This window comes from Lelliottia sp. RWM.1 (assembly GCF_016859735.1).
Taxonomy (GTDB): domain Bacteria; phylum Pseudomonadota; class Gammaproteobacteria; order Enterobacterales; family Enterobacteriaceae; genus Enterobacter.
In genome coordinates, this window is the sequence record NZ_WLVC01000008.1 from 1 (window position 1) to 115,343 (window position 115,343).

Sequence of the window (115,343 nt, forward strand, 5' to 3'; positions counted from 1 at the left end):
TGGTGGAGCTAAGCGGGATCGAACCGCTGACCTCTTGCATGCCATGCAAGCGCTCTCCCAGCTGAGCTATAGCCCCACAATCACTTTACATACCACTCTCTGTTGGGTTCAGAGTTTGGTGGAGCTAAGCGGGATCGAACCGCTGACCTCTTGCATGCCATGCAAGCGCTCTCCCAGCTGAGCTATAGCCCCATCGTAAAGCTGTCATGTTGACGGGCGGCATAATATGAATTCCACCGCTACGTGTCAACGGCAAATTCGAACACTCTCTTTCAATTGCCGAAAAATCAGGCAAATAAAACACTTTGCGAGGCTGCTCGCAGCCAGGAGTTAAGCCTGTCACGTTTTCACGTAAAACGGTGCTATAAAATGAACCACTAATTAACCCTACGGATATTCAGGTAATTGAATGATCAAGGAACGAATGACGCCAGAAGAGCTCTCTCTGCTCACTGGCTATAGCCGCCAGACCATCAATAAATGGGTACGCAAAGAGGGTTGGGTAACATCGCCAAAACCTGGAGTACAGGGAGGCAAAGCACGCCTGGTTCATGTGAATGAAAAAGTCAGAGAATTTATTCACAGCGCTCGCAAGGTATCAGATGCACCAGACATACCAGAAAGCACCTGCCATGGCAGCTCACTTCATACTTTACTCCAGACGCTGGCGAATGAAATGACGCCGGATGAGCAAAAACAGCTGACATCTCTGATAGTGCGGGAAGGGATAACCGGATTGTTGCAACGTTTAGGGATTCGCGACCAGAATTGATATGAATAGATTACGCAGCAAAATGACCACGGAAGAACTGGCTGATTGCCTGGGTGTTGTCAAACAAACCGTTAATCGATGGATACGGCAAAAAGGATGGAAAACAGAAGGTATTAATGGTGTCAAAGGTGGACGAGCACGATTAATCCACATTGATGCGCGTGTTCGTGAGCATATAATTAATCTACCGGCCATTCGCAGTCGTCAGGCTGTCTATCATCAGATTGCAGAAACGCCAAATCGGTATGGAGATGCCAAACCTGTAAACGTACTACGTCAGATTACCGACGCTCTGGAGAACATGACCCCGGTAGAGCAAGAACGGCTTGCCATTTTACTGGCACGAGAGGGGATCCAGGGATTTTTATCCCGTTTAGGGATTGCTGAAACTACAGTATAAAAAACGGCAGGTTACCCTGCCGTTTTTTTATCAGCTTATTGCTGTTGGCTTTCGCGCTCAGCAATAAAGTTCAGTGCTTTATTAATACGCTCAATGCTGCGGGATTTTCCAATAGCATGCACGGTGACATCAAGGGCTGGTGATTGACCAGCGCCTGTCACCGCGACGCGCAGAGGCATACCAACCTTGCCCATCCCAACTTCCAGTTCATCTGCTGTTGCCTGAATTGCCTGGTGAACATTTTCAGCAGTCCAGTCTGCCACTCCCGCAATTTTGTCGCGCACCACTTCCAGCGGTTGACGTGCGACTGGACGCAGATGTTTCTTCGCCGCGTCGGCATCAAATTCATCAAACTCTTCATAGAAATAGCGACAGCTTTCTGCAATCTCTTTCAGCGTTTTGCAACGTTCACCAAGCAGTTTCACCAGATCAGCCAGTTGCGGACCATTGCGGGTATCGATATTTGCCTGCTCAATATGCCATTGCAGGTACGTCGCAACATACTCTGGGGGCATGGTGTTAATGTAATGGTGGTTCAACCACAGGAGTTTATCGGTATTAAACGCGCTGGCTGATTTGCTGACAGCATTCAGGGAGAACAGTTTGATCATCTCTTCACGACTGAAGATCTCTTGATCACCGCTGGACCAGCCCAGACGCACCAGATAGTTCAACAGCGCTTCTGGCAGATAGCCATCGTCGCGGTACTGCATTACGCTGACAGCACCATGACGCTTGGACAGTTTTTTGCCATCATCACCGTTGATCATAGAAACGTGTGCATAGACCGGAACTGGAGCATTCAGTGCTTTCAGGATGTTGATCTGACGTGGAGTGTTATTGATATGGTCTTCACCACGAATTACGTGAGTGATTTCCATATCCCAGTCGTCAACAACCACACAGAAGTTATAGGTTGGGGAACCGTCGGTACGGCGGATGATCAGATCGTCCAGCTCCTGGTTGCTGAACTCGATCGGGCCACGGATCTGGTCATCAAAGATAACAGAGCCGTCTTGCGGGTTAGCAAAACGTACAACGCAAGGCTCATCGGCAGCATGCTCGCTGTGATCATGGCGGCAACGTCCGTCATAACGCGGTTTTTCACCGGTCGCCATCTGCTCTTCACGCAGCGCATCCAGACGTTCTTTCGAGCAATAGCATTTATATGCCGTACCCGCATCCAGCATTTCATCGATTACTGCGTTGTAACGGTCAAAACGTTTCGTCTGGAAGTACGGACCTTCATCCCACTCCAGATTCAGCCAGTTCATCCCATCCATGATGGCTTCGATTGCTTCTGGCGTTGAGCGCTCAAGATCGGTGTCTTCAATACGCAGCACAAACTCACCGCCGTGATTACGTGCAAAAAGCCAGGAGTAGAGAGCAGTGCGCGCACCACCGACGTGCAGATAGCCTGTCGGGCTGGGTGCGAAGCGAGTTTTGATTTTCATGAAATGGCCTTACGTTATAAAGATGCCGATAACCGGCAAATCCTGGGGGAAAAACAATGGGCAATATTCTATCACTGTGAGGCAATTCCTCAATGTTGTTCCCTTTATCGGAGTGTCGTTTGCTATTTTTGTTTAGAAATCATGCGCCACAGTCCATTTCACGATCGTTTTGTTTAATTTTACGACGAACGATTAAAAACTTTAGAAAAGGCGTTGACTCATTTTCAACTCTCCCTATAATGCGACTCCACACAGCGGGGGTGATTAGCTCAGTTGGTAGAGCATCTCCTTTACACGGAGGGGGTCGGCGGTTCGAGCCCGTCATCACCCACCATCTACTTCGGTAGACTCGCAGTGTGGATAAGAATTGAGATTGGGCGATTAGCTCAGTTGGTAGAGCATCTCCTTTACACGGAGGGGGTCGGCGGTTCGAGCCCGTCATCGCCCACCATTCTCACCTTATCATAGCAGTTCCGAAATGGGCGATTAGCTCAGTTGGTAGAGCATCTCCTTTACACGGAGGGGGTCGGCGGTTCGAGCCCGTCATCGCCCACCATTTCGGGTCGTTAGCTCAGTTGGTAGAGCAGTTGACTTTTAATCAATTGGTCGCAGGTTCGAATCCTGCACGACCCACCAATGTAAAAAAGCGCCCTAAAGGCGCTTTTTTGCTATCAAGGCTTTTCTGATTACTTCTGCGTTAATACCTCAATAAGACACTTCACTGCAGGTGTTGCCTGCTGGCTGTCATATACCACATACAGATCAGCCGGAATTCTCTCCACCAACGGACGAAAGACAACACCAGGCCATTGCATCTGCGCGTAACTATCCGCGATCAGTGTAATACCGATTCCCATACTGATCATCGCTAACACCGTCTGCGGTTCAACAGCCTCGCGGACAATTAATGGAGAAAAACCTGCCTGCTGGCACACACGTTGTAAAAAAGCCCAGTCCGAATGTGCCGAAGGCAACGTTACAAAATACTCATTTTGCAGTGCACGGAGTGAAATAGCCTTTTCATGAACCAGATGGTGGTCTTCTGGTAAAGCCACCAAAAATGAAGCCTCGTGCAGGCGAATACTGGTGAACCCTACGCTCGGTTCGATGGCCATTCGCCAAATCCCCGCGTCCAGTTCACGCCGCTCAAGTAATGCCATTTGCATAACCGGCGATTTTTCCCGAAACGTGACATCAACGTTCGGGTGTTCCTTCAGAAAACGATATAACATGGGCCGCATACGCCCCCACATTGCCGTACCAACAACCCCCAGTTCAATCTTACCTGCTTCTCCCCTGCCAATTTGCTCAACTCTGGCCAGAGCCTGATTTGTGCTTTCCAGCAACCGCCGGGACTCTTCCATCAAAATTTTCCCCGCATAGGTAAGTACAACACTGCGGGAATGACGGACAAAAAGAAGCGTACCAAGCTGATTTTCCAGCTCTTTAATATGAATGCTTAGAGGGGGTTGAGACATATTCAGACGAGCTGCAGCTCGTCCAAAATGGAGCTCTTCTGCTACGGCAAGAAAATAACGTAGTAGTTTAAGATCGGTCCGGTAAACTCGTTCCATAAATAAGAGCCCTGTTGATTTTATTTGCGCTACGGAACGTAGCATACATCATCAGGAAAGGAAAAATTTGACGGTAAGATATCCCACATACATAAACACAATAGATAACACACCCGGCAAAACATTTGGCGCAGGAATAGGTAAGCGACAGAATGTAAATAATGCACCGATGCCAAAGCCAATACCCGATGACAATAATATATCTTTCATATAACCCCCAAAAATGCAGGCCCACGATGAGCCCGCAATAAATTAATGAGCAACAACGCCAGAAGAAACATTTGTCCGCTGGTGTTTATATTTAAAACAAAGTAAAAACACTACCGCGAGCCCCAGAGCATAAGCGGCAAATAATAACCAGATAGTCTGCCAATCCTTAACACCGTCGACAGAGAAATAGTCCACTGCCATTCCGCTAAGAATCGAACCGACATACGCCCCTACGCCATTAACCATCGTCATAAATAATCCCTGCGCACTGGCTCGAATATCTGCACTGACTTCCTGCTCGACGAACACAGAACCAGAGATATTAAAGAAGTCAAATGCGCAGCCATAGACGATCATCGACAATAAAAGCAGGACAAAACCTGATGCAGAAGGATCCCCAAAGGCAAAAAGACCAAAACGTAGCATCCATGCAATCATGCTCATCAACATTACAGTTTTTATGCCAAATCGCTTCAGGAAGAAGGGTATTGTCAGAATAAAGAACACCTCTGACATCTGCGAGACGGACAGTAAAATCGATGGATATTTAACGATAAAGCTTTCTGCATACAGCGGGTTACGTGCAAAATCATGCAGGAATGGACTACCAAATGTATTCGTTATTTGCAACACCGCCCCCAGGAGCATCGCAAACAGAAAGAAAATAGCCATGCGAGGTTGCTTAAACAGAACAAAAGCATCCAGCCCAAGTTTGCTGGTCAGCGTTTGTGCACATTTATTTTTAGCAACCGGAATAGAAGGTAATGTCAGCGCATAGATCGCCAGTACAAGCGAAGAACCCGAGGCAATGTAGAGTTGCATATTACTGAGTTCAACGCCCAACAGACTGATGGCCCACATTGCCACAATAAAGCCAACCGTCCCGTAAACACGGACTGGTGGAAAATTTGTAACCGTGTCCATCTTCGCCTGCTCAAGACAGGAGTATGAGATGGTATTAGACAAGGCAATGGTCGGCATAAATGCCATTGCATTAACCAGCATAACCCAGAACATCAGATCAGGTTCATTGACCTGAGCGGCGTAAAATAATGCTCCTGCACACACGAGATGGCAGATCATGTAAGCACGATCGGCCCTCAGCCATTTATCTGCAATGATACCCACCAGAGACGGCATAATAATCGCAGCCAGACCCTTTGAGCTATAGACCATGCCAACATTCGCCCCGGTAAAATGAAGCGTATTGATCATGTAAGAACCCAGGGTAACCAGCCAACTTCCCCAGATAAAATATTGCATAAAGGACATAATTTTTAATCGGGTCGTGATGCCCATACTTCATCCCTCATCGGATATTGTGGCCCCTACAGAAGCCACCTTATTGTTGTTTTTTAATCAGGCAATTTTGCGTAAGAAACCACAAATCAGGTTGATGAAGTTCTGCCGTGACAGTTCCGCTGCAGCCAGGGTCTGTTCATGCGAGAGTTTCACGTCACCTAAACCTTCAGCCAGGTTAGTGATCGCCGAAACAGCCACCACTTTCAAACCGCAATGACGAGCAGAGATAACTTCCGGCACAACAGACATGCCGACGACATCACCTCCAATAATCTGCATCATGCGGATCTCGGCCGCGGTTTCGAAATTAGGACCCGGGTAGGAAACGAATACACCTTCACTTAACGGGAATCCCTCTTCCGTAGCAACGACCTGTAAAACATCTCGATAATCAACGTCATAAGCATTAGCAAGCGTGAAAAAGCGCTCACCAAACCGTTCATCATTCAGACCGACCATCGGCGTGCCCGGCATCGTATTAATATGATCTTTCAGTGCCACAAGGTTCCCTGGGCCTACCTCCGGGCGCAGAGATCCCGCAGCATTTGTGCAAAACAACAGTTCACAGCCCAGCAGTTTGAAGGTGCGAATAGCATCGGTCATGATGGTCATGCCACGCCCTTCATAAAAATGACCGCGACCTTTCATGCACGCGACAGGAACACCAGCCAGATGACCCAAAACCAACTCACCAGCATGTCCGTGTACCGTGCTAACAGGGAAGCCCGGTAATTTTTCGTAAGAGATGGCAACCGCATCTTCAATCTGGCTGGCTAATGCGCCGAGGCCAGAGCCGAGGATAAAAGCGACTCGTGGAGTAAAATCAGGTTTATGGGCACGAATAATATCGACGCAATATGATGGATTATTAGAGTAAGTCATAAGGGTTCCTTTCAGGTGTAACACGCGATCATTCGATCGTAATGTTACTGATTTATACCGACAGAGCCCCCTGCGTGACCAATACACTTTGCTCTTTTAATCCATATCATTTAAGTATCAATCCCATTTTCTTAAATAACTACCATTTGATATTTTTACAATATCAATCCGTTAAAAATAAATATTGGTAAAAATCATTTATCAGTCATTTAATAAAAAAGAACATGAATTTTATTACACCCTAACAAATCAATTACCTCTTATTGTAAAAAAAATCAATATGGATATTTATAATGAATAAAACATTAAAAGCCTTAGGTATCGTTTCCCTTGTTACGTTTCCTGGCATGAGCCAGGCAGAGTTTATTAGAGGTTTTGCTGACATTGGGATTCATTATCTTGACTGGTCCAACCGAACAACAGAAAGCACATCAACAAAATCACATAAAGATGATTTCGGTTATCTCGAACTGGAAGGTGGGGCAAACTTTAGCTGGGGCGAAACTTACGGTTTTTTCGACTGGGAAAACTTTTATAACGGCCGTCACGATAAACCAGGAAGTGAGCAGCGATACACCTTTAAAAATACAAATCGTATTTATCTTGGTGATACCGGGCTTAATCTCTACCTTCATGCATACGGTACGTATGGCTCACCCAATCGTTCAAATTTCCATGATGATATGTTTCTTTATGGCATAGGCTATAACTTCACGGGTAACGGATACTGGTTCAAGCCATTCTTTGCAAAACGTTATACTGATCAAACCTATTACACCGGGAATAATGGCTACGTCCTGGGCTGGGTTTCAGGTTACACCTTCTCGCTCGGCAGCGAGAAATTTACGCTAACTAACTGGAACGAATATGAATTTGATCGTGATGCACACTATGGTGCAGGAAATGGTGGCAAAGAAGGTCTTAATGGTGCTGTGGCCTTCTGGTGGAACGCCACCCCACATCTGACCGCGGGGATTCAGTATCGCTATGCCGATGACAAATTAGGAGAAGCATTGTACCAGGATGGTCTGATCTACTCGGTTAAATTTAATTTTTGATGTTTCACCTGCCAGAAATAGCAGTATTACTCAAGCTAATCATTGATATGCCGATACCTCTATTTTATGGCGAGAGGAAACAACATGACGACAATTCAGGCATCAACTCCCTCAATTCAGACCAACAGCAGTGGGAGCAGTAGTTCAAGTGGCAACAGCATTTCATCGCAAATCAGCCGTATCACCTCACAGATCACCAAGCTGACTCAGCAGTTGAAAGATGTTGCAAACGGTAGCGGTAGCGCGGAAGACAAGAAAAAGCAGCAGGATCTGATTCAGGCGCAAATAAAAATGCTCCAGGCGCAACTGGCGCAGTTACAGCGCCAGCAGGCCGAAGAAGCACAAAAGAAACAAGAACAGAACCACACTAAAGCCGAAGGGGTTAACAAACCCACTGATGGCAATCAAATTGATATCTATATCTGATAGTCAGTTGGATTAAAGAGTGGGTCGCGTATGCGGGCCTCAGTTAATTTCTGGGCCTGTATACGCACCACTTCCCAGATCGCCTGAGCCGCACCAGACAGAGAGCGGTTTTTCCGTCTCGCCAGCATCAATTTACGTTCGATAGTGGGCACAAAACGTTTTACTGCTAAGCGACTCCCCTGAGGCAGGGGAAGCGCGAGCGCAGGTAAAACACTTATCCCGATCCCCGCTTCAACCATCGGGAAAAGCGTTGCCGGATGGCCAATCTCCTGAACAATTGTGGCATCCACTTTCTGGCTAACCAATGCAGCATCGATCAGCGGGCGGCTACCGGAGGCATAATCCTGAAGCACCAGGTTCGCACCTTGCAGCGCCTGCCAGGACACTTGCGATAACTTCGCGAGTGGATCGTCGTCCCTGCAAAGCAGCAGGAAAGGTTCCGATAGCACAACCTCTGTTTCGAGATCGCTTACCCTTCCCGGATCAATAACGATCCCAAAATCCACATCCCCCTGACGGATACTTTCCAGAACCCATTGCTGAGGTCTGTCATGCAGCACAAACTCAATATCAGGATAAAGATGACCACCTACCGCAATACATTGCGGGATGAGATGTGCCGATATCGTTTGGCTCGCCGCCACTCGCACAGTTCCCGACAGTTGTTGTCCGAGCCGCCCCACATCCCGCAGCGTACTGTTAAGCTCATCAAGAAGTCTTTCCAGACGTATAGCCAACTGCTGCCCGGCATCGGTGAGCACGACTTCGCGTGTTGTTCTGTCCAGCAATCGCACACCGGTTTGGCTCTCCAGCTCTTTAACGCTGTGGCTGACGGCTGACTGACTTAATCCGATCATCTCCCCTGCCCGGCTAAAACTGCGGGCATGAGCAACGGTGACAAAAACACGAAGCTGACGGAGTGAATAATTCATCTGTTTTATTCATGAATGGATGCAATAAATCTATTTTATTTCTCAAATGGAAAAAAGCACAATAGCGATCTCTGCTTTCAGGAGTCACTATGAAACTCTTTCGCATCCTTGATCCTTTTACGCTTACCCTGGTTATCACCGTTTTATTGGCTTCCTTCTTCCCGGCTCGTGGCAGTTTTGTGCCTTTTTTTGAAGGCCTGACGACCGCGGCAATTGCCCTGTTGTTCTTTATGCACGGAGCCAAGCTCTCCCGCGAAGCCATTATCGCTGGCGGCGGCCACTGGCGGTTGCACCTGTGGGTAATGTGCAGCACCTTCATTTTATTCCCAATACTGGGTGTGCTCTTTGCCTGGTGGGCGCCCGTCAACGTTGATCCTGCTCTCTATACTGGTTTCCTCTATTTATGCATTCTGCCGGCCACCGTTCAGTCTGCAATTGCATTCACATCACTGGCTGGTGGGAATGTGGCTGCTGCGGTCTGTTCGGCATCAGCCTCCAGTCTGTTGGGCATTTTCGTCTCACCGCTGCTGGTAGGCCTGTTGATGAATATGCACGGTGCAGAAGGCAATCTGGAGCAGGTGGGTAAAATTTGTCTACAGTTGCTGCTGCCATTCGTGCTTGGACACCTTTCTCGTCCCTGGACCGGGGCATTCGTGGCAAAACACAAGAAGTGGATCTCAAAAACGGACCAAACATCGATTCTGCTGGTGGTTTACTCCGCGTTTAGTGAAGCAGTGGTGAATGGGATCTGGCATAAGGTCGGCGCAGGCTCACTGCTGTTTATTGTCGTGGTCAGTCTCATCCTGCTGGCAATTGTAATTGCGGTGAACATCTTTGTGGCACGCAGATGCGGCTTTAACAAAGCCGATGAAATCACCATCGTCTTCTGCGGGTCGAAAAAGAGCCTGGCAAACGGCATCCCGATGGCCAACATTCTATTTCCGACCTCGGTAATTGGGATGATGGTATTGCCGCTGATGATTTTCCATCAGATCCAGCTCATGGTGTGCGCGGTGCTGGCTCGTCGCTATAAACGCCAGACAGAAAAGCAGGCGCAGGAAGAGACCCGCGCCGCCAAAGCTTAAGGTCGTTTCAGGGGCTGAACCAGTTGCGTCAGCCCCTCAGTTTTAATCAGTAACGTTAACACCATCAGTTCACCAAGATGCCCGGCCGGAAATCCATCCTTACGGGCAAACCACAGCAGATACTCTTCTGGTACGTCAATCAGCCTGCGACCTTTGTATTTACCGAAAGGCATTTCCGTATTGGCGATTTCGATGAGCTGTTCTTTCTCCACGTTACTCTCCTAACAGACGCAGCATTTCTGCTTCGTCTATCACCGCGATGCCCAGTTCCTGCGCTTTGGCAAGTTTGGAGCCCGCGGCCTCGCCAGCAATCACCAGATCGGTTTTCTTCGATACACTGCCCGCAACTTTTGCCCCTAGCGCAACCAGACGCGCTTTAGCGTCATCACGGGAAAGCTGGCTAAGGCTGCCTGTCAGCACAACGGTTTTACCCGCAAACGGGCTGTCGATCTCTTCTGCATTCACCACCACAGGCGCAGGCCAGTGGATCCCCTCTTCCAGCAGCTTACCAATCACCTCACGATTACTCTCTTCCGCAAAGAAGTTGAAGACATGTGTAGCAACAACAATGCCGACATCTGGAACACGCTGTAATTCGTCAAGGCTCGCCTTTTCCAGCGCATCAAGCGTACCGAAATGGGCTGCCAGTCCTGCCGCCGTCGCCTCGCCTACTTCGCGAATTCCCAGTGCATAGAGGAAACGGGCGAATGTGGTTTCCTTCGCTTTATCCAACGCATTGACAACATTCTGCGCTGACTTTGGTCCCATGCGGTCGAGCCCGGTGAGTTTACCTGCCGTGAGTTTGAACAGATCGGCTGGGGTATGGACGTACTCCTTCTCGACCAGTTGATCGATAATTTTGTCCCCCATGCCATCAACATCCATCGCCCGACGCGAGACAAAGTGCTTCAGCGACTCCTTACGCTGCGCACCGCAGATTAATCCCCCCGTACAGCGCGCAACGGCTTCGCCTTCAACGCGCTCAACGTCCGAGCCGCAAACCGGGCAATGGGTTGGAAACTCAATGGCGCGCGTATCGTCCGGGCGTTCTGATTCGACGACATTCACTACCTGTGGAATCACATCACCCGCGCGGCGAATCACCACTTTATCGCCAATCCGCAGGCCCAGACGTTCAATCTCATCGGCATTGTGCAGTGTGGCATTACTCACCAGCACACCCGCAACCTGCACAGGCTCCAGACGAGCAACTGGAGTAATGGCCCCGGTGCGGCCAACCTGGAACTCCACGTCACGCACAAACGTCATTTGCTCCTGCGCCGGGAATTTGAAGGCAACAGCCCAGCGCGGTGCGCGTGCCACAAACCCTAGCTGCTCCTGCAATTCAAGCGAATTCACCTTGATGACGACACCATCAATATCAAAACCCAATATCGGACGGTCTTCTTCAACTTTGTGGTAAAACGCCAGGACGGCTTCCGGAGAGTCGCAAAGCTGTACACGGTTACTTACCGGCAAGCCCCACGCCTTAAACTGCAACAAACGCCCCAGGTGGGTGTCCGGAAGCTCGCCACCGTCCAAAATACCCACGCCGTAGCAAAAGAAAGTAAGCGGTCGCTTCGCTGTAATACGTGGGTCCAGTTGACGTAAAGAGCCTGCCGCCGCGTTACGCGGATTAGCAAACACTTTCCCACCGGTACGTCGCGCCTCTTCGTTGATTTTCTCGAATCCCGCTTGCGGCAGGAACACTTCTCCACGAACTTCCAGACGCGCAGGGATGTTCTCACCTCGCAGCTTCAGCGGAATAGCACGGATAGTCCTGACGTTGGTCGTGATGTCTTCACCTGTCGTGCCATCGCCACGTGTGGCGGCACGCACCAGGACACCATTTTCATAGAGAATACTGACGGCCAGGCCATCAAGTTTTAGCTCACAACACCAGCTCAGCGTCTCACTGCTTTTCAGCCGGTCTTGTACGCGTTTGTTAAACGCCAGAAAGCTCTCTTCATCAAATACGTTGTCCAGCGAGAGCATTGGAACTTCGTGGCGTACCTGACTGAATGCTCCAAGCGGTTCTGCGCCAACACGCTGAGTAGGTGAATCAGGAGTTATCAAATCTGGATGTCGGGTTTCCAGCTCGCGTAGCTCGCGCATCAGGCGATCGTACTCGGCATCCGGGATCTCCGGTGCATCCATAACATGATACAGATATTCATGATGGCGAAGCGTGGTTCGCAGTTGAGTCAGTTGTTGTTCGATTGAGTCCATATCGCACCATCAATGAGCAAAAACCCCCGACATGCGGGGGTTGAGAGGGAGTCGAAGAAAACGCAACAGTTACGCGTTGGCTTCCTTAACTTCGCGGATGCGGTCCTGATACTCGCGCAGTTTCTGCGGCGTCATCATACGACGCTGATCGTCAAGTACCACGCCACCGACTTCATCAGCGATGTGCTGAGCAGACTGCAGCATCAGCTTAAAGTTCTGCAGTTCGTCACCATAGGACGGCACTTGCATAAAGATAGTGATGCCAGGTGTGACAAAATCACCGGTCATTTCCGGATCAAACGTCCCTGGGTTGACCATATTTGCCAGGCTAAACAACGCAGGTCCGCTACCGTCCGGGCTCAAGTGACGATGGAAAATATTCATATCGCCAAACTTAAAGCCTGCCTGTTGAATGCTGTTAAGAAGCACATCACCATTGAGGTGGCTGCCATGGTGTGCGGCCACGTTCATGATAATAACCGCTTCTTTACGCTGCGGCTTTTCAACAACAGGCGCTTCTTCAACGATGACCGGTTCCGGCTCAATATGCGGAGCTGGTGTTGGCTGTTGTACAGGTTGTACCTGCGCAGGTTGCGGCTGTGGTTGTTGCACTGCGGGTTGTTGTGCAGGCTGCTGTTGCACAGGTTGCTGCACAACAGGCTGATGGTGCACGGGTTGCGGCGGCGGTTGGCGTACCGGTTCTTCCACAGGCTGCGACGCCGGATGGCGAGGCTGTGCAGAAGCATACGGCGGTTGATACTGGTGCTGCGGAGGCTGACGAGGTGCTTCATGCTCCCCATGACCTGCGCCGGGCGCAGTATTGACCCGATGAACACGGACTTCACCCACGCCGTCGTCTTCGCTATCGTCGATGTCGTCGTCACCGTCATCATCGTCACGACTAGACTTCATGCGCTTCAGTGGGCGATCGCGAAACATAGAGGAACGCTCTTTACGGCTGGTCCAGAAACCATGTACCAGTAAAGCGATTATGGCGATCGCGCCAACAATGATTAATATCAGACGCAAATCCTGCATCATTATATTCTCTGTTGTTCTAACACCTTGCCACCACGGCAAACATTTACTCCCTAAGAGTATTTGTCGATTACGTCAAGCGCAAGTGCAGGCGGAGCATTCACAGCATAAAGATGAACTAAATCGTGCTTTTTGCTGTTTTTTCGAACATTTCCGAACTGGTGATTGGTCCATAACTGGATAATATAGTCGGGCAATTCCACTGGTTGTGAAAAAAGGAGTACAGCCTGGTTATGGTTTCAACATCAACATCGGCCCCTCGTATCGGGTTCCATTATTTCTCTCAGGGCTGGAAACTCGTTTCCCTGCCAGGCATCCGACGCTTCGTCATTTTGCCTCTGCTGATCAATATTCTCCTCATGGGTGGCGCTTTCTGGTGGCTTTTCACAAAACTGGAAAGTTGGGTTCCTTCCTTAATGAGCCATGTGCCTGACTGGTTGCAATGGTTGAGCTACGTGTTGTGGCCCATTATGGTGCTCTCTGTTTTACTGGTGTTCGGGTATTTCTTCTCGACGATTGCCAACTGGATCGCCGCCCCGTTTAACGGCCTGCTGGCAGAACAATTAGAAGCGCGCCTGACCGGTGCTACACCGCCTGATACCGGTGTTCTCGGGCTAATGAAAGATATTCCTCGCATCATGAAACGCGAGTGGCAGAAATTCGCATGGTATTTGCCCCGCGCCGTTGTCCTGCTGATTCTTTATTTTGTCCCAGGCATCGGTCAGACGGTCGCCCCCGTTTTGTGGTTCCTGTTCAGCGCCTGGATGCTGGCTATCCAGTATTGCGACTACCCGTTTGACAACCACAAAGTACCGTTTAAAGAGATGCGCACAGCCCTGCGCACGCAGAAAGTAGCCAATATGCAGTTCGGTGCACTGACAAGTCTGTTCACTATGATTCCCGTGCTCAACCTGTTCATCATGCCAGTCGCTGTTTGTGGTGCTACCGCCATGTGGGTGGACTGCTACCGTGCTAAGCACGCGTTATGGAAGTAATGCAAAAATGTGTAAAACAGGGGTGGCTTATGCCGCCCCTTATTCCATACTGATCCCCATTATTTCCTTGCAGCATATAGATATGCGAATTCCTTACTTCCCCATACTTATTCAACAGGTATGCTGGGTCGGTATCCCAATTTCATACAGTTAAGGACAGGCCATGAGTAAGATTTATGAAGACAACTCGCTGACTATCGGTCATACGCCCCTGGTTCGACTGAACCGTATCGGTAATGGACGCATTCTGGCGAAGGTCGAATCACGTAACCCAAGCTTCAGCGTGAAATGCCGCATCGGTGCAAACATGATTTGGGATGCCGAAAAACGTGGCGTTCTGAAGCCTGGTGTTGAACTGGTCGAGCCAACCAGTGGTAACACCGGTATTGCGCTGGCTTATGTTGCTGCTGCACGGGGTTATAAGCTGACACTTACCATGCCTGAAACCATGAGCATCGAGCGTCGTAAGCTGCTGAAAGCGCTGGGTGCAAATCTGGTACTGACCGAAGGCGCAAAAGGGATGAAAGGCGCGATCCAGAAAGCAGAGGAGATTGTTGCCAGCGATCCGGCTAAATACCTGCTGCTTCAACAATTCAGCAACCCTGCCAACCCGGAAATCCACGAAAAAACCACCGGCCCTGAAATATGGGAAGATACTGACGGTCAGGTTGACGTGTTTATCGCGGGTGTTGGTACTGGCGGCACGCTGACGGGTGTTACCCGCTATATTAAAGGCACAAAAGGTAAAAAAGACCTCATTACGGTCGCCGTTGAGCCAACAGATTCACCAGTTATTGCCCAGGCACTGGCGGGTGAAGAGATCAAACCAGGTCCACACAAAATTCAGGGGATCGGCGCAGGCTTCATCCCTGGTAACCTGGATCTAAAACTGATTGATAAAGTGGTAGCAATCACCAACGAAGAAGCCATCTCGACCGCGCGTCGTCTGATGGATGAAGAGGGTATTCTGGCGGGTATCTCTTCTGGTGCTGCCGTTGCCGCAGCACTCAAACTTCAGGAAGATGAAACCTTTACCAATAAGAATATAGTGGTTATCCTACCTTCCTCGGGTGAGCGTTACTTAAGCACTGCACTGTTTGCCGATCTGTTTACTGAAAAAGAGCTGCAACAGTAGTGCCAGCATGTTAAAAACGCGTAAAAAAGCACCCTTTTGGGTGCTTTTTTGTGGCCTGCTTCAAACTTTTACCCCTCCTGGCATTGATTCACCCCGTTGGGTCTGGTATTTAAACCAGCAATTATTTTGATGCGCGAAATTAATCAGTGAATGAAATACGATTGCTGAATCGATTTTATGATTTGGTTCAAGTCTTGCTTTCACTGCATAATGTTTAATGACGATTGAAACGTCAGCGCTAACAATACAGGCTAAAGTTAAGTCGCCAGGCTAGACTTTAGTTCCACAACACTAAACCTATAAGTTGGGGAAATACAATGTTCCAGCAAGAAGTTACCATTACCGCTCCGAACGGTCTGCACACTCGCCCTGCTGCTCAGTTTGTTAAAGAAGCGAAAGGCTTCACTTCTGAAATCACTGTGACTTCCAACGGCAAAAGCGCTAGCGCAAAAAGCCTGTTCAAACTGCAGACTCTGGGCCTGACTCAGGGCACTGTTGTCACCATCTCTGCAGAAGGTGAAGACGAACAAAAAGCAGTTGAGCATCTGGTTAAACTGATGGCTGAGCTCGAGTAAGTTTACGGGTTCTTTTTAATATCAGTCACAAGTAAGGTAGGGTTATGATTTCAGGCATTTTAGCATCCCCGGGTATCGCTTTCGGCAAAGCACTGCTGCTGAAAGAAGACGAAATCGTCATTGACCGGAAAAAAATTTCTGCCGACAAGGTTGATCAGGAAGTTGAACGTTTTCTGAGCGGTCGTGCCAAGGCATCAGCGCAACTGGAAACAATCAAAACTAAAGCTGGCGAAACTTTCGGTGAAGAAAAAGAAGCCATCTTCGAAGGGCACATCATGCTGCTCGAAGATGAGGAGCTGGAGCAGGAAATCATAGCCCTGATTAAAGATAAAGGCATGACGGCCGATGCGGCTGCACATGAAGTTATCGAAGGTCAGGCAACTGCCCTGGAAGAACTGGATGACGAATACCTGAAGGAACGTGCGGCTGACGTACGTGATATCGGTAAGCGCCTGCTGCGCAACATCCTGGGTCTGGCCATCATTGATTTAAGTGCTATTCAGGATGAAGTTATCCTGGTGGCTGCTGACCTGACCCCGTCAGAAACCGCACAGCTGAACCTGAACAAGGTGCTGGGCTTCATCACTGATGCTGGCGGCCGTACTTCCCATACTTCAATCATGGCGCGTTCTCTTGAACTGCCAGCCATCGTGGGAACCGGTAGCGTCACTGCTCAGGTGAAAAATGACGACTATCTGATTCTGGATGCCGTAAACAACCTGGTTTACGTCAACCCGACCAACGAAGAGATCGAGCAGCTGCGTGCCGTTCAGGAACAAGTTGCCTCCGAGAAAGCCGAACTCGCTAAGCTGAAAGACCTGCCTGCTATTACGCTGGACGGCCATCAGGTAGAAGTTTGTGCGAACATCGGTACTGTGCGTGACGTTGATGGTGCTGAGCGCAACGGCGCGGAAGGTGTAGGTCTGTATCGTACTGAATTCCTGTTCATGGACCGTGACGCGCTGCCAACTGAAGAAGAACAGTTTGCTGCGTACAAAGCTGTTGCTGAAGCCTGTGGCTCTCAGGCGGTGATCGTCCGTACCATGGATATCGGTGGCGACAAAGAGCTGCCGTACATGAACTTCCCGAAAGAAGAGAACCCATTCCTGGGCTGGCGTGCCGTGCGTATCGCGATGGATCGTAAAGAGATCCTGCGTGACCAGGTTCGTGCAATCCTGCGTGCTTCTGCTTTCGGTAAACTGCGCATCATGTTCCCAATGATCATCTCTGTTGAAGAAGTGCGTGCACTGAAGAAAGAGATTGAAATCTACAAACAGGAACTGCGCGACGAAGGTAAAGCCTTTGACGAGACAATCGAAGTTGGCGTGATGGTGGAAACACCTGCTGCAGCAACAATTGCGCGTCATTTAGCCAAGGAAGTTGATTTCTTTAGTATCGGTACCAATGATTTAACGCAGTACACCCTGGCAGTTGACCGTGGTAATGATATGATTTCACATCTCTACCAACCAATGTCACCGTCCGTACTGACGCTTATTAAGCAAGTTATTGATGCTTCTCATGCAGAAGGTAAATGGACTGGCATGTGTGGTGAGCTTGCAGGCGACGAACGTGCTACACTTCTGTTGCTGGGTATGGGTCTGGACGAATTCTCTATGAGCGCCATTTCCATCCCGCGCATTAAGAAGATTATCCGTAACACGAACTTCGAAGATGCGAAGGTGTTAGCAGAGCAGGCTCTTGCTCAACCGACGACGGACGAGTTAATGACGCTGGTTAACAAGTTCATTGAAGAAAAAACAATCTGCTAATCCACGAGATGCGGCCCAAATTACTGCTTAGGAGAAGATCATGGGTTTGTTCGATAAACTGAAATCTCTGGTTTCTGATGATAAGAAAGACTCCGGAACTATTGAGATTGTTGCTCCGCTCTCTGGTGAGATCGTCAACATTGAAGACGTGCCGGATGTAGTGTTTGCAGAGAAAATCGTTGGTGATGGTATTGCTATCAAACCAACTGGCAACAAAATGGTTGCTCCAGTTGATGGCACTATCGGTAAAATCTTTGAAACCAACCATGCGTTCTCTATCGAATCTGATAGCGGTATCGAACTGTTCGTTCACTTCGGTATCGACACTGTTGAACTGAAAGGCGAAGGCTTCAAACGTATCGCGGAAGAAGGTCAGCGCGTTAAAGTTGGCGACCCGGTCATTGAATTCGATCTGCCACTGCTGGAAGAGAAAGCCAAGTCTACCCTGACTCCGGTTGTTATCTCCAACATGGATGAAATCAAAGAACTGATCAAACTGTCTGGCAGCGTGACTGTGGGTGAAACCCCAGTTATCCGCATCAAGAAGTAATTCTTGCCGCACAGAAAAATGGCGCCTTCGGGCGCCATTTTTGTTTATGCCGGTAAGATAAGTTCGTCATAACCTCTGGCTTGCGTATACGTCATCACTTCCGCAACACGATCGCCCGCACGGCAAATAGCATCCGCCACCGTTTTACCTTTAATAATGCCGCTAACCAGCTCCGAACAAAACAGGTCGCCCGTCCCTTTCAGGTCAGTCGCTACACGAGGATGTGCGCTGATCGTCACTCCCTCTGCAGTAACAAGCACCACATGAATGTTTTCAGGGTCGTCCACAACGGGTGCACTGGTAATTGCAACCCATTTTAGCGTATCCGATAGCAATCCTTGCGCCGCCGCAATGGCGCGCTCTGGTGAACGACACGGTTTACCACTTAACACTTCAAGCTCGAACACGTTTGGTGTGATCCCCTGCGCCAGCGGCAGTAAATGTTGTCGGTATGCATCAGGTATCTCAGGCTTAACGTAGATCCCGCTGTCGGTATCGCCAATCACCGGATCAACCAGCACCAGCAAATCAGGATGCTTTTCCTTGATGGATTTAAGCCACTGCGCAAGAAGGGTAATCTGGCTGGCGCTGCCCATATACCCGGTTGTGACAGCTTTTAACTCGCGCAGAATATCACGCTCTTCCAGGGCCTGTAGATAGCCGCTGAACCACTCATCGGGGATCACGCCGCCATAGAACGTATCGTAGTGAGGCGTGTTACTGAACAATACCGTTGGAATGGCCGTTACGTTCAACTGGTGTGTTCTGATGTTGGGTACAGCAATACTGTTACCCACGCTGCCATACACCACCTGGGACTGCACTGCGACGATATCGGTTTGCTGCGCTCGGGAGGTATCCCGAAATAAAATCATCTCCATGACGCTTAAATTCCCGCCCCCTGCGAATAACTCTCTTCACCAAAGACACCGGTAGAAAGATAACGATCGCCACGATCGCAGATAATCGCCACCACGATGGCTCCCGGTGTTGACTGTGCAACCCTGATCGCTCCCGCTACCGCACCACCCGAACTCACGCCGCAGAATATACCTTCGCGTACCGCCAGTTCGCGCATCGTATTCTCCGCTTCACGCTGGTGAATATCCAGTACCTGATCCACAAGTTGTGCATTGAAAATGCCCGGCATGTATTCGGCAGGCCAGCGACGAATGCCCGGAATACTGCTGCCCTCTTCCGGTTGCAGGCCCACGATGGTCACGGCTTGCTCCTGCTCACGCAGGAAGCGGGAAACACCGGTAATTGTGCCAGTGGTTCCCATACTGGAAACAAAATGGGTAATTCGCCCTTCTGTTTGTTGCCAGATTTCCGGGCCGGTGGTGGTGTAGTGTGCATAAGGATTATCAGGATTGTTGAACTGATCGAGTAGCTTGCCTTCTCCACGCTCGGCCATCTCAAGAGCCAGGTCGCGCGCGCCTTCCATCCCCTGCTCTTTGGTCACCAGAATAAGCTCTGCACCATAGGCACGCATCGCGGCACGGCGCTCCTGGCTCATGTTGTCCGGCATGAGCAGTTTCATGCGGTAGCCTTTCAACGCAGCAATCATTGCCAGTGCAATGCCGGTGTTGCCACTGGTGGCTTCGATCAGCACATCGCCAGGTTTAATTTCACCGCGTATTTCGGCCTGGACAATCATCGACAACGCCGCGCGATCTTTAACCGAGCCTGCCGGGTTATTGCCTTCAAGTTTGACCCAAATTTCGCTGCCGTTGTCTGGCCCCATGCGCTGAAGCTTAACCAGAGGCGTGTTGCCGATGGTTTGTTCTAATGTGTTCATACTCGCTGCCCAATAAAAAGCCCGGCAGCGCATTCGCTTACCGGGCCTACAGAGATCGCTATTGTAAGCCGGGTAAGCGCAGCGCCACCCGGCAAAACTACGTAACCTTAACCTATCAGGCTGACTCCGCCAGAGCAATATCCTCGCGTGTCTCAATGCGCTCATTACCGTGATAAATACGAGCATGCTGTAAGCCCACAAACAGGCGTTCACCGCGATACGGCGGCTCTTCATCACGCATGACGACGGTGAGAGGATCGGTATACCAGCCCAATGGCTGTACCACTAATTGGGTGTAGTGACCTTTAGGGCTAGCCTCCAGAACCTGAACCGGAAGCGGTGAATCAAGGCTGGTGCGACGGCTCACATCCACTTCCCATGGACGCAAGAACAGATCCACAGGCCCCTGATGTGCAGACGTATACCCAAGTGGCCAGCGGTGCGCACCAACGTGGAACTGTCCACCGCGAATGGTCCCCTGCAAACGGTTAACTTCGCCCATAAACTCCAGCACGAAGCGGGTTGCAGGCTCACGCCACAATTGCTCCGGCTCGTCAACCTGTTCAATGTTCCCCTGGCTCATGACCACCACGCGATCGGCCACTTCCATCGCCTCTTCCTGATCGTGGGTCACAAAGACGCTGGTGAATTTAAGCTCTTCATGGAGCTGACGCAGCCAACGGCGCAGCTCTTTACGCACCTGCGCATCCAGCGCACCGAACGGCTCATCGAGCAACAAAATCTGCGGTTCAACTGCCAGCGCGCGGGCCAGGGCCACACGTTGCTTTTGCCCACCAGAAAGCTGAGCAGGGAAGCGTTCGGCCAGATGGGACAACTGCACCATTTCCAGCAATTTGGTCACTTTCGCTTTGATTGTCGCAGCATCAGGGCGCTCGCGACGTGGCAATACGGTCAGGCCAAAGGCGATGTTATCGAACACCGTCATATGGCGGAACAACGCATAATGCTGGAATACAAAACCAACCTTACGATCGCGAGCGTGCAGACGGCTCACGTCCGTCCCGTGAAAGCGAATATGCCCGCTGGTCTGGTGTTCAAGCCCCGCGATAATACGCAGCAACGTAGTCTTGCCTGAACCCGAAGGGCCCAGCAAAGCCACCATTTGTCCGGAAGGGATATCCAGCGAGATATCATTCAGCACCTGGGTGCGACCAAAAGACTTCTTAATATTGGCAATCTCAATGCTCATGATTTCCCTCCTGGTGCAGACGTTTTTCCTGATTCTCTAAACGCCATTGCACCACACTCTTCAAAAACAGGGTCAAAATAGCCATCAGCGTCAGTAACGCAGCGGCGGTAAAGGAACCGACGGTGTTGTAGTCCTGTTCCAGTAATTCAATCTGTAACGGCAGCGATAAGGTTTCGCCGCGAATGGAGCCGGATACCACTGACACAGCGCCAAATTCGCCAATCGCACGGGCATTGGTCAGCACCACGCCGTAGAGCAACGCCCAACGAATGTTCGGCAGCGTCACGCGTCTGAACATCTGCCAGCCGGAAGCCCCCAGCAAAACAGCCGCTTCATCTTCATGACTCCCCTGGCTCAACATCACCGGAACCAGTTCACGCACAACAAACGGACACGTCACGAAAATCGTCACCAGCACCATGCCCGGCCATGCGAACATGATTTGCAGGTTGTGTTCATCCAGCCAACCGCCCAATGGACCATTCGAACCGTAAAACAACAGATAAACCAGACCTGCCACAACCGGGGAAACCGCAAACGGAATATCCAGCAGCGTCAGCAATAACTGGCGACCCGGGAAGTTAAAACGCGTCACCAGCCAGGCCAGCAACGTCCCAAACACCAGGTTCACCGGTACGGTGATCAACGCAATCAGCACAGTCAGCCAGATAGCGTGCAACATATCCGGGTTCGCCAGGTTTTCCAGGGCCGGCATTAGCCCCTTACTGAAGGCCTGAACAAAGATGTAGACCATCGGTACAACGAGAATAAAGGCTGAAACCAGTACGCCTGTGCCAATCAGAAACCATTTTCCCCAGTTAATGCGGGGCGCGTCGTAACGCTTCAATTGAGTAACTTCCGCCATTAGTGACCTACCACTCGTCGACCAAAGCGACTTTGCAGCGTATTGATGGAGAACAACAGCAGCAGCGATGCGGCCAGAATCACCGAAGCAATTGCACTGGCTGCCGGATAATCAAACTCCTGCAAGCGAACAAAAATCATCAGCGAGGTCACTTCCGTCTTCCACGCGATATTCCCCGCGATAAAAATCACCGCGCCAAACTCACCGAGGCTACGGGTGAACGACAGCGCAACCCCTGCCAGCAAGGCCGGAGAAAGCTCAGGCAGCACCACTTTGCGAAAACTCTGCCAGCGCGTCGCCCCCAGCGTTTCCGCCGCTTCTTCGTATTCCGGGCCTAATTCTTCCAGTACCGGCTGCACCGTACGCACCACAAACGGGATGCTGGTAAAGGCCATCGCCACCGCAATACCCAGCCAGGTATAGGTTACTTTGATATCAAACTTCGCCAGCCACTCACCGTAAAAACCGTTCACGGAAAACAGCGAGGCCAGCGTCAGGCCAGCAACCGCCGTTGGCAACGCAAATGGCAAGTCCATCAACGCATCCAGCAGCGTGCGTCCCGGGAAACGGTAACGGGTTAAGATCCAGGCCATCAGCAGGCCGAACACACCGTTGAAAATCGAGGCCACAAACGCCGACAGCAATGTAACTTTATACGCGGCGACAACCTGAGGGTTGGTAACAACGTCCCAGTACTGCGACCAGCTCATCTGAGCGAGCTGCATTACCAGCGCGCTCAGAGGTAACAGCAAAATCAGACAGACGAACAACAGGCTGGTCCCGAGGCTTAAGGTGAAGCCCGGCAGCACACGTCTGGAGGAAACAGCAAACATTACTTACGCCCCGCCGCCAGCAATTTGTCTAACTCACCACCGCTGACAAAATGCGTTTTCATCACATCAGGCCAGGAGCCGAAATGGTCTTCCACACGGAACAGGTCTGTCTGCGGGAATTTGTCTTTCAGTTTGTTCATCACGTCTGGGTTATTCACGCGGTAGTAATAATCGGTGATGATGGTTTGCGCCTGCGGGCTGTACAGGTAGTTGAGATAAGCCTTCGCCGCTTTCTCTGTCCCGTTTGCCTGGACGTTTTTATCGACCCACGCCACCGGGAATTCCGCCAGAATATTGGTTTTCGGGATGACGACTTCAAAGCCCTGCGCTTCATACTGCTTACGGATGTTATTCACTTCCGATTCGAAGCTGATCAGCACATCACCCAGACCACGCTCCGCAAAGGTCGTGGTTGCTCCGCGACCGCCGGTATCGAACACTTCGACATTTTTCAGGAACTGAGTCATGAACTGCTCAGTTTTCGCTTTATCGTTACCGTCAGCTTTGTCCGCCGCTCCCCACGCCGCCAGATAGGTATAACGCGCGTTACCGGAGGTTTTCGGGTTCGGGAAAATCAGCTTCACATCGCTACGAACCAGATCGTTCCAGTCGTGGATGTTTTTCGGATTCCCTTTGCGCACCAGGAAGCCCATCGTGGAGTAAAAGGGTGAACTGTTATTTGGCAATCGGCTCTGCCAGTCAGCCGGGAGCAGCTTGCCTTTGTCATGCAGGATCTGCACATCCGTGACCTGGTTGTACGTCACCACATCCGCTTTCAATCCTTGCAGAATCGCTAACGCCTGCTTGGAAGAACCTGCGTGAGATTGCTTGATGGTCAGCTTGTCGCCACCATTTTCTTGCGCCCACTGCTGTTCAAAAGGCGGGTTCAGGGCGGCGAATAACTCGCGGGAGACATCATAGGAGCTGTTAAGCAGCTCTGTTGCCTGCGCCTGCGCGACCAACAGCATCGACGCAGCCAGCGCCAGATATCCTTTTTTCAGTACAGTTACGGTCATTGCGCACCCTTATAAATGTGATGACTATCTTATGGTCATAATATTTATAACGAGTACGAAAGGAGTAACGGTTTTATATACCGTTTAGTGATTTGGAAGCAGAAAAGAGAATAAGGGTGCGGACTGATGCCCTCACCCCAACCCTCCCCCGCAGGGAGAGGGCGAAAAACCATTACAGCGCCAGCAGACGCTCAACAGACGGCGCGAAGTAGTAGCCACCCGTCACCGGTTTGGTGAAGCGTAACATAGCATCACGTTTACCGTCGGTATCACCAAACATACTCAGTAACTGTTGTTCGATGTTGTACAGGCGCGCGCAGTAGGCACAGAAGTAAAGACCATGCGTACCGCTTGCTGTGCCATACGGCAGGCTTTGGCGAACAATCTTCAGGCCTTTGCCCTCTTCCTTGAGGTCGACGCGGGTCAGGTGAGACGTCACCGGGCGATCATCACCGTCGATCTCTTCGTTGGCGTCTTTGGTACGGCCAATCATCATCTCCTGGTCATGCACGCTCATGCGGTTTAGTTGCTTAAGGTTGTGCTCCCAGCGCTGAACGAAGACATAGCTCCCCCCCGCATCCACACCGTCTTTAATCACGGCAACGTCGCGACGAGTCTCTTCCCCGGCCGGGTTTTCAGTGCCATCCACAAACCCGCTCAGATCGCGCTCTTCTACCCAACGGAAACCGTGGACCTCTTCCTGCACGTCGATGTTGTCACCAAAGGCTTCCATCGCCGCCTGCGCGACAGAGAAGTTCACATCGTGACGCAGAGAGAGAATATGAATCAGCACATCGTACTGGGTCGCAGGGGCCAGACCTTTACCGTAAGGGATAAAGTCTTTCAGCTCTTCGGCTCCCATACCACCACTGAGTTGACGCCAGACGTTGTTGCCAAAAGCGACAACTGCACCAAGATGGGCGTCAGGGAATTTGGCCTGGAAGGAGGCCAGTTTATCGACGAAAACCTTGCTGGCCGCACGCAGGGCATCCACATCCCCTTTAACATTGGCTTCAATCCAAATCGCCGCGCGGCAATGTTCTGGCAAAATGCCACTCTGAACCTGAGACATCGCTCCTCCTGAAAAAAAACGCCACGACACCGTGGCATTGTTGGCGAGCATTATACCCGTTTTTCAGGAAGACAGATTGTCCGGACGCAATTTACTGCTTCCAGATAATTTGACTGATTTTCCAGTTTTTCAGCGTATCGTCTGAAGGCATTAACCCTTCCGGACCACTCCAGGTTCCGGTAAAAAGATAGCTAATATGCTGGCTTCCCTCGGCTTTACATTCCACCGCGACATGCTCATCAGCCGTCGCGCTGGTGCAGTGACCAAACGCCTGTTTGTAGAGATCGCTAAATGGCGTTCCCACCTTTACGCCGCTCGCCGTCGGGATCTCACTGTCCAGCACCTCAACACGATTGACGGTCCCTTTATCTCCGTTAATCACCAGCGCCAGGGTTTCGCCTTTCAGCGCTTCGAAATAATGCACGATAGTGCCATTTTCCGTTTTCATACCGCTACGCAGGCGATAATCACTGCTCAATGCCGACTGAATGGCGTCCTGATTCAGCGCCGTCGCGGCGGTAATGTTACCAACCCCCTGCTCGGTGACCTCCGTTGAAGATCCAAACCAGTTCCACGGATAGGCGGCTGACCAGTTTATTGAGGAGAGCGTTGAACAGCCTGTTAACGCCAGCGGGAGAGCGCATAAAAGTAAACGCAGCGATTTCATTGAAACGTCCTTACGTATTAAATCAACGCATGTTGGAGTGCGACATCGGCAAAAAGTGCCGATTAATCTTTCTCAGGTGTAAAACAGACACGTAAACGGGGATTGGTGAACAGCCATATTAATGCCACGATATCGGCGACAACCAGCCCAATCCCCACGCCTGTAAGCGGCTCACCGAACAGCCATAACAGCGGTTGCCAGCACAGCAGTACCATCTGCGCGGCAATAAGCAGCCAGCGTATTGCCGACCACAGGCGCGGAATAAAATGTCGTCGTCCGCTGCACAAAAACGCCATTACCGCAGGAACACCCGGCAGTAATCCCAGCCAAAAAGCATCGTGGTCAGGATAAAAGAGCGTGAGCAGTGTATCTCCCTGACCGCGAGACGCACCCGCCATCACAAACAACACCCAGGTTCTCGCCTGGAGCAACAACACACACCAGAATAAAAAGGGTAAGCGCAGGCGACCATGACTATCGTAATCGCCTGGGTGAAATTCAGTACTCTTCATCTTCTATCAGACGCTTACCCAGACTCAGCACGTCAGAGTGCTCATAACCCAGACGTTCATACATTCCCAGCACCACGTCGTTATCTTCCCGAACCATGATCTGAATTTTGGGGCAGCCACGGGCGATCAGTTTCTTTTCCAGACGATTAAGCAGTGCATTGGCAATGCCCCGACCACGGTATTCGGGGTGTACGCCCAGATAGTAAGCAGAGCCACGATGACCGTCATAACCGCCCATCACCGTCCCCACAACTTCACCGTTAACTTCGGCAACCAGAAACAGACTGACGTCGTGATGCACTTTACGCTCAATATCCATTTCCGGATCGTTCCACGGGCGAAGTAAATCGCAGCGCTCCCAAAGGGTGATCACCTCTTCGAAATCTGCCTGGCGAAAAACGCGTATCTCCATGGTATTACCGCCTTTTCGGGTTTAAAAACAGTGATTATGGCCTTAACGCAGTGTTAAGCCAATAACCGGGGAAAATCTCGCCAAAATTTGGCATAATGTCACTTTGTCACGTATTGAAATGAAAAGTAAAACAATTCCCAATAAGGACTGTCGTAACGCTAATCACGATACGATATAACACCAGGACTCCAATTTTTTACAATTCAGGCCGCATGAGCACATTCAAACCATTAAAAGCACTCACATCGCGTCGTCAGGTTCTTAAAGCGGGGCTGGCGGCCTTAACGTTAACAGGCATCGCAAAGCAGGCTCAGGCAAAAGAAGAGAGCACGCTCAAAACCAGTAACGGACACAGCAAACCGAAAGCCAAAAAACCAGGGGCGAAACGCGTGGTGATGCTCGACCCCGGTCACGGTGGCATCGACACCGGCGCTATTGGTAAAAACGGTTCGAAAGAAAAACATGTCGTGCTGGCGATTGCAAAAAATGTCCGGTCGATTTTACGCAGCAACGGGATTGACGCCCGCCTGACACGCAGCGGTGACACGTTTATTCCGCTCTACGACCGCGTGGAAATTGCCCATCAGCACGGCGCTGATCTGTTTATGTCGATTCACGCTGACGGTTTCACTAACCCCAGTGCGGCGGGCGCATCCGTTTTTGCGCTCTCTAACCGTGGGGCAAGTAGCGCCATGGCGAAGTACCTCTCCGATCGCGAAAACCGAGCGGATGAAGTTGCAGGTAAAAAAGCGACGGACAAAGACCACTTGCTGCAGCAGGTTCTGTTTGATCTTGTCCAGACGGACACCATCAAAAACAGCCTGACGCTTGGCTCACATATTCTGAAGAAGATTAAGCCCGTACATCGACTGCACAGCAGAGGCACAGAACAGGCGGCGTTCGTGGTGCTGAAATCACCGTCGATCCCCTCCGTGCTGGTTGAAACCTCATTTATTACTAACCCGGAAGAAGAGCGTCTGCTTGGCACAACCGCGTTCCGCCAAAAAATTGCAAATGCCATCGCCTCCGGGATAATCAGTTACTTTAACTGGTTTGATAACCAGAAAGCGCACTCCAGGAAACGCTAGATGAAACCCAATGCACAACTGGTAAAAACATTCCTGCTGCAGTTACAGGATGAGATTTGCCAGAAACTGGCCGCGGCCGATGGCGGCGAATTCCAGGAAGATAACTGGCAGCGCGAAGCCGGCGGCGGCGGTCGCAGCCGTGTGTTACGTAACGGCGGTATCTTTGAGCAGGCCGGGGTTAACTTCTCCCATGTTCATGGTGATGCAATGCCCGCCTCAGCCACAGCGCACCGCCCGGAACTGGCAGGACGGAGTTTTGAGGCCATGGGGGTCTCTCTGGTCGTGCATCCGCATAACCCCTTTGTCCCTACCAGCCATGCCAATGTGCGCTTTTTTATTGCTGAAAAACCGGGTGCTGAACCGGTATGGTGGTTTGGCGGCGGTTTCGATTTAACCCCCTACTACGGGTTTGAAGAGGACGCCGTACACTGGCACACCACCGCGCGTGACCTCTGTTTGCCCTTTGGCGAAGAGGTGTACCCGAAATACAAGAAATGGTGTGACGATTACTTTTACCTCAAGCACCGTGACGAACAGCGCGGTATTGGCGGCCTGTTCTTCGATGATTTGAACACGCCTGATTTTGATACCGCCTTCAGCTTTATGCAGGCGGTGGGTAACGGTTATACCGACGCTTATCTGCCAATAATCGAACGGCGTAAACACACCGATTACGCCGTTCGTGAGCGTGAGTTCCAGCTCTACCGTCGCGGGCGTTATGTAGAGTTCAATCTGGTGTGGGATCGCGGCACGCTGTTCGGTCTACAGACGGGTGGACGAACAGAATCCATTCTGATGTCGATGCCGCCACTGGTGCGCTGGGAGTACGGCTACGATCCAAAAGAAGGCAGCCCGGAGGCTGCCTTGAGTGAGTTTATTAAGGTCCGGAACTGGGTTTAAGCAAACTGTTTTCCCCCCACCCTAACGCTCTCCCTTTTGGCGTGAGGCCAAGGTGAGGGGAATTCGCTTATAGCGGCTGTGTCTGTGCTTCAACTACCGCCAGTGCCACCATGTTCACAATACGGCGTACGGATGCAATCGGCGTTAACACATGTACCGGCTTCGCCACGCCCATCAGAACCGGCCCCACGGTTACCCCTTCAGAGCTGGAAACGCGCAACAGGTTGTAGCTGATACGTGCCGCTTCTACATTTGGCATAATCAGCACATTCGCAGACCCTTTCAGCGGGCTGTCCGGCATACGTTCATTACGAATGCTTTCTACCAGGGCGGCATCTCCGTGCATCTCACCGTCAATCATCAACTCCGGGGCACGCTCGCGCACCAGCTCCAGGGTCTGACGCATCTTGCAGGCCGCAGGTGATTTAGACGAACCAAAGTTGGAATGCGACAACAGGGCCACTTTTGGCTCAATACCAAAGCGGCGCACCGTTTCCGCCGCCATGACGGTAATCTCTGCGAGTTGCTCAGGAGTTGGATCGTCATTGACGTAAGTATCAGCAATAAAGGTGTTCCCGCTTGGTAACAGCAACGCATTCATCGCCCCGGCAGTATGGACACCCTCACGGTAGCCAAAGATCTCCTGCACCACGCTGAAATGCTCGTGATAATCACCAATGGTTCCGCAGATCAACGCATCGGCTTCACCGCGATGCACCATGATTGCCCCAATCACTGTGGTATTGCTGATCACCGCTCTCTGAGCCTGCTCCTGGGTGATCCCACGGCGTTTCATGATCGCGTAGTATTCGTTCCAGTACTCCTTAAAACGCGGATCGGATTCGTTGTTCACAATCTCGAAATCGACACCCGGTTTGATTTGCAGGCCCAGCTTCTGAATGCGCATCTCAATCACGCTCGGACGCCCGATCAGGATCGGTTTCGCCAGCCCTAACGTGATCAGCTCCTGTGTTGCATGCAGCACACGGGCCTCTTCCCCCTCCGCCAGCACCACGCGTTTTGCGTCTGCGCGAGCCTGAGAGAAAATAGGCTTCATGAACAAATTGGTTTTGTAGACAAACTCGGTGAGTTTATCCACATAAGCATCAAAATCATTAATCGGACGCGTCGCCACACCGGAATCCATCGCCGCTTTCGCGACCGCTGGGGCAATTTTGACAATCAAGCGCGGATCGAACGGCTTAGGAATAATGTAATCCGGGCCAAAACTCAGATCCTGATCGCCATAGGCAGAAGCCACTACTTCGCTTTGTTCAGCATGCGCCAGTTCGGCAATGGCATGAACCGCGGCCAGTTTCATCTCTTCATTGATGGCCGTTGCGCCAACGTCCAGCGCACCACGGAAGATGAACGGGAAACACAGCACGTTGTTCACCTGGTTTGGATAGTCTGAACGGCCTGTACAAATAATTGCGTCTTCACGCACCGCTTTTGCCAGCGGCGGCAGGATTTCCGGCTCAGGGTTTGCCAGCGCCAGAATCATCGGTGCACGCGCCATTTTCTGCACCATTTCCGGAGTCAGCACTTTCGGCCCCGAGCACCCGAGGAAAATATCAGCCCCGTCGATCACATCGTCCAGCGTACGCTTGCCGTCGTCTTCCACCGCATAAGCCGCTTTGGTTGCAGCCATGTTTGGCTCACGATCTTTGTAGATCACGCCTTTGGAGTCGCAAACCACAATATTGCGCTTCTGCATTCCCAGCGCCACCAGCAGGTTCATACAGGCGATGGCCGCTGCACCCGCACCGGACACCACCATGCGCACGTCAGAAAGATTTTTCTCCACTACGCGTAAACCGTTCAGGATCGCCGCAGTACTGATAATTGCTGTGCCGTGCTGGTCATCATGAAACACGGGAATGTTCATACGCTCACGCAATTTCTGCTCGATGTAGAAACATTCCGGCGCTTTGATATCTTCAAGGTTAATGCCGCCAAATGTCGGTTCCAGCGCGGCCACTACGTTGATGAATTTATCGGGATCAAGCTCATCGACTTCGATATCAAATACGTCAATCCCGGCAAATTTCTTGAACAGTACGCCCTTCCCTTCCATTACCGGTTTACCTGCCAGCGCACCGATATTGCCTAAGCCCAGTACGGCTGTACCGTTAGAGATAACGGCTACAAGGTTGCCACGCGCAGTATATTTGTACGCCGCCAGCGGATCTTTCTCGATCTCAAGGCAAGGTGCGGCTACACCTGGCGAGTAGGCCAGGGCGAGATCGCGTTGTGTGGCCAACGGTTTAGTCGGGGAAACCTGGATTTTGCCCGGAACAGGAAATTCATGAAAATCGAGGGCACTCTGCTTCAACTGATCATCCATCTTATCGTTCCTTTCACGTATCGTTCAAAAAGGGTGGCGTACTCACTCTCCTGATGCTCACCCAGGAATGCCGGATAGTATCGCCCCAGCCCACAGTACAAACTTTGAAGGCTGCCAAACTCTCACTATCACAACGCAAAAATTGTTATCAATTTATAACAGCCATGTTACCTGCCGCAGAAAGCAATGCCTCCCCCGTCTGCTATGCTTTTTTGTTAAGTACGTCATGTATTTCGCAGAAGTGTGAACCAACGCACTCACCTAACTCTTTTATTCCAAAGGAGTAATCGTTAATGAACCAATTAGACGGCATCAAACAATTCACCACCGTGGTTGCCGACAGTGGTGATATCGAATCCATCCGCCACTATCAGCCTGAAGATGCAACCACCAACCCCTCACTGCTGCTAAAAGCGGCAGAGCTTGAGCACTACGCGCACTTGATTGACGACGCCATCGCCTACGGTAAACAACGGGGGAAAAACCAGGAGCAGCAGGTTGTCGAAGCCTGCGACAAGCTGGCGGTTAACTTTGGGGTGGAAATTCTGAAAAGCATTCCGGGCCGTGTTTCAACCGAAGTCGATGCGCGACTCTCTTTTGACAAAGAAAAGAGTATCGCCAAAGCCCGTAAACTGGTTGAGCTCTACCAGGAGCAAGGCATTGATACGTCACGCATTCTGATTAAACTCGCGTCAACCTGGGAAGGCATTCGCGCCGCCGAGGTGCTGGAAAAAGAGGGAATCAACTGTAACCTGACATTGCTGTTTTCGTTTGCACAGGCGCGCGCCTGCGCCGAAGCAGGCGTCTTTTTGGTGTCGCCCTTTGTAGGACGTATCTACGACTGGTATCAGGCTAAACAGCCAATGGACCCGTACGTGGTGGATGAAGACCCCGGCGTGAAGTCCGTTCGCAATATCTACGACTATTTCAAACAGCACCGCTACGAAACCATTGTCATGGGAGCCAGTTTTCGCCGAACAGAACAGATCCTCGCCCTGGCGGGCTGCGATCGACTCACCATTTCCCCCAATCTACTGAAAGCGCTTCAGGAAAAAGAAGAACCCGTCATTCGCAAACTGATCCCTTCATCCACTGTGCTACCTGCACCAAAACCCATGACGGAAGCCGAATTCCGCTGGGAGCACAATCAGGATGCCATGGCTGTCGATAAGCTGGCAGAAGGCATCCGGCTGTTCGCCATTGACCAGCGCAAACTCGAAGATCTTCTCGCCGCCAAACGTTAACCTTGCCATGGAGTGAATTATGTCCCGTAAAGAGCTCGCCAATGCCATTCGCGCCCTCAGCATGGATGCCGTACAAAAAGCCAACTCCGGCCATCCTGGCGCACCAATGGGCATGGCTGATATTGCCGAAGTGTTGTGGAATGATTTCCTGAAACACAATCCGAACGATCCGACCTGGTCTGACCGTGACCGCTTTATTCTCTCCAACGGCCACGCTTCTATGCTGCTCTACAGCCTGCTGCATTTATCCGGCTACAACCTGCCGCTGGAGGAGCTTAAAAACTTCCGCCAGCTCCATTCCAAAACACCTGGACACCCGGAAATTGGCTACACGCCTGGCGTTGAAACCACCACCGGTCCACTCGGCCAGGGTTTAGCAAATGCCGTGGGCATGGCGGTAGCCGAACGCACGCTGGGGGCGCAGTTTAATCAGCCGGACCATGAGATTGTCGACCACTTTACCTATGTCTTTATGGGGGATGGTTGCCTGATGGAAGGCATCTCTCACGAAGCCTGTTCTCTGGCGGGTACGCTAGGCTTAGGCAAGTTAATTGGCTTTTATGATCACAACGGCATCTCGATTGACGGTGAAACGAAAGGCTGGTTTACCGACGATACGGCAAAACGGTTCGAGGCCTACCACTGGCACGTGGTACATGACATTGATGGTCACGATCCGCAAGCCGTGAAAAAAGCCATTCAGGAAGCCCAGAGCGTGAAAGACAAACCATCCCTGATTATCTGCCGGACAGTGATCGGTTTTGGCTCCCCCAACAAAGCGGGCAAAGAAGAGGCTCACGGGGCAGCGTTGGGTGAAGAAGAGGTCGCCCTGACTCGCCAGAAACTGGGCTGGAAATACCCGGCATTTGAGATCCCGAAAGAGATCTACAAAGCCTGGGATGCCCGGGAATCAGGCGAAAAAGCACAACACGCGTGGAACGAGAAGTTTGCTGCGTACAAAAAAGCCTATCCCGAACTGGCCGACGAGTTTACCCGTCGAATGAGTGGCGGGCTGCCAAAAGAGTGGGAGGCGAAAACACAGGCTCTTATCGACAATCTGCAATCCAACCCGGCCAAAATCGCCACCCGTAAGGCATCACAAAATACCCTCAACGCAATCGGCCCTGTTCTGCCTGAGCTTCTGGGGGGATCAGCGGATCTGGCTCCCAGCAACCTCACTATCTGGTCTGGCTCCAAATCGCTGAAGGAAGATATCGCCGGAAACTACATCCACTACGGCGTGCGTGAATTCGGGATGACCGCAATCGCCAATGGCATTGCCCATCATGGCGGCTTTGTACCTTACACCGCCACCTTCCTGATGTTTGTCGAATACGCGCGTAACGCCGCGCGCATGGCAGCCCTGATGAAAGCCCGGCAGATTATGGTCTATACCCATGACTCTATCGGGCTTGGCGAAGATGGGCCGACACACCAGGCCGTCGAACAGCTGGCCAGCCTGCGTCTGACACCAAATTTCAGCACCTGGCGTCCCTGCGATCAGGTTGAGGCTGCGGTAGGCTGGAAGCTGGCCGTTGAACGCCACAACGGCCCGACGGCACTGATCCTGTCGCGTCAGAACCTGGCGCAAATGGAGCGGACCCCGGATCAGGTCAAAAATATCGCGCGTGGAGGCTATATCTTAAAAGACAGCGGGGGCAAGCCAGATGTCATTTTGATTGCGACAGGGTCAGAGATTGAGATCACAGTGAAAGCCGCGGAAAAACTGACCGCCGAAGGGCATGCGGTGCGTGTGGTCTCTCTGCCCTCGACCGATATCTTTGATGCCCAGGACGAGGCGTACCGCGAGTCGGTCTTGCCTTCCAGCGTGAACGCACGCGTGGCGGTGGAAGCCGGGATTGCCGACTACTGGTACAAATACGTGGGGCTAAAAGGCGCTATTGTCGGCATGACGGGCTACGGTGAATCTGCCCCTGCCGACAAGCTGTTCCCGTATTTCGGCTTTACCGTTGAGAATGTCGTAGAGAAGGCACTGAGTGTGCTTTAGCGCGTGATCCACAGCGTGGGCCAGGCATCTGGCCCATGCCAGTTATCGCAGCTTGGTTCTTCGGCGTAACGTACCAGACGAAAACGCTGACCATCAAAACGCCAGCGTGTCTGAATACCGCAGTCAGCAATTCCACGCCCTAATGCCAGTGTGCTCAGCTCACGGGTTTTCTCATCAAAACGGGCATTCATCAGCTCCATTTCGCTGCTGTCACTGGACGGCGTAAACGGCAAGCGTAACCGCACGCTTCTGGCCGCAAACGGCTTTTTGCGCGACACCAGCCACGCCAGGTCGACCGTGTTGTAAGCTCCCGCTTCACAACTGATCATCAGTAATGCTTTATCATCGGTTAATGCGGTGACACGAACTTCCCGGCGATTAGGGTCAAGTGAACACTGGCTGCTGTTCATTCGCCACGTACCGTAATCCAGCAGATCGTTTAGCTCTTCATGCGACAACGGCACTGGAGGGGAATCTTTTTGGGTGACCTCTTTTAACGCAGGTGCGGGCGGTACACTCAAAGGTGGTTCATCCCCTTTTTTAATCCATGCTGTTTCGCTACCCACACGTTTTTGTTGGGCATCAATGAACAGTAAAGCGGCTTTCAGACCATCCAGGGAAATCACCTGCTGGCCGTTACGCAGGACGAGCGCTTTCCCTTCCTGAATGGTCTTCAAAAACGCAGTAATGGTGGTCGCATCGTTAGTGATCAAATGCCAGGGTGTTAAGTGCCAGTGCGGTGGATTCAGTTTTAATGGCACGTTATCAAGCAACAATCGGGGGGCGATATCAGGCTCTTTGACAGGCGGGGACGATAATCCGCCTAAATCGATACGCAGTGTGGCATCTGCTTTTGCCCCGGCGCTGCGGCTGAGTGTCATGACCAGACCGTGGTGTTCGCCGGTATTACGTGCAACGCAAAAATTCTGGTTGTTACAGGTCACCTGCCAGTCAGAGAAAGACTGTTGTGCAGGTGCGGCCCATACCAGAGGTACAGGCAACGCGCAAAATATGACAATAATAAAAACGCAGTAGCGCATGGAAGGCACAATCCCGGAAACGAAAACGCAAAAAACTGGGCAGTATCTTCGTGTCCCAACCGGGCTTGCTCAATCGGATTTATCGGATAGATTTATCCGAAACAGAGCCGACTACCGTTCGAAATCGGCATACATAAGCCCGGTTGTTTGTAAATACTGCAACATTATCACTGCCTTACCGTCCCTTATTTCCCCTGACTTCACCATCGCCAGGGCCTGGGTAAAGGGTATTTCCAGCACATCAATATCTTCATCGTCCACGCCACCGCCACGGTGGGTACGCTGGGCATCGCTGTATTCAGCAATAAAGAAGTGCACAATTTCGGTCACCCCACCCGGCGACATATAGAGTTCGAAAACTTTTTGCACCTCGCCCACTTCAAAGCCAGTTTCTTCAACCGCTTCCTTACGGATGCACACTTCCGGTTCATCGTCGTCCAGTAGGCCGGCACAGGTTTCGATCAAGCGTCCGTCAGGATTGCCATTCACCCATGTCGCGACCCGGAACTGACGAATCAGAACCACACTTTGCTTCTCACGGTTGTACAACAGGATGGTTGCCCCGTTACCGCGGTCGTAGACCTCGCGTTTGTGACGGATCACTTCACCATTTTTACGCGTCAAATCATAGGTGATGTTACGCAGGACAAAGTAATTTTCAGACAGGATTTTATCTTTTATCACGTCTATTTTCAGGGTCATACGGGCTCCACGACACAATGAGTTTTCATATACTACGCCGTGAAACCCGCTTTGTCGCCCGTCGGATCTAGTGTGTTTTGGGTAATGCAACCTGCAACCAGTCCATCATTCCCTGCGCGGCATGACGTCCTTCTGCCATTGCAGTCACCACCAGATCGGCCCCGCGCACCGCATCGCCACCCGCGAAAATTTTTGGGTTGCTGGTTTGGTAGCGATAACGGCTGTCAACGGAGGCGATGATGCGTCCCCAGTCGTCGGTGTTGACACCCTGTACCTGTAACCAGGGCATTGCATGCGGATTAAAACCAAACGCCATGATCACTGCATCAGCTGGCATGACGAATTCACTTCCCTCAACAGGCACAGGCCGACGACGTCCTTGCGCATCCGGCTCACCCAGAATGGTGCGTAGCATCCGGATACCTTTTACCTGCCCATCTGCCGCCAGTACCAGCTCTACCGGCTGGACGTTAAACTCAAATTCGGCCCCTTCGTCCTTCGCGTTCTTCACCTCTTTTTTCGAACCGGGCATGTTGGCTTCATCCCGGCGATAGGCGCAGGTAACTTTCGCCGCACCATGACGTAATGCTGTGCGCACGCAATCCATCGCCGTATCACCGCCCCCCAGCACCACCACGTTCACCCCCTGCGTATCGATAAACGGCTCTTTCGTTGTCGGTTCGAGGCCCACCACATGACGCGTATTGGCGACTAAAAACGGTAACGCATCATAAACACCAGGCGCATCTTCATGCGGAATGCCCGCTTTCATGGAGCGATATGTCCCTACGCCAATAAACAGGGCGTCATAATTGCTGAGCAACTGCGACATCGGCACGTCTTTGCCAACTTCGCAGCTCAGCTCAAAGTGGACCCCCATCGCAGTAAAAATTTCCCGGCGGCGGGCGAGCAGCGATTTATCCAGCTTGAAGGCCGGGATACCAAAGGTCAGTAACCCGCCGATCTCCGGATGTCGGTCATACACCGTCACGCTGATGCCGTGACGCACCAGCACATCGGCACAGGCTAATCCGGCAGGGCCAGCACCAATAATGGCAACGCGTTTATCCACCGGAGAAACTCCGCTCATATCGGGTTGCCAGCCCATGGCCAGCGCCTGATCGGAAATGTAGCGCTCAATGTTGCCAATAGTCACCGCACCGGATGCATCCCGTACGGTACACGCCCCTTCACATAAGCGATCCTGCGGGCAGGCACGCCCGGTGATCTCAGGTAAACAGTTCGTCTGGTGAGACAGCTCGACTGCACCCGCAATATCCCCTTCCTTAATGCGTTCAATCCACTGGGGGATGTGGTTGTGCAGCGGGCAAGTCCATTCACAAATGCTGTGTTCACCGCATTTCAGGCAACGCGAGGCCTCCCGATGAGCCTGGCCTGCAGTAAATGGCAGATAGATTTCGTTAAAGTGACGGGCTCTTTCTTGTGGACTGAGCTTATCCGGTTCACCGCGCTTCACCAGCGACTGCATCTGCTGGCGTTTTGTTTGCGGTAATTCACGGCGAACGACTTCCCCGTGCCACGGCTGCGCCTCCTGTTGGGCGGTATGCAGACGACGCGATTTCGCCAGATTGCCTAAAACTGCTGGTGTGGCAAGGGCAAGAACATCCGCGGGACAGTTTTCAATACAAGCCGGTCCTTGTGACCGTTGCGCGCAGAGATCGCATTTATGTGCCGCCGCTTTGATGCTGCCGTTATCCAGCGGCGTGACGATAATTTCCATGGTCCCAAACGGGCAGGCCACCACGCAGGCTTTGCAACCAATGCATTTTTGTTGATTCACCTGTACGCTGTCGTTGTTCTTGCTGATCGCGCCGTTAGGGCAGCTTCGGGCACACGGCGCATTTTCACAATGGTGGCAGGTCACCGGGCTGCACGTCGCTCCAGACTTAATAACCGTAATTCGGGGATGAAAATGGCGCTCGCTCAGAACATGCTGTTCGTCATTGTGCGCCATGACACAGGCGACTTCACACGCGCGACATCCGATACATTGCTGGCTGTTGGCCATAATAAAACGATTCATAACGACACCTGCTTTTGGTTTCAATAACCTTATTCTTTATATGAATATTGTATTTACCCACGACAACGTAATCAGGCAATGTTCAAATGCCCAGGAAGCCAAACTATTTACAGTGAACCTGTGGCAGATCAATTTATTTCGTGGCAAATGAAATCGTGTTTCATCTGGCTGGGTTAGACCGCCCCGCCCTTCGTTACGTTTATATTCAGGAAGCTGTTTTGTGACCGTCAAACGACCTGTTTCTGCAAGCCTTGCACGGGCTTTCTTTTCGATTATTGCCTTGTCCGTACTGACAGGCGCGATTGCATTACTCACGCTCGCCAGTAGCCAGCGTGATGCTGAAGCCATTAATATTGCCGGCTCGCTGCGCATGCAAAGTTACCGTCTGGGTTATGAAATGCAGCGCGACAGCGCCAGTCTTGAGGAGCACCGTCTGGACTGGCGACACACCCTCAGCGCCCCCGCACTGCAAACGCTGGATCGCTGGTATGTACCGAAGGATGTAAAGCAGAAATATCAACAACTGCATATTGCGTGGCAGGAGATGGACCAGCAGATCGCCCAGGGTAATATGCTGTGGTATCAGGATCATATCGAAGGGTTTGTCGGGCGCATTGATGCCTTTGTGCTGGCTCTCCAGCACTATACCGAGCATAAAATAAAGCTGGTGATCCTGATTTCACTGGCAGGCGGGCTGGGTATTCTGCTACTGGCAATGCTGACTCTGCGCCGGATCCGCCGTCAGGTCGTTGCCCCACTTATTCATCTGGTGGCGGCAAGTGAGCGTATTGAACAGGGACAATTTGACTCCCCGGCACTGGACACCGAACTCCCGAATGAGCTGGGTCAACTGTCCCGCGCGTTCAACCATATGTCGGCCCAGTTAGATACGCTTTACCGTTCACTGGAACACTCTGTTGCCGAAAAAACGCGCCATCTGAATGAAGCCCATCAGCAACTCGAAATGCTGTTCAAATGCTCTCAGGCACTGAATACCGGCCAGATAGACAGCCACTGCTTCCGTCATATATTGCAGATTGTGCATGAATATACACAGATGAATTATCTGGAACTGCGTACCAGTGACGACTGGACGCTCTTCGAAGGTAGCATCGATAGCGCACTCGCCATGCAAACCCTGCCGGTGTTGATGCAGGATACCCGATACGGAGAACTGCGCTGGCAAAGCGTTGCGGCAACCGTACCGCCCCCCCTCATGAAAAGTGTCGCCACCATGCTGGGCCGTGGGCTCTATTTCAACCAGGCACAAAAACATTACCAGCAACTGTTATTGATGGAAGAGCGCGCCACTATTGCCAGAGAGCTGCATGATTCACTGGCTCAGGTACTCTCTTACCTGCGTATCCAGCTCACACTGCTCAAGCGTGCCGTCCCCGAAGAGAATGCGCCGGCGCAAACCATCATCACTGACTTTTCCCGCGAACTGAACAATGCCTGGCAGCAGTTACGCGAGCTATTGACCACCTTCCGTCTGACCCTCAACCACGCCAATCTTCCCGCCGCCATGCAGGAATCACTTGATGGTTTACAAAGCCAGACGCAGGCAAAACTGATCCTCGATTGCCGTCTGTCATCCCTGGCTCTGGATGCACAAAAGCAGGTACACCTCCTGCAAATTGTTCGCGAGGCGGTACTGAATGCCATTAAACACGCTCAGGCAAGCGAGATAACCGTCAGTTGTATTACCTCTCCTGACGGGGCACATACGGTGACGATCCGCGACAATGGCATCGGTATTGGGGAGGCGAGCGAGCCGCCGGGGCACTACGGGTTAAATATCATGCGCGAGCGCGCAGAGCGTCTGGGCGGTACGTTGCACTTTTCTCAACCGCAAAATGGCGGAACGCAGGTGAGTATCACATTTCGTTCGCCCATCAGCCTTACGGGTAAATAACGATAAATTAACGAGAATTATCACCTTCACGCCTTTTGCCTGCGCGATACTTTCTTTTCGCTCGCGCGGGGAGCGCTGTAAAAGGGCATGATAATTTACACTATCTCCTTTATTTCTCCACGTTTGACCCTTGCCTTACCGCTAGAGTGATGCGGGCAATATACAATAATGACGTGCAGCAAAACGAGGTCACATTTTCATGGCGAATTTTTTTATCGATCGCCCCATTTTTGCCTGGGTGCTTGCAATCCTGTTGTGTCTGACAGGCACTCTGGCCATTACTTCACTTCCTGTTGAGCAATATCCCGATCTCGCGCCACCTAACGTGCGCATCACCGCGAACTATCCCGGCGCATCAGCGCAAACGCTGGAAAATACCGTCACACAGGTCATCGAGCAGAACATGACGGGGCTGGATAACCTCATGTATATGTCCTCACAAAGTAGCGCCACGGGTCAGGCCACGGTGACATTAAGTTTTATCGCCGGAACCAACCCGGATGAAGCAGTGCAGCAGGTACAAAACCAACTGCAGTCGGCGATGCGTAAACTGCCGCAAGCGGTACAAAACCAGGGGGTCACCGTACGTAAAACCGGGGATACCAACATTTTGACCATCGCCTTTGTCTCAACCGATGGCTCAATGGATAAACAAGATATTGCTGACTATGTCGCCAGTAACATTCAGGATCCGATTAGCCGTATTAACGGTGTTGGCGATATTGATGCCTACGGCTCGCAGTATTCCATGCGTATCTGGCTGGACCCAAACAAGCTGAACAGCGTCCAGATGACGGCAACCGATGTCACCAACGCCATCAAATCACAAAATGCGCAAATTGCTGTAGGCCAGTTGGGGGGAACTCCCTCGGTGGATAAGCAGGCACTCAACGCCACCATTAACTCCCAATCGTTGCTCCAGACCCCCGAACAGTTCAGAAATATTACGTTGAGGGTTAACCAGGACGGCTCTGACGTGCGGCTGGGCGATGTTGCCACCGTGGAAATGGGCGCTGAAAAATATGATTATCTGAGCCGTTTTAATGGCAATCAGGCCTCCGGACTCGGGGTTAAACTGGCCTCTGGTGCTAATGAAATGGCGACAGCGAAGTTAGTGCTGGACCGGCTGGATGAGCTGTCACAATATTTCCCCCACGGGCTCGAATACAAAGTCGCCTACGAAACCACCTCGTTCGTGAAAGCGTCCATTGAGGACGTGGTGAAAACCCTGCTTGAAGCAATCGCGCTGGTGTTCCTGGTGATGTATCTGTTCTTACAGAACTTCCGCGCAACGTTAATTCCGACCATTGCCGTCCCCGTGGTACTGCTGGGGACATTCGCAGTCCTCTATTCGTTTGGTTACAGCATCAACACCTTAACCATGTTTGCCATGGTTCTTGCGATAGGCCTGCTGGTGGATGACGCCATTGTGGTCGTCGAGAACGTCGAACGAATAATGAGTGAAGAAGGACTTTCACCCCGCGAGGCAACACGCAAATCTATGGGGCAAATTCAGGGGGCGCTGGTCGGTATTGCGATGGTTCTCTCCGCAGTCTTTATCCCTATGGCCTTTTTCGGCGGAACAACCGGGGCAATTTACCGCCAGTTCTCGATAACCATTGTGTCCGCAATGGTGCTTTCCGTACTGGTGGCGATGATCCTGACACCAGCCCTGTGTTCCACCATCCTTAAACCTCTGCATAAGGGTGAACAGCACGGTCAAAAAGGGTTCTTCGGCTGGTTCAACCGCATGTTTAACCGTAATGCAGCGCGTTATGAAGCTGGCGTTGGCAAGGTACTTCATCGCAGCCTGCGCTGGATGCTGATCTACGTATTGCTGTTGGGCGGGATGGTTTTCCTGTTCCTGCGTTTGCCGACGTCATTCCTGCCAATGGAAGATCGTGGCATGTTCACTACCTCTGTTCAGCTCCCGAGTGGCGCAACGCAGCAGCAGACGCTGAAAGTTGTCGAAAAAGTTGAACAGTACTTCTTCACCAAAGAGAAAGATAACGTCGTCTCTGTATTCTCCACCGTCGGCTCCGGGCCTGGCGGTAACGGGCAGAACGTCGCACGCATGTTTGTACGTTTAAAAGACTGGGATGAACGAGACAGTAAAACCGGCTCCTCATTTGCCATTATCGAACGTGCAACCAAAGCCTTTAACCGCATCAAAGAGGCGCGCGTTTTTGCCAGCAGCCCACCCGCTATCAGCGGCCTTGGCAGTTCAGCAGGCTTTGATATGGAACTTCAGGACCACGCTGGCGCAGGTCATACGGCGCTGATGGCGGCCCGCGACCAGTTGCTGGAACTGGCAAGCAAAGATCCGACGTTAACCCGCGTTCGCCATAATGGTCTTGATGATAGCCCGCAGTTACAGGTTGATATCGACCAGCGAAAAGCACAGGCGCTCGGCGTTTCCATTGACGACATCAACGACACGCTGCAAACCGCGTGGGGGTCAAGCTACGTCAATGACTTCATGGATCGGGGTCGCGTGAAGAAGGTCTATGTGCAGTCCGGTGCTGAATACCGGATGCTGCCCGATGATATTAATCGCTGGTATGTGCGCAATAAAGACGGCGGGATGGTCCCCTTCTCGGCATTTTCCTCTTCGCACTGGGAAAGTGGCTCACCCCGTCTTGAACGTTACAACGGCTATTCCGCCCTTGAGATCGTTGGTGAGGCAGCTCCCGGCGTGAGTACCGGTACGGCGATGGACACCATGGAAAAACTGGTGCAACAACTGCCGTCAGGGTTTGGCCTGGAGTGGACAGCAATGTCATATCAGGAACGTCTCTCCGGCGCGCAGGCTCCGGCACTGTACGCCTTGTCTCTGCTGGTCGTCTTCCTTTGCCTGGCGGCGCTTTATGAAAGCTGGTCAGTGCCGTTCTCGGTCATGCTGGTGGTTCCACTTGGGGTGATTGGCGCTCTGCTTGCCACCTGGATGCGCGGTCTGGAGAACGATGTTTACTTCCAGGTTGGCCTGCTGACCGTCATCGGGCTATCCGCCAAGAACGCCATTCTGATCGTCGAATTTGCGAACGAGATGAATGCAAAAGGACACGATCTGATGTCCGCGACGTTACATGCATGCCGTCAGCGTTTACGTCCAATCCTGATGACCTCCCTGGCGTTTGTCTTTGGTGTTTTACCCATGGCGACCAGTTCAGGTGCAGGCTCAAGTAGCCAGCATGCCGTCGGCACAGGCGTCATGGGCGGCATGATCTCCGCAACGCTCTTAGCCATCTACTTTGTTCCGTTGTTCTTTGTTCTGGTACGCCGGCGGTTCCCGTTAAAAGAACGTCCTGAATAACTGATAATAATAAAAAAGGCGGCCCATCTGGCCGCCTTTTTACTGTGTGATCTATTCACACTATGGTTATTTTACTTATTTTAGTGCTCTTGCAATTCTTACTGAATGTCATTTACGAAGCATGACTTCGATAAAATCTTTCCAGTTCCCCAGTTCACGTTCAATCATAATATCCTCTCTTATTATTATGCGCATTCTACGGAAACCTATCATCATTGTGAAGACAAATTAACCAATTACTGTGATTACCCTCGCTACGAGTCTGGATTTACGCTAAATATGGGCGCAACACTTTAATTTTTATGTGACCAATAGCAATATTTTGAAATAACCACCCAGGTGGGTGAGTTTTAAATTACTGGCTGACTTTATTAGACATTTTCCACTACTGGACATCTATGCTTAAAAGATGAAAGAATATTCAGCTTACAGATGTAAGTTTAAATTCCCTGTAGATTAAATTAAGTGGCATATCGAATGTGTTATATTTTCCCTAACAATATAACGTCGAAATAACTGAACATTCGACATCCATAAGAACAAAAGGATTCACTATGATTGTGATGTACGGCATTAAAAATTGTGACACCATCAAAAAAGCGCGCCGTTGGCTGGAAGCTCATAACCTGGAGTATCGCTTTCATGACTACCGTGCCGATGGTCTTGATGCTGAATTTCTGCATACCGCCATCGCCGAGCTGGGCTGGGAGGCATTGCTGAATACCCGAGGGACGACCTGGCGCAAGCTGGATGAGTCACATCGAAACAGCATCAATGACGCCACCAGCGCGGCAACACTGATGCTTGAAATGCCCGCCATCATCAAACGCCCATTGCTCTGCGCGCCTGGTCAGCCTATGCTGCTGGGTTTCAGTGAAACCCTTTATCAGACTTTTTTCGTTGAGGTGTAGTCTATGTCATGCCCGGTCATTGAGCTGACTCAGCAGCTTATTCGCCGTCCTTCCCTTAGCCCGGACGACGCAGGTTGTCAGGCATTAATGATTGAGCGCCTGCGGGCGATCGGTTTTACCGTCGAACGTATGGATTTTGGTGATACGCAGAATTTTTGGGCATGGCGCGGTCAGGGGGAAACGCTGGCGTTTGCTGGCCATACCGACGTCGTTCCTGCGGGTGATGCCGATCGCTGGATCAACCCGCCGTTTGAACCGACTATTCGCGACGGTATGTTGTTTGGCCGCGGTGCAGCAGATATGAAAGGTTCTCTGGCGGCCATGGTTGTGGCAGCTGAACGCTTTGTTGCCCAGCACCCAAACCATAAAAACCGCCTCGCGTTCTTGATCACCTCTGATGAAGAAGCCAGCGCCCACAATGGTACAGTGAAAGTGGTTGAAGCCTTGATGGCCCGAAGCGAACGTCTGGACTACTGTCTGGTGGGCGAACCCTCCAGTACTGAAGTGGTGGGCGATGTCGTAAAAAATGGTCGTCGCGGTTCACTGACCTGCAACCTGACCATTCACGGTGTTCAGGGCCACGTTGCATACCCGCATCTGGCCGATAACCCGGTTCACCGTGCTGCACCGATGCTCAATGAGCTGGTCAACATCGAGTGGGACAAAGGTAATGAATTCTTCCCACCTACCAGCATGCAGATTGCCAACGTGCAGGCCGGTACAGGCAGCAATAACGTCATTCCCGGCGATTTTCACGTGCAGTTCAACTTCCGTTTTAGCACTGAACTGACCGATGAGATGATCAAAGCCCGCGTAGTGGCGCTGCTGGAAAAATACGAATTGCGCTATACCCTGGACTGGTGGCTTTCCGGTCAGCCCTTCCTGACACAACGTGGAAAACTGGTGGATGCGGTCGTTAACGCCATCGCACACTATAATGAAATTAAGCCACAACTGTTAACGACTGGCGGAACGTCAGACGGACGCTTTATTGCTCGCATGGGAGCGCAGGTTGTCGAACTGGGTCCAGTGAATGCCACCATTCATAAAATCAATGAGTGTGTAAATGCGGCAGACTTGCAACTGCTGGCCCGTATGTATCAACGTATCATGGAGCAGCTCGTCGCCTGACGGTTGCTCTGAGAAGGAATAGCGAATGGATTGGCTGACGAAGTACTGGTGGATTCTGGTGTTGGTGTTTTTGGTCGGTGTCATACTGAACGTGATTAAAGATCTTAAGCGTGTTGATCACAAAAAGTTTCTCGCCAACAAGCCCGAACTCCCGCCACACCGTGATTTTAACGACAAATGGGACGATGACGACAACTGGCCGAAGAAAGACCAGAAGAAGTGATCCCTGCATCCCCTCACCTTTTTCCCCTGTGGGGAGAGGGTGAGGGGTGTCTTATCTCAGAGAAACTCTACGATATCATCGTCATTTGGCTTACCGCCGCTGAGCGCTTCATCAAAGTAGTGTTTTGGTACGGTAAAACGCAAATGATCAAGTGCAAACTGCATACTGCGGTCGTCAATCGCATGACCCAGCTCATCGACAATATCCAGCGTCACATCTCCACCTTCCCGGATCAACGCTTCCTGCGCGGCAACCGCATGAGAAAGCTCAATCACCCGATCCTCACCACCGTGGATCAGATGGATCGTGGTCTGTGTCGTTGCACTTTGCGGCAGGGTCGCAAAGCGGCCATTAAACGCGATCACCCGCGACACAAGACCTGGCTGCGCTTTCACGCTTTCCAGTGCCATGATTGATCCCTGAGAGAAACCAATCAATGCGGTCGCATCAGCTCCAACGCCACTCTGCTGTTGCCAGTAGCGAACAGTTTCGATAAAGGTCGGCATAATTGCATCAATGCGCGCCTGACGATTTTCTTCCGTCACGCCCTGCACAGAGAACCACTGACGCCCATTGGGTCCACAGGGTTCCACGCCGCCAACACTGACGATCAACGCCTCGGGGAAAAGAGGTGCAAACCAGCTACCAATCGTGCCCATATTGACGGCGTTATCACCCACACCATGAAACAGAAGCAGTAACTGTTTAGCCGGTTTATCAGGGCTTTGAACAACAAAATGGTCGTGTTTCATGGCAGTCTCCTTAATTGATGACCTGGATTCTACGCCTCTGAAGGGTAATGACCATGCCACTTTACTGAAGAAGTCATTGAAAAAATTGCCATTGCAAAATATCGCGTTTCAACTGCTGAGCACGTGACTTATCAAGCCCTTCCAGGGTATGTGCCGTTTCACTGCGAAACAGTGCCAGTAACGCTTTTCGCCCGGAAAGCGCCAGTTCAGCGCAAAGCTGTGCATCGTCTTTATGACCTTCTGCTTTTCCGCGCAGTGCCGCAAGTGGCGCATCAACTACCAGCAGTAAACGGGTCAATGCCGCTACTGACGAAGAAAACGGTCGGTGAGCAAAGGCAAATCCCGCCAGTTCCAGCCAGTCGTCATCATTAAGGGTAGCGTCCCAGCTATCTTTTACAGGGATCTTTTCACGATTCCAGGCTTCCAGAACACGAGCATCCCGGCACAAACGCCGATGCTCCTGCTCACAAAGGGCCTGACCCGCATCGCTCAGAGGCAATAGCGCCATTGCCGTATAACAACCACTGCTGGCCTCACGATGACTCCCCATCCGGACCAGCACAAAGCCACATCGCTGCCAGAAGCGCCACAGCTCCTCGGTATAGCCGAAACTTACTGACACGTAATCCTGCTGCGCAACCTGACTCACACTGCGGATAAGCTGCTGCCCGATCCCCTCGCGCTGGCGCTGTGGATGGACCGCTACGCGCGTTACGCGTCGCCCTTTTAGCACCGCTGCCAGTGGGTTTCCCCCGTGCGCTGCCAGAGACTGGGCGACAAGATTACCTCTGGGCCGACGAAAACCAGCCCACACTGCGCGGCTGAGTTCTGCACTCAATCCACCTTCATCAACCAGCCACAAAGCCCCCGCTATAGCGCTATTCGTTTTCGCCACAGAAAAATGCTGACCCGGTGCATCCATCATGCGACGCAAATCGAGTGGAGAAGTCCGGTAATGTGCCGCGCACAGCAGCTCATACACATTCGCCGCTAATGCGGAATGGCTTTCCCATGACTGTGGCTCAAGCGAGGTAAAATGCACCTCACCTTGCGGGGTCGAATCAATCAGCTCATCGTTAAATAACAATGCTTGTGCCACCACACGTTCAAGTGGACATCCCGCAGCCCAGCGGATAGGGGTCAACAGCGTATAACGCTGTAATCCGGTGAAACGGGCGCAGAATTTGAGCAAAAATCCCCTTCCCGTCCCTTCGTAGCCCTGCACGGTGGTGGTCAACAACACGCGCGGAAAACGCCTTACCAGCTTTTCAAGAAGCGGCCCCGGCATTGCGGCCGCTTCATCAACGATCAGCCAGTCGGCCTGAATGTCAGATGCCGCCAGTGCATCTGGCGCAGCAAAGTAGTAACGATCTCCGGCAAAGTGGGCGATGACCTCTGTAGCGGCTTTCGCCGGAGCCGTGACCACCGCACGGCCCTGAATCCGGTTGAGCAACATGCCTGCCAGCGCAGATTTTCCACGTCCGCGCGGCGCAGTTACGGCTGCTAGCCCATGAGACATGGTAAGGAGTGATGTCAGAATGTCAGACTGCTCACGCTGCGGCTCGCCGTTTGCGGGCCGCCAGTCAGGCGCGGGCGGAAAAGCATGGAGATGTGGGGCCTGGTGCTGCTGCCATAAAATCACATCAGGATCGGCGGACATAACCTGGCAAAAATGGCGGACAAAATGAGGCGTGGCAATCGGTTCAGGGCTGTCACTCCAGCGCAGGGAGTCGCTATCAGGTTTTTCTGCCCAGGACAGCAGAGGCGGTACGAGTAATACCAGCAGGCTTCCCGCCTGCAATGTACCGCTCAGGGCTGCGAATGCCGCAACATCAAATCCACTACGCGCATCGAAAAAGGCATGGCGAAACTCACGCCCCAGCAATCCACTGAGCGCTCGCGGCGTACAACATGGCTCAATCGACGCATCATCCCCAACCCACAGCCAGTCTCCCGGAAGCGTATTTCGGAGGGATAGTGCCTGTGCCAGAGACCAGTGCGCTTCACCACTCAGCACCACCAACCGACGATGGCCTGTACGACGTAATTCCGTTATCAGATGTTCAAAGGACATGCCGGTATCATCCCTGATGTGCAGCGTTACATAGCTTTGCCAAAGGTATTACACTGCGCCGGATCGCCACTGGCAAAGCCGCGTTTAAACCAGCTATAGCGCTGCTCAGATGTGCCGTGAGTGAAACTGTCCGGCACGACGCGGCCCTGACTTTGCTGTTGCAGACGATCGTCACCAATGGCCTGAGCCGCATTTAACGCTTCTTCGAGATCGCCGGCTTCCAGTACGCCCTGCTGCTGCATACTATGACCCCAGACACCGGCAAAGCAGTCCGCTTGCAACTCCATCCGAACAGACAGGCGATTCACCTCCGCCTGCGAAGCATTTTGCTGAAGCTGACGTACTTTTGGCTCAATACCCAGCAATTTTTGCACATGGTGACCCACTTCATGAGCGATCACATAGCCCTGTGCAAAATCGCCATCCGCGCCAAGCTTGCGTTTCATATCGTCGTAGAAGGAAAGATCAATGTAGACCGTGCTGTCAGCAGGACAATAAAACGGCCCCATCACCGATTGCCCAGTGCCGCATCCGGTGCGGGTCGCACCGCGGTACATCACCAGTTTCGGCTGTTGGTAAGTGCGTCCCATTTTATCGAACAGCTGACCCCAGGTGTCTTCTGTGGTCGCAAGGATAACGGAGGTAAATTTGGCCGCTTCATCTTCATGAGGGCTGATGGAGCGCTGAGATTGTTGCTGCTGTTGTTGAAGCGGTTCTCCGGTCATGAGACCGGTCAAATCGACACCGTAGTAGCCTGCCACCAGAACAATGAGCAGCAAAATAATGCCCCCCTTTCCGCCGGGCAACCGGAAACCAGGGCCTCCCATCATCGGGCCACCGCCACCACTGCGCCTGTCTTCTACATTGTCACTTTCACGACGCCCTTGCCAGCGCATAACCACCTCGAATATATCCCATTAGCAATAGCTATGATCGTAGGCGGTTAATGACAAGATTACCATAGGAAACAAAGGTAAGACGCCAAAGGATGCGCACATCCTTTGGCTACTGAGGGAGTTAGTCGAGCTTAACGCCTAAACGGTGAGCAACCGCTTCATAGGCTTCAATCAGGCCACCCAGGCTCTGGCGGAAACGGTCTTTGTCCATTTTATCCAGCGTTTCTTTATCCCACAGACGGCTACCATCCGGAGAAAACTCATCGCCCAATACCACTTCACCTTTGTACAAACCAAATTCCAGTTTGAAATCGACCAGGATCAAGCCCGCATCATCAAACAATTTTTTCAGTACATCGTTAGCTTTGTAGGTCAGTTCCTGCATGCGTGCCAGGTTCTCTTTGCTCACCCAGCCAAAGGTTTCACAGTAAGATTCATTGACCATAGGATCGTGCATTGCATCGTTTTTCAGGAACAGATCAAACAGTGGCGGGTTCAGCTCAATGCCTTCTTCAATGCCAAGACGCTTCACCAGGGAGCCCGCGGCACGGTTACGGACGACACATTCAACCGGAACCATATCCAGTTTTTTCACCAGACATTCCGTATCGGACAGCAACGCTTCCATCTGAGTCGGGATACCCGCTTCGGCCAGCTTAGTCATAATGAAGTGGTTGAACTTGTTGTTCACCATGCCTTTACGATCGAACTGCTCAATGCGTGCGCCATCCCCTGCTGACGTATCATTGCGGAACTCGAGCACCAACAGATCCGGGTTTTCCGTGCTGTATACGGTCTTCGCTTTGCCACGATACAACTCAGCTTGCTTCTGCATCTTCATTACTCCTGGTGTGATGATTTGTATTCAAAACTGGGGATATTATGCCACGCACACGTTTGCGTAGCACTAAAATAAAAAGGGCTGGATTAACCAGCCCTCTTATTTATTTGCTAAATGCTGCCTGGAAGACGGCAACCAGCGCATCGTTTTGCGACTGGGTCAGCGTGTGACCTTTCGGATCGATAAACTGCAAGCTACTGCGGTTATCGAGATCACCTACCTGAATTTTGTAGTCGCCAGAGGCCAGATTTGGATCATGTGCCCCCAGTTCTTGCCATGCGCTATCAGACAGCGGTTTGTACGTTGCCGTGATGCTACCGGTTGAACGCGTGCTGTCAGACACTTTCATGCCCACTTTTTCAAGCGTTGCCGGCAGTCGCTGCCAGGTCTGGTTAAACGGTGCACGTACCACCAGCATCGGCAAACCGGTGTCATCCGCAGCACTCTGTACGTCGAAAGTTGCACCATTACGGCTCTGAGCAGCATTGGCGGAATCCGTCGCGTTCTTGTCCAGACCTGCCGCAATGACGTTCAGCATTTCAGTGCTGTAACGTTGCATCGACGATGGATCAGCAACAGGTTTACCTGCTTGTTCCAGGTTCACCAGTTTAACCATAACGGCTTGCTGGTAACCCTGCGGTTTCACGGAGACTTGATAACGACCACGATACTGTTGATCTTCATCCAGACGGTTCCAGTCAACCCAGTCGGTTGTCAGCGTCTGGCTGGCATCATCACGCTTCGCGATGGTGTAATTCTTCGCCTGAAGAATGCTCACAACCTGCGGCCACAACGTGCTATTACGGCTGTTTTCGACCATCAGTGACGCCGTATCTCCCGTAAACTGGGTACGAGCTCCACTCACGAGCGCCAGAGCCTGAGCTGGCGGACGAATATCGAGCGCTTTACCGACCTGACCGCTGCCATTGGTCACAGGAATGTTGTAATCGCCGTTTTGAATCGGCAGGATCATCCCGGCAGGTGCGTGAAGTTCAGCAAGCGGTGTTGCATCCAGATAGGATTCATCACCGCTCACCTGGCGCTTGTAGCGCGAGTCTGAACTACAGGCAGCGAGCAGCATAACAAGCGAAACACTCGCAACCTTCGCCAGGCGCGACTTCTGTACTGAATAAGCCATCAAATCTCCCTAAACTTTACAGCAAACCGGCATGCTTCAGCGCTGAGGTGACCACTTCACGACCGTTGTCGGTAATTGGGGTCATCGGCAGACGCAGCGTATCGGTTGCTACAAGTCCCAATTCCTTACAAGCCCATTTCACTGGGATCGGATTGGGTTCGACAAATAATTTATTGTGCAACGGCATCAGACGCTGATTAATCACGCGAGCTTCATCGAAGTGACCGGCCGCCGCCAGTTTGCACATTTCAGCCATATCACGTGCCGCAACGTTCGCCGTTACGGAAATCACGCCATGACCACCGAGCTGCATAAAGTCCAGCGCAGTCGCATCATCACCACTCAACAAGATAAAGTCGTCTGAAACCAGCTCTTTGATCTGATGAACGCGGCTTAAGTTCCCGGTTGCCTCTTTAATCCCGATAATATTTTTTACTTTCGAGAGGCGACCAACGGTTTCCGGCAGCATATCGCAGCCAGTACGGGACGGCACATTATACAGAATTTGTGGCAAGTCAGTATGTTCAGCGATGGCTTTGAAATGCTGGAACAAGCCTTCCTGCGTTGGGCGATTGTAATAAGGCGTCACCGTCAGGCAACCCACAATACCACTATCGTTAAAACGCTTCGTAAGACTGATGGCCTCTGCAGTTGCATTAGCGCCCGTACCTGCAATGACCGGAATACGTCCGTCAGCCAGTTCAAGGGTCAGCATGACCACAGCACCGTGCTCTTCATGGCTCAGCGTTGCAGATTCACCGGTAGTCCCTACCGAAACGATCGCCGAGGTTCCATTGGCGACATGATAATCAATCAGCTTCTTCAGGCTTGACCGGCAGACATTACCTTTCTCATCCATCGGTGTAACAAGCGCGACAATACTTCCCGTGAACATGGGCCATCCTCTGTGCGAACAAGAGTCCCAATGTTACGTTTGGAACTGTAATAAAAGCAAGCGACCTGAGGCCTTCAGGCGGTTGTATGCATGTTTTTTTTATGCTTTCCTTAGGAAGACTTAACCAAGCAAAGGAAGAACAGGTTTGACAACCTCATCACAACATTACCTGGTTATCACTGCGCTGGGTGCTGACAGGCCGGGGATAGTGAACACCATCACCCGCCACGTAAGCAGTTGCGGCTGTAATATTGAAGACAGCCGCCTTGCCATGCTGGGCGAAGAGTTCACGTTTATTATGCTACTGTCCGGGACATGGAATGCCATTACACTTATCGAATCGACCCTGCCGCTAAAAGGCGCAGAGCTGGATTTGCTGATTGTCATGAAACGCACCACTGCACGCCCGCGCCCTGCGATGCCCGCAACCGTTTGGGTTCAGGTTGAAGTTCCTGATTCTCCTCATCTCATTGAGCGGTTTACGGCGTTGTTTGACAGTCATCAGATGAATATTGCTGAACTGGTTTCCCGCACTCAACCCGGCAATGACGATACAATTCCTACATTATTTATTCAGATTACCGCACACAGCCCGGCATCCCAGGATGCATCAAATATCGAGCAAGCGTTCAAAGCCCTCTGTACAGAGTTAAACGCGCAAGGCAGTATAAGCATCGTCAATTATTCGCAGCATGAACAAGATGGAGTTGATTAATGAATCCACTGAAAGCCGGTGACATCGCACCGAAATTTAGCTTACCGGATCAAGACGGCGAGCAAGTAAATTTGACCGACTTCCAGGGACAGCGCGTTCTGGTCTATTTCTACCCGAAAGCCATGACGCCAGGCTGTACCGTACAAGCTTGCGGTTTACGCGATAACATGGATGAGTTGAAAAAAGCGGGCGTAGAAGTGCTGGGAATCAGCACCGACAAATCAGAAAAACTGTCACGCTTTGCTGAGAAAGAGCTGCTGAACTTTACGCTGCTTTCCGACGAAGACCACCAGGTATGCGAGCAATTCGGCGTCTGGGGTGAAAAATCCTTTATGGGTAAAACCTACGACGGTATTCATCGCATCAGCTTCCTGGTGGACGCTGACGGTAAAGTCGAACATGTGTTTGATGATTTCAAAACCAGCAATCACCACGATGTGGTATTGAACTGGCTGAAAGAGAGCGCCTGAAAGTGAGTGTCGGGTGGCGGCTTTGCCTTACCCGACCAACCAAGACTACCTACGCCGGGTAAATGTCGCGTCACCCGGCTAATTCTACTTTTCTTCTATTTCTATTGCGGGTACATCAGGCCACGCATGCACCACCGCTTTTATCAGCGTCGCCAGTGGAATCGCAAAGAACACTCCCCAGAATCCCCATAATCCGCCAAAGATGACCACCGACAAGATGATCACCAGCGGATGCAGATTCACCGCCTCGGAGAACAGAACGGGCACAAGCAGGTTCCCGTCCAGCCCCTGGATAATCAGATAAACCGCAAAACAGCTCCAGAACTCAGTCCCCAAACCAAACTGGAACAACGCCACACCAATGACAGGAAGGGTGACAACGAATGCGCCAATATACGGAATGAGAACAGAGAACCCCACCAGCACCGCTAACAGTAAAGAATAGTTCAGGCCAAAAATCAGGAATCCAATCCAGGTTGCGACGCCGACCACAATCATCTCAAGCACTTTGCCACGGATGTAATTGGTGATCTGTTGATTCATCTCTTCCCATACCTGCCCTGCCAGACCACGATTACGTGGCAAGATACGACGCACCGCGTTCAGCATCTGCTCTTTGTCTTTAACCAGGAAGAAGACCATCAGCGGAACCAGAACCAGATACACCGCCAGCGTCAGTAGCCCAACCAACGATGCCAGGGAATATTTCACGACTGAATCACCCATTGTCATTATGCGGGCGCGCATATTTTCCGCCATCGCGTCAATGATCCCGGCATCCATGAGGGCAGGATAACGACGAGGCAGTGTGGCGGCAAAATCAGAGAGTTTATTGAGCATTCCGGGCATATCGCGAATCAGGTAGATCCCCTGCTGCCAGGCAACAGGCATCACCACAAACGCCATGAGGAGTAGTATCCCGACAAATAGCACCAGCACAATACTGGTCGCCCAACGTCGGGAACAGCCGATGTGCTCCAGGCGCACCGTTGGCCACTCCAGCAAATACGCCAGAACAATCGCGACCAGCAGAGGCGCAAGCAGGCCGCTAAAGAAGAACAAAATACCGAACCCGGCAACCAGAATAACCAGCAAAGCAATGGCTTCCGGGTCGCTAAAACGACGCCGATACCACTGCATTAACATTTCAAGCATGCAACCCTTCCCTGAATCTGATGGCAGGACGATGAGAGGGAATTGTATCTAACTGTCACAAAAAAGACTTTCGCTTTTTGTATGTATGCAACGTTTAGCAAAAGGCCGGTGAATAAGATTTTCTTCAGGGCGTAACACGGCTACACTCGCAAAGCAGTCTAAGGTGAACGATACATGGGTTCGCTGGTCAAATTAGCACATCCACACTACAGGGCAGAGGTTATGTTCAGGCAGTTGAAAAAAACTCTGGTTGCCACGCTTATCGCTGCGATGAGCATGGGTCAGGTGATGCCCGCTTTCGCTGACTCGGCCGATACATTGCCGGATATGGGTACATCAGCAGGAAGCACGCTCTCCATCGGGCAAGAGATGCAGATGGGCGATTATTATGTCCGTCAGTTGCGCGGTAGTGCGCCGCTGATCAATGACCCACTGCTGGTGCAATACATTAACGGCCTCGGAATGCGCCTTGTCGCTCACGCTGACTCGGTCAAAACCCCTTTCCATTTCTATTTAATTAATAATGACGAAATCAACGCCTTTGCCTTCTTTGGCGGCAATGTGGTGTTGCATTCGGCGTTATTCCGTTACTCCGATAACGAAAGCCAGTTGGCTTCGGTCATGGCTCACGAAATTTCACACGTCACACAACGTCACCTGGCTCGTGCCATGGAAGACCAGAAACGAAATGCTCCGCTGACCTGGGTTGGTGCTCTGGGGTCCATTCTGCTGGCTATGGCAAGCCCCCAGGCGGGAATGGCGGCCCTGACCGGAACGCTGGCGGGGACACGCCAGGGTATGATCAGTTTTACCCAGCAAAACGAACAGGAAGCGGACCGAATCGGGATTCAGGTCTTACAACGCTCAGGTTTTGATCCACAAGCCATGCCAAGCTTCCTTGAGAAATTACTCGATCAGGCGCGTTACTCAACGCGGCCACCTGAAATTTTGCTGACGCACCCCCTGCCAGAAAGCCGCTTGTCTGATGCACGTAACCGCGCCAACCAGATGCGCCCGATAGTGGTGCAGTCATCGCAAGACTTCTATATGGCAAAAGTGAGAACGCTCGGCATGTATAAGTCCGGGCGTAACCAGCTCACCAGCGATATCCTGGATTCGCTGTCGAAAGGCAACGTGCGTGAAAAAAACGCGGCACAATACGGTCAGGCTTTGCAGGCTATGGAAGCCAGTAAATACGATGATGCACGTAAGGCGCTTCAGCCGCTGCTGACTGCCGATGCGAACAACCCGTGGTATCTCGATCTCTCAACGGATATCGATCTGGGGCAGAAAAAAACCACTGACGCGATCAACCGCCTGAAGGCGGCTAAAGATCTGCGCACTAATCCAGTTTTGCAACTGAACCTGGCAAATGCTTACTTACAAGGTGGTCAGGCAGCAGAAGCCGCAACCCTTCTCAATCGCTACACCTTCAACAATAAAGACGATCCGAACGGCTGGGATCTGCTGGCACAAGCTGAATCGCAGCTCGGTCATCGCGATCAGGAACTGGCCGCTCGCGCAGAAGGCTTTGCCCTGACAGGTCGTCTTGACCAGGCGATTTCCTTGTTAAGCAGCGCCAGTGCACAAGTTAAACTGGGCAGCCTGCAACAGGCCCGTTACGATGCGCGTATCGATCAGTTACGCTCGCTACAGCAACGCTTTAAACCGTATGAAAGGATGTAAAAGGAGAGTTCATGTCTGAGGCGGTAAAAATCTATCACAACCCTCGTTGCTCCAAGAGTCGCGACACGTTGAGTCTGCTGAAATCTAACGGCATCGATCCAGATGTGGTTCTGTATCTTGAAACACCGCCAGATGCCGCGACGCTTCGCCAGCTTGTGAGTATGCTGGGTATGCCGAGTGCCAGAGACTTGATGCGCCAGAAAGATGAGTTGTATAAGTCGCTCAGTCTGGATGATATGCATCTTACGGAAGATGAGCTGATTCAGGCGATGGTTGAACATCCGAAGCTGATCGAACGCCCTATTGTGGTGGCTAACGGTCAGGCTCGTATTGGACGCCCACCGGAAAGTGTTCTGGAGATTGTTAGCTAATTCAGGGTATCGCTGGCCGGGAAAAGTATAGTCACTACCCGGCAAGCTACAGTTTCAGTGTATCTTTAACAAACGGGATCGTGAGCTTGCGCTGCGCGGTAATCGATGCACGATCGAGTTGATCAAGCGTATCGAAGAGCGTACGCATCTCGCGATCCAGACGTTTTAGCAAAAAACGCCCCACATCTTCCGGAAGCTCAAAACCACGTAACCGCGCCCGCAGTTGCAAGGCCTGAAGTTTATCTTCATCAGACAATGGCTGCAGTTTGTAGATTTGTCCCCAGTCGAGACGAGAGGCCAGGTCTGGTAAACCCAGGTTAAGCTGGCGCGGCGGGCGATCGCCGGTAATCAGTAAGCGGGTTTTACCCGACTCCAGAATACGGTTATAGAGATTAAACATCGCCATTTCCCACGGCTCATCTCCGGCAATACATTCGATATTATCGATGCAGACCAGCGAGAGATATTCCATGCCATCCAGAACTTCCGGTACGAACCAGGTACGTTTATCCAGCGGCACATAACCAACAGCATCGCCACGGGCAGAGAGTTCAGCACAAGCGGCATGCAAAAGATGACTCCGCCCAGCGCCTTCGCGTGACCAGATATAGATGTATCCGCTGTGTTCCTGGCGCAGCACATTTTGCAGCGCAGCCAGTAAAGAGGGGTTATCACCCGGCCAGAAACTCGCAAAAGTTTCGTCGTCAGGTAGATAAAGTGGCAGAGAGAGCTGTGCCGGTCCGTTCAGAAATACCTCAACCAGATCTTACATAAAATCGGCAAAGAGTTTATCACGGAACCTGCGAGGAGAGAACCGGGCGGATCGCCCGCCCGGTTTTACGATCAATGCGACGTGTTTTCGCTGTCTTCAGCATCCAGAACATCTTCTTCAGGGCGCAGAACAGAGATCAGTTTGAAGATCAGGCTCAAGCCAACGCCGACAATGGTCGCCAGCGCCATACCTTTCAGCTCAGCTGCACCAATGTGCACCTTCGCACCACTCACCCCAATAATCAGGATAACGGAGGTCAGGATCAGGTTCTGCGCTTTGCTGTAATCCACTTTGGATTCGATCAGCACACGAATACCGGATGCGCCAATGACGCCGTACAGCAGCAAGGAAACGCCGCCCATCACCGGAACAGGGATGATCTGGATAGCCGCCGCCAGTTTACCCACGCAGGAGAGCAGAATCGCGAAAATTGCCGCCCCACCGATCACCCAGGTACTGTACACGCGGGTGATCGCCATAACACCGATGTTTTCACCATAGGTCGTGTTTGGTGTGGACCCAAAGAAACCGGAGATGATGGTTGAAAGGCCGTTCGCAAACATAGAACGGTGCAGACCCGGATCGCGAATCAGATCACGCTTCACAATGTTTGCCGTGACTACCAGGTGGCCTACGTGCTCAGCAATGACCACCAGCGCGGCAGGCAGAATAGTGAAAATCGCAAACCACTCGAAGCGTGGCGTATAGAACGTTGGCAGCGCAAACCAGTGAGCCTGCGCAATTGGCGTAGTATCGACAACCCCCATCGCGAAGGAGAGCGCATAACCTGCCAGCACACCAATCAGGATAGGAATAATGGCCATAAAACCACGGAACAGCACTGAACCAAATACCGTCACACCCAGCGTGACCAGCGAGATGATAATGGTTTTAGAATCCGGGGACTGACCATCGGCAGGCAGCAGGCCAGCCATATTCGCCGCGACGCCGGCCAACTCCAGACCAATGACGGCAACGATTGCGCCCATCGCCGCTGGCGGGAACATCACATCCAGCCAGCCCGTACCAGCTTTCTTCACAATGAAGGAGACCAGGCAGAACAGCACACCACACATAATAAAGCCACCCAGCGCCACTTCATAACCCAGCGGCAACAACAGCAGAACGGGCGAGATAAAGGCAAAGCTGGAACCCAGATAAGCAGGAATTTTCCCCTTACAGATAAAGAGGTAAAGCAGCGTCCCGACGCCATTAAACAGCAGTACGGTGGCCGGGTTAATGTGAAACAGGATTGGCACCAGCACGGTTGCACCAAACATGGCGAACAGGTGCTGCAAACTAAGCGGGATTGTCTGTAAAAGCGGCGGTCTTTCACTCACCCCGATAGTACGGCGCGTCATAGTGTTTTCCTTAAGTATTGTGGGTTGGTTGTGTTTTTATTCAAAAAAAAGCCGACTATCAAAGTCGGCTTTTTATTCGTTATTCGATTATTTAGTACCAAAAATCTTATCGCCGGCATCGCCAAGCCCCGGGATAATGTACCCGTGCTCGTTCAGCCCCTGGTCGATAGAAGCAGTGTACAACTCAACGTCCGGGTGTGCTTTTTCCAGCGCAGCAATACCCTCAGGTGCGGCAACCAGAACCAGAACTTTAATGCTGCTACAACCTGCTTTTTTCAGCAGATCGATGGTGGCAATCATTGAGCCACCCGTTGCCAGCATGGGATCAACCACCAGCGCCATGCGCTCGTCGATGTTGGACACCAATTTCTGGAAGTACGGGACGGGTTCGAGAGTTTCTTCGTTACGGTAGATACCCACCACGCTGATACGCGCGCTTGGTACGTGCTCAAGCACGCCTTCCATCATACCCAGACCTGCTCGCAGGATTGGCACAACGGTAATTTTCTTACCTTTAATCTGCTCAACCTGTACCGGGCCGTTCCAGCCTTCGATGGTCACTTTTTCAGTTGCCAGGTCAGAGGTTGCTTCGTAAGTCAGCAAGCTACCCACTTCCGATGCCAGTTCGCGAAAACGCTTCGTGCTGATGTCATGCTCACGCATCAGGCCCAGCTTGTGTTTAACGAGTGGGTGTTTCACTTCCACAATCTTCATTCTCTTTCTCCTCTGAGGTGGCAACCGCAAAAAAATCGCCGGATTATACCGCTTTTTTCGGATTACGCCATACCCGTCTTGCTTGACGTCGATCAAGCAAAGTGGTTAATGCACCGTTACAGATTATAAAACAGACAAAAAAGCCGGAGAGGATCCCGGCTTTTGTTTTTACAGTCTCTCTTTGCGCAAGAGAGCTATGAAGAGGACATCAGGCTGTGGTCAAAGATTCTCGCCGTTGCTGGCAATCACTTTCTGATACCAATCAAAAGACTTTTTCTTGCTGCGGTTGAGCGTCCCGTTCCCTTCGTTGTCTTTATCCACAAAGATAAAGCCATAACGCTTTTTCATCTCCCCTGTTCCCGCCGAAACCAGGTCAATACAGCCCCACGGGGTATAGCCCATCAGGTCGACGCCGTCTTCCACCACCGCTTTTTTCATTTCGCTGATATGCGCTGCCAGGTAATCAATACGGTACTGGTCGTTCACCGAACCGTCGCTCTCCTGAACATCGATAGCACCAAAACCGTTTTCGACAATAAACAGCGGCAACTGATAGTGATCCCAGAACCAGTTCAGGGAGTAACGCAGCCCAACAGGATCAATCTGCCAGCCCCAGTCAGATTTCTGTACATACGGGTTGGATACCAGGCTCTTGCTTTCGTCATAATCCAGCTCCGGGTTGTCCGCCGTCGCTTTCGTTGCGAAGGACATGTAATAACTAAAACCAATATAATCGACACAGCCCTGCTTCAGCGCGGCCCTATCTTCGTCGGTGATATCCAGCGCAAAGCCACGACGGTTAAAATAGTTCAGCAGATGCTGCGGATACTTGCCGCGAACATGCACATCGGTAAACCAGTAACGTCGATGCATCGCGTTCATCGCCATCATCATATCGTCCGGCGCACAGGTCAGCGGATAAATGGGACACATGGCAATCATGCAGCCTATCTGCAGTGACGGGTTGATTTCGCGCCCTGCTTTCACAGCCAGAGCACTGGCCACCAGCTCATAGTGGGCTGCCTGGAACATCACCGGCTCACGATCTTCACCTAGTTCGTATTTCAACCCGGAGTTCGTAAACGGCGCAAAATCTTCGTGGAAGTTAGCCTGGTTGTTGATCTCGTTAAAAGTCATCCAGTACTTCACTTTATGCTGATAGCGCTGGAACGCGACTTTTGCAAAACGGACAAAGAAGTCAATAAGCTTACGATTACGCCAGCCACCGTACTCAGTGACCAGATGGAAAGGCATCTCGAAGTGGGACAAAGTAATTACCGGTTCGATACCGTATTTCAGGCACTCGTCGAACAGGTCATCGTAAAACTGTAAACCGGCTTCATTGGGTTCCAGCTCATCACCTTTTGGGAAAAGGCGCGTCCAGGCGATGGAGGTACGAAAACATTTAAACCCCATCTCGGCAAAGAGTCTGATGTCTTCTTTATAGCGATGGTAGAAGTCAATGGCTTCGTGGTTAGGGTAATTTTTCCCCTGCAGAACACCGTTAGTGATTTCACGCGGCACACCGTGCGCCCCCGCAGTCATCACGTCCGCCACGCTGATGCCTTTTCCCCCTTCCTTCCAGCCGCCTTCAAGCTGATGCGCCGCCACAGCACCACCCCACAGAAAACCTTCTTTAAATCCTGACATTCTCTTTCCCTCATTCTGCGTTATTTTCTGCAAAAACAGTTACAGAAACCGGTTTCAGTTCGATGATGTGCAAAGGCTAAGAGGGTTGCAAGCAGATTACAGAAACCGGTTTCATTTTCGTGAACAGAGTCAAGTTTGAAGGCGTTAGATGGGTGTAGCCGTAAAAAAATCCCCAGGGATATTTCTCTTGCAGAATAGGCTCGCAAACGTTTGCCTGGACTGTTAGAATTGCGCCGATTTTTCTTACTATGCTATGCAATCGCGTGGGGACTTGAGCCGTGACCAACAAAACTTCTCTCAGCTACAAAGATGCCGGTGTTGATATTGACGCAGGTAATGCGCTGGTTGACCGAATCAAAGGTGTGGTGAAAAAAACCCGCCGCCCGGAAGTAATGGGTGGTCTGGGTGGATTCGGCGCACTGTGCGCTCTGCCGCAAAAATATCGTGAACCTGTTCTGGTCTCGGGAACTGACGGTGTAGGAACAAAACTGCGCCTGGCAATGGATCTTAAACGTCACGACACCATCGGTATCGATCTGGTCGCGATGTGCGTTAACGACCTGGTGGTCCAGGGCGCGGAACCGCTGTTCTTCCTCGACTACTACGCTACCGGCAAGCTGGATGTGGATACCGCCGCGAGCGTGATTACCGGTATTGCCGAAGGGTGTCTGCAGTCAGGATGCTCGCTGGTCGGCGGTGAAACCGCTGAAATGCCTGGCATGTATCACGGTGAAGATTATGACGTTGCAGGTTTCTGCGTCGGTGTGGTTGAGAAATCAGAAATTATCGATGGCAGCAAAGTTGCCGATGGCGATGTCCTGATTGCACTGGGCTCCAGCGGCCCGCACTCTAACGGTTACTCTCTGGTACGTAAGATTATCGAAGTCAGCGGTTGCGACCCACTGACAACAGAGCTTGATGGCAAACCACTTGCCGACCACCTGCTGGCCCCGACCCGTATCTATGTGAAAAACATTCTGGAGCTTATCGAGAATGTGGATGTTCACGCTATCGCGCACCTGACTGGCGGCGGTTTCTGGGAAAACATTCCACGCGTCCTGCCGGATAATACCCAGGCGGTGATCGACGAGTCCTCCTGGCAGTGGCCGTCCGTGTTCAACTGGCTGCAAACAGCGGGTAACGTCAGCGATCACGAGATGTATCGCACCTTCAACTGTGGCGTAGGCATGCTTATCGCATTGCCAGCCAGTGAAGCAGAAAAAGCTATCAGCCTGATGAATGCAAAAGGTGAAAACGCGTGGAAAATCGGTATCATCAAAGCATCTGATTCCGAACAGCGCGTGGTCATTGAATGAAAAACATCGTGGTGCTGATTTCCGGCAACGGTAGCAATTTGCAGGCCATCATTGATGCCTGCGAACAGAAGCGGATCAGTAGCACTATACGCGCTGTTTTCAGTAACAAGGCCGACGCGTTCGGCCTTGAACGTGCGCGTGAAGCGAATATCCCTGCGCACGTGCTGGAGGCCAGTCAGTTCTCAGGCCGTGAGGCATTTGACCGCGAACTGGTGCAAGAGATTGATGCCTATGCTCCCGACGTCGTGGTATTAGCAGGATACATGCGTATTCTGAGCCCGACGTTTGTGGCGCATTACTCCGGTCGTCTGCTTAATATCCACCCTTCCCTGCTTCCTAAATATCCAGGCCTGCACACACACCGTCAGGTGCTGGAAAATGGCGACGAAGTCCACGGTACGTCTGTGCACTTTGTTACTGACGAGTTAGACGGTGGGCCGGTCATTCTGCAAGCTAAAGTCCCGGTTTTCGATGGTGACAACGAAGAGGATGTGACTGCGCGTGTTCAGGCACAAGAACATGCCATCTATCCTTTGGTCGTTGACTGGTTCCTTAGTGGTCGGCTTGAGATGCGCGACAATGCCGCCTGGCTGGACGGCGTTAAGCTGCCACCGCAAGGACATGCTTCAGACGAGTAGTTTATCAAGCCGGCGATAGCCGGCTTTTTAATGCCTGCAAAAGACAAAAACTGTAAAAAATCAGCCTGTTTAGGGCTGATTACCTGTTGTATAGTCGGTTTACTGTCATACTTTTCTGGCACTGTTGGACATATCGTGGAAATGCTCGCCATAATAAGGACGAGACGGATTTACCACGTCCTGTGATTGAACTGGAGTGTGAGCTGTAATGGGTCAGGAAAAGTTATACATCGAGAAAGAGCTAAGCTGGTTAGCATTCAACGAACGTGTGCTTCAGGAAGCGGCTGATAAAAGTAACCCGCTGATTGAGCGTATGCGTTTTTTGGGTATTTATTCCAATAACCTGGATGAATTCTACAAGGTTCGCTTTGCGGAACTGAAGCGGCGAATCATCATCAGCGAAGAGCAGGGCTTAAATTCGCACTCGCGTCATTTGCTTGGAAAAATTCAGGCTCGCGTATTGAAAGCCGATCAGGAATTTGACGGTCTGTACAACGAACTGCTGCTGGAAATGGCACGCAACCAGATCTTCCTGATCAACGAACGCCAACTTTCCGTCAACCAACAAAACTGGCTACGCCACTACTTCAAACAGTATCTGCGTCAGCACATTACCCCTATTCTGATTAACCGCGAAACCGACCTGGTGCAGTTCCTGAAGGATGACTACACCTACCTTGCAGTGGAGATTATTCGCGGCGACACCATTCGCTACGCGCTGCTGGAGATCCCATCCGATAAGGTTCCGCGCTTCGTGAATCTGCCACCAGAAACGCCACGCAGACGCAAACCAATGATTCTGCTGGATAACATTCTGCGCTATTGTCTGGATGACATCTTCAAAGGCTTCTTCGATTACGATGCGTTAAACGCTTATTCCATGAAGATGACCCGTGACGCCGAATATGACCTGGTGCACGAGATGGAAGCCAGTCTGATGGAGCTGATGTCGTCCAGCCTGAAACAGCGTCTGACTGCTGAGCCGGTTCGCTTTGTTTATCAGCGCGATATGCCAGATGCCATGGTGGAAATGCTGCGCGAGAAACTGACGATCTCCCGGTATGATTCCATTGTTCCCGGCGGCCGTTATCATAACTTTAAAGACTTTATTGGTTTCCCAAATGTCGGCAAAGCCAATCTGGTGAATAAACCGCTGCCGCGCCTGCGCCATATCTGGTTTGATAAATTCCGCAATGGGTTCGATGCCATCCGCGAACGCGATGTATTGCTCTATTATCCGTATCATACTTTTGAGCATGTGCTGGAGTTGTTGCGCCAGGCGTCGTTCGATCCGAACGTGTTGGCGATTAAGATCAACATTTACCGTGTAGCAAAAGACTCGCGCATTATCGACGCCATGATCCATGCCGCGCACAACGGCAAGAAAGTCACCGTGGTGGTCGAACTGCAGGCGCGATTTGACGAAGAAGCGAATATCCATTGGGCCAGACGTCTAACGGAAGCTGGCGTACACGTTATCTTCTCGGCCCCTGGATTGAAGATCCACGCCAAACTGTTCCTGGTCTCCCGTAAAGAAGGTGAGGACGTGGTGCGTTATGCCCATATCGGTACAGGTAACTTTAACGAGAAAACGGCACGTATTTACACCGACTACTCGTTACTGACCGCCGATGCTCGTATTACCAATGAAGTTCGCCGGGTCTTCAACTTTATCGAAAATCCATACCGCCCAGTAAGCTTTGACTACCTGCTGGTTTCTCCGCAAAACTCGCGTCGTCTGCTGTACGAGATGATCGACAAAGAGATCGCCAATGCGCAAAAAGGCTTATCGTCCGGCATTACGCTGAAGCTTAATAACCTTGTCGATAAAGGTCTGGTGGATCGCCTGTATGCAGCGTCCAGCTCAGGCGTACCAGTTAATCTGCTTATCCGCGGCATGTGCTCATTGATCCCGGAACTGGAAGGCATCAGTGATAATATCCGCGTGATCAGCATTGTTGATCGCTATCTGGAACACGACCGGATATATGTTTTCGACAATGCTGGCGATAAGCAGGTTTATCTTTCTTCTGCGGACTGGATGACACGCAATATTGATTACAGAATAGAAGTGGCAACGCCACTGCTTGATCCGCGACTGAAGCAGCAAATTCTCGATATTATCGAGCTCCAGCTAAGCGATACGGTGAAAGCGCGCTATATCGACAAAGAACTGAGTAACCGCTATGTACCGCGTGGCAATCGCCGCAAAGTGCGGTCACAACTGGCGATTTACGACTACATCAAATCACTCGAGCAACCTGATTAACCTATGCCGATAAATGATAATACTCCACGACCGCAGGAGTTCGCTGCGGTTGACCTCGGTTCTAACAGCTTCCACATGGTCATCGCCCGTGAGGTAGATGGGGCGATGCAAATCATCGGCCGTCTGAAACAGCGTGTGCATCTGGCTGATGGTCTTGATGAACGCAGCATGCTTAGCGAAGAAGCGATGGAGCGAGGCCTGAATTGCCTGTCACTTTTTGCTGAACGTCTGCAGGGATTTTCGCCCTCCAGCGTGTGTATTGTCGGAACACATACGCTGCGCCAGGCACTGAATGCGCCTGAGTTTCTCAAACGCGCGGAAAAAGTGATCCCCTACCCGATTGAGATCATCTCGGGTAACGAAGAAGCACGCCTGATTTTTATGGGCGTGGAACATACTCAGCCGGAGAAAGGCCGCAAGCTGGTTATTGATATCGGCGGTGGGTCGACAGAACTGGTCATTGGTGAAGATTTCGAACCTCGCCTGGTCGAGAGCCGCAGAATGGGGTGCGTCAGCTTCGCACAGATGTATTTCCCAGGCGGAACCATCACTCGTGAAAACTTCCAGCGTGCACGTATGGCTGCGGTACAAAAGCTGGAATCCCTTGCCTGGCAGTATCGCATTCAGGGCTGGAACGTCGCACTCGGCGCGTCTGGCAGCATTAAGGCCGCGCATGAAGTGTTGCTGGCGATGGGTGAAAAAGATGGCTTTATTACCCCAGAACGACTGCAAATGCTAACCGAAGAGGTGCTCAAACATAAGAGCTTTGACGCTTTGAGCCTGCCCGGTCTGTCCGATGAACGTAAAGCGGTGTTTGTACCGGGTCTTGCCATCCTCTGCGGCGTATTTGATTCACTGGCGATCCGCGAATTGCGCCTTTCTGATGGGGCACTGCGTGAAGGTGTACTGTATGAAATGGAAGGCCGTTTCCGCCATCAGGATATTCGCAGCCGTACCGCACAAAGTTTGGCAAATCAGTACAATATCGACCGTGAACAGGCCAAACGCGTACTGGAAACAACGACTCACATGTACGAGCAGTGGCAAGAGCAGAATCCTAAGCTCGCGCATCCGCAACTGGAAGCTCTGCTAAAATGGGCAACCATGCTGCACGAAGTCGGGCTGAATATTAACCACAGCGGGATGCATCGCCATTCGGCATATATTCTGCAAAACAGCGACTTACCCGGCTTCAACCAGGAACAGCAAACCATGATGGCGACGCTGGTACGCTATCACCGTAAAGCCATCAAGCTCGATGACCTGCCGCGCTTCACGCTGTTTAAGAAAAAACAGTTCCTGCCACTGATTCAACTGCTGCGTCTGGGTGTTTTGCTGAATAACCAGCGTCAGGCCACGACGACGCCACCGACGTTAAAACTGAAGACCGATGATCATCACTGGACACTGAGTTTCCCGCATGACTGGTTTAGCCAGAATGCGCTGGTACTGCTGGATCTGGAAAAAGAGCAACAGTACTGGGAAGCCGTCACTGGGTGGCTGTTAAAAATTGAAGAGGAAAGTGCGCCCGACGTCGCGGCGTAACGGCTCAGGCGTCTGTCCGGGACGCCTCTGCCTCAATTAACGTTTCAAGCGCGACTGGTTTTCCAATCAAATAGCCCTGAACATAATCGATACCCAGCGCGTGCACCGCGCTGCGTATCTCTTCATTTTCAACGTATTCAGCCACCACCAGCATTTTCTTCATACGTGCCAAATGACAGATTGAGGCCACTATCTGATAATCCAGGCTGTTATCAACAATGTTGCGGATAAAACTGCCATCTATTTTCAGGATATCGGCATCAACACTTTTCAACCGGGCATAGCTCGCATAGCCCGTACCAAAATCATCAATCGCGATTCGACAACCCATCTGATGCAACTGCTTAAGGATCTCGCTAGCAAGCCCTGAATTACCGAAACTACTGCTTTCTGTGATCTCAAAAATGAGTTGCCAGGCTTCAACACCGTATTGCCGCAACAAGCGGCTGACCTCCAGCGGCAGCTGTGAGCGACAGGCCGTTGAAGGAGAAAGGTTGATGGCGAAACGCTGACCGGGCAAGCTCTCACGGTGCGCAGATAAAAACTGCAACGTATGTTCCAGCACCCATAAATCAATGCGTGACGAAAGACCAAACTCTTGTGCCACTGGCAGGAAATAATCGGGTGAGATCAATTCACCATTTTCACCCGGCATACGCAGCAACACTTCATGATAATGGTCTCCACGAATGCCGCGTATCGGTTGTGCCATCAGGGAAAATGCGTTCTGTTCCAGCACGTATTTTAGGCGATTCATCATCGCTATTTTATCTTTCAGGTTGCGCTGCAAATGAATAGCGCCACGTTGCTGCAAACTTTCCGGCTTATGTGTAGACAGAGAGAGATCCGCAATAACACTTAATTCCCCCAACAGTAAATAGAGGTGAGTTACCGGTGAACGAACACAGCAGTAGCTCACTCCCACCTGAGGCTGAAGTGGCATACCATCCCAGATTAAACGAAACTGCATGATATGCGCATTCAGACCTTCAATGCGCGACGGATGTGATTCACTATTCAGGCGCACAGCAAGATCATGCCCGGTGAGATTAAAAACACCTTCACCCGGCTGAAGCATGTTATTTATCCACGCAGCCAGCTGCTGTTTATATTGGATGCGAAGCAACATGCCATAGTTGCGCCCCAGCACTTCCAGCTCCGGGATACGTAATAAACACAGTGCTGACCACGGATTTTTTGCCAGCACGCGAGAAAGTGCGCGCAAGTTCGGCATGTGTACCACAGGATCAAGAAACGCCAGCTTGCGCGCACGAAAACTGACAGTTCTCTGGCGCGTCGCCAGCATCGCCATGTAGATAACAACAAAAGAAAAAACCAGATAGCTGGATGAGGTGATCGCAAGCTGAATATCATAGCCCTGATATACGGGGATATAGCGATAGTAATAATGAATAGATATGACCAGAACAGGTGTCCAGACCAGCGACATCAACCGATAGCCAAAGCGCATCGATCCCCAGAGCATCACGGGCATCAGCAGCGACAGCGTATAGTTTGTGCTAAAAATTGTACTATCATCATGCATCGGCAACAGCAGTAATACCAATAAGCCGACCAATACCGCGCCCCAGACCAGCAACTCAATTACACCAACATTTTTATCCACCTGCGCAACGCTCTGAGAAATAAGTCCTTTAGCATAACGAGGATGGCGAATTAAGCGGATAAGCACATAGCAGAAGGGGATACCGGTGAGACACCCGACCAATAAGCCTTGATAGTTGATCAAGGTTCGTATGCTCATCGGGTTTTGCCCCATCAGGCTTTGTCTGCTCTCATAAACGCCCAGATACAGGGCAAACTGAAACAGTAGCAAAAAGAGTGTCGCCGGAAAAAAAACCTGCCAAAACAGGCGTTGTGCCATTAGCCGCACATCACCATAGGGAACCATGTTTCGTCTGGGGGCAAACACGCGATACCCACCCCAACTTAGCGTCAGCGGAATAATAAAATGAGCAATAATACCTATCGTTTCGTAAAGATCTAACGAGGGAAAGTAACGTATAAACAGCGCCAGGCTGATGCCCGGAAACGCCGCAATTTCGTAGAATAACGTCAGCGTCAATAACACTGCCAGTGGTGTGTAATAAAGAACAACCCTGTCACTGCCAATTTGAGTGAAGGTATTCGCATAGCTCAGAAGGGGCAAAAGAATCAGCGGTAACACCAGTGGCAGAGCCCACCAGCGATCTTTATTATTGCTCAGGAAAGTCAGAATATTCATAGGTGCTCAGTCGAACCCCGATTATCCAACGGGTAAATATAGACAGGCATCCGACCTGACGTTGTCGTCACTCAAGCCCACAACACGGCCCGGCTAATGGAGGAGAGATTTTAGTTGTCAGGGACTCGCAGCAATTGACTTAAATCAAACTAATTAAATCGAATAATTATTTCTTATTCTTTTTTTCCATCTTTTTCCCATTTTATCAATTAAATAAATAATTAAATCACTTTATATAACATTACTTAATGTATGCATTGACGGAATTTTACACCCCTATAATTGACCCTTTCTTCCCACTGTGCCTTAATAGCCTCATCGCCCGTAATGGGTATGCCCAGGAAAACAACAGTGAGTCAGGCCACTCGTATGCATAAACGACATCGATTTAACACTCGGATGACCCGCATCATACTGCTTATCAGTTTCCTCTTTTTCTTTGGCCGCTTTGTTTATTCTTCGGTTGGAGCCTGGTATCACCACCAGGATAAAATACAGTCTCAGCAATCAAGCTTGTCCACCGATCGCTAACGAACTGGATTATTTTGCAGCATCCGAATGATCCCGGAGATCCCTCTACTGAGGATCTTGTCCTGACGCATCACTATCGCCAGTTGGCGATGTAATACCGGTGTTAAAGAACGCACGCTTAGACCCTCCCGATCTGCCGCGTGTCCAACAGCCATTCGCGGTACGATGCTGAAACCCAAACCCGCGCGAACCATCCGTTTAATCGCCTCAATACTACCAAGTTGCATAACGGGCGCTATCGACAATCCGCAGGCTTGAAACCAGCTGTCAATCAGTGCGCGAGTTCCACTTCCAGACTCAAACGCAATCAGCGGTTTTGAGTGCAACACTTCAGGTGTCAATGGTTCCGACATTCCCTGACATTCCTGTGAGGAAATCAGGACAAACTCTTCGTCCATTACCGGCATCACGTCCAGCGCCTTTCCGCTTACCGGCATCGTCACCAGCCCCATATCAAGACGACTTTCTTCAATCGCCCGAACTATATCGAGTGTATTTCCAGTCGTCACCCCTACTCTCAGCAACGGGAAATCTTTGCGTAATTGCTGTAACAACGGTGGCAAAAGATGGATGCAGGCCGTGGCTCCCGTACCTAACGTCACCGTACCACTAACCTCGTGGTGGCACTCATGTACTGAACGTAGCGTTTCTGCAACGGCTTGTTCTATACGCTCGCCGTGCGTCAGTAATGCCAGCCCAGACTCCGTGGCTTTGATACCACGACCTGTACGTTCGATTAAACGCACCTGAATAAATTGCTCAAGCTGGCGTATTTGCAGGCTGACAGCAGGTTGCGAGATCCCGAGCACATCTGCTGCAGCTGAAAAGCTTCCACGTTGTACCACCAGGCGGAAAGTTGCCAGATGTCCCAGATTCAGTGTCGTCATTCAAAGTTTCTCTTATGCAGGTCATAAGGTTACGGCTCTGCCAGCACAATACCGCGCCCAGTATGCTAAGGACAACTGCATTAACGGAATGAAAAACAATGGAAATACCTGCTATTCCCAGACAACTTCCTCTCACCGCTGGCTGTAATCAGTTGATCAACTGGGGGATCTCTTTTTACATGCCGGGTACATTTGCACAGGCGATTTCGACCGATCGGGCATGGTCATCGACGCAAATCTATCTCGGTTTGACCCTTGCCATGCTGGTCATGGCAGTGGTGTCCCCTTTTGTCGCCAGATTACTGGCTCACTTTGGAGGACAAAATGTTGTAATGAGCGGAACATTGCTGATTGCAGCAAGCTGCGCGATCATGGCGTTTGCCCCCACCCTGCCTGGCTGGTACTGCGCCTGGCTACTCACCGGGATAGGGATGCGCCTGTCGTTGTATGATGCGTTGTTCGCCTCGCTGGTGAATCTGTATGGGCAACAGGCGCGGCAAACCATTTCCCGCGTGACGCTGGCTGGAGGTCTGGCATCCGCGGTCTTTTGGCCGCTAGGAGATGCACTGTTGAAGATAATGAGCTGGCAACATGCGTTGCTGATTTATGCATTATTCGGTGTCCTCAGCGCGGTACTGATTTATCCCCTTCCCAATCAAACACTGGCAATGACGGTAAAGCCGGATACGTCCCATCAGGAAAAGAACCGCCGCAACAGTATCCTCTATGCCGCATTTATCGCACTGATCACTTTTGTCTCTAATGGCACATCCACACACTTACCTGAACTTATCACGAGCACCGGTTTACCCGTTGCGATCGGTATGCTTTGGGGATTCGGTCAGACCGGTGCTCGATTAATGGAAGTGCTGGCAGGTTCCAGACTGACGCCCCTCAAACTGACGCTACTGACAGCCCTGGCCATGCCACTCTGTTTTTTACTGGGCGTGGCTGGAACCACATTTATCTGGCCCATCGTCGGGTTTGTGCTGGGCTACGGCGCAATCAACGGGCTGGTGACGATAGTGAAAGCCACATTGCCTTTGCAGCTTTTCTCAACACAGGATTATGCAAAGCAAACGGGCTTACTGCTGATCCCTGCACAACTGATGGCTGCCGCATCTCCATTTGCCTATGCCTGGCTGAACCGGGAACTGGGGATTGCAGGCGCGCTGTGGGTATCGTGGGGGCTAGCGACAGTGATTGCAGGGCTTGCAGTGGGGATTGTGGTCAGTCAAAAGACAAATAAAAAACCCTCTGAACAAGCAGAGGGTTTTGTTTAGCAATTATGACGGGATCATTCCCACTCAATCGTCGCTGGTGGTTTACCACTGATGTCATACACCACACGGGAAATACCGTTCACCTCATTGATGATACGGTTAGATACGCGGCCTAAGAAGTCATACGGCAGGTGCGCCCAATGTGCGGTCATAAAGTCGATGGTTTCGACCGCGCGCAGGGAAACGACCCAGTCGTATTTGCGGCCATCGCCCATTACGCCTACGGAGCGAACCGGCAGGAACACGGTGAACGCCTGGCTCACTTTGTTGTACAGGTCAGCTTTGTGCAGTTCTTCGATGAAGATAGCGTCCGCGCGACGCAGGAGATCGCAATACTCTTTCTTCACTTCGCCCAGTACACGTACGCCCAGACCAGGCCCCGGGAACGGGTGACGGTAGAGCATATCGTACGGCAGACCCAGTTCCAGACCGATCTTACGCACTTCATCTTTGAACAGCTCACGGAGCGGTTCAACCAGACCCATTGTCATCTCTTTCGGCAGGCCGCCCACGTTGTGGTGAGATTTAATGACGTGTGCTTTACCGGTCGCAGATGCGGCTGATTCGATGACATCAGGGTAGATCGTGCCCTGAGCCAGCCACTTCACATCTTCCAGACGCAGTGCTTGCTCATCGAACACTTCGACGAACACACGGCCAATGATTTTACGTTTTGCTTCCGGGTCGTTTTCGCCAGCCAGCGCATCAAGGAAACGCTTCTCGCCTTCCACGTGAACAATGTTCAGACCGAAGTGGTCGCCAAACATGTCCATAACCTGCTGGGCTTCGTTCAGACGCAGCAGACCGTTGTCCACGAATACGCAGGTCAGGTTTTTGCCAATCGCACGGTGCAGCAGCATTGCCGTCACAGAGGAGTCAACACCACCGGACAGACCAAGGATCACTTTGTCATCACCAACCTGCTGGCGGATACGCTCAACAGCGTCGTCGATGATTTTAGCCGGAGTCCACAGGGCTTCACACTGGCAGATGTCACGCACAAAACGCTCCAGCATGCGCATACCCTGACGGGTGTGAGTCACTTCCGGGTGGAACTGCACGCCGTAGAAACGTTTTTCTTCGTTCGCCATAATCGCGAACGGGCAGCTTTCGGTGCTGGCAACAGTCACGAAGCCGGCTGGAATAGCGGTAACTTTGTCGCCGTGGCTCATCCACACATCCAGCAGCGGTTTGCCTTCTGCGGTCAGTGAGTCCTCAATACCGCGCACCAGCGCGCTATCAGTAACCACTTCAACCTGCGCGTAGCCAAACTCACGCTCGTTAGAACCTTCAACATGGCCGCCCAACTGCATGGCCATGGTCTGCATGCCGTAGCACACACCAAACACCGGAACGCCGGCTTCGAACACATACTGCGGTGCGCGTGGGCTGTTTTCTTCAGTGGTACTTTCCGGACCACCGGAAAGAATGATGCCGCTTGGATTGAATTCGCGAATCTGTGCTTCCGTGACATCCCACGCCCACAGTTCGCAGTAAACGCCCAGTTCACGTACGCGACGCGCAACCAGTTGAGTGTACTGAGAACCAAAGTCGAGGATGAGAATGCGATGTTTATGAATGTTTTCCGTCATTGACGCTAATTCCGAGGCAAGTGAAACAAAAACAGAGCGCCCGATTTACTCGTCGTCTTTCAGGCTGCAGGTGCGTTAGCTGCGTTCATTCACCCCGGCTACATAGTTTCACTATGCTCCAGGGGTCTCATGGACTTGCCGCCTTCCTGCACCCCGAAATCCATAGAGTATCTGGATCGGGCGCGGAAACTTATCAGGAGCCCAGACGGTAGTTCGGGGACTCTTTGGTGATAGTCACATCGTGAACATGACTTTCCTGAATACCCGCACCGCTGATGCGTACAAATTCCGCTTTAGTACGCAGCAGATCGATAGTACCACAGCCGGTCAGACCCATACAGGAGCGCAGGCCGCCCATCTGCTGGTGAATGATCTCTTTCAGGCGACCTTTATAAGCAACGCGACCTTCGATACCTTCTGGTACGAGTTTGTCAGCGGCGTTATCGCTCTGGAAGTAACGGTCAGAAGAGCCTTTGGACATCGCACCCAGAGAACCCATACCACGGTAAGATTTATATGAACGCCCCTGGTAGAGTTCAATTTCACCTGGGGACTCTTCAGTCCCTGCCAGCATGGATCCAACCATGACCGCCGCAGCACCCGCTGCAATGGCTTTGGCAATATCACCAGAGAAACGAATACCCCCATCAGCGATAACCGGAACACCCGTTCCTTCCAGCGCTTCTACGGCATCAGATACTGCAGTGATCTGTGGAACACCCACACCAGTAACGATACGGGTAGTACAGATAGAGCCAGGACCGATACCCACTTTCACTGCGCTACAACCCGCTTCAGCCAGAGCACGAGCCCCTGCGCCGGTTGCAACGTTGCCACCAATGATTTGCAAATCAGGATATTTCGCACGAGTCTCGCGAATACGTTGCAGAACACCTTCGGAATGGCCATGAGAGGAGTCGATCAACAGTACGTCAACGCCTGCAGCAACCAGCGCGTCAACGCGCTCTTCATTGCCAGCACCCGCGCCAACCGCAGCACCTACACGCAGACGGCCATGCTCATCTTTACAAGCGTTAGGTTTACGCTCTGCTTTCTGGAAATCTTTAACGGTTATCATGCCGCGAAGATGGAAGTTGCTATCAACTACCAGCGCTTTTTCTACGCGTTTTTCGTGCATTTTCGCCAACACGACATCGCGGGTTTCGCCTTCACGAACGGTCACAAGACGCTCTTTCGGGGTCATATAAACACTGACAGGCTGGTTCAGATCGGTCACGAAGCGAACGTCACGACCAGTGATGATACCGACCAGTTCGTTGTCTTCGGTCACAACCGGGTAGCCTGCGAAGCCGTTGCGCTCGGTCAGCGCTTTCACTTCGTGCAGGGTGGTGGTTGGCAAAACAGTCTGTGGGTCGGAAACGATACCGGATTCATGTTTCTTCACGCGGCGAACTTCTTCAGCCTGACGCTCGATAGACATGTTTTTGTGAATAAAGCCAATGCCACCTTCCTGTGCCAGAGCGATAGCCAGGCGCGCTTCAGTCACGGTGTCCATTGCTGCAGAGAGCATAGGAATGTTCAGGCGAATGGTTTTGGTTAACTGCGTGCTGAGATCGGCAGTATTCGGCAGAACGGTGGAATGAGCGGGAACGAGGAGGACGTCGTCAAACGTCAGTGCTTCTTTAGCAATACGTAGCATGGGCAATATCTCTGACCTGGGTGGTTAAATATTGCCGTGGCATTATACAGAGCGTAACCGATTGCATCCACACTTTTTTATAAAAAATGCTTGCGCTCCCCTCTCAGCAGGTTACTATCGACTGAATAACTTGCTGATTTAGAATTTGATCCCGCTCACATGTTATCCTCTCAATCCCCCTCAATTTTTACTGTTAGCCGCCTTAATCAAACGGTTCGTTTACTGCTTGAGCAGGAAATGGGACAGGTCTGGATCAGCGGTGAGATTTCTAATTTCACGCAACCGTCATCCGGTCACTGGTATTTTACGCTGAAAGATGACACCGCCCAGGTACGCTGCGCAATGTTCCGCAACAGCAACCGCCGGGTGACATTCCGCCCTCAGCACGGCCAGCAAGTTCTGGTTCGCGCCAATATCACACTGTATGAGCCGCGCGGTGATTATCAAATCATCGTCGAAAGCATGCAGCCTGCGGGCGAAGGGTTACTGCAGCAAAAATATGAACAGCTAAAAACAAAACTCTCGGAAGAGGGATTGTTCGACCAGCAGTTCAAGAAACCGCTACCCTCTCCAGCCCACTGTGTCGGGGTCATTACCTCGAAAACCGGTGCTGCACTGCATGATATTCTGCACGTTCTCAAACGCCGCGATCCTTCCCTGCCCGTCATTATCTACCCTACCGCCGTTCAGGGTGATGACGCACCAGGTCAGATTGTCCGCGCCATTGAACTGGCTAACTTGCGTCAGGAGTGCGACGTCTTAATCGTCGGGCGTGGCGGCGGTTCACTGGAAGATCTCTGGAGCTTTAACGACGAACGTGTAGTACGTGCCATCTTTGCCAGCCAAATCCCCGTAGTCAGCGCCGTCGGGCATGAAACAGACGTGACCATTGCCGATTTTGTTGCGGATTTACGCGCCCCCACACCATCAGCGGCGGCTGAAGTAGTGAGTCGTAATCAGCTGGAACTGCTGCGACAGATTCAAAACGGGCAACAGCGTCTGGAAATGGCGATGGATTACTATCTTGCGAACCGGACTCGCCGCTTCACGCAGCTCCATCATCGCCTGCAACAGCAGCACCCGCAGCTGCGTCTCGCGCGTCAGCAAACCGTGCTGGAGCGTTTGCGCCAGCGCATGAACTTCGCGCTGGATAACCAGCTTAAACGTGGTATATCGCGCCAGCAGCGCATCACCCAGCGTCTGAACCAGCAAAATCCACAGCCGAAGATTTATCGCGCGCAAGCGCGCATCCGGCAGCTTGAGTATCGTCTTGCGGAGAGTGCGCGCGCCCGTCTGAGCAATACCCGCGAACGTTTTGGCAATGCAGTCACCCATCTGGAAGCTGTCAGCCCACTTTCCACACTGGCTCGTGGTTATAGCGTGACGACAGTGACGGACGGCAAGGTGTTGAAACAAACGAAACAGGTGAAGGCTGGCGACGTGCTCACTACCCGCCTGGCCGATGGCTGGATAGAGAGCGAAGTCAAAGGCATTACCGCCGCGAAAAAAACGCGCAAGAAAAAGCCGGATTAAACTGGCTTAAATTCCACGCGCTTTTTAGAGATCAACCCGTGGCCATTCTGGCAAAAATAATCCACCGCACCACACGCTTTTAACACCTGGAGTGGCTGATGACACTCCGGGCAACACGCTTCCAGTTGAATATCCTTATGACAATGCGCGCAGTGCGCCACTCCATTTTGCGGCTCCAGTTCTGCGTGGCAATCGGGGCAAATGACTGACATTGAAACTCCTTATCTTTTCTCTCAACGCTATGTCTATTTTAACACGATACGCTTAATGCGGGCCACGCAGCGTCTGTTGCAATTGCAGCAGTAACGCAACTTCATCCAGCCGACGACGGGTTGTGAGACTGACCTCTTCCGGAGCGCGTGCAAACAGACTTTGCTTACCCAGGATATGTTCAACCAGGCAGTGCTCGTAAATAGCACCCGGAACATGCCATCGATGGACAGCATTACCTTCCGTGCTTTCCAGTACATCCTCGCCCCCTCGACGATCGTAGTTAATGACTCGTCCGTCACGTAAATACATCCGCAAACCTTTTTGCCCGCCAGAGGGACCCGCATATTTGTTGAGCCAGATATCCACCGGAATGCGACTGATCTCTCCCTGGAGATGCGCCTCACCTTCTGCCGTGCTTAAATCCCCTTTCACGATATCTCGCCCCAGCCGATCTTTGGCAGTAACCACCCGTAACGCCATATCATCACTGCCGCCCAGATAACGCACCGTTTCACGCAGCATCGCCAGCACATGCGTACCAACATCCAGAATCACACCATCAGGGTGGAGAAGCGTTCGCGTGTCAGGTTGACCGGTCGCGAAGTTGAGCGCAATGGGCTCTCCTGCCGTGTTAAATCCGCTCGGCTCCTGCAAGAAACCCTCAATTCTGACAATGTCGGAAATGGAACTGACCAATTTCTGTTTCACCGTTTCAATGCGCGCCATCCAGTGATCGAGCGCCAGTACCCGAGGCGCTGCACCAGGCATTGCCAGCAGCATTTTCAGTTTTTCGATTTGGGGAAGTGTGGCAACGATGGGTTTTTCGACCACTATACGCGGAATGGATGAGGCCAGAGCCTGCTCAAGCACCTCAAGGTGGCGCAAAGATGCAGTGGTAATAAACAGAGTATCCAGAGGCTGAGCAAGAAGTTCAGCCAGTGATGCGCAGTGTGTTATACCTTCAGGTTGTTTTGTGGGTTGAACATCAAATCCGAGACAATGTAGCGAGTCTCCAAAGTGGTTTCGTAATGCGGGTGAATACGCTGTTTCAACCACTGCCCCAAGACCAACAAAGCCTAACAACATATACCCACCTCGAATGTTTAATTGCCGGGGCATAACGCATGCCCCGGCCAGGTCGAGGTGCTATCAGGCGTTAGTTACCGGTTTCGTCTGCGCATTTTCCAGCATGCGACGCACCGGAACAATGAGGGCGATCAGCACCGCCGCACATATCAGCAGCGCAATCGAACAACGTGCGAAGAGATCTGGCAACATATCAAGCTGGTCAGCTTTCACATGCCCACCAATCAGACCTGCAGCCAGGTTACCGAGAGCACTGGCACAGAACCACAGTCCCATCATCTGACCACGCATTCTTTCCGGAGCCAGCAGCGTCATAGTCGCCAGGCCAATCGGGCTCAGGCACAACTCGCCAAGTGTCAGCATCAAAATACTGCCAACCAGCCAAAACGGCGATACACCCGCTCCGCCATTACTCAGAACGTTCTGCGCTGCCAGCATCATCAGACCAAAGCCTGCAGCTGCGCACAGAATACCAATCACGAATTTCGAAATACTGCTCGGACGGATATTCTTGCTTGCCAGTTTCGGCCACGCCCAGCTAAACACCGGGGCGAGGATAATGATGAACAAGGCATTGATCGACTGGAACCACACGGCCGGGATTTCAAAATCGCCGATCATACGGTTGGTATAGTCGTTAGCAAACAGGTTAAATGACGTTGGCTTTTGCTCAAATGCGGACCAGAAGAATGCCGCAGACACCAGCAGGATAAAACAGACCAACAATCTGGCGCGTTCTTTGCGGTTCAGGCCAGCAAACACAAACAACCAGATAAAGTAGAGAGCAACCGATGCCGCAATGACGTACACCAGCACACTGGCTACCGCGACCGGGTTAATCACAATCACGCCCTGCGCTATCAGTGTAACGATTACCACGACGCCCACCGCCAGTGCCAGCAACCAACTGCCTACACCATTTTTCTTCGCTACCGGGCTGTTCCACGTGGAATCCAGACCGACTTCACTGTCGTAGCGTTGCATGGCCGGAACAGCAAAGACGCGGAAAATCACCAGCGCCACCAGCATCCCGATGCCACCAATACCAAAGCCCCAGTGCCAGCCATGAGTTTTAATCAACCAACCGGAGATCAGAGGTGCGATGAACGACCCCATATTGATGCCCATGTAAAAAAGCGAAAAACCGCCGTCACGACGCGCATCGCCTTTTTTATACAGTGTCCCCACCATAACCGAGATACAGGTCTTAAACAGCCCGGAGCCAAGCACGATAAACATCAGACCAATAAAGAACAGGTTGTCGCCCATCACTGCGGAAAGTGCAATCGATAAATGCCCAAGCGCAATCAGAATTGAACCATACCAGACCGCTTTCTGCTGGCCGAGCCAGTTATCTGCAAGCCAGCCACCCGGCAGTGCCGCCAGATACATCGTCCCGGCGAAGATCCCAACAATCGCCGAAGCGTTTTCGCGTGCCAGCCCCATACCACCGTCATAAACAGTAGCGGCCATGAACAGAATCAGTAACGGACGAATGCCGTAAAACGAGAAACGCTCCCACATTTCGGTGAAGAACAGTGAGCCAAGCGGATAAGGATGGCCAAAGAACGTTCGGCTTTCTTTTTGATTAACAGAGGATTGCATAATTCTCCCGAGAAGGTATGTCGTCGTGCTTGTAAACACCGCAATGCACGCCGACCAGTTATATATCTGGCCGATTTTCTACATGCGGTGAAGAGTTATTTAACTATTTGATAACCTGATGCTAGTTTTGTCTAGTACCAGACCAGAGACTTTAAGATGAAAATTCGACGATTGTCTACTTTCCTAGATTTAAACTTGGCATAAAACGAATAGTGATTGACATCACACAAAGCAACATACGCTATAAATCGACGAAAAAAAACCCGCAGCAAGTGCGGGTTTTCTTATGATTAGCAACGATTATTTGCTTTTCTTGATGTGCTTAATCAAACGCTTACGCTTACGCATCTGGTTTGGCGTCAGAGTGTTACGCTTGTTAGCAAACGGGTTTTCCCCTTCCTTGAACTGAATACGGATAGGCGTACCCATTACATCCAGTGATTTACGGAAGTAGTTCATCAGATAACGTTTGTAGGAATCCGGCAGGTCTTTTACCTGGTTGCCGTGAATCACCACGATTGGCGGGTTATAACCACCAGCATGCGCATATTTCAGCTTCACGCGACGACCACGCACCAATGGCGGCTGATGGTCTTCTGCGGCCATGTTCATGATACGGGTCAGCATCGCGGTGCTCTGGCGACGTGTCGAGCTGTCATAAGCTTCACGCACGGAATCGAACAGGTTGCCGACGCCACTGCCATGAAGTGCAGAGATGAAGTGTACGCGCGCGAAGTCGATAAAACCCAGACGGAAGTCCAGGGTCTCTTTAACCTGCTCTCTCACTTCGTTGCTCAGGCCATCCCATTTGTTGACGACAATAACCAGTGAGCGCCCACTATTCAGGATGAAGCCCAGGAGTGACAGGTCCTGATCGGAGATCCCTTCCCGCGCATCGATAACCAGCAGTACTACGTTGGCATCTTCAATCGCCTGCAACGTTTTAATAACGGAGAATTTTTCCACTACATCGGTGATTTTCCCACGCTTACGCACACCTGCTGTGTCGATAAGCACATACTCGCGCTCGTCACGTTGCATTGGAATGTAGATGCTGTCGCGGGTTGTACCTGGCATGTCGTAAACCACGACACGTTCTTCACCGAGAATACGGTTAGTAAGTGTAGACTTACCTACGTTAGGACGGCCCACAATTGCCAGCTTGATCGGCAGATCCTGTGGGTTGAAATCGTCCTCAGGCTCCTCTTCAGCGCCCTCTTCACCTTCTTCGAATTGCGCCCAGTATTCGGCATCTTCGTCGACGTCTTCCGGCGGATTAACTTCATCAACCCATGGCAGCAAAACGGTTTCCAGCAGGCTGGTCACACCGCGACCATGTGACGCCGCGATAGGATAGATTTCGCCCAGCCCTAAAGACCAGAAGTCAGCGACAGCCTGATCGGCATCAATGCCGTCAGTTTTGTTAGCGACGAGGAACGTCGGCTTTTCACGCGAGCGCAAATGCTTAGCAATGGCAGAATCCGCTGGCATAAGGCCTGCACGGGCATCGACCATAAACAGAACCACGTCTGCTTCTTCGATTGCCAGCAGAGACTGCTCGGCCATACGGGTTTCTACACCGTCCTCTGTGCCATCAATACCACCGGTATCGATACAGATGAACTCACGTCCTTCCACCTCTGCACGACCGTACTTACGGTCACGCGTCAGCCCCGGGAAATCCGCAACCAGCGCATCACGGGTGCGTGTTAATCGGTTAAAAAGAGTGGATTTTCCAACGTTCGGGCGCCCGACAAGCGCGACCACAGGTACCATGTTTGAAGCCTCATAAAATTCAAAATAACGTCGCTTTTGCGACGTTTTTAAAAATGTCAAAACGGCCCCTGAGTTAACAGGAGCCGTTTAGTATACTACAACCGCTGTGTAATTAACGCGTGATCGCGTACAGCGTGCCGTCTTTTGCCTGGATCAACAATTTGCCATCAGCTAAGACAGGGTCCGTCAGGAAGCCTGAGCTATCGACTTTTTGCTGCGCAACGAAGCGACCCGTTTCTGGATCAATCCAGTGCATGTAACCTTCGCTATCACCCACAACCAGACTACCGTTATACAGTACTGGTGCAGTCAGCAGACGATGCAGCAGATCGCTTTGTGTCCACAACGTTACGCCGCCTTCCGTGTTCAGCGCCAGCAAGCGATCGTTCTGATCGACCATATAAATACGGTTGCCATCAACAATAAAATCATTCACTGAACCCAGTTCACGTTTCCACATGATCTGACCACTACGCAAATCCAGCGCAGTCAGGTTTCCATTATATGCCAACGCGTACACCACACCATTGACGATAACCGGCGTCGTGTCTACGTCGCTCAGGCGGTCGATTTCTGTAGAACCTGTCGCCTGGGAAATACGCTGCTGCCAAATCATCTGGCCTTGCTGCATCAACACCGCGCTTACACGGCCGTTGTCACCACCAACAATGGCAGCGCCAAACGCAGTAGCAGGAGCTGATTCACCACGCAGAGACAGTGAAGGCATATCCAGGTTTACTGTCCATTTAATCAGACCGTCAGCTTCATTCAGAGCCTGCAACTGACCGTTGCTGGTATGAATCAGCACCAAACCATCGCTAACTACAGGACGAGACAGGGATTCACCTGCTACGGTGGTTTGCCACGCAATCGAACCATCACTGCTGTTCAACGCATAAACCTGCGCTTTTTCGCTACCCACATACACATGACCACCAGCAACCGTCAGGCCGCCCGACAGCAATGCAGGTTTACGAGAGAACCAACCGTCTTTTTCCGCCAGGTTAACAGACCACACTTCTTTCCCGTCATCGGAATTCACGGCTTTCACTGTCCCTTTGCGGTCAGCCGCATAGACAACGCTGTCAGCAAATGCCGGATGCAGGTTGGAATAGAAATCGCCAATACCATCACCCACAGAAGTGCTCCATGCGGTAGATGGGGTAAACTGATTTTCAACAGTCGGCAGCGGGGACATTTTTACAACATCCTCTTCACCACTGAACAGTGAACAGCCACTCAATAAAGTAACAGAAAGCAGTCCTGGCAGAAGTAATTTACGCAATTGCATCGGGTCCCTCTCAGACGGACAAATTATTTATTTTCATCTGCATCATTTCGCTCAGCGCGGGTGAAGCGTTGCTTTTCACACCCGCTTCCCACGCACTGCGCGCACCCTGCTTGTCGCCCTTGCTCAGCAACGCTTCGCCACGCAGATCGGCAACAATCGCCGCAAAACCTTCACCTTTGACGGTATCGAGGGTTTTCAGTGCATCATCGGCTTTATTTTGCTGAACCTGGATACGTGCCAGACGCAGATTAATCACCGCTTTCAGGTTTTCATCGCTTGCAGCGGAGAGACCCTGAGTAAGCTGAGCAACCGCTTTATCCAGTTCATTTTGAACAACAAACTGTTGAGCGACTTCCAACGCAGCCAGCGCGCCGTAGGTGTTTTTGTTTTCTGCTGCAAACTTCTCTGCAGCGGCCAGCGTTTGCGGCTGATCGGCACGAATAGCGCTGACGGTGTTTTCATAAGACTGCGACGCACCGCGAGCCGAGTCAGCCTGATGATTGTTCCAGTAGCGCCAGCCCATCAGCGCACCTACACCAATAATTACCCCAACAGCCAGGGCTTTGCCGTTTTCAGCAAAGAAGCGCTTGAGCGCATCAACCTGCTCGTTTTCGTTCTCGTAAATTTCCACGCTGTCCTTCTCCTTAGCCCAATAAAGTGCGCAAATGCGCTGCAACGCCATCCTGCGTTACCGTTATTTGCTCACCAGAGCGCAGGTCTTTTACCACCACTTCGCCGTTAGCCACTTCGGACTCACCCAGCACCAGTGCGATACTTGCGCCCCACTTATCAGCACGCGCAAACTGTTTTTTAAAGTTGCCGCCGCCATGGTTGGTCATCAGCTTAATGCCCGGCAGTGCATCACGCACGCGCTCAGCAAGCTGCATAGCTACAGACTGCGTATCCGCGCCTGAAGCGACCAGGTATATATCGACAACAGAATCTGCTTTAAATTCCGGATTAACTGCCTGAACCAGCAAAACAAGTCGTTCAAGACCCATTGCAAAGCCCACTGCCAGGGCCGCACGGCCACCCAATTGCTCAACCAGGCCATCGTAACGACCGCCTGCGCAGACCGTTCCCTGAGAACCCAGGCTCGATGTTACCCACTCGAAAACGGTACGGTTATAGTAGTCCAGACCGCGAACCAGACGCTGGTTTACAGTGTAGGTAATACCCGCCGCTTCAAGCAGTTTGCACAGACCCGCGAAGTGCTCTCGTGACTCTTCATCAAGATAATCACCCAGTGCTGGCGCATCGTTCAATAGTGTTTGAACGTCAGGATTCTTGGAGTCCAGAACGCGCAGTGGGTTTGTGTACATGCGACGCTGGCAATCTTCATCCAGCTTCTCTTTATGCTGTTCCAGGAAAGCTACCAGCGCATCACGGTAGTTTGCACGCGCTTCCAGCGAACCTATAGAGTTCAGTTCTAAAGAAACATGTTCGGAAATACCAAGCGCACGCCACCAGCGAGCGGTCAACATAATCAGCTCAGCATCAATGTCTGGCCCTTGCAGACCAAAAACTTCAACGCCCAACTGGTTGAACTGGCGATAACGACCTTTCTGCGGACGTTCGTGGCGGAACATCGGGCCGATATACCAGAGACGCTGCTCCTGATTGTACAGGAGACCATGTTCGATGCCGGCGCGTACGCAGCCCGCCGTACCTTCAGGGCGCAGGGTCAGGCTATCGCCGTTGCGGTCCTCAAAGGTATACATCTCTTTTTCAACTACGTCGGTCACTTCGCCGATCGCACGTTTGAATAACGGGGTCTGCTCTACAATCGGCAAACGGATTTCGCTGTAACCGTAGCTGCCGAGCACCTGTTTCAGTGTGCCTTCAATGCGCTGCCAGATGGCGGTCTCGCCAGGCAGATAATCGTTCATGCCGCGGATGGCTTGAATATTTTTTGCCACGTTTACTCTCTTTCTATACACAAAAAAGAACCCAAAGAATGGGTTCAATCATACATGGGAAGCTCGCGGCTTCCCATCACGTTATTTATCAACCTGCTGAACACTGATGCGCTGTGTCTCATCCAGCATCGTCGCTTTAGCGCGAATACGGGCTTCGAGCTGGTCGATCATGTCGCTATTATCCAGACGATCTTTGCGAACGCCATCTTCATAGAGACCACTTTTCTTGTTACCGCCCGTCACACCGAGGGTTGACACCAGCGCTTCTCCCGGCCCATTCACCACGCATCCAATGATAGAAACGTCCATCGGGGTGATGATATCTTCCAGGCGCTGCTCCAGCGCGTTAACCGTACCGATGACGTCAAATTCCTGACGTGAGCAAGTGGGGCAAGCGATAAAGTTGATCCCACGCGCACGGATACGCAGTGATTTCAGAATATCGAAGCCGACTTTGATCTCTTCGACAGGATCGGCTGCCAGCGATACGCGGAGTGTGTCGCCAATCCCTTCAGAAAGCAGCAATCCCAACCCGATGGCCGACTTAACCGATCCGCTACGCAAACCACCCGCTTCGGTGATCCCGAGATGCAGAGGCTGATCAATCTGTTTCGCCAGCAGACGATAAGATTCAACCGCCAGGAATACATCAGAGGCTTTTACGCTGACTTTAAACTGATCGAAGTTCAGACGATCCAGATGATCCACATGACGCATGGCGGATTCCAGTAACGCTTGCGGCGTTGGCTCACCGTATTTTTCCTGCAGGTCTTTTTCCAAAGAACCCGCATTCACACCAATACGGATAGGAATATTGTTGTCCCGCGCGCAGTCCACGACCATGCGGATACGCTCTTCATTACCGATATTGCCTGGGTTAATACGCAGACAATCTACGCCATATTCGGCAACCTTCAGGGCAATGCGATAGTCGAAATGGATATCCGCAACCAGTGGAACACTCACTTGCTGCTTGATCAATTTGAATGCCTCAGCGGCATCCATTGTCGGCACGGAGACGCGAACTATATCCGCGCCCACACGTTCTAATGCTTTGATTTGGTTGACCGTCGCTTCAACATCTGTTGTACGCGTATTGGTCATTGACTGGACGGCGATAGGAGCCCCATCGCCAATCGGCACATTCCCAACGTAAATTCGTTTCGATTTTCTACGTTGAATCGGAGCCTGATTATGCATGAAAAATCTCCCGCGTTGCCTGTCTGTTACTGTGCTGCTGATTGTTCGGCATTAACGGTAAGACGTGCAACCTGGTTAGTTCTGATAAAACGGCTCAGATCGACAGGTTTGCCCTGATATTGAATCTGCACCGCTGATGGTGCGCCAATCTTAAGCTTATACGGGGCCTGGCCTACCAAATTCAGTGTGCCATCTTTACGCTGCAAGCCACTGAACAATTTTTTACCCGTTGCGTCAGTGACTTCCAGCCAGCAATCAGCAGAGAAATTCATCACCAGTGCATTCGGATTGGCCGCTGCATTCGCAACAGCCGCCTGATCGGTTGGTAAAGGTTGCGCTGAATTGTCAGCCGGAGAGGTCGCAGCAGGTACGTTTGCAGCAGTATCAACATTCGCCTGGGAAGGGGCAACCACCGTATTTTGTGCCTGAGGCTGAACGGCTGGGTTAGCATTTGAGGCTGGCGTTTGCGCAGGATCGGTTGCCTGTGCATCCGTCGTCACTTGCGGTTCATTGGTACTTGCGGTGTTATCCGTGTTTAACGGCACGCTTTGCGCGCCGTCGTTACCCGAATTATTGAGCTCTGCAGAGGATTGATCGGCCATTGTGGTGATCTCTTCCTGCTGTGCCTTATGGTTTTGCCACCACCAGGCGCCCGTTAAGCCAATAACCACAAACAGCACCAGCCACGTAAAGCTCATTAACCAGCCATCACGTTTTTTACGACGTTTACCGAGGGAGAAAGTTTGCATTGGCGCAACTTTGGCCGCTCTGACCGGCGCCTGCTTCTCCATCATTGGCAGCAATTCGTTTTCGGGGATATGCACCAGTTTTGCGTAAGAGCGGATATAACCACGCAGAAATGTTGAAGCCAGATCGGCAGGAGCCTTATCTTCTTCAATATCGCGAACCGTGGAAACTTTCAGACACAAGCGTTCTGCAACAGCTTGTTGGCTGAGTCCGAGTTGTTCACGGGCGTTGCGAAGACGAACGCCAGTGGAAAGTGCTTCATTTTGGTCGTGAGTGGCTTCAGTATTCATTCGCTACTACTACTTACTGGTACGTGTAAATTAGGGTCCAGATGCCGGTGAGTCACAATGCCACCCGCACCGCGAAACTTCTGGTCAGTTAACCTTGAACAGACAGTATAAGACTGTCGGGCCATAGATGACAGCGCAGCCCTGCCCACGAAGCTAAACTGTTGTTACGTCGCTACATACTGCCCGAAAGTCATATGAAACGCACCGTAATTATTAATCAATCATGATGAATATGACTGATTATTCAGTAAGGTTATGCGTCACGGCGCAGATAATGCGCCGTGACTGCATAATAATCAAACAGCTTTCACCGCAATCGTCTCGCCCTGCATGCGTTTACGCAGAGTACGTTTAGTACGATCGATGACATCCCCCGCTAACTGACCGCATGCGGCATCGATATCATCACCACGTGTTTTACGCACGATAGTGGTGAATCCGTACTCCATCAGCACTTTGGAGAAACGGTCAATACGGCTGTTCGAGCTACGGCCATACGGCGCGCCAGGGAACGGGTTCCATGGAATGAGGTTGATCTTGCACGGCGTATCTTTCAGCAACTCAGCTAACTCATGCGCATGCTCAGTACCGTCATTCACATGATCCAGCATGACATATTCAATTGTCACACGGCCCTGGTTAGCATTGGATTTTTCCAGATAGCGACGCACACCCGCCAGGAAGGTTTCGATATTGTACTTCTTGTTGATAGGTACAATTTCGTCACGAATTTCATCGTTCGGCGCATGCAGAGAAATGGCCAGCGCTACATCGATCATATCGCCAAGTTTATCCAGCGCAGGCACAACACCTGAGGTCGAAAGCGTCACGCGACGTTTGGACAGGCCAAAACCGAAATCGTCCAACATGATTTCCATCGCCGGAACCACGTTAGTCAGGTTGAGCAGAGGCTCTCCCATTCCCATCATCACCACATTGGTGATTGGGCGAGTTCCGGTCACTTTTGCCGCACCAACAATTTTCGCCGCGCGCCATACCTGGCCAATAATCTCAGAAACGCGCAGGTTGCGGTTGAAGCCTTGCTGAGCCGTGGAGCAGAACTTACATTCCAGTGCACACCCTACCTGGGATGAAACGCACAACGTTGCGCGATCGTCCTCCGGGATATACACGGTTTCAACGCGCTGATCGCCCACAGCAATCGCCCACTTAATCGTACCATCGGAAGAGCGCTGTTCTTCTACCACTTCCGGGGCCCGAATTTCAGCCACTTCTTTCAGCTTATTACGCAGCACTTTGTTGATGTCAGTCATGTCATCAAAGTCGTCGCTGCAATAGTGGTACATCCATTTCATCACCTGGTCGGCACGAAACGGCTTTTCGCCCATCTCTTTGAAAAACTCGCGCATCTGCTGACGGTTCAGATCCAGCAGGTTGATTTTTCCATTTTTATTAGGAACCGCTGCAATGGCGACTTCGGAGGTGTTAACTAATTCAGACATAATTTTTTCCGGCCTCGTTGTTACACGTTATGGCCCGTGGAGGGTTGAAAAGAAACGCCCCGGTGAGCAGTCTGCTCTTCCGGGGCGTTGCATTGTACAAAGTCTGACGCAGGTATGCCACGTCTGCACGCGGCATTTACGAAATAAAGTGTAAACGAACTCGCTGGATTAACGAGTGCGTGCGCACACTTCGCCTTCGCCGAAGAAGTAAGCGATTTCGCGCGCCGCAGATTCTACAGAGTCGGAACCATGCGTACCGTTCTCAGTGAAGCTGTCAGCATAGTCAGCACGCAGTGTGCCAGCCAGTGCATTAGCCGGGTTGGTCGCACCCAGCAGGTCACGGTGACGCTGTACGGCATTTTCGCTTTCCAGAACAGAAACCACGATCGGACCAGAAGTCATGAACTCGACCAGGCCATCAAAGAAAGGTTTACCGTCGTGTTCAGCATAGAAGCCGCGAGCCTGTTCAACGCTCAGGTGCAGCATTTTCGTGCCAACAATTTTGAACCCTGCTGATTCAAAGCGAGCAAAGATGCTGCCAATAACGTTTTTTGCCACCGCGTTGGGTTTGATGATGGAAAAAGTACGTTCAATAGCCATGATTACCTCTGTGATCTGTTCTGTTGTTTTGCATACCTGAGTATGGTGTGGCGCGGATTATAATGAGCAATAACGCCATTGCCTATGGATTCAGGTAACATTTTTTTAAAATAAGACGAGTTTTAGCAACAGGTCACATCTACAGGTATTTTTCCACTACTGCAGCGTAAAGTTAATTGTCGCTACCTGCCCCGCCTCATCCAGTACCAGTAACTGATAATCACCAGATTTATCAAGCTGTAAACTGTAAACACGGCCCTTTACTGCCAAAGGCTCACCATTGAGGAACCACCAGCGATCGCCACTGCTACCGCTAGCCTGGAGCGGTAACGACACGCGCGGCTCGCCAGGAAGACGTTTAATCACCGCGCCATCCCGTATACCTGACAACATCAACGGCGCAGGTGGATCCTGTGACAACGGAGGGCACGAGACTGACGACTCAGGGATCCTGGACGCCCGACGCTCATCTGCTGGCAACCAGGGTTCCAGTGGTAATGGCCACACCTCCAGCCACTTCTCTGTCGCGCCAGGACAATCTGCAGCCACACGTTTACCGTTGTTATCCAGCCAGACAGGGAAACGGATCCCTCTGATACCGTCTTGTTCCGGCAATAATAACGTTGGCGGTTCACTCCCTTCCAGCAGCCAGGTCGAAAGGCGACGGCGGCAGTTTTCATTACCATCCGGCAAAGATTGCCCACCCGGCCAGCAAATAACGCCACGTCCAACGGATGCGGGGCGCGGATCGCGTGGCAGACGTGCATCATCAACCGTTGAACGGGACTGGAGCATATTGTTGACCTGGTTAAGCAGTGGAACTGCACTCGCAAAACCAAACTGGCCTGCGACCGGCGTGCCATCCGGTCGCCCAGTCCAGATCCCGATGAGGTAGCGCGCATTAAGCCCTACAGCCCAGGCATCCCGATATCCATAACTGGTTCCTGTTTTCCAGGCGAGTGGGGCAATCTGCGGCAACGCACCATCGGGTAGTGGCTGTGCTTCATTGGCCAGGATCCGGCGAATAATCCACGCCGCACCGGGAGAAAGCAGAGGACGCTCAAGAAGCGGGTCGCCAGGCTGAACACGTAATCTGGCCGCTTTGCCATGACGTGCAAAAGCACTGTACGCCGCCGTAATATCTGCAAGCCTTGCACCTGCACCGCCCAGAATAAGTGACAAATTAGGCTGGGCCCCCGCAGGCAAGATCAGCGGCAACCCGACATTGTTCAGCATTCCGGCAAAACGTTTCGGCCCGTAAGCTTCCAGAACCTGCACTGCCGGAAGGTTTAGCGAACGCACCAGTGCCTCACTCATACTAACGGGGCCATGAAAGCCGCTGTCGAAATTACCAGGCCGATAATCTCCAGTCCTCCGGGGCACGTCCTGCAATAAAGAAGCAGGATGGATCAGACCGTCATCCAGTGCCATACCATAGATGAAGGGCTTCAGAACCGAACCCGGCGAGCGGACCGCATTGACCATGTCAACATGGCTGAATCGGCTGTTATCGTTGATATCAACCGACCCCACCCAGCCACGTACCTTCATCGTGGTATGATCGACAACAACCATAGCCAAAGAGCTGCGAGCAGGCAGGCGCGATTTCCAGTTCATTGCCAGCTCTTCAAGCTGTCGTTGCAGGGATGCATCCAGCGTCGTAACAATTTTACTGTCACGGCTTTTGCTGAGCATCATGCGCGAAAAAAGTGGCGCCAACTGCGGCATTTGTCGCGGCGCTAACCACACCGGTTCTTCACGTGATTCTTTCACCTGTTTTTCTGACCAGATACCTTGCGTCACCATCCGGTCGAGCACTTTATTTCGTGCAGCCTCAGCGCGGTCCGGCCAGCGATCGGGGCGCAACCGGCTGGGGGCTTGCGGTAATACCGCCAGCAGCGCCGCCTCTGAGTAACTCAGTTGCGACGGCGGTTTCCCCAGATAGGTCCAGCTTGCAGCGCCAACCCCTTGCAACGTCCCACCAAATGGGGCGCGATTGAGATACAGCGTGAGAATATCGCGTTTCGAGAGATGCCATTCCAGTTGCACCGCCCGCCAGAGCTGGCGGATCTTGCCACCAAAAGTACGCGGATGCGGATCCAACAAACGTGCGACCTGCATGGTGAGCGTACTTCCGCCAGAGATCACTTTCCCGGCACTGAGATCCTGCCAGGCGGCACGCAATACGGAGAAAGGATTCACGCCTGGGTGATCCCAGAACCAGCGATCTTCATACTGGATCAAGGCATCAAGATAGCGTGGTGAAACCTCTTCAATGGTCACCGGGTAACGCCAAATCCCCTCGCTGTCGGCAAATCGCCACAACGGCGTCCCCTGTTCATCCACGACCACCCGCGCAGGGTTAACCTCTTTCAGCGGTAATGGCCACAGGCGATCGGCTATAAAGATCAGCCCCCACAGAACGAGAAGCGCTCCCGCAAGCCACAGCCAGCGGGAGCGTAACAGGCGAGCAACCCGCATCTTACGGAACAACAATCAGCGGGCCACTGGCCGCACCCGTAGCCCGCCACTGCGGAACATACATAGATTCCACCATAGGAAGAGGAACATGATATGTCCCCGGCGTTACGGCACGAGCCAGATAAACCAGCGTCACCGGCTGGCCTTCATTGACAGGTACTGCCGCCACAAAGCGATCGTCACGAAACTCCATATGCTGAATATCCGCCTGCTGCATCTGGCTGAGTAAGTTCTGCACTTCACTCCCGCTGTCCTGCAAGCTGGCGCTGCTGCTTGCCAGGTTTTGGTTTTCCAGTTCAAGCCCCGCCGGGAGCAGATCAACCACCAATGCATCCGGTACATTCTGGCTCGCCCTCACCTCAAGCCATACCAGTACCAGTTCGCCGCTTTTCAGCGAAGAGAGAGATTTCGTGCTGCCATCTGTTGCCAGAATATGTCGCTCGACCTGCAAAACATTAGACGATGGCTGAGGGGCATATTCCGGGTAGCCCGTACTGTCAAGACGAACCCACAGCGGCGTCGTCCCGGTATTGGTGATCTGCAATGCACTGAGCTGATCGCCATTCACATTTTGAACCTGTGCCTTATCACTACCAAGCGCGGTATCGGAGATGCTGGTTGTCGCCTGCCATGCTCCGGAAATCGTCTGCAGTGAACGTCCCGCCAGGAACAGAGCATTACTTTCCTGCGTAGAGAGCCAGCGCTGACTGAAAGCCTGCTCAGAGAGGGTATTGAGCAGCATATTTTGCGCATCCGGAAGCAATTTGTACTCTTCCAGCAGAGAGAGCATCAACGCATTGTCGCGAAGCTGGCTGCCGTAATCCGCCATCCAGTTTTTACTGTCGTTACGCGGCGTCTTAATGGCTAAATCCAGCGCCTGCTGGCTTCGTGGTGCATCCCCCATCAGCTTTAACGCCATCCCCATCTGCATCAACGGCAATCCGGAAGCCGCCTGTGCATGGCGCTCCCAAATTTCACGCAGTGCGCCAAGTGGGGCTTTTTGCTGGCGCGCCAGAACCAGGGCCGCATAAGCCTGGACCGCAAACTTACTGGCCTGCGTATCATCACTGTAACGAATAGACATCATGCCCGGGTCTTGCAGGTAGCGTAGCAGACGGTTATTGGCGTTATTCACTGCATCTACAGGCACGCTATACCCTTGCTCACCCGCACGAACCAGGAAATCGGTCACGTATGCGGTCAGCCAGTACTCTTCCGGGCCATTTTTATCCCAGAGGGCGAAACCGCCATCTTCACGCTGCATTTGCAGTAAGCGGGAAATGCCAATATCAATGGCTGCCCGACGTTTCTCATCCGTATCGCCTTTAATACCAAGCGCGGTTAACTGTGCCGCATTGGTATAGAGTGACGGGAAAAGGCCACTGGTGGTTTGCTCCAGACAACCGTACGGATAGGCCTGAAGCTCTCGGATGTAACGCGCCAGGTTCAGCGGCGGCTTGCCGCTGAGCAACAGCTGGCCCTGCAACGTAGCAGGTGAGAATCCGCTGAGATGCTGCGATGGCGCACGCCAGGACTCACCAGGGTTCAGCATTGCGCCTGAATTCACCGTCTGCGCCGGGTAAGCCGGACGAACACCAATTTTCCAGCTCTTCTGTTGCGGCACAAATGTTTCGCCAGGAAGAGTCAACCCGCTCACCTGCGCGTTAATCTCGCCGTCACCATAGCCATCAAGCGCCCGCACCGGGATAAACATCGTACTGCGTGACCCAGGAGCAAGCTGAACCGGCTGAGGCTGAGCACCGGCAAGCGCCAGCTTACCGGATGCGGTTAATGCCACGCTCAGCGTTTGCGGCTGATCCGTCAGGTTTGTCAGATCCAGCGTTAACCTTGAAGTATCGCCACTGGCGAGGAAACGCGGCGTGTTGAGTTCAGTGATGACCGGCGCAGCCACAATCACCTTACTTTCGCTACTACCGAAGTCGGCTTCGGTCCAGGCCTGTGCCATGAGGCGCAATTCGCCGTTGAAATCACCGATTGGCAGGGTAATAGTGCCTTCACCGTTGGCATCAAGCTCCACTGGCTGCGCCTGCTGAGCAATAATCGTGACATGGTTCACCGGTGGTTTACCGCCACGCTTCAGTTCATCGCCATCCCCACCAAAGCGAAGGGCAGCCTTGCGCCCCTGCCCTTCTATAACCTGGCCGTAAATATCATAAATGTCTGCGCCATAGCGTTTTTGCCCGAAGAACGCCTGCCACGGATCTGGCGTGACGTAATCCGTAATATTCAGAACACCGCTGTCTACTGCGGACACCAGAACATTCACTTTCTGCGGCACAGCACCATCTTTAACGCTGGCTTTCACTTTTACCGAAAGCGTCTGATTGGGACGCATTTTCTGTGGATTATCCAGCGCAATATTCAGACGACGATTCTCATCCCCCATAGGTAAATGCAATAAGCCCACCGCGCGTTTTGGTGTAGCTGATTTGGATTTATCTCCAGGGCGAACCACCAGTGTGCTCAGATACAGATCGTGACGTTTCCAGGCTTTATCAATTGGAATAGCCAGATCCAGTCCGTTCGCCGGGACGTCGATCTCCTTCCACCACAGCGGACCATCGCTGGACTCAATCATCGCATAGCCTTTACCCGCAGCAGGCGCGGCAATGTGTAGATTGATGGTGTCACCTGGTTGATACGCAGGTTTATCCATTTTCAGCGTCACGCGATCAGGCCGCGCAGCTCCTGCGCCATCGCTGTTATCCTGCCAACTGTAACCTGCCCAAAAACGCACGCTGCTGACTGTCTCATCTGGAGCTTTCACTTCCAGGCGGTAGGAACCCCATTCCACCGGGAAGCTCACTTTTCCGGTCTCATCGTCAGTTAAATCAAGTGCCTGTTCGCCTTCGACCAGGTCTTTTTGATCAAACTGTGACTGCCACCCATCGCTTTCCGACCAGTTCCAGAAATAGTCCCGGCGCTCACGGATCAGGCGGACCTGCAAACCGGAAACCGCTTTTTTAGCACCGCTGGCATCAGCATAAACAATGTCAAAACTGGCATTGCTGTTTTCATCGACGATAGGCTGATTAACGGTCGTATCCGTGCGGTAATCGTAAACGGCTTTGCTGGCAAACTGCGGGCGAATACCTGGCAGCGTCTGCGCTGGCCAGATGGCTTGTTCCGCACGACGCGTTACCGGACGTCCGCCTGATTCCAGCAAGCTGGCCTGCAAGATAACCTGCAATGGCGAATGTGCCTCTTTCCACTGGCTTTCCGTTGAAATCTGTCCTCGCCCCATGTCATTCAGTGTAAGTTGCACTTCATCGAGGCTACGTGTCAGATTCTCTTCGGCGATATCACCGAACTGAAAGCCTGGCAGCGCACTAACGGCCTCACGTAATGGGCGCAGGAAAAGCTGGCCTTGCAGGCTATTACCATTGGCGGGCGCGCCGTAAAGGTAATATCCCACCACATCAAATTTAACCTCATCTTCCGGAGAAACAGGCATTTTTTGCCCGGACAGGTTCAGCGCCATGCGTTCCGGCATGAAGTCTTCTACGTGGAAATCCCACATCCGCTGCTGGTTGTCGCCCGTATTAGCCCGGACATGCCACATCCCGGTTTGTGCCCCGCTATCCAGCGGATAAGTAAAGCGGTAGAGACCATTTTCTGATTGAACAACCACGGTTCTGGCAACTTGCCCGTCGGGACGCAGAACATCGAGTTTCACCGGCTGCGCGGGAAGCGGCTTACCGTCGCTGTCACGGAGCAAGCCGTTCAGGATCACCGTTTCGCCAGGACGATAAAGATCGCGAGGGCCGAACATAAAGAACTGTTTGCTGTAGCCAGGCGCCCCCGCGATATCAAACTCAGCAAGATCCAGCGCCGGAAGTTTAAGATCGAGCAGCGTTGTCTGACCCTCTTTACGCGCCAGGATCAATGCGGCTTCTTTATCCGTTTCAAGCCTGACATGGCCGTCAGCATCGCTCACACCCTGCGCCAGGGTTTGCCCTTTATCATTGAGCAATGTGACATCGATGCCTGACTGTGCCGCGCCGTTTTCCAGGCCCTGGGTAAAGATATCAAGGCGGTTATGATAACGATGAGCGGACAGACCAATATCACTCAACGTAAACAACGTTGCCGCATTGCTGTAGTTGTAATGTCCGGCTTGATTCATTACGGCGATATAGACACCAGACTGCTGCAATGGCTTGATGTCATTCAAAGGTAATAATAATTTTTCACGTGTATTACGTGCAGGGTTCAGATCAAAACGACCTGTATAGACCAAATCGGCCATCTTCAGCAGATTGTCGGACTCCCAGTTGGTCAGAGAATTGCGGTACTCCCACTGGCTCACAAACGCGGCCAGAGACTCCGGTTTTACGCGGTAGAAATTCACGTCCACATTATTCACGTTGAGGGCCATAACTGGCAGCCCCTCAACCACTTTTCCTGGCAGTAGCGAGCCACGGCTGGCGAAACCGACCGTCGGTTCGACATCCCGGGTGGTAAGTGCTTTTTCGTAGTCGATGCCAAAGGTCGCTTTGTTTAACGCCTGCAAATCGCGTTCGACAGTGACAACCAAATTGCGATTCGGCTCCAGGTGGCGCAGACGCAGCTCTTTCAGATTAGGAGCCAGCTCCCACGCCCCATCCACTTTGCCGCTTTTCTTGTCCACAACATGAACCGTTTTGGCAAAATCCTGATCGGGATTCAGTGGGATGGAAAAGGTCAGCACCAGCGTCGCGGCTCCGTCAAGCTGCACCTCGGAAGCATCCAGCAGAGTCAGCGACTTCCCCTGGCTTTGGGCAGCCAGTTTTGCCAGTTGTTCTCCGTTTGGTTTTGCCGGCGTTTTCGCTTCTGTCGTCGCGGTAGATGCTGCAGAAGAAGCAGCCTGAGGTTTCTCGTCGCTGTTATCACAGCCAGCGAGCGTAAATGTGGTGAGCAGTGCGAGAGAAATCGCAGCTAAACGAAACGGTTTCATCCTTTGTCCCTGGCCCATGGAGCCTGTTGGTCGTCATCCGGATAAGTATTATCCGCAAGTTTCATTAATACAAAAAGTCCCATTTGAGATTTTAGGAATTGGGAAAAAAACAGGGCGTTGCTCGCGAGTTGAACGCGGTTTGCTTGTCGGTGTCAGAAAAAACATCGACAATCCGGTGTAATGGATAATGAAACGGAGGCAACCATGTCCACCTCATATTTTGTCACAGCCGACTGGCTGATTGAGCATCACGACGATCCGGAAGTACAGATCCTTGATGCACGTATGGCTCCCCCAGGACAAGAACATCGCGATGTCCCGGCGGAATACCGTGCCGGGCATCTTCCAGAGGCGGTTTTCTTTGATATTGAGGCCTTGTCCGATCACACCACTGCCCTGCCACATATGATGCCACGGCCGGAAGCTTTTGCCGTGGCGATGCGTGAACTTGGTGTAAGCCGTGATAAGCATCTTGTGGTCTACGACGAGGGTAATCTGTTCTCTGCCCCCCGTGCATGGTGGATGTTAAAAACCTTCGGCGTAGAGAAAGTCTCTATCCTGGCGGGGGGGCTGGCAGGCTGGAAGCGTGATGAGCTACCGTTGCAGCAGGGTGATGTCTCCCTGCCGGAAGGTGATTTTGACGTTAGTTTCAATGCCGATGCGGTAAAACGCCTGACCGATGTCCTGCTGGCGAGCCACGAACACACGGCCCAGATCGTTGATGCTCGTCCCGCGCCGCGCTTTAAAGCCGAGGCTGATGAACCGCGTCCAGGCCTGAAACGTGGGCATATTCCCGGTGCGCGTAATGTGCCATGGGGCGATCTGGTGTTTGAAGGGGAACTCAAAACCACCGACGAGTTACAGGCAATTTTTGAACGTCAGGGCGTGGATCTGCACCAGCCGATTATTGCCAGTTGCGGTTCTGGCGTGACGGCCGCAGTTGTTGTTCTGGCGCTTGCTACGCTGGGCGTGAACAATGTGACGCTCTATGACGGAGCCTGGAGCGAATGGGGAGCACGCGACGATCTGCCGGTGGAACCGTCTGTGAAGGCCTGACGAAACATCACGTAAAGACAGTATCGGGGTGAACACTCACCCCGATACTCATCAGATAATACGGTTGGTTTTTAAATCTCTCAGGAAACCACCCCAGCGACGTTCATAGAAGGGAGAGATGTGTTCAGTAATGAAATGGCTGATGCCCTTCTCACCTTTAACCACCCGACAAATGTCAATCGGCTCATCGCCCGGGAGTGTATCGGTAGCAACACTTCCCGCCGCCTGAATGATCTCGTCAATATCACCATCCGCTTCAATACCGATCAGTAAAATTGGCTGTTCGTCAGCGCTCTCCTTAATTGAGCACAGAAACGCACGTTTCACCGGTTTAAGGGTTTTGAACAGGGTCGTCAGCGAGTCAATCATCTGCGCAGGCGGCTCGGCCACCTCCGACAACAGCAGCGTTTCACCGCCTTCAATCACCTCTTGCATGCTCAGTGGATCCCCTTCCTCGCCAATCAGGTGGCTGATTTCACGCGGAGTAAACTCTTTCCCGGTCGGCAATTTGGCATTCAGGAACAGGGTTTCGCCCAGCGTCATATCAAACAGGGTGCGCACAGGCATGACAACAAACGCTTGTTCGTCTTCAACGGCTTTCTGCAATGCATCCAGAGAGGTGAAGAACGGGATCACTGATGTGCCGTCGTCTTTTTCCCAGTGCAGCAGATCCAGCGCACTGTCTTCAACAACCTGCTCACCTTCCGCCGCGGCCCCAGGAACCCAAACGGTGGAATCCAGCAAAGTGCGGAAGAATGCCGGGCGGTGGGCAGGCTCCGTCGCCGCCTGTTCCAGCAAGGTTTCTAATTCGTTTTTGGTTTCGGACATAACAATTCCAGATGTTGCATTTTCCCCTCCCCTTGTGGAGAGAGGGGAATGGCAATTACTCAGCGGTCAGCAGGTTCGCAACGGTACGTACGCCGAGACCGGTTGCTCCCGCAGACCACTGCTCAACGGCCGCTTTACGGTAAGTTGCTGAGCAGTCGATATGCAGCCAGCCTTCGTGGTAGTTCTCAACGAAATGAGACAGGAAACCTGCTGCGGTACTCGCACCTGCCGGATAAGCAGCGCTCGCGGTGTTATTCAGTTCGGCAAAGTTTGATGGCAACTGGCTGCGGTGGAACTCAGCCAGCGGCAGACGCCAGAACGGTTCGTTCTCAGCGGCGGCGCTCGCCAGCAGACGGGCAGCCAATTTGTCATCGAAGCTGAACAGTGCGTGGTAATCGTTACCCAATGCCGTTTTTGCCGCACCGGTCAGGGTCGCCATGTCGATAATCAGCTCTGGCTTCTGGGCAGAAGCGTCGATCAGGCCATCAGCCAATACCAGACGACCTTCCGCGTCCGTGTTCATCACTTCGACGTTTTTGCCGTTACGGTAGCGAATAATGTCGCCCAGTTTGAAGGCATTACCGCTCACCATGTTGTCTGCACAGCACAGGTACAGCTTCACGCGCTTGTTCAGACCACGGGTAATCGCGAATGCCAGCGCACCGGTAATCGTTGCAGCACCACCCATATCAGACTTCATGGAATCCATGAACGCGCTCTGCTTCAGGCTGTAACCACCGGTATCAAAGGTGATGCCTTTACCCACCAGACAGGCAAATACAGGCGCCGCTTTGTCGCCTGTTGGGTTGTAGTCCAGTGCCAGCAGCACCGGAGGGCGCTCAGAACCACGGCCCACAGTGTGGATCCCCATGTAGTTCTGTTCACGCAGATCTTCGCCCTTGGTGATGCGATATGACATTTTGTCACCCGCAACGCCGCACAGCAGGTCAACTGCACGCTGCGCCAGTTGCTCAGGGCCAAGTTCCTCAGCCGGCGCATTAATGGTATCGCGAACCCAGTCAATAATTTTCAGGCGGCTTTCCAGCTCTTTCTGACCTGCTTCATCAAGGTCTGCCCACTCAATTTTGCGGGAACCTTTTGGCGCTTTGTAACCTGCCCAGAATGCCCAACTGCGATCGATATCCCAGCCTTCGCCCGCAAGGGTGACATGTTTAATGCCAAGACCGTCGATTTTACGCGCCGCGCGCTGGATCAGACCTGAATCATCTTTGCCGGTCAGGTGCAGGGTAATACCGTCGTTGTTAATGCTGTAGGCCGCCTTCTCACCCCAGCGCGCATCGGCAGGCTGCGTAGAGAGCGTAATCTTCATCGCTTCGGTCATTTTATTTATCCTTATTAGCAAACGGGCCGCCTGAAGGCAGCCCATAGAGTCTCTTTCCACTAAATGATTCGCGTTGCAGGAAGGCGGCAAGCGAGTGAATCCCCAGGAGCAGAGATCACTCTGTGACTGGGGTAAACAAGCGCAGCCAACACATCGGCAACGTGAAGCATGACGTGAAAATTATTCTGCTTCATCTAACCAGACTAACAGAATCGCCTCCAGAATTTTTTCATTCGATGCGTTTGGATCATCATCAAAATCGTCTAAATCGCAAATCCACTGATGCATATCGGTGAATCGTACGGTTTTCGGATCGAGATCCGGATTGGCATCAAAAAGTGCCTCGCCGATTTCACGGCTGTCTGTCCATTTCAGTCCCATATCAGTGCTCACGTGCGTGGTTGATGGTGTAGCGTGGGAACTCCACGACCAGATCCTCGTCGGTCACGCTTGCCTGGCAGCTTAAACGACTGTCCGGTTCCAGACCCCATGCTTTATCCAGCATGTCGTCTTCATCTTCAGTGCTCTCCGCGAGAGAGTCAAAACCTTCACGCACGATGCAGTGGCAAGTGGTGCAGGCACAGGATTTTTCACAGGCGTGTTCAATCTCGATACCGTTACGCAAGGCAACATCAAGAATGGTTTCGCCAGTCTCAGCTTCCAGAACTGCGCCATCCGGACAGAGGTCCGCATGAGGCAAAATAACAATCTTTGGCATATTAAACCTCGTCCACGGACTGGCCTTTCAGCGCGACGCGAACAGATTTGTCCATGCGGCGAGCGGCGAAGTCCTGGGTTTGTTTATCAACGTTTTTAATGGCTTCTTCTATTGCATCAGCGTCATCGCCTTCAGCAACCACACGTAAGGTGTCGGCAGCATCGTCAATCACCTGACGCTCAGCGGCGCTTAGCAGCGCGGCATCGGCAGTGAGTGCACCTGTCAGACTTTCCAGCACGCGTGCGGCTTCAACTTTCTGTTCTGCCAGCATACGAGCCTTAACATCCTGATCGGCGTAGCTCATTGAATCCTGAATCATGGTGGCGATTTCGCCATCGGTCAGACCGTAAGAAGGTTTCACCTGGATGGACGACTCAACGCCTGTCGATTTTTCCATCGCCGTCACGCTGAGCAGGCCATCAGCATCAACCTGGAAGGTCACGCGAATATGCGCGCCACCCGCAGGCAATGCCGGAATGCCTCGCAGCGCAAAACGCGCCAGCGAACGGCAGTCCTGCACCAGTTCACGTTCGCCCTGCATCACGTGAATGGACATGGCAGTCTGGCCATCTTTAAAGGTGGTGAATTCCTGCGCCCGCGCCACCGGAATCGTGGTGTTACGCGGGATCACTTTCTCCACCAGGCCGCCCATAGTTTCTAAACCGAGGGACAGCGGGATAACGTCCAGCAACAGCATTTCGCTGTCCGGCTTGTTACCTACCAGAATATCCGCCTGAATAGCAGCACCGATAGCAACGACTTTATCCGGATCGATGGAGGTCAGCGGCGTCCGGCCAAAGAATTCGCCGACGCGTTCACGTACCAGAGGTACGCGAGTAGACCCCCCCACCATGACCACTTCCAGCACCTCATCAGCTTCAACACCCGCATCTTTCAATGCGCGGCGGCAGGCCAACAGCGTGCGTTTTACCAGGGAAGTAATTAGGTCATTAAACTGTTCACGGGTGATTTCACCCTGCCAGCCAGCCACGTTAATGGTGACAGACTGCGCATCGCTCAGCGCAATTTTCGCATCAATAGCCGCATCCAGCAGTTCACGCTGCACGCGCGCATCACTGCGATCGGTAATGCCCGCCTGCTGGCGGATGTAATCGGCCAGCAGATGGTCGAAATCATCGCCGCCCAGCGCGGAATCCCCGCCGGTGGCCAGCACCTCAAACACACCACGACTCAGGCGCAGAATGGAGATATCAAAGGTTCCGCCACCCAGATCGTAAACTGCAATCACCCCTTCCTGACCAGAGTCCAGGCCGTAAGCAATTGCAGCCGCAGTCGGTTCGTTCAACAGACGCAATACGTGCAGACCCGCCAGACGCGCCGCGTCTTTCGTACCCTGACGCTGCGCATCGTCAAAATAGGCTGGAACGGTGATAACCACGCCGTCGAGCTCGCCCTGTAGCGTCTCGGTCGCACGCGTCGCCAGCGCTTTGAGGATGTCCGCGGAGACACGAATCGGGTTCAGCAGACCGGCCTCTGTTGCGATCATCGGCAGGCCATTTTCGCTTGCCTGTAACTGATAGGGCAAATGCGGGTAACGGGTTTGAATATCGGCCAGAGAGCGGCCCATCATTCGTTTGACCGAACTGATGGTATTGGCAGGATCGCGCGAAGCATTAGCGCGCGCGTCATAGCCCACCACGTAGCCCTGCTCCTGATAGTGGACTACGGACGGTAACAGGTGACGCCCTTCGGCATCTGCAAGCGTTTCCGCCTGGCTGCTACGCACGGTTGCCACGAGGGAATTGGTTGTGCCTAAGTCGATGCCCACCGCCAGACGACGCTGGTGCGGCGCGGCACTTAAGCCAGGCTCACTAATTTGTAATAAGGCCATAATTGCTTCCGAAATTAAAAATCGAGCAGCTTTTCTTCGAGTTGTTCAGCACTGCTTCGTAGCTTATCGAGAAAACGCAGTTTGCGTACAGTGTCCGCCGCCACGTCCCACGTCTCGTTATTCAATTGTTCAACCATCTGTTGATGGCGAGTATCAAACATGCTTTTGACACGTTTGATGAAACTTTCCAGGCGCGCTTCGTCTTTTGCCTGTTCAATCTCATCCAGCTCTTCGCGCAGTTCCAGTTGTTCCATCAGGAATGCAGTATCACGCACGGTATGCTGTTCACTTGCCAGATCAAAACCGTGTAGAGAGAGCAGATATTCTGCGCGCGTCAACGGATGACGCAGCGTTTGCCACGCCTGATTGATCGTCGCAGATTGCGAAACTGCCGCCAGTTGCTCTGACGGCGTCCCACTGGCGAACTTATCCGGATGGAACTGACGTTGCAGATCCTGGAAACGTATCGTCAGGGACGGAATATCTATCGGGTACTGGGCGGGTAACCCGAAGAGGGTGAAGTAATCCATAACAATCTCGGGGCTAGCCAGTTAAAACAAACCCCACGCGCAGCGTGTCTGCGGTGGGGTTCTACGGATGACGCACGATTATACGTGGAAGCTTTCGCCGCAACCGCACTCGTCTTTTACGTTCGGGTTCGTAAATTTAAACCCTTCGTTAAGGCCTTCTTTCACGAAGTCCAGTTGAGTGCCGTTGAGAAATTGCAGGCTCTTGCCATCGACCACCACCTTCACGCCTTTGTCTTCAAACACGGTATCGTCTGACGCCGGTTCATCAACAAATTCCAGTACATAAGCCATACCAGAACAGCCGGAGGTACGTACACCCAGTCGCAGGCCAAAGCCTTTACCACGGTTCGCCAGGAAGGCGCTTACTCGCGCGGCAGCGCTGTCGCTAAGGGTAATCGACATACTCAAACCTCAATTATTTTGCTTCACGTTTACTTTTGTAATCCGCAATGGCGGCTTTAATCGCGTCTTCTGCCAGGATCGAGCAGTGAATTTTCACTGGAGGCAGTTCAAGTTCGTCAGCAATATCAGTATTTTTGATTGCCTGAGCTTCATCCAGAGACTTACCTTTCACCCATTCGGTGACCAGGGAGCTGGATGCGATAGCAGAACCGCAGCCGTAAGTCTTGAAACGCGCGTCTTCAATGATACCTTCATTGTTGACTTTAATCTGCAACTTCATCACGTCGCCACATGCTGGTGCACCGACCATGCCACTTCCTACGCTCTCGTCGCTGTTGTCAAAAGAGCCAACGTTACGTGGGTTCTCGTAGTGATCAATTACTTTTTCGCTGTATGCCATGATTGAATTCTCCTTATCTGATACCGATTAGTGATGTGACCATTCAATGCTGTTCAGATCCACGCCCTGCTTGAACATTTCCCACAGTGGAGAAAGGTCACGCAGACGGCCGATGGAGTTACGAACCAGCTTGATGGTGTAGTCAATCTCTTCTTCGGTAGTGAAACGACCTAAAGAGAAACGGATAGAGCTGTGTGCCAGCTCGTCAGTCATACCCAGTGCACGCAGCACATAGGATGGCTCCAGACTTGCAGAGGTACAGGCAGAACCTGAAGACACAGCCAGGTCTTTCAGCGCCATGATCAGCGATTCACCTTCAACATAGTTGAAGCTGACGTTGAGGATGTTTGGAGCGCCCTGCTCGAGATCGCCGTTCAGATAGACTTCTTCCATATCTTTCACGCCGTCCCACAGACGGTTACGTAGAGTGCGCAGACGCGCCATCTCGGTTTCCATCTCTTCTTTCGCAATACGATATGCTTCGCCCATGCCCACGATCTGGTGAACAGGCAGAGTACCAGAACGCATGCCGCGCTCGTGACCACCGCCGTGCATCTGTGCTTCGATGCGGATACGTGGTTTACGACGAACATACAGCGCACCAATGCCTTTCGGGCCGTAGATTTTATGGCCGGAGAAGGACATCAGATCCACTTTCAACTGGCTTAGGTCGATAGGCAGTTTGCCCACGCTCTGGGTTGCATCAACGTGGTAAATGATGCCGCGCGCACGGCACATTTCGCCGATGGTCGCGATATCCTGTACTACGCCGATTTCGTTATTCACGTGCATGATAGAGACCAGAATGGTGTCGTCGCGCATTGCGGCTTCCAGCTCTTTCAGGTCAATGATACCGTTGCTTTGCGGGGCGAGATAGGTGACTTCAAATCCTTCACGCTCCAGCTGGCGGCAGGTATCCAGCACAGCTTTGTGTTCAGTTTTGCTGGTAATGACGTGCTTGCCTTTTTTCTGATAGAAGTTGGCTGCACCTTTGATCGCCAGGTTGTCGGATTCGGTCGCGCCGGAAGTGAAAACAATTTCACGCGGATCGGCGCCCACCAGGTCAGCAATCTGATTACGGGCGATATCAACTGCCTCTTCAGCATGCCAGCCAAAACGGTGTGAACGGGAAGCTGGGTTACCAAAGTTTCCGTCCAGGGTCAGACACTGCATCATTTTCTCGGCAACACGCGGGTCCACCGGCGTGGTTGCGGAGTAATCGAGATAGATCGGTAATTTCATTGCTCTATAAACTCCGTACATCGCTTCAATGCAAGGAATCAGGCTACCGGCTGGATGTACGACCGAGTACACGGGGCGGGTGAACGCCCCGGCCTGATTCTGAAATCTATTATAATTTTTTACCCTAACTGTTTTGCGATGCGGCAATGCCGCAGCGCCCCGAAACAGAACGGGTAAATTATGCGCGCAGTTTCACGTCGATAGCGTCTTGTGCGCGGGTGCTGCGTTGGGAATCATGGCTATGCTGACGACCAGATACATCCAGAACTTCCTGGTTATTCACCAGTTCACCAAGGGTGATGTTGTTCAGGAAGCCGGTCAGACGGTCGCTCAAGTCGCGCCACAGCGCGTGGGTCAGGCACTTATCACCGCCCTGGCAGCCACCTTTGCCCTGACAACGCGTCGCATCAACAGACTCGTCAACAGCACTAATGACTTCACCCACCGCAATGCTGCCAGCGTCTTTACCCAGCAGATAACCGCCGCCTGGGCCACGTACACTGGAAACCAGTCCATTTTTACGCAATCTGGAGAACAGTTGTTCCAGATAAGAAAGGGAAATTCCCTGACGTTCAGAAATATCAGCCAACGGAACCGGGCCCGTTTCAGAGTTGAGCGCAACGTCCAGCATCGCGGTCACGGCATAACGCCCTTTAGATGTCAGTCTCATGTCTTACTTAACCTCAAACTCGCCCCTGCCCGGGGTTTTTTATTGTAAAATGGGGATATTGCATAGCAGGGCCAAGTCTGACATTCCCGACTAAATTGGTCAACTATTTACTTGACTGTTTTAGTCAGGTATTTAACGTTACGTGCCGTTTTGCCTCAGTGTGGCTTGATGCCCTCACCCGCCGGAAGAGGGCAAAAAACGGTGCAATCACTCTTTATTCTTCTGCTCAATCGACGCCAGAATACCGCGCAGGATGTTCAGTTCCTGGCTTTCAGGGCGCGCACGTGTGAACAGACGGCGCAGCTTATTCATGACCTGACCTGGGTGACCTTCGCGAATAAAACCGGTAGAAAGCAGTGTCTGTTCCAGATGACCGTAGAAGCGTTCAAGGTCGTCAACCAGCGGATATGGCGTTTCTGCCTGCTCCACGCTCTCGCCTTTTTCCTGTGTTGCCAGCCAGGCCATACGCACTTCATAGGCGATCACCTGAACGGCCATCGCCAGATTCAGCGAGCTGTACTCCGGGTTCGCCGCGATGGCAACGTGGTAATGGCATTTCTGTAATTCGTCGTTAGTCAGCCCGACACGCTCACGACCAAACACCAGCGCGACCGGAGCCTGTTCAGCCTCGGAAATGCTCTTCAGGCCACATTCACGCGGGTCCAGCATTGGCCACGGTAACGTACGGGAACGGGCGCTGGTTCCTACCACCAGGCTACATCCGGCAAGCGCTTCATCAAGCGTATCGACGATTTGTGCATTACCAATCACATCACTTGCACCCGCCGCCAGCGCGATCGCCTGAGAGTCGGGTTTCACCAGCGGATTAACCAACCACAAATTGGTTAATCCCATTGTTTTCATTGCGCGGGCGACAGAGCCCATGTTGCCGGTATGCGATGTTTCGACCAGCACGATTCGAATGTTTTGCAGCATAATTTTTCTGTGTCTGAATTCAGTGTCTGAAGAATATTCGGGCATATTATCATAAACGAGAGACATAATCCGAACTCGCTGCTATACTCTGCGCCGATTTTCCCGTTCTTTAACATCCAGTGAGAGAGACCGATGCATCCGATGCTGACCATCGCCGTGCGCGCAGCGCGCAAGGCGGGTAATGTAATTGCCAAACACTACGAAACACCTGACTCCGTAGAAACCAGCCAGAAAGGCAGCAATGATTTCGTGACGAATGTCGATAAAGCCGCAGAAGCGATTATTATCGAAACAATCCGCAAATCTTACCCGCAGCACACCATCATCACCGAAGAAAGCGGTGAACACGAAGGTACAGATCAGGATGTTCAATGGGTTATCGATCCACTGGATGGCACGACCAACTTCGTAAAACGTCTTCCACACTTCTCTGTATCTATCGCAGTACGCATTAAAGGCCGTACTGAAGTTGCTGTGGTTTATGATCCAATGCGTAACGAACTCTTCACCGCGACCCGCGGCCAGGGGGCTCAGCTGAATGGTTATCGTCTGCGCGGCAGCAATGCACGCGATCTGGATGGTACTATTCTGGCGACCGGCTTCCCGTTCAAAGCCAAACAACACGCTACTGCATACATGAATATCCTGGGCAAGCTGTTCACCGAATGTGCTGACTTCCGTCGCACCGGCTCTGCTGCACTGGATCTGGCGTATGTTGCTGCTGGCCGCGTTGACGGTTACTTCGAAATTGGCCTGAAGCCGTGGGATTTCGCTGCTGGCGAACTGATTGCACGCGAAGCTGGCGCGCTGGTGTGCGATTTCACCGGTGGTCACAACTACATGCTGACAGGCAACATCGTGGCGGGTAACCCACGTGTGGTTAAAGCCATGCTGGCAAATATGCGTGATGAACTGAGCGAAGCGCTGAAGCGTTAATTCAGCTTATCGCCCCAGCCTGGTCATCCTCTATGGGAGAAGGCCAGGCTGGACATCAAATCACATACCGTCAAAAGGGCCGCAACCCCCTTCCCACCGGCACTGCACTCATCCACATCGTTACCGCTGCAACCAGTAAAATCACGCCACCCGCCAATGCGAGCGTAGTCCACCCTACCTGTCGCCATAGCACCGGCGTTGTGTTACCACTGAGTTTGACCGCCATCTGACGGAAACTGTGCACCAGCAATGCCAGCGATGAAATCGTTAATGATGTCCCCGCCGCCATCGCCAGCGCCGACAGCATTCCCCAGCCAAATACGCCAATCACCTTACTGAACAGCAGCACCATGATCGCGCCTGAACATGGACGCATTCCCATCGAGAGGATGATCATCGCGCGCGCACGCCAGTCATCGCCATTCTGTAATTGATCCTGCGTCGGCAGATGCTGATGCCCACAGCCACAGTGGGCATCGTGAACATGGTGCGGCGTAAATGTTTTGAATTTTGGTTTTTGCAGTAATACCTGCAATTTTTTCAGCGCTCGCCAGCAAAGAATGAGCCCCAGTATGCCGACCAGCGCATAACTCCCCTTCTCCAGCCAAAAACTGCTCATATGCAACTGACGTGCAGGAAGTTGTAAAAGCGACAGCACAATCACCACCAGCCCAATCGCTACGCAACCCTGAAGCAGTGAAGAGGCCAGCGTCAGGCCAATACTCGATTTCAGCTTCGACGGATGGGTAGCAAGCTAGGTAGTGATCACGATCTTGCCATGCCCCGGTCCCAGAGCATGCAGCACACCGTAAACAAAGCTGAATGCCAGGAGAGCGCCCCCCGCTTTCGTCGGGTTTTCGGCCACCGCTTTCAGCAACCCGCTCATCTGCTGGTTAACCTCTCGCTGCCAGATAATGCTTTTCATCATTACCTGAGGACAGGCGTGCCATAACCACAGTGAACCACACACGGCAAACAGCAAAAAAAGAGCCAGCGGCCAAAGATGCAGCCACTGGCGAGATTTTCTGACCGGAGAAGAAATCACTGACATTGTAAGGTTACCTGCTGTGCAAACTGTTTCCCCAACTCCATATCCTCCGGCGGCGCGTCTGCTTTATCGAGCGATACGGCAAAGTTAAGCGTTTCCTCGCTGGGTTTTGGAGTGTGTACGGCAATCTTACAATTTTTTTGCAGGGCAGCAGGAAGGTGTGCATCACCGTCTTCGGCGTAACTCATATCAACATAGTAAGTGGGGTCGAACGTCGAAAAGGTGTATTTCTGTCCTGCCAGCAGTTGCGGTTCAGCCAGCGGGAGAATGAACGTTAGTACCGCCTGATGCCCCTCGCGTGACATTCCATACTCTGTCGGGCGATTGAGAAACTTCACTTTCTTCCCGTCATGCCAGAACTCTGTGAAATAGTGCTGACCGAGGACATTGGCCATCACTTCTGCAGCCAGTTTTTTCCAAATCTCATCACCAGGCCAGGCATTTCCTGCATCATAAAGCAGATCAGCAGAGGTAATTTCATCCATCGTCCAGCGCATTTTCAGACCGCTGAGATGTGTTCCATCCGTTACCAGATCCGTTTTCAGGCTGATAAAACTGTGAGGATGTGCGCTAACGGTAAGAGAGAAAACCGCCAAAAATAACGCCAAGGCGCTTTGTTTAACTATTTGCATCACTTCCTCACGTCAAAAATTCTGTGATGTTCGCCAGCATTCCTGAAGGAAAGAGCTCTCGCTGCGCTTTCTTGCGGACATCCTTTAGCTATTCTTACCAGACACTCCTACTGGATACCCGACAGATGATGACGACGCTCGAAATACCATCTGTGCTTTCCAGTTCGCAGCGCCGCTGCCAGGTGCTTTTGATGCTTTACCTGCCCGATGCTGCCGTCACCGCACAAAGCATTATTGCTGCTAATGGGGTGGACGATGCTATCGCACGGCAAGATATAGCCGAGACGCGCGATGAAATCCAGCGCTATCACCGGCTAGACATCGTTTCGCATCATGACGGTAGCTACCGAATTGAAGGCACAGCACTGAATCAACGGTTATGCCTGCTGCACTGGCTGCGCAGGTCACTTCGGCTTTGCCCACATTTTGTGACTCATCAGTTTACGCCCGCGCTTAAAACCGCACTTAAACAGCATGGCATTGCCCGGACGCTGTATGACGATACAAATCTAAGAGCACTGATTAACTTCTGTTCGCGCAAGCTTCAGCGCCAGTTTGAATGCCGGGACATTCAGTTTTTACAGCTTTTTTTGCAGTATTGTCTGATTCAGCACCATCTGGGTAAAACGCCGCAGTTTTCCCACATTCAGCGCAACTGGACGCAATCACGGAGCGAGTATTTCACCGCGCAGGAGATCGTTCGTCACTGGAAGCGACGTGTCGCCAGGATACCTCACGTTGATGAACAGCTATTTTTGGCGCTGCTGTTTATGATGCTACGCACTCCCGACCCTGCTATGGATAAACACCAGCAGGATGAACGTCTGCGCCGGACAATTGTCCGGATGATTGCCCGTTTCCGGTCGCAAACCGGTATGCACTTTAGCGATGAACAAGGCCTGACCGATCAGCTTTATATCCATCTTGCTCAGGCGCTTGACCGCTCGCTGTTCGATGTCGGTATTGATAACAGTCTGCCGGAGGAGATCCATCGGCTCTATCCACGACTGCTGCGCACAACGAAAGATGTGCTTTTCGAACTGGAAGCCGAGTTTGGGCTGCGTTTCTCTGATGATGAGATGAGCCTGGTTGCTGTTATTTTTGGCGCATGGCTGATGCAGGAAAGTGACTTGCATGAAAAACAGGTGGTGTTGCTGACGGGTGACGATCAGGCCTGCGAAGCACTGATTGAGCAGCAATTACGGGAAATTACGTTGCTGCCGCTCAATATCCGCTATCTGTCGTTAAAGACCTATCAGAAAGAGGGTGCGCCCAGGGAAGCGGCACTGGTTGTCACCCCTTACGCTACGACGTTACCGCTGTTCTCGCCGCCGCTTATTCATGCCGTTGAGGCGCTCAATATGCAGCAGCAAGAACATATCCGGGCCATGCTCGAATCGTAAGCCTTATACGCGCGCGGCCACTTTGGGACGCACTACCATTGCAGGCAGCGCCACCAGAGCCATCACCCAGAATACGCCATGCCCCAGGTGCTGATACAGGAAACCGGCAAAGACTGTCATTATTGCGATACTGCCACCCATGGCCACCGCGGAATAAACCGCCTGAAGTCGAATAACGTCCCCACCCTCACGAGCAGCGATATAGCGCATCGCCGCCAGATGACAAACGGTGAAGGTTCCACAGTGCAGGATTTGCGCCACAATCAGCCACGGCAGCTCTGTGGTCCAGCCCATAATGCCCCAGCGCGCCACACCGCAAATAGCGGAAAGCAATAACAGATCGCGAGCACCAAAACGGCGGAACAGTTTTTTGCTCAGCGCGAAGATAACAACTTCTGCCACCACGCCGAGTGACCATAAATAGCCCACCGCTGAAGCGGAATATCCCGCCCCCTGCCAGTAAATCGCACTGAAGCCATAGTAGGCCGCATGTGCCCCCTGTAGCAGGCAGACACAGGCCAGAAAACGCCAACTCTGCGCCACTAGCGTGCGCCAGGCCGGCCAGCCAGCCCTCTCCTGGTGACGACTTTCCCCCTGCGGCATTACCGACGGACGCAGCAGCATGCCCAGTAACATGGAGGCAATCCCGATGCTCAGCAGTGCCAGAATGGCGTGGTAATCGTAGAGACTGACCAGTTTGCCCACCAGCGCGGACCCAATCACAAACGCAATCGATCCCCACAGGCGAACACGGCCATAATCCATGGTTATCTGTTTTTGCCATGTATTTGCCAGGGCATCTGTCAACGGAACCAGGGGAGAGAAGAAAAGGTTAAAACCCACCATCACCACCATCAGCCAGGCAAACTGATGGCTGATCCAAAACCCGGCAAGGAACACCAGCGTCAGGAGCGCCAGAATACGTAAAGATTTAATCAGTAATGAGGGATCGCTAACACGGGGGGCAATAATGAGACTACCGAGAAAACGTGCGATAAGTCCTGCACCGAGCAACAAACCGATAGTCTCAGGCGTCAGCCCAATTCCTTTGAGCCAGACGCTCCAGAAAGGCAGAAAAATACCGTAGCTGAAAAAATAGGTGAAATAGCTGAGCGCCAGCCAGCGTGTGGAATGCAAAACCATGAATCCCTCCCGATATGGAGGCGATAGTCTGGCGGTAAACAAGTATCAGCGCAAGCCACGAGTAACAACTAAATAACACGTAAATTTAGCAGGGCTTTATCGCCCTGCTGTATTACCCGTGAATGAAAACGCGATGAATGCGTTTTGACCGCAGGAAATAAGGGATCCAGATAAGCGCGCCAACCAGCGGTGAAAGCGCATTACGGATATCTGCAGTATCCAGTCTGGCATCAAAGACCCACGCCGGAATACCTACGAAATAAAGCATGTAAGCCACCCCCATTAAATAGTAGGGAATGATGATTTTGCGGATACCCGCTTTTCTTTTAAAGAAGAACCATCCAGCAGCAAAGGTCAGAACCAGATCAATTAACACAACCGGAATTCCTCCCATGCCAAACAGAGTGATACCACTGCCTTGCTGAAAATAACGGAACACGGCGGAAAAATAGTTCCAGGCGCCAAACGGTGTCGTCAGCAGGTTAATCACTAACCCGGCAGCAGGCAGATAAAGCAGCCCGTTTATTTTCTGTTCATCCTGTTGTTCGCACTCATCACACAACCCAGACTCTTTATTGGCCTCTTTTTGCTGACATTCTATGCACTGCATATTTATCCCTTGCCAAAGAAAAGAGGTGATTTTACACGATAGCGCTATTTTGCATCACACCAATGCCTGATTTATGAAGAAAAGCTGAATGGCACGCCTGCAATTTGTGTATTAGCTTTAAGAAAGGTCCCACCTGAAAACGAGCCTGCTATGAACACTCTGCGTTATTTTGATTTCGGCCAGTCCCGTCCTCTGATGTTACTGATTGCCCGTATCGCGATCGTTGTGTTGTTTATTATTTTTGGTTTTCCGAAGCTGACTGGATTTAGTGGTACGGTGCAATATATGACGTCACTGGGCGCACCAATGCCCATGCTGGCCGCCATTATTGCCGTGGTGATGGAAGTTCCCGCCGCCATTCTTATTGTGCTCGGCTTTTTTACTCGCCCGCTGGCGATACTCTTCGTTTTTTATACGCTAGGGACGGCGGTAATTGGCCACCACTACTGGGACATGAGCGGCGATGCGGTTGTGCCAAATATGATCAACTTCTATAAAAATATCAGTATTGCTGGTGCATTCTTGCTGCTGGCGATAACCGGGCCTGGCGCACTCTCCATTGACCGACGTTAACCATAAAAAAAAGGCCGCAACCGCGGCCTTTTTTAGTTCAGCAATACTGAATTATGCGTAAACAGGGAAGCGTGCGCAGATATCCAGCACTTTACCTTTAACGCGCTCAATGACCGCTTCGTCATTGATGTTGTCCAGAACGTCACACATCCAGCCTGCCAGCTCTTTCACTTCCGCTTCTTTGAAACCGCGACGCGTCACAGCCGGAGAACCGATACGGATACCGGAGGTCACAAACGGGCTCTTAGGATCGTTAGGCACGCTGTTTTTGTTAACGGTGATGTTGGCACGGCCCAGGGCAGCGTCAGCTTCTTTACCGGTCAGGTTTTTATCAACCAGATCCAGCAGGAACAGGTGGTTCTCAGTACCGCCAGACACCACTTTGTAACCACGATTCAGGAAGACTTCCACCATCGCTTTGGCGTTTTTCGCAACCTGCTGCTGGTAAACCTTGAACTCTGGCTCCATCGCTTCTTTCAGTGCCACCGCTTTACCCGCGATAACGTGCATCAGCGGGCCGCCCTGTGCGCTTGGGAAAACAGCAGAGTTCAGTTTCTTGTACAGCTCTTCGCTACCGCCTTTCGCCAGGATCAGGCCACCGCGTGGACCTGCCAGGGTTTTGTGGGTCGTGGTGGTTACAACGTGAGCATGCGGAACCGGGTTCGGGTATACATCCGCAGCAATCAGGCCTGCAACGTGCGCCATATCCACGAACAGATACGCACCGATGCTGTCTGCGATTTCACGCATTTTTGCCCAATCAACCACGCCAGAGTATGCGGAGAAACCACCGATAATCATCTTCGGTTTGTGGGTTTGAGCCTGCTTCGCCATGTCAGCGTAGTCAATTTTACCGGACTCATCGATACCGTAAGGGATGATGTTGTACAGCTTGCCGGAGAAGTTAACCGGAGAGCCGTGAGTCAGGTGGCCACCTTGCGCCAGGTTCATACCCAGAACGGTATCACCCGGTTGCAGCAGAGCGGTATAAACAGCGAAGTTAGCCTGAGATCCGGAGTGTGGCTGCACGTTAGCGTAATCAGCGCCAAACAGCTCTTTTGCACGGTCAATCGCCAGTTGTTCAACGATATCAACGTATTCGCAACCGCCGTAGTAGCGCTTGCCTGGGTAACCTTCAGCATATTTGTTGGTCAGCTGAGAACCCTGCGCCTGCATGACGCGCGGGCTGGTGTAGTTCTCGGAGGCGATCAGTTCGATGTGCTCTTCCTGACGTACTTTTTCCTGCTCCATAGCCTGCCACAGTTCGGCATCATAATCGGCAATGTTCATTTCACGCTTTAACATCCGCATCTCCTGACTCAGCTAACAATAAAATTTTGACCTGAAAAAGGCAGTCCTGTTGGACAACGCGCAACAGTATAACTGATTAGTTCTGTGATAACAGGTCTTGACAAAGGATTTTACGCAAACGTTTTCCTTCATGCCACGCAAGGGTTTGAGGAATAAAGCTCTCGCCATTTTCAATGGATTTCTTTTCAGGTTTGTGATGCATATTTTTCACGATGCAAAGAACCATTTACAACGCAGGGTTATTTTTTATAAGATGCATTTAAAATACATCATTAAAGTAACACTCAGAAGGAAGCTGCTATGCTCGACGCTCAAACCATCGCAACCGTTAAAGCCACCATTCCCCTGCTGGTCGAAACCGGACCTAAACTTACCGCCCATTTCTACGATCGCATGTTCACGCATAACCCGGAGCTCAAAGAGATTTTCAACATGAGCAACCAGCGTAATGGCGATCAGCGTGAAGCACTGTTTAACGCCATCGCGGCTTATGCCAGTAACATTGAAAACCTGGCGGCTTTGCTGCCTGCGGTAGAAAAAATCGCGCAGAAACATACCAGTTTCCAGATCCAACCCGAGCAATACAATATCGTTGGCGGCCACCTGCTGGCGACGCTGGACGAGATGTTCAGCCCAGGTCAGGAGGTCCTGGACGCATGGGGTAAAGCCTATGGCGTGCTGGCAAACGTGTTTATCAATCGCGAAGCACAACTCTACAGCGAAAATGCAAACAAAAACGGCGGCTGGGAAGGAACCCGCGCGTTCCGTATCGTCGAGAAAACCCCGCGTAGCGCCCTGATTACCAGCTTTGAATTTGAACCTGTCGATGGTCAGCCGGTTGCCGATTACCAGCCAGGCCAGTATCTGGGGGTCTGGCTGAAACCCGAAGGCTTCCCGCACCAGGAGATCCGCCAGTACTCTCTGACACGTAAACCCAACGGTAAAGGCTATCGCATTGCGGTAAAACGTGAAGAAGGCGGTCAAGTTTCCACCTGGCTGCATAATCATGCGAGTGTCGGAGATGTGGTTCATCTGGCCGCACCAGCGGGCGATTTCTTTATGGCCGTTGAGGCGAATACGCCAGTGACGCTGATTTCTGCGGGTGTCGGTCAAACCCCGATGCTGGCGATGCTGGATACGCTGGCAAAATCTAACCACAGTGCCCAGGTGAACTGGTTCCATGCGGCTGAAAACGGTGACGTTCACGCCTTTGCGGATGAAGTGAATACGATTGCGACAAGTTTGCCACGCTTTAACGCGCACACCTGGTATCGTCAGCCGACAGACGCTGACCGGGCAGCCAAACGTTTCAACAGTGAAGGATTGATGGATTTAAGCCAGCAGGAAGGTGCGTTCAGCGCACCAGATATGCAGTTCTACGTCTGTGGTCCGGTGGCGTTTATGCAGTATGCCGCGAAGCAACTGGTTGGATTGGGTGTGGCGAAAGACAACAT

Annotated in this window: 102 protein-coding genes, 6 tRNA genes and 1 pseudogene (1 of these 109 running past the window's edge); 39 read left to right on the forward strand and 70 right to left on the reverse strand. The window is 52.0% G+C overall.

What is annotated here, in order from left to right; all coding sequences use genetic code 11:
- Both GF617_RS08750 and GF617_RS08755 read right to left on the reverse strand, forming a co-directional pair.
- Positions 1-76, reverse strand: a tRNA-Ala gene (locus tag GF617_RS08750).
- 40 nt (positions 77-116) lie between these two features.
- A tRNA-Ala gene (locus tag GF617_RS08755) sits at positions 117-192 on the reverse strand.
- Positions 193-409: 217 nt separating this feature from the next.
- On the opposite strand from GF617_RS08755, the gene GF617_RS08760 reads away from it, so the two are divergent.
- The gene (locus tag GF617_RS08760) at positions 410-772 is read left to right on the forward strand and encodes a YfeC-like transcriptional regulator (protein WP_203451514.1); all 363 of its coding nucleotides are present in this window, start codon (positions 410-412) and stop codon (positions 770-772) included.
- A 1-nt stretch (position 773) separates the two neighbouring features.
- On the forward strand, positions 774-1,172 hold the full coding sequence (locus tag GF617_RS08765; RefSeq protein WP_203451515.1) for a YfeC-like transcriptional regulator: 399 nt from the start codon (positions 774-776) through the stop codon (positions 1,170-1,172).
- A gap of 35 nt (positions 1,173-1,207) precedes the next feature.
- On the opposite strand, the gene gltX is transcribed toward GF617_RS08765, so the two are convergent.
- Complete coding sequence (gltX, locus tag GF617_RS08770) at positions 1,208-2,626, reverse strand: glutamate--tRNA ligase (protein WP_181620304.1); 1,419 nt, start codon at positions 2,624-2,626, stop codon at positions 1,208-1,210.
- 258 nt (positions 2,627-2,884) lie between these two features.
- Between gltX and GF617_RS08775 the strand changes: the two genes are divergently transcribed.
- From GF617_RS08775 to GF617_RS08790, 4 genes are all read left to right on the forward strand, one after another.
- A tRNA-Val gene (locus tag GF617_RS08775) sits at positions 2,885-2,960 on the forward strand.
- A 41-nt stretch (positions 2,961-3,001) separates the two neighbouring features.
- Positions 3,002-3,077 (forward strand) — tRNA-Val (locus GF617_RS08780).
- A 29-nt stretch (positions 3,078-3,106) separates the two neighbouring features.
- Positions 3,107-3,182: transfer RNA gene (locus GF617_RS08785), tRNA-Val, on the forward strand.
- Between the two features lie 4 nt (positions 3,183-3,186).
- A tRNA-Lys gene (locus tag GF617_RS08790) sits at positions 3,187-3,262 on the forward strand.
- Positions 3,263-3,312: 50 nt separating this feature from the next.
- Here the strand turns inward: GF617_RS08790 and GF617_RS08795 are convergent.
- Genes GF617_RS08795 through xapA form a run of 4 tightly spaced genes read right to left on the reverse strand, consistent with a single transcriptional unit; the run spans position 3,313 to position 6,594 of the window.
- Positions 3,313-4,200, reverse strand: a complete 888-nt coding sequence (locus tag GF617_RS08795) for a LysR family transcriptional regulator (RefSeq protein ID WP_181623813.1) — start codon at positions 4,198-4,200, stop codon at positions 3,313-3,315.
- A 51-nt stretch (positions 4,201-4,251) separates the two neighbouring features.
- Entirely contained in the window at positions 4,252-4,410 is a 159-nt protein-coding gene (locus tag GF617_RS08800) for a DUF1427 family protein (protein WP_181620305.1), read from the reverse strand.
- A gap of 42 nt (positions 4,411-4,452) precedes the next feature.
- Positions 4,453-5,709, reverse strand: a complete 1,257-nt coding sequence (locus GF617_RS08805) for a nucleoside permease (protein WP_181620306.1) — start codon at positions 5,707-5,709, stop codon at positions 4,453-4,455.
- A 60-nt stretch (positions 5,710-5,769) separates the two neighbouring features.
- Positions 5,770-6,594: a xanthosine phosphorylase gene (gene xapA / locus GF617_RS08810; RefSeq protein WP_203451516.1), complete on the reverse strand. Its 825-nt coding sequence runs from the start codon at positions 6,592-6,594 to the stop codon at positions 5,770-5,772.
- Positions 6,595-6,887: 293 nt separating this feature from the next.
- On the opposite strand from xapA, the gene GF617_RS08815 reads away from it, so the two are divergent.
- On the forward strand, positions 6,888-7,652 hold the full coding sequence (locus GF617_RS08815; RefSeq protein ID WP_181620308.1) for an outer membrane protein OmpK: 765 nt from the start codon (positions 6,888-6,890) through the stop codon (positions 7,650-7,652).
- 84 nt (positions 7,653-7,736) lie between these two features.
- Positions 7,737-8,078 carry a FlxA-like family protein gene (locus GF617_RS08820; RefSeq protein WP_181620309.1) on the forward strand — a complete coding sequence of 114 codons (342 nt, stop codon included), beginning with the start codon at positions 7,737-7,739 and terminating at the stop codon, positions 8,076-8,078.
- Here GF617_RS08820 and GF617_RS08825 read toward each other — a convergent pair.
- Positions 8,069-9,010: a LysR family transcriptional regulator gene (locus GF617_RS08825; RefSeq protein WP_181620310.1), complete on the reverse strand. Its 942-nt coding sequence runs from the start codon at positions 9,008-9,010 to the stop codon at positions 8,069-8,071. The genes GF617_RS08820 and GF617_RS08825 overlap by 10 nt on opposite strands.
- A gap of 89 nt (positions 9,011-9,099) precedes the next feature.
- Between GF617_RS08825 and GF617_RS08830 the strand changes: the two genes are divergently transcribed.
- Positions 9,100-10,095, forward strand: a complete 996-nt coding sequence (locus GF617_RS08830) for a bile acid:sodium symporter family protein (RefSeq protein ID WP_181620311.1) — start codon at positions 9,100-9,102, stop codon at positions 10,093-10,095.
- Here the strand turns inward: GF617_RS08830 and GF617_RS08835 are convergent.
- From GF617_RS08835 to zipA, 3 genes are all read right to left on the reverse strand, one after another.
- A complete protein-coding gene (locus GF617_RS08835; RefSeq protein WP_203451517.1) occupies positions 10,092-10,307 on the reverse strand; it encodes a putative quorum-sensing-regulated virulence factor in 216 nt (71 codons plus the stop codon). The two genes, GF617_RS08830 and GF617_RS08835, sit on opposite strands and share 4 nt — an antisense overlap.
- Before the next feature lies 1 nt (position 10,308).
- A complete protein-coding gene (ligA, locus tag GF617_RS08840) occupies positions 10,309-12,324 on the reverse strand; it encodes an NAD-dependent DNA ligase LigA (protein WP_203451518.1) in 2,016 nt (671 codons plus the stop codon).
- 69 nt (positions 12,325-12,393) lie between these two features.
- Entirely contained in the window at positions 12,394-13,365 is a 972-nt protein-coding gene (gene zipA, locus GF617_RS08845) for a cell division protein ZipA (RefSeq protein WP_181620314.1), read from the reverse strand.
- A gap of 230 nt (positions 13,366-13,595) precedes the next feature.
- Here zipA and cysZ point away from each other — a divergent pair, with 230 nt between their 5' ends.
- The 5 genes from cysZ (at position 13,596) to crr (ending at position 18,389) form a co-directional block, all read left to right on the forward strand.
- On the forward strand, positions 13,596-14,357 hold the full coding sequence (gene cysZ, locus GF617_RS08850; protein WP_203451519.1) for a sulfate transporter CysZ: 762 nt from the start codon (positions 13,596-13,598) through the stop codon (positions 14,355-14,357).
- Between the two features lie 163 nt (positions 14,358-14,520).
- Positions 14,521-15,492, forward strand: a complete 972-nt coding sequence (cysK, locus tag GF617_RS08855) for a cysteine synthase A (RefSeq protein WP_181620316.1) — start codon at positions 14,521-14,523, stop codon at positions 15,490-15,492.
- Positions 15,493-15,809: 317 nt separating this feature from the next.
- Positions 15,810-16,067 (forward strand): phosphocarrier protein Hpr, encoded by a 258-nt coding sequence (ptsH, locus tag GF617_RS08860; RefSeq protein ID WP_000487600.1) that lies wholly within the window; start codon positions 15,810-15,812, stop codon positions 16,065-16,067.
- Between the two features lie 44 nt (positions 16,068-16,111).
- Positions 16,112-17,839 (forward strand): phosphoenolpyruvate-protein phosphotransferase PtsI, encoded by a 1,728-nt coding sequence (gene ptsI, locus GF617_RS08865; RefSeq protein WP_181620317.1) that lies wholly within the window; start codon positions 16,112-16,114, stop codon positions 17,837-17,839.
- 40 nt (positions 17,840-17,879) lie between these two features.
- Entirely contained in the window at positions 17,880-18,389 is a 510-nt protein-coding gene (gene crr, locus GF617_RS08870; RefSeq protein ID WP_003861316.1) for a PTS glucose transporter subunit IIA, read from the forward strand.
- A gap of 44 nt (positions 18,390-18,433) precedes the next feature.
- Here crr and pdxK read toward each other — a convergent pair whose 3' ends face one another.
- The 10 genes from pdxK to GF617_RS08920 form a co-directional block, all read right to left on the reverse strand.
- On the reverse strand, positions 18,434-19,270 hold the full coding sequence (gene pdxK / locus GF617_RS08875) for a pyridoxine/pyridoxal/pyridoxamine kinase (protein WP_181620318.1): 837 nt from the start codon (positions 19,268-19,270) through the stop codon (positions 18,434-18,436).
- A 5-nt stretch (positions 19,271-19,275) separates the two neighbouring features.
- On the reverse strand, positions 19,276-20,187 hold the full coding sequence (gene cysM, locus GF617_RS08880; RefSeq protein ID WP_203451520.1) for a cysteine synthase CysM: 912 nt from the start codon (positions 20,185-20,187) through the stop codon (positions 19,276-19,278).
- Between the two features lie 115 nt (positions 20,188-20,302).
- On the reverse strand, positions 20,303-21,397 hold the full coding sequence (gene cysA / locus GF617_RS08885) for a sulfate/thiosulfate ABC transporter ATP-binding protein CysA (protein ID WP_181620320.1): 1,095 nt from the start codon (positions 21,395-21,397) through the stop codon (positions 20,303-20,305).
- Positions 21,387-22,262 (reverse strand): sulfate/thiosulfate ABC transporter permease CysW, encoded by an 876-nt coding sequence (gene cysW / locus GF617_RS08890; protein WP_181620321.1) that lies wholly within the window; start codon positions 22,260-22,262, stop codon positions 21,387-21,389. Before cysW ends, cysA begins: the two co-directional genes overlap by 11 nt.
- Positions 22,262-23,095, reverse strand: a complete 834-nt coding sequence (cysT, locus tag GF617_RS08895; protein ID WP_181620322.1) for a sulfate/thiosulfate ABC transporter permease CysT — start codon at positions 23,093-23,095, stop codon at positions 22,262-22,264. Before cysT ends, cysW begins: the two co-directional genes overlap by 1 nt.
- A complete protein-coding gene (locus GF617_RS08900; RefSeq protein ID WP_203451521.1) occupies positions 23,095-24,111 on the reverse strand; it encodes a sulfate ABC transporter substrate-binding protein in 1,017 nt (338 codons plus the stop codon). Before GF617_RS08900 ends, cysT begins: the two co-directional genes overlap by 1 nt.
- Positions 24,112-24,283: 172 nt before the next feature.
- Complete coding sequence (locus tag GF617_RS08905; protein ID WP_181620324.1) at positions 24,284-25,183, reverse strand: Dyp-type peroxidase; 900 nt, start codon at positions 25,181-25,183, stop codon at positions 24,284-24,286.
- Between the two features lie 91 nt (positions 25,184-25,274).
- Positions 25,275-25,850, reverse strand: a complete 576-nt coding sequence (locus GF617_RS08910) for an RpoE-regulated lipoprotein (RefSeq protein WP_181620325.1) — start codon at positions 25,848-25,850, stop codon at positions 25,275-25,277.
- 62 nt (positions 25,851-25,912) lie between these two features.
- Positions 25,913-26,362 (reverse strand): DUF2919 domain-containing protein, encoded by a 450-nt coding sequence (locus GF617_RS08915; RefSeq protein WP_181620326.1) that lies wholly within the window; start codon positions 26,360-26,362, stop codon positions 25,913-25,915.
- Positions 26,349-26,774, reverse strand: coding sequence for a GNAT family acetyltransferase (locus GF617_RS08920; RefSeq protein ID WP_181620327.1), 426 nt, complete (start codon positions 26,772-26,774; stop codon positions 26,349-26,351). Before GF617_RS08920 ends, GF617_RS08915 begins: the two co-directional genes overlap by 14 nt.
- A gap of 212 nt (positions 26,775-26,986) precedes the next feature.
- Between GF617_RS08920 and amiA the strand changes: the two genes are divergently transcribed.
- Both amiA and hemF read left to right on the forward strand, forming a co-directional pair.
- Entirely contained in the window at positions 26,987-27,862 is an 876-nt protein-coding gene (gene amiA, locus GF617_RS08925; protein WP_181620328.1) for an N-acetylmuramoyl-L-alanine amidase AmiA, read from the forward strand.
- A complete protein-coding gene (hemF, locus tag GF617_RS08930; RefSeq protein WP_203451522.1) occupies positions 27,863-28,762 on the forward strand; it encodes an oxygen-dependent coproporphyrinogen oxidase in 900 nt (299 codons plus the stop codon). It abuts the gene before it with no gap.
- Between the two features lie 67 nt (positions 28,763-28,829).
- On the opposite strand, the gene maeB is transcribed toward hemF, so the two are convergent.
- Complete coding sequence (gene maeB / locus GF617_RS08935; protein ID WP_181620330.1) at positions 28,830-31,109, reverse strand: NADP-dependent oxaloacetate-decarboxylating malate dehydrogenase; 2,280 nt, start codon at positions 31,107-31,109, stop codon at positions 28,830-28,832.
- A gap of 293 nt (positions 31,110-31,402) precedes the next feature.
- Here maeB and tal point away from each other — a divergent pair, with 293 nt between their 5' ends.
- Both tal and tkt read left to right on the forward strand, forming a co-directional pair.
- On the forward strand, positions 31,403-32,353 hold the full coding sequence (gene tal, locus GF617_RS08940; RefSeq protein WP_203451523.1) for a transaldolase: 951 nt from the start codon (positions 31,403-31,405) through the stop codon (positions 32,351-32,353).
- Between the two features lie 19 nt (positions 32,354-32,372).
- Positions 32,373-34,361 (forward strand): transketolase, encoded by a 1,989-nt coding sequence (tkt, locus tag GF617_RS08945; protein ID WP_181620332.1) that lies wholly within the window; start codon positions 32,373-32,375, stop codon positions 34,359-34,361.
- On the opposite strand, the gene GF617_RS08950 is transcribed toward tkt, so the two are convergent.
- The 3 genes from GF617_RS08950 to aegA form a co-directional block, all read right to left on the reverse strand.
- Positions 34,358-35,401 carry a DUF1176 domain-containing protein gene (locus GF617_RS08950; protein ID WP_181620333.1) on the reverse strand — a complete coding sequence of 348 codons (1,044 nt, stop codon included), beginning with the start codon at positions 35,399-35,401 and terminating at the stop codon, positions 34,358-34,360. The genes tkt and GF617_RS08950 overlap by 4 nt on opposite strands.
- A gap of 111 nt (positions 35,402-35,512) precedes the next feature.
- Entirely contained in the window at positions 35,513-36,103 is a 591-nt protein-coding gene (gene nudK, locus GF617_RS08955; RefSeq protein WP_203451524.1) for a GDP-mannose pyrophosphatase NudK, read from the reverse strand.
- A 67-nt stretch (positions 36,104-36,170) separates the two neighbouring features.
- The gene (gene aegA / locus GF617_RS08960; protein WP_203451525.1) at positions 36,171-38,147 is read right to left on the reverse strand and encodes a formate-dependent uric acid utilization protein AegA; all 1,977 of its coding nucleotides are present in this window, start codon (positions 38,145-38,147) and stop codon (positions 36,171-36,173) included.
- A 220-nt stretch (positions 38,148-38,367) separates the two neighbouring features.
- On the opposite strand from aegA, the gene narQ reads away from it, so the two are divergent.
- Entirely contained in the window at positions 38,368-40,062 is a 1,695-nt protein-coding gene (gene narQ, locus GF617_RS08965) for a nitrate/nitrite two-component system sensor histidine kinase NarQ (protein WP_203451526.1), read from the forward strand.
- A gap of 199 nt (positions 40,063-40,261) precedes the next feature.
- Positions 40,262-43,375: a multidrug efflux RND transporter permease AcrD gene (acrD, locus tag GF617_RS08970; protein ID WP_203451527.1), complete on the forward strand. Its 3,114-nt coding sequence runs from the start codon at positions 40,262-40,264 to the stop codon at positions 43,373-43,375.
- 108 nt (positions 43,376-43,483) lie between these two features.
- Here acrD and ypfM read toward each other — a convergent pair whose 3' ends face one another.
- A complete protein-coding gene (gene ypfM / locus GF617_RS08975; RefSeq protein WP_001386977.1) occupies positions 43,484-43,543 on the reverse strand; it encodes a protein YpfM in 60 nt (19 codons plus the stop codon).
- A gap of 386 nt (positions 43,544-43,929) precedes the next feature.
- On the opposite strand from ypfM, the gene GF617_RS08980 reads away from it, so the two are divergent.
- Genes GF617_RS08980 through GF617_RS08990 form a run of 3 tightly spaced genes read left to right on the forward strand, consistent with a single transcriptional unit; the run spans position 43,930 to position 45,640 of the window.
- Positions 43,930-44,286, forward strand: a complete 357-nt coding sequence (locus GF617_RS08980; RefSeq protein WP_181620338.1) for an ArsC family reductase — start codon at positions 43,930-43,932, stop codon at positions 44,284-44,286.
- A 3-nt stretch (positions 44,287-44,289) separates the two neighbouring features.
- A complete protein-coding gene (gene dapE, locus GF617_RS08985) occupies positions 44,290-45,417 on the forward strand; it encodes a succinyl-diaminopimelate desuccinylase (RefSeq protein ID WP_203451528.1) in 1,128 nt (375 codons plus the stop codon).
- Between the two features lie 25 nt (positions 45,418-45,442).
- Positions 45,443-45,640: a YpfN family protein gene (locus GF617_RS08990; RefSeq protein ID WP_181620340.1), complete on the forward strand. Its 198-nt coding sequence runs from the start codon at positions 45,443-45,445 to the stop codon at positions 45,638-45,640.
- A 56-nt stretch (positions 45,641-45,696) separates the two neighbouring features.
- On the opposite strand, the gene ypfH is transcribed toward GF617_RS08990, so the two are convergent.
- From ypfH to dapA, 6 genes are all read right to left on the reverse strand, one after another.
- The gene (gene ypfH / locus GF617_RS08995) at positions 45,697-46,392 is read right to left on the reverse strand and encodes an esterase (protein ID WP_181620341.1); all 696 of its coding nucleotides are present in this window, start codon (positions 46,390-46,392) and stop codon (positions 45,697-45,699) included.
- Positions 46,393-46,465: 73 nt separating this feature from the next.
- Positions 46,466-48,466, reverse strand: a complete 2,001-nt coding sequence (locus tag GF617_RS09000) for a tRNA(Met) cytidine acetyltransferase TmcA (protein WP_203451529.1) — start codon at positions 48,464-48,466, stop codon at positions 46,466-46,468.
- 26 nt (positions 48,467-48,492) lie between these two features.
- The gene (locus GF617_RS09005; RefSeq protein ID WP_181620343.1) at positions 48,493-49,362 is read right to left on the reverse strand and encodes a neutral zinc metallopeptidase; all 870 of its coding nucleotides are present in this window, start codon (positions 49,360-49,362) and stop codon (positions 48,493-48,495) included.
- 121 nt (positions 49,363-49,483) lie between these two features.
- Positions 49,484-50,197 carry a phosphoribosylaminoimidazolesuccinocarboxamide synthase gene (gene purC, locus GF617_RS09010; RefSeq protein WP_181620344.1) on the reverse strand — a complete coding sequence of 238 codons (714 nt, stop codon included), beginning with the start codon at positions 50,195-50,197 and terminating at the stop codon, positions 49,484-49,486.
- A gap of 109 nt (positions 50,198-50,306) precedes the next feature.
- Entirely contained in the window at positions 50,307-51,341 is a 1,035-nt protein-coding gene (gene bamC, locus GF617_RS09015; RefSeq protein ID WP_181620345.1) for an outer membrane protein assembly factor BamC, read from the reverse strand.
- Between the two features lie 16 nt (positions 51,342-51,357).
- Positions 51,358-52,236 (reverse strand): 4-hydroxy-tetrahydrodipicolinate synthase, encoded by an 879-nt coding sequence (dapA, locus tag GF617_RS09020; RefSeq protein WP_181620346.1) that lies wholly within the window; start codon positions 52,234-52,236, stop codon positions 51,358-51,360.
- A gap of 145 nt (positions 52,237-52,381) precedes the next feature.
- Between dapA and GF617_RS09025 the strand changes: the two genes are divergently transcribed.
- Positions 52,382-52,951: a glycine cleavage system transcriptional repressor gene (locus tag GF617_RS09025; protein WP_181620347.1), complete on the forward strand. Its 570-nt coding sequence runs from the start codon at positions 52,382-52,384 to the stop codon at positions 52,949-52,951.
- On the forward strand, positions 52,951-53,421 hold the full coding sequence (bcp, locus tag GF617_RS09030) for a thioredoxin-dependent thiol peroxidase (protein ID WP_181620348.1): 471 nt from the start codon (positions 52,951-52,953) through the stop codon (positions 53,419-53,421). Before GF617_RS09025 ends, bcp begins: the two co-directional genes overlap by 1 nt.
- A gap of 84 nt (positions 53,422-53,505) precedes the next feature.
- Here the strand turns inward: bcp and GF617_RS09035 are convergent, their stop codons facing one another.
- Complete coding sequence (locus GF617_RS09035) at positions 53,506-54,576, reverse strand: AI-2E family transporter (RefSeq protein WP_181620349.1); 1,071 nt, start codon at positions 54,574-54,576, stop codon at positions 53,506-53,508.
- A gap of 222 nt (positions 54,577-54,798) precedes the next feature.
- On the opposite strand from GF617_RS09035, the gene bepA reads away from it, so the two are divergent.
- Together bepA and arsC are read left to right on the forward strand one after the other, a co-directional pair.
- The gene (gene bepA, locus GF617_RS09040) at positions 54,799-56,262 is read left to right on the forward strand and encodes a beta-barrel assembly-enhancing protease (RefSeq protein WP_181620350.1); all 1,464 of its coding nucleotides are present in this window, start codon (positions 54,799-54,801) and stop codon (positions 56,260-56,262) included.
- 11 nt (positions 56,263-56,273) lie between these two features.
- Positions 56,274-56,633 (forward strand): arsenate reductase (glutaredoxin), encoded by a 360-nt coding sequence (arsC, locus tag GF617_RS09045; protein WP_203451530.1) that lies wholly within the window; start codon positions 56,274-56,276, stop codon positions 56,631-56,633.
- A 46-nt stretch (positions 56,634-56,679) separates the two neighbouring features.
- Here arsC and GF617_RS09050 read toward each other — a convergent pair whose 3' ends face one another.
- From GF617_RS09050 to GF617_RS09065, 4 genes are all read right to left on the reverse strand, one after another.
- Positions 56,680-57,381: a DnaA inactivator Hda gene (locus tag GF617_RS09050; protein ID WP_203451556.1), complete on the reverse strand. Its 702-nt coding sequence runs from the start codon at positions 57,379-57,381 to the stop codon at positions 56,680-56,682.
- A 95-nt stretch (positions 57,382-57,476) separates the two neighbouring features.
- Positions 57,477-58,766: a uracil permease gene (gene uraA / locus GF617_RS09055; RefSeq protein ID WP_181620352.1), complete on the reverse strand. Its 1,290-nt coding sequence runs from the start codon at positions 58,764-58,766 to the stop codon at positions 57,477-57,479.
- 87 nt (positions 58,767-58,853) lie between these two features.
- Entirely contained in the window at positions 58,854-59,480 is a 627-nt protein-coding gene (upp, locus tag GF617_RS09060) for a uracil phosphoribosyltransferase (RefSeq protein ID WP_014071296.1), read from the reverse strand.
- A 219-nt stretch (positions 59,481-59,699) separates the two neighbouring features.
- The gene (locus GF617_RS09065; RefSeq protein ID WP_203451531.1) at positions 59,700-61,130 is read right to left on the reverse strand and encodes a 6-phospho-beta-glucosidase; all 1,431 of its coding nucleotides are present in this window, start codon (positions 61,128-61,130) and stop codon (positions 59,700-59,702) included.
- 278 nt (positions 61,131-61,408) lie between these two features.
- Between GF617_RS09065 and purM the strand changes: the two genes are divergently transcribed.
- The 4 genes from purM to ppx all read left to right on the forward strand — a co-directional run bounded on the left by purM (position 61,409) and on the right by ppx (position 66,898).
- Positions 61,409-62,446, forward strand: coding sequence for a phosphoribosylformylglycinamidine cyclo-ligase (purM, locus tag GF617_RS09070; RefSeq protein WP_181620354.1), 1,038 nt, complete (start codon positions 61,409-61,411; stop codon positions 62,444-62,446).
- Complete coding sequence (gene purN, locus GF617_RS09075; protein WP_181620355.1) at positions 62,443-63,084, forward strand: phosphoribosylglycinamide formyltransferase; 642 nt, start codon at positions 62,443-62,445, stop codon at positions 63,082-63,084. The genes purM and purN overlap by 4 nt, the downstream gene beginning before the upstream one ends.
- 208 nt (positions 63,085-63,292) lie before the next feature.
- Positions 63,293-65,353 carry a polyphosphate kinase 1 gene (gene ppk1 / locus GF617_RS09080; RefSeq protein WP_181620356.1) on the forward strand — a complete coding sequence of 687 codons (2,061 nt, stop codon included), beginning with the start codon at positions 63,293-63,295 and terminating at the stop codon, positions 65,351-65,353.
- 3 nt (positions 65,354-65,356) lie between these two features.
- Positions 65,357-66,898: an exopolyphosphatase gene (ppx, locus tag GF617_RS09085; protein WP_181620357.1), complete on the forward strand. Its 1,542-nt coding sequence runs from the start codon at positions 65,357-65,359 to the stop codon at positions 66,896-66,898.
- A gap of 4 nt (positions 66,899-66,902) precedes the next feature.
- On the opposite strand, the gene GF617_RS09090 is transcribed toward ppx, so the two are convergent.
- Positions 66,903-69,143, reverse strand: coding sequence for an EAL domain-containing protein (locus GF617_RS09090; protein WP_181620358.1), 2,241 nt, complete (start codon positions 69,141-69,143; stop codon positions 66,903-66,905).
- A 369-nt stretch (positions 69,144-69,512) separates the two neighbouring features.
- On the opposite strand from GF617_RS09090, the gene GF617_RS27085 reads away from it, so the two are divergent.
- Positions 69,513-69,674, forward strand: a complete 162-nt coding sequence (locus tag GF617_RS27085) for a YfgG family protein (RefSeq protein WP_181623815.1) — start codon at positions 69,513-69,515, stop codon at positions 69,672-69,674.
- On the opposite strand, the gene GF617_RS09095 is transcribed toward GF617_RS27085, so the two are convergent.
- Entirely contained in the window at positions 69,671-70,561 is an 891-nt protein-coding gene (locus GF617_RS09095) for a LysR family transcriptional regulator (RefSeq protein WP_203451532.1), read from the reverse strand. The two genes, GF617_RS27085 and GF617_RS09095, sit on opposite strands and share 4 nt — an antisense overlap.
- Positions 70,562-70,659: 98 nt before the next feature.
- Here GF617_RS09095 and GF617_RS09100 point away from each other — a divergent pair, with 98 nt between their 5' ends.
- Entirely contained in the window at positions 70,660-71,844 is a 1,185-nt protein-coding gene (locus tag GF617_RS09100) for an MFS transporter (RefSeq protein WP_181620360.1), read from the forward strand.
- A 14-nt stretch (positions 71,845-71,858) separates the two neighbouring features.
- On the opposite strand, the gene guaA is transcribed toward GF617_RS09100, so the two are convergent.
- Positions 71,859-73,436: a glutamine-hydrolyzing GMP synthase gene (guaA, locus tag GF617_RS09105; RefSeq protein ID WP_203451533.1), complete on the reverse strand. Its 1,578-nt coding sequence runs from the start codon at positions 73,434-73,436 to the stop codon at positions 71,859-71,861.
- Positions 73,437-73,629: 193 nt separating this feature from the next.
- Positions 73,630-75,096: an IMP dehydrogenase gene (guaB, locus tag GF617_RS09110; protein ID WP_181620362.1), complete on the reverse strand. Its 1,467-nt coding sequence runs from the start codon at positions 75,094-75,096 to the stop codon at positions 73,630-73,632.
- Between the two features lie 159 nt (positions 75,097-75,255).
- Here guaB and xseA point away from each other — a divergent pair, with 159 nt between their 5' ends.
- Positions 75,256-76,629, forward strand: a complete 1,374-nt coding sequence (gene xseA, locus GF617_RS09115) for an exodeoxyribonuclease VII large subunit (RefSeq protein WP_203451534.1) — start codon at positions 75,256-75,258, stop codon at positions 76,627-76,629.
- Here the strand turns inward: xseA and GF617_RS09120 are convergent.
- The 13 genes from GF617_RS09120 to GF617_RS09180 form a co-directional block, all read right to left on the reverse strand.
- On the reverse strand, positions 76,626-76,841 hold the full coding sequence (locus GF617_RS09120; RefSeq protein ID WP_181620364.1) for a zinc ribbon domain-containing protein: 216 nt from the start codon (positions 76,839-76,841) through the stop codon (positions 76,626-76,628). The genes xseA and GF617_RS09120 overlap by 4 nt on opposite strands.
- A 52-nt stretch (positions 76,842-76,893) precedes the next feature.
- The gene (locus GF617_RS09125; protein WP_203451535.1) at positions 76,894-77,928 is read right to left on the reverse strand and encodes a Gfo/Idh/MocA family oxidoreductase; all 1,035 of its coding nucleotides are present in this window, start codon (positions 77,926-77,928) and stop codon (positions 76,894-76,896) included.
- Between the two features lie 63 nt (positions 77,929-77,991).
- A complete protein-coding gene (locus tag GF617_RS09130; RefSeq protein ID WP_181620366.1) occupies positions 77,992-79,533 on the reverse strand; it encodes a peptide MFS transporter in 1,542 nt (513 codons plus the stop codon).
- A 300-nt stretch (positions 79,534-79,833) separates the two neighbouring features.
- Positions 79,834-81,309 (reverse strand): ribosome biogenesis GTPase Der, encoded by a 1,476-nt coding sequence (gene der, locus GF617_RS09135; RefSeq protein ID WP_181620367.1) that lies wholly within the window; start codon positions 81,307-81,309, stop codon positions 79,834-79,836.
- A gap of 112 nt (positions 81,310-81,421) precedes the next feature.
- On the reverse strand, positions 81,422-82,600 hold the full coding sequence (gene bamB, locus GF617_RS09140; protein WP_203451536.1) for an outer membrane protein assembly factor BamB: 1,179 nt from the start codon (positions 82,598-82,600) through the stop codon (positions 81,422-81,424).
- Positions 82,601-82,610: 10 nt separating this feature from the next.
- Positions 82,611-83,231: a YfgM family protein gene (locus GF617_RS09145; RefSeq protein WP_181620369.1), complete on the reverse strand. Its 621-nt coding sequence runs from the start codon at positions 83,229-83,231 to the stop codon at positions 82,611-82,613.
- 13 nt (positions 83,232-83,244) lie between these two features.
- Positions 83,245-84,519: a histidine--tRNA ligase gene (gene hisS, locus GF617_RS09150; RefSeq protein ID WP_203451537.1), complete on the reverse strand. Its 1,275-nt coding sequence runs from the start codon at positions 84,517-84,519 to the stop codon at positions 83,245-83,247.
- An 81-nt stretch (positions 84,520-84,600) separates the two neighbouring features.
- Positions 84,601-85,719, reverse strand: a complete 1,119-nt coding sequence (gene ispG / locus GF617_RS09155; RefSeq protein ID WP_181620371.1) for a flavodoxin-dependent (E)-4-hydroxy-3-methylbut-2-enyl-diphosphate synthase — start codon at positions 85,717-85,719, stop codon at positions 84,601-84,603.
- Between the two features lie 26 nt (positions 85,720-85,745).
- A complete protein-coding gene (gene rodZ, locus GF617_RS09160) occupies positions 85,746-86,756 on the reverse strand; it encodes a cytoskeleton protein RodZ (RefSeq protein WP_181620372.1) in 1,011 nt (336 codons plus the stop codon).
- Positions 86,757-87,052: 296 nt separating this feature from the next.
- Entirely contained in the window at positions 87,053-88,219 is a 1,167-nt protein-coding gene (locus tag GF617_RS09165; protein ID WP_181620373.1) for a bifunctional tRNA (adenosine(37)-C2)-methyltransferase TrmG/ribosomal RNA large subunit methyltransferase RlmN, read from the reverse strand.
- Between the two features lie 168 nt (positions 88,220-88,387).
- Positions 88,388-88,819 (reverse strand): nucleoside-diphosphate kinase, encoded by a 432-nt coding sequence (gene ndk, locus GF617_RS09170; RefSeq protein ID WP_181620374.1) that lies wholly within the window; start codon positions 88,817-88,819, stop codon positions 88,388-88,390.
- Positions 88,820-88,975: 156 nt separating this feature from the next.
- Positions 88,976-91,300 carry a peptidoglycan glycosyltransferase PbpC gene (pbpC, locus tag GF617_RS09175; protein ID WP_203451557.1) on the reverse strand — a complete coding sequence of 775 codons (2,325 nt, stop codon included), beginning with the start codon at positions 91,298-91,300 and terminating at the stop codon, positions 88,976-88,978.
- A gap of 1 nt (position 91,301) precedes the next feature.
- Complete coding sequence (locus GF617_RS09180) at positions 91,302-96,257, reverse strand: alpha-2-macroglobulin (protein ID WP_203451538.1); 4,956 nt, start codon at positions 96,255-96,257, stop codon at positions 91,302-91,304.
- A gap of 204 nt (positions 96,258-96,461) precedes the next feature.
- Here GF617_RS09180 and sseA point away from each other — a divergent pair, with 204 nt between their 5' ends.
- Positions 96,462-97,313, forward strand: a complete 852-nt coding sequence (gene sseA / locus GF617_RS09185; RefSeq protein WP_203451539.1) for a 3-mercaptopyruvate sulfurtransferase — start codon at positions 96,462-96,464, stop codon at positions 97,311-97,313.
- A 51-nt stretch (positions 97,314-97,364) separates the two neighbouring features.
- Here the strand turns inward: sseA and sseB are convergent, their stop codons facing one another.
- The 11 genes from sseB to trmJ form a co-directional block, all read right to left on the reverse strand.
- Positions 97,365-98,141 (reverse strand): enhanced serine sensitivity protein SseB, encoded by a 777-nt coding sequence (gene sseB / locus GF617_RS09190; protein ID WP_181620377.1) that lies wholly within the window; start codon positions 98,139-98,141, stop codon positions 97,365-97,367.
- A 55-nt stretch (positions 98,142-98,196) separates the two neighbouring features.
- Positions 98,197-99,483: an aminopeptidase PepB gene (gene pepB / locus GF617_RS09195; protein WP_181620378.1), complete on the reverse strand. Its 1,287-nt coding sequence runs from the start codon at positions 99,481-99,483 to the stop codon at positions 98,197-98,199.
- A 180-nt stretch (positions 99,484-99,663) separates the two neighbouring features.
- On the reverse strand, positions 99,664-99,864 hold the full coding sequence (gene iscX / locus GF617_RS09200) for a Fe-S cluster assembly protein IscX (RefSeq protein WP_181620379.1): 201 nt from the start codon (positions 99,862-99,864) through the stop codon (positions 99,664-99,666).
- Between the two features lies 1 nt (position 99,865).
- Positions 99,866-100,201 (reverse strand): ISC system 2Fe-2S type ferredoxin, encoded by a 336-nt coding sequence (fdx, locus tag GF617_RS09205; RefSeq protein ID WP_181620380.1) that lies wholly within the window; start codon positions 100,199-100,201, stop codon positions 99,866-99,868.
- A gap of 1 nt (position 100,202) precedes the next feature.
- A complete protein-coding gene (hscA, locus tag GF617_RS09210; protein ID WP_181620381.1) occupies positions 100,203-102,053 on the reverse strand; it encodes a Fe-S protein assembly chaperone HscA in 1,851 nt (616 codons plus the stop codon).
- A 14-nt stretch (positions 102,054-102,067) separates the two neighbouring features.
- A complete protein-coding gene (hscB, locus tag GF617_RS09215) occupies positions 102,068-102,583 on the reverse strand; it encodes a co-chaperone HscB (protein WP_203451540.1) in 516 nt (171 codons plus the stop codon).
- A 78-nt stretch (positions 102,584-102,661) separates the two neighbouring features.
- Entirely contained in the window at positions 102,662-102,985 is a 324-nt protein-coding gene (gene iscA, locus GF617_RS09220; protein ID WP_040074497.1) for an iron-sulfur cluster assembly protein IscA, read from the reverse strand.
- A gap of 13 nt (positions 102,986-102,998) precedes the next feature.
- The gene (gene iscU / locus GF617_RS09225) at positions 102,999-103,385 is read right to left on the reverse strand and encodes a Fe-S cluster assembly scaffold IscU (protein WP_005120408.1); all 387 of its coding nucleotides are present in this window, start codon (positions 103,383-103,385) and stop codon (positions 102,999-103,001) included.
- A gap of 27 nt (positions 103,386-103,412) precedes the next feature.
- On the reverse strand, positions 103,413-104,627 hold the full coding sequence (gene iscS, locus GF617_RS09230; RefSeq protein ID WP_181620383.1) for a cysteine desulfurase: 1,215 nt from the start codon (positions 104,625-104,627) through the stop codon (positions 103,413-103,415).
- A 178-nt stretch (positions 104,628-104,805) separates the two neighbouring features.
- Positions 104,806-105,297 carry a Fe-S cluster assembly transcriptional regulator IscR gene (iscR, locus tag GF617_RS09235; RefSeq protein ID WP_181620384.1) on the reverse strand — a complete coding sequence of 164 codons (492 nt, stop codon included), beginning with the start codon at positions 105,295-105,297 and terminating at the stop codon, positions 104,806-104,808.
- Positions 105,298-105,504: 207 nt separating this feature from the next.
- Positions 105,505-106,233, reverse strand: coding sequence for a tRNA (cytosine(32)/uridine(32)-2'-O)-methyltransferase TrmJ (gene trmJ, locus GF617_RS09240; protein WP_181620385.1), 729 nt, complete (start codon positions 106,231-106,233; stop codon positions 105,505-105,507).
- 132 nt (positions 106,234-106,365) lie between these two features.
- Between trmJ and suhB the strand changes: the two genes are divergently transcribed.
- Positions 106,366-107,169: an inositol-1-monophosphatase gene (gene suhB, locus GF617_RS09245; protein WP_181620386.1), complete on the forward strand. Its 804-nt coding sequence runs from the start codon at positions 106,366-106,368 to the stop codon at positions 107,167-107,169.
- 70 nt (positions 107,170-107,239) lie between these two features.
- Here the strand turns inward: suhB and GF617_RS09250 are convergent.
- A pseudogene (locus tag GF617_RS09250) lies at positions 107,240-108,220 on the reverse strand (nickel/cobalt transporter).
- Positions 108,211-108,849: a DUF1007 family protein gene (locus GF617_RS09255; protein WP_203451541.1), complete on the reverse strand. Its 639-nt coding sequence runs from the start codon at positions 108,847-108,849 to the stop codon at positions 108,211-108,213. Before GF617_RS09255 ends, GF617_RS09250 begins: the two are co-directional and overlap by 10 nt.
- A 125-nt stretch (positions 108,850-108,974) precedes the next feature.
- Between GF617_RS09255 and csiE the strand changes: the two genes are divergently transcribed.
- Complete coding sequence (csiE, locus tag GF617_RS09260) at positions 108,975-110,252, forward strand: stationary phase inducible protein CsiE (RefSeq protein WP_203451542.1); 1,278 nt, start codon at positions 108,975-108,977, stop codon at positions 110,250-110,252.
- Between the two features lie 3 nt (positions 110,253-110,255).
- On the opposite strand, the gene GF617_RS09265 is transcribed toward csiE, so the two are convergent.
- Together GF617_RS09265 and GF617_RS09270 are read right to left on the reverse strand one after the other, a co-directional pair.
- Positions 110,256-111,395, reverse strand: a complete 1,140-nt coding sequence (locus GF617_RS09265) for a 3-phenylpropionate MFS transporter (RefSeq protein WP_203451543.1) — start codon at positions 111,393-111,395, stop codon at positions 110,256-110,258.
- 112 nt (positions 111,396-111,507) lie between these two features.
- On the reverse strand, positions 111,508-112,005 hold the full coding sequence (locus GF617_RS09270) for a DUF2569 domain-containing protein (protein ID WP_181620391.1): 498 nt from the start codon (positions 112,003-112,005) through the stop codon (positions 111,508-111,510).
- A 150-nt stretch (positions 112,006-112,155) separates the two neighbouring features.
- Here GF617_RS09270 and GF617_RS09275 point away from each other — a divergent pair, with 150 nt between their 5' ends.
- Positions 112,156-112,578, forward strand: a complete 423-nt coding sequence (locus GF617_RS09275; RefSeq protein ID WP_181620392.1) for a DoxX family protein — start codon at positions 112,156-112,158, stop codon at positions 112,576-112,578.
- Between the two features lie 51 nt (positions 112,579-112,629).
- Here the strand turns inward: GF617_RS09275 and glyA are convergent, their stop codons facing one another.
- Entirely contained in the window at positions 112,630-113,883 is a 1,254-nt protein-coding gene (gene glyA, locus GF617_RS09280) for a serine hydroxymethyltransferase (protein ID WP_181620393.1), read from the reverse strand.
- Between the two features lie 306 nt (positions 113,884-114,189).
- Between glyA and hmpA the strand changes: the two genes are divergently transcribed.
- Positions 114,190-115,343 carry the 5' portion of an NO-inducible flavohemoprotein gene (hmpA, locus tag GF617_RS09285; RefSeq protein WP_203451544.1) on the forward strand. The gene runs 37 nt beyond the window's last position, so 1,154 of the gene's 1,191 nt are visible here — the first part of the coding sequence; the start codon lies at positions 114,190-114,192; its stop codon lies off the right edge, out of view.

Bases quoted from the DNA above. Each gene is read 5' to 3' on its own strand.
- GF617_RS08760 (WP_203451514.1), top strand. From the start codon at position 410: ATGATCAAGGAACGAATGACGCCAGAAGAGCTCTCTCTGCTCACTGGC.
- GF617_RS08765 (WP_203451515.1), top strand. From the start codon at position 774: ATGAATAGATTACGCAGCAAAATGACCACGGAAGAACTGGCTGATTGC.
- gltX (WP_181620304.1), bottom strand. From the start codon at position 2,626: ATGAAAATCAAAACTCGCTTCGCACCCAGCCCGACAGGCTATCTGCAC.
- GF617_RS08795 (WP_181623813.1), bottom strand. From the start codon at position 4,200: ATGGAACGAGTTTACCGGACCGATCTTAAACTACTACGTTATTTTCTT.
- GF617_RS08800 (WP_181620305.1), bottom strand. From the start codon at position 4,410: ATGAAAGATATATTATTGTCATCGGGTATTGGCTTTGGCATCGGTGCA.
- GF617_RS08805 (WP_181620306.1), bottom strand. From the start codon at position 5,709: ATGGGCATCACGACCCGATTAAAAATTATGTCCTTTATGCAATATTTT.
- xapA (WP_203451516.1), bottom strand. From the start codon at position 6,594: ATGACTTACTCTAATAATCCATCATATTGCGTCGATATTATTCGTGCC.
- GF617_RS08815 (WP_181620308.1), top strand. From the start codon at position 6,888: ATGAATAAAACATTAAAAGCCTTAGGTATCGTTTCCCTTGTTACGTTT.
- GF617_RS08820 (WP_181620309.1), top strand. From the start codon at position 7,737: ATGACGACAATTCAGGCATCAACTCCCTCAATTCAGACCAACAGCAGT.
- GF617_RS08825 (WP_181620310.1), bottom strand. From the start codon at position 9,010: ATGAATTATTCACTCCGTCAGCTTCGTGTTTTTGTCACCGTTGCTCAT.
- GF617_RS08830 (WP_181620311.1), top strand. From the start codon at position 9,100: ATGAAACTCTTTCGCATCCTTGATCCTTTTACGCTTACCCTGGTTATC.
- ligA (WP_203451518.1), bottom strand. From the start codon at position 12,324: ATGGACTCAATCGAACAACAACTGACTCAACTGCGAACCACGCTTCGC.
- zipA (WP_181620314.1), bottom strand. From the start codon at position 13,365: ATGATGCAGGATTTGCGTCTGATATTAATCATTGTTGGCGCGATCGCC.
- cysZ (WP_203451519.1), top strand. From the start codon at position 13,596: ATGGTTTCAACATCAACATCGGCCCCTCGTATCGGGTTCCATTATTTC.
- cysK (WP_181620316.1), top strand. From the start codon at position 14,521: ATGAGTAAGATTTATGAAGACAACTCGCTGACTATCGGTCATACGCCC.
- ptsH (WP_000487600.1), top strand. From the start codon at position 15,810: ATGTTCCAGCAAGAAGTTACCATTACCGCTCCGAACGGTCTGCACACT.
- ptsI (WP_181620317.1), top strand. From the start codon at position 16,112: ATGATTTCAGGCATTTTAGCATCCCCGGGTATCGCTTTCGGCAAAGCA.
- crr (WP_003861316.1), top strand. From the start codon at position 17,880: ATGGGTTTGTTCGATAAACTGAAATCTCTGGTTTCTGATGATAAGAAA.
- pdxK (WP_181620318.1), bottom strand. From the start codon at position 19,270: ATGGAGATGATTTTATTTCGGGATACCTCCCGAGCGCAGCAAACCGAT.
- cysM (WP_203451520.1), bottom strand. From the start codon at position 20,187: ATGAACACATTAGAACAAACCATCGGCAACACGCCTCTGGTTAAGCTT.
- cysA (WP_181620320.1), bottom strand. From the start codon at position 21,397: ATGAGCATTGAGATTGCCAATATTAAGAAGTCTTTTGGTCGCACCCAG.
- cysW (WP_181620321.1), bottom strand. From the start codon at position 22,262: ATGGCGGAAGTTACTCAATTGAAGCGTTACGACGCGCCCCGCATTAAC.
- cysT (WP_181620322.1), bottom strand. From the start codon at position 23,095: ATGTTTGCTGTTTCCTCCAGACGTGTGCTGCCGGGCTTCACCTTAAGC.
- GF617_RS08900 (WP_203451521.1), bottom strand. From the start codon at position 24,111: ATGACCGTAACTGTACTGAAAAAAGGATATCTGGCGCTGGCTGCGTCG.
- GF617_RS08905 (WP_181620324.1), bottom strand. From the start codon at position 25,183: ATGTCTCAGGTTCAGAGTGGCATTTTGCCAGAACATTGCCGCGCGGCG.
- GF617_RS08910 (WP_181620325.1), bottom strand. From the start codon at position 25,850: ATGAAATCGCTGCGTTTACTTTTATGCGCTCTCCCGCTGGCGTTAACA.
- GF617_RS08915 (WP_181620326.1), bottom strand. From the start codon at position 26,362: ATGAAGAGTACTGAATTTCACCCAGGCGATTACGATAGTCATGGTCGC.
- GF617_RS08920 (WP_181620327.1), bottom strand. From the start codon at position 26,774: ATGGAGATACGCGTTTTTCGCCAGGCAGATTTCGAAGAGGTGATCACC.
- amiA (WP_181620328.1), top strand. From the start codon at position 26,987: ATGAGCACATTCAAACCATTAAAAGCACTCACATCGCGTCGTCAGGTT.
- hemF (WP_203451522.1), top strand. From the start codon at position 27,863: ATGAAACCCAATGCACAACTGGTAAAAACATTCCTGCTGCAGTTACAG.
- maeB (WP_181620330.1), bottom strand. From the start codon at position 31,109: ATGGATGATCAGTTGAAGCAGAGTGCCCTCGATTTTCATGAATTTCCT.
- tal (WP_203451523.1), top strand. From the start codon at position 31,403: ATGAACCAATTAGACGGCATCAAACAATTCACCACCGTGGTTGCCGAC.
- tkt (WP_181620332.1), top strand. From the start codon at position 32,373: ATGTCCCGTAAAGAGCTCGCCAATGCCATTCGCGCCCTCAGCATGGAT.
- GF617_RS08950 (WP_181620333.1), bottom strand. From the start codon at position 35,401: ATGCGCTACTGCGTTTTTATTATTGTCATATTTTGCGCGTTGCCTGTA.
- nudK (WP_203451524.1), bottom strand. From the start codon at position 36,103: ATGACCCTGAAAATAGACGTGATAAAAGATAAAATCCTGTCTGAAAAT.
- aegA (WP_203451525.1), bottom strand. From the start codon at position 38,147: ATGAATCGTTTTATTATGGCCAACAGCCAGCAATGTATCGGATGTCGC.
- acrD (WP_203451527.1), top strand. From the start codon at position 40,262: ATGGCGAATTTTTTTATCGATCGCCCCATTTTTGCCTGGGTGCTTGCA.
- GF617_RS08980 (WP_181620338.1), top strand. From the start codon at position 43,930: ATGATTGTGATGTACGGCATTAAAAATTGTGACACCATCAAAAAAGCG.
- dapE (WP_203451528.1), top strand. From the start codon at position 44,290: ATGTCATGCCCGGTCATTGAGCTGACTCAGCAGCTTATTCGCCGTCCT.
- GF617_RS08990 (WP_181620340.1), top strand. From the start codon at position 45,443: ATGGATTGGCTGACGAAGTACTGGTGGATTCTGGTGTTGGTGTTTTTG.
- ypfH (WP_181620341.1), bottom strand. From the start codon at position 46,392: ATGAAACACGACCATTTTGTTGTTCAAAGCCCTGATAAACCGGCTAAA.
- GF617_RS09000 (WP_203451529.1), bottom strand. From the start codon at position 48,466: ATGTCCTTTGAACATCTGATAACGGAATTACGTCGTACAGGCCATCGT.
- GF617_RS09005 (WP_181620343.1), bottom strand. From the start codon at position 49,362: ATGCGCTGGCAAGGGCGTCGTGAAAGTGACAATGTAGAAGACAGGCGC.
- purC (WP_181620344.1), bottom strand. From the start codon at position 50,197: ATGCAGAAGCAAGCTGAGTTGTATCGTGGCAAAGCGAAGACCGTATAC.
- bamC (WP_181620345.1), bottom strand. From the start codon at position 51,341: ATGGCTTATTCAGTACAGAAGTCGCGCCTGGCGAAGGTTGCGAGTGTT.
- dapA (WP_181620346.1), bottom strand. From the start codon at position 52,236: ATGTTCACGGGAAGTATTGTCGCGCTTGTTACACCGATGGATGAGAAA.
- bcp (WP_181620348.1), top strand. From the start codon at position 52,951: ATGAATCCACTGAAAGCCGGTGACATCGCACCGAAATTTAGCTTACCG.
- GF617_RS09035 (WP_181620349.1), bottom strand. From the start codon at position 54,576: ATGCTTGAAATGTTAATGCAGTGGTATCGGCGTCGTTTTAGCGACCCG.
- bepA (WP_181620350.1), top strand. From the start codon at position 54,799: ATGTTCAGGCAGTTGAAAAAAACTCTGGTTGCCACGCTTATCGCTGCG.
- arsC (WP_203451530.1), top strand. From the start codon at position 56,274: ATGTCTGAGGCGGTAAAAATCTATCACAACCCTCGTTGCTCCAAGAGT.
- uraA (WP_181620352.1), bottom strand. From the start codon at position 58,766: ATGACGCGCCGTACTATCGGGGTGAGTGAAAGACCGCCGCTTTTACAG.
- upp (WP_014071296.1), bottom strand. From the start codon at position 59,480: ATGAAGATTGTGGAAGTGAAACACCCACTCGTTAAACACAAGCTGGGC.
- GF617_RS09065 (WP_203451531.1), bottom strand. From the start codon at position 61,130: ATGTCAGGATTTAAAGAAGGTTTTCTGTGGGGTGGTGCTGTGGCGGCG.
- purN (WP_181620355.1), top strand. From the start codon at position 62,443: ATGAAAAACATCGTGGTGCTGATTTCCGGCAACGGTAGCAATTTGCAG.
- ppk1 (WP_181620356.1), top strand. From the start codon at position 63,293: ATGGGTCAGGAAAAGTTATACATCGAGAAAGAGCTAAGCTGGTTAGCA.
- ppx (WP_181620357.1), top strand. From the start codon at position 65,357: ATGCCGATAAATGATAATACTCCACGACCGCAGGAGTTCGCTGCGGTT.
- GF617_RS09090 (WP_181620358.1), bottom strand. From the start codon at position 69,143: ATGAATATTCTGACTTTCCTGAGCAATAATAAAGATCGCTGGTGGGCT.
- GF617_RS27085 (WP_181623815.1), top strand. From the start codon at position 69,513: ATGCATAAACGACATCGATTTAACACTCGGATGACCCGCATCATACTG.
- GF617_RS09095 (WP_203451532.1), bottom strand. From the start codon at position 70,561: ATGACGACACTGAATCTGGGACATCTGGCAACTTTCCGCCTGGTGGTA.
- GF617_RS09100 (WP_181620360.1), top strand. From the start codon at position 70,660: ATGGAAATACCTGCTATTCCCAGACAACTTCCTCTCACCGCTGGCTGT.
- guaA (WP_203451533.1), bottom strand. From the start codon at position 73,436: ATGACGGAAAACATTCATAAACATCGCATTCTCATCCTCGACTTTGGT.
- guaB (WP_181620362.1), bottom strand. From the start codon at position 75,096: ATGCTACGTATTGCTAAAGAAGCACTGACGTTTGACGACGTCCTCCTC.
- xseA (WP_203451534.1), top strand. From the start codon at position 75,256: ATGTTATCCTCTCAATCCCCCTCAATTTTTACTGTTAGCCGCCTTAAT.
- GF617_RS09120 (WP_181620364.1), bottom strand. From the start codon at position 76,841: ATGTCAGTCATTTGCCCCGATTGCCACGCAGAACTGGAGCCGCAAAAT.
- GF617_RS09125 (WP_203451535.1), bottom strand. From the start codon at position 77,928: ATGTTGTTAGGCTTTGTTGGTCTTGGGGCAGTGGTTGAAACAGCGTAT.
- GF617_RS09130 (WP_181620366.1), bottom strand. From the start codon at position 79,533: ATGCAATCCTCTGTTAATCAAAAAGAAAGCCGAACGTTCTTTGGCCAT.
- der (WP_181620367.1), bottom strand. From the start codon at position 81,309: ATGGTACCTGTGGTCGCGCTTGTCGGGCGCCCGAACGTTGGAAAATCC.
- bamB (WP_203451536.1), bottom strand. From the start codon at position 82,600: ATGCAATTGCGTAAATTACTTCTGCCAGGACTGCTTTCTGTTACTTTA.
- ispG (WP_181620371.1), bottom strand. From the start codon at position 85,719: ATGCATAATCAGGCTCCGATTCAACGTAGAAAATCGAAACGAATTTAC.
- rodZ (WP_181620372.1), bottom strand. From the start codon at position 86,756: ATGAATACTGAAGCCACTCACGACCAAAATGAAGCACTTTCCACTGGC.
- GF617_RS09165 (WP_181620373.1), bottom strand. From the start codon at position 88,219: ATGTCTGAATTAGTTAACACCTCCGAAGTCGCCATTGCAGCGGTTCCT.
- ndk (WP_181620374.1), bottom strand. From the start codon at position 88,819: ATGGCTATTGAACGTACTTTTTCCATCATCAAACCCAACGCGGTGGCA.
- pbpC (WP_203451557.1), bottom strand. From the start codon at position 91,300: ATGCGGGTTGCTCGCCTGTTACGCTCCCGCTGGCTGTGGCTTGCGGGA.
- GF617_RS09180 (WP_203451538.1), bottom strand. From the start codon at position 96,257: ATGAAACCGTTTCGTTTAGCTGCGATTTCTCTCGCACTGCTCACCACA.
- sseA (WP_203451539.1), top strand. From the start codon at position 96,462: ATGTCCACCTCATATTTTGTCACAGCCGACTGGCTGATTGAGCATCAC.
- sseB (WP_181620377.1), bottom strand. From the start codon at position 98,141: ATGTCCGAAACCAAAAACGAATTAGAAACCTTGCTGGAACAGGCGGCG.
- pepB (WP_181620378.1), bottom strand. From the start codon at position 99,483: ATGACCGAAGCGATGAAGATTACGCTCTCTACGCAGCCTGCCGATGCG.
- iscX (WP_181620379.1), bottom strand. From the start codon at position 99,864: ATGGGACTGAAATGGACAGACAGCCGTGAAATCGGCGAGGCACTTTTT.
- fdx (WP_181620380.1), bottom strand. From the start codon at position 100,201: ATGCCAAAGATTGTTATTTTGCCTCATGCGGACCTCTGTCCGGATGGC.
- hscA (WP_181620381.1), bottom strand. From the start codon at position 102,053: ATGGCCTTATTACAAATTAGTGAGCCTGGCTTAAGTGCCGCGCCGCAC.
- hscB (WP_203451540.1), bottom strand. From the start codon at position 102,583: ATGGATTACTTCACCCTCTTCGGGTTACCCGCCCAGTACCCGATAGAT.
- iscA (WP_040074497.1), bottom strand. From the start codon at position 102,985: ATGTCGATTACCCTTAGCGACAGCGCTGCCGCGCGAGTAAGCGCCTTC.
- iscU (WP_005120408.1), bottom strand. From the start codon at position 103,385: ATGGCATACAGCGAAAAAGTAATTGATCACTACGAGAACCCACGTAAC.
- iscS (WP_181620383.1), bottom strand. From the start codon at position 104,627: ATGAAATTACCGATCTATCTCGATTACTCCGCAACCACGCCGGTGGAC.
- iscR (WP_181620384.1), bottom strand. From the start codon at position 105,297: ATGAGACTGACATCTAAAGGGCGTTATGCCGTGACCGCGATGCTGGAC.
- trmJ (WP_181620385.1), bottom strand. From the start codon at position 106,233: ATGCTGCAAAACATTCGAATCGTGCTGGTCGAAACATCGCATACCGGC.
- suhB (WP_181620386.1), top strand. From the start codon at position 106,366: ATGCATCCGATGCTGACCATCGCCGTGCGCGCAGCGCGCAAGGCGGGT.
- GF617_RS09255 (WP_203451541.1), bottom strand. From the start codon at position 108,849: ATGCAAATAGTTAAACAAAGCGCCTTGGCGTTATTTTTGGCGGTTTTC.
- csiE (WP_203451542.1), top strand. From the start codon at position 108,975: ATGATGACGACGCTCGAAATACCATCTGTGCTTTCCAGTTCGCAGCGC.
- GF617_RS09265 (WP_203451543.1), bottom strand. From the start codon at position 111,395: ATGGTTTTGCATTCCACACGCTGGCTGGCGCTCAGCTATTTCACCTAT.
- GF617_RS09270 (WP_181620391.1), bottom strand. From the start codon at position 112,005: ATGCAGTGCATAGAATGTCAGCAAAAAGAGGCCAATAAAGAGTCTGGG.
- GF617_RS09275 (WP_181620392.1), top strand. From the start codon at position 112,156: ATGAACACTCTGCGTTATTTTGATTTCGGCCAGTCCCGTCCTCTGATG.
- glyA (WP_181620393.1), bottom strand. From the start codon at position 113,883: ATGTTAAAGCGTGAAATGAACATTGCCGATTATGATGCCGAACTGTGG.